The sequence below is a fragment of the Eleftheria terrae genome (genome assembly GCF_030419005.1).
GTDB classification, from domain to species: Bacteria; Pseudomonadota; Gammaproteobacteria; order Burkholderiales; family Burkholderiaceae_C; genus Caldimonas; species Caldimonas terrae.
Genome location: NZ_CP106953.1, coordinates 1 through 115,343, shown reverse-complemented (window position 1 = coordinate 115,343; position 115,343 = coordinate 1). Strand labels below are relative to the sequence as shown.

General features: G+C 67.9%; 79 protein-coding genes and 10 pseudogenes (1 of these 89 running past the window's edge). 51 read left to right on the top strand and 38 right to left on the bottom strand.

Annotated features, from left to right (window positions below):
• Positions 1-1,081, top strand: the 3' portion of a protein-coding gene (locus N7L95_RS27440; protein ID WP_301260814.1) for a DNA polymerase Y subunit UmuC family protein. Its footprint begins 179 nt before the window's first position; the window shows 1,081 of its 1,260 coding nt (coding positions 180-1,260); its start codon lies beyond the left edge, outside the window; it ends in the stop codon at positions 1,079-1,081.
• A gap of 9 nt (positions 1,082-1,090) precedes the next feature.
• Positions 1,091-4,192 carry an error-prone DNA polymerase gene (locus N7L95_RS27435; RefSeq protein ID WP_301260813.1) on the top strand — a complete coding sequence of 1,034 codons (3,102 nt, stop codon included), beginning with the start codon at positions 1,091-1,093 and terminating at the stop codon, positions 4,190-4,192.
• A 458-nt stretch (positions 4,193-4,650) separates the two neighbouring features.
• Here the strand turns inward: N7L95_RS27435 and N7L95_RS27430 are convergent, their stop codons facing one another.
• Positions 4,651-5,541: a MerR family transcriptional regulator gene (locus N7L95_RS27430; protein ID WP_301260812.1), complete on the bottom strand. Its 891-nt coding sequence runs from the start codon at positions 5,539-5,541 to the stop codon at positions 4,651-4,653.
• A gap of 127 nt (positions 5,542-5,668) precedes the next feature.
• Between N7L95_RS27430 and N7L95_RS27425 the strand changes: the two genes are divergently transcribed.
• A complete protein-coding gene (locus tag N7L95_RS27425) occupies positions 5,669-6,127 on the top strand; it encodes a fasciclin domain-containing protein (RefSeq protein WP_301260811.1) in 459 nt (152 codons plus the stop codon).
• 132 nt (positions 6,128-6,259) lie between these two features.
• On the opposite strand, the gene N7L95_RS27420 is transcribed toward N7L95_RS27425, so the two are convergent.
• On the bottom strand, positions 6,260-8,953 hold the full coding sequence (locus tag N7L95_RS27420) for a translocation/assembly module TamB domain-containing protein (protein WP_301260810.1): 2,694 nt from the start codon (positions 8,951-8,953) through the stop codon (positions 6,260-6,262).
• 599 nt (positions 8,954-9,552) lie between these two features.
• Positions 9,553-9,864: a hypothetical protein gene (locus N7L95_RS27415; protein ID WP_301260809.1), complete on the bottom strand. Its 312-nt coding sequence runs from the start codon at positions 9,862-9,864 to the stop codon at positions 9,553-9,555.
• Between the two features lie 499 nt (positions 9,865-10,363).
• Between N7L95_RS27415 and N7L95_RS27410 the strand changes: the two genes are divergently transcribed.
• The 4 genes from N7L95_RS27410 to N7L95_RS27395 all read left to right on the top strand — a co-directional run bounded on the left by N7L95_RS27410 (position 10,364) and on the right by N7L95_RS27395 (position 14,627).
• Positions 10,364-10,870 carry a hypothetical protein gene (locus tag N7L95_RS27410; RefSeq protein ID WP_301260808.1) on the top strand — a complete coding sequence of 169 codons (507 nt, stop codon included), beginning with the start codon at positions 10,364-10,366 and terminating at the stop codon, positions 10,868-10,870.
• 437 nt (positions 10,871-11,307) lie between these two features.
• Positions 11,308-12,378: a beta/gamma crystallin-related protein gene (locus tag N7L95_RS27405; protein ID WP_301260807.1), complete on the top strand. Its 1,071-nt coding sequence runs from the start codon at positions 11,308-11,310 to the stop codon at positions 12,376-12,378.
• Between the two features lie 423 nt (positions 12,379-12,801).
• On the top strand, positions 12,802-13,533 hold the full coding sequence (locus tag N7L95_RS27400) for a C40 family peptidase (RefSeq protein ID WP_301260806.1): 732 nt from the start codon (positions 12,802-12,804) through the stop codon (positions 13,531-13,533).
• 80 nt (positions 13,534-13,613) lie between these two features.
• Positions 13,614-14,627 (top strand): HEAT repeat domain-containing protein, encoded by a 1,014-nt coding sequence (locus N7L95_RS27395; RefSeq protein ID WP_301260805.1) that lies wholly within the window; start codon positions 13,614-13,616, stop codon positions 14,625-14,627.
• On the opposite strand, the gene N7L95_RS27390 is transcribed toward N7L95_RS27395, so the two are convergent.
• Positions 14,624-15,697: an MBL fold metallo-hydrolase gene (locus N7L95_RS27390; protein WP_301260804.1), complete on the bottom strand. Its 1,074-nt coding sequence runs from the start codon at positions 15,695-15,697 to the stop codon at positions 14,624-14,626. The two genes, N7L95_RS27395 and N7L95_RS27390, sit on opposite strands and share 4 nt — an antisense overlap.
• A 461-nt stretch (positions 15,698-16,158) precedes the next feature.
• Between N7L95_RS27390 and treF the strand changes: the two genes are divergently transcribed.
• Positions 16,159-17,997 (top strand): alpha,alpha-trehalase TreF, encoded by a 1,839-nt coding sequence (gene treF / locus N7L95_RS27385; protein WP_301260803.1) that lies wholly within the window; start codon positions 16,159-16,161, stop codon positions 17,995-17,997.
• Positions 17,998-18,593: 596 nt separating this feature from the next.
• Here the strand turns inward: treF and N7L95_RS27380 are convergent.
• On the bottom strand, positions 18,594-18,755 hold the full coding sequence (locus N7L95_RS27380) for a hypothetical protein (RefSeq protein WP_301260802.1): 162 nt from the start codon (positions 18,753-18,755) through the stop codon (positions 18,594-18,596).
• Between the two features lie 228 nt (positions 18,756-18,983).
• On the opposite strand from N7L95_RS27380, the gene N7L95_RS27375 reads away from it, so the two are divergent.
• The gene (locus N7L95_RS27375) at positions 18,984-19,760 is read left to right on the top strand and encodes a PEP-CTERM sorting domain-containing protein (protein ID WP_301260801.1); all 777 of its coding nucleotides are present in this window, start codon (positions 18,984-18,986) and stop codon (positions 19,758-19,760) included.
• A gap of 280 nt (positions 19,761-20,040) precedes the next feature.
• Positions 20,041-20,382: a hypothetical protein gene (locus N7L95_RS27370; RefSeq protein ID WP_301260800.1), complete on the top strand. Its 342-nt coding sequence runs from the start codon at positions 20,041-20,043 to the stop codon at positions 20,380-20,382.
• A gap of 40 nt (positions 20,383-20,422) precedes the next feature.
• Here N7L95_RS27370 and N7L95_RS27365 read toward each other — a convergent pair whose 3' ends face one another.
• Together N7L95_RS27365 and N7L95_RS27360 are read right to left on the bottom strand one after the other, a co-directional pair.
• Complete coding sequence (locus tag N7L95_RS27365; RefSeq protein ID WP_301260799.1) at positions 20,423-20,746, bottom strand: hypothetical protein; 324 nt, start codon at positions 20,744-20,746, stop codon at positions 20,423-20,425.
• Between the two features lie 14 nt (positions 20,747-20,760).
• Entirely contained in the window at positions 20,761-24,876 is a 4,116-nt protein-coding gene (locus N7L95_RS27360; RefSeq protein ID WP_301260798.1) for an RHS repeat-associated core domain-containing protein, read from the bottom strand.
• 647 nt (positions 24,877-25,523) lie between these two features.
• Here N7L95_RS27360 and N7L95_RS27355 point away from each other — a divergent pair.
• Entirely contained in the window at positions 25,524-28,169 is a 2,646-nt protein-coding gene (locus tag N7L95_RS27355) for a PEP-CTERM sorting domain-containing protein (protein ID WP_301260797.1), read from the top strand.
• Positions 28,170-28,338: 169 nt separating this feature from the next.
• Here N7L95_RS27355 and N7L95_RS27350 read toward each other — a convergent pair whose 3' ends face one another.
• Positions 28,339-31,305 carry a glycoside hydrolase family 9 protein gene (locus tag N7L95_RS27350; protein WP_301260796.1) on the bottom strand — a complete coding sequence of 989 codons (2,967 nt, stop codon included), beginning with the start codon at positions 31,303-31,305 and terminating at the stop codon, positions 28,339-28,341.
• A gap of 215 nt (positions 31,306-31,520) precedes the next feature.
• Between N7L95_RS27350 and N7L95_RS27345 the strand changes: the two genes are divergently transcribed.
• Positions 31,521-31,943, top strand: coding sequence for a hypothetical protein (locus N7L95_RS27345; RefSeq protein WP_301260795.1), 423 nt, complete (start codon positions 31,521-31,523; stop codon positions 31,941-31,943).
• On the opposite strand, the gene N7L95_RS27340 is transcribed toward N7L95_RS27345, so the two are convergent.
• A complete protein-coding gene (locus N7L95_RS27340; protein ID WP_301260794.1) occupies positions 31,907-34,033 on the bottom strand; it encodes a sulfotransferase in 2,127 nt (708 codons plus the stop codon). The two genes, N7L95_RS27345 and N7L95_RS27340, sit on opposite strands and share 37 nt — an antisense overlap.
• 14 nt (positions 34,034-34,047) lie before the next feature.
• Positions 34,048-35,403 carry a 2OG-Fe(II) oxygenase gene (locus N7L95_RS27335; RefSeq protein WP_301260793.1) on the bottom strand — a complete coding sequence of 452 codons (1,356 nt, stop codon included), beginning with the start codon at positions 35,401-35,403 and terminating at the stop codon, positions 34,048-34,050.
• A gap of 99 nt (positions 35,404-35,502) precedes the next feature.
• Between N7L95_RS27335 and N7L95_RS27330 the strand changes: the two genes are divergently transcribed.
• Entirely contained in the window at positions 35,503-36,417 is a 915-nt protein-coding gene (locus N7L95_RS27330; protein WP_301260792.1) for a hypothetical protein, read from the top strand.
• Here the strand turns inward: N7L95_RS27330 and N7L95_RS27325 are convergent.
• A complete protein-coding gene (locus N7L95_RS27325) occupies positions 36,380-37,270 on the bottom strand; it encodes a DUF1826 domain-containing protein (RefSeq protein ID WP_301260791.1) in 891 nt (296 codons plus the stop codon). The two genes, N7L95_RS27330 and N7L95_RS27325, sit on opposite strands and share 38 nt — an antisense overlap.
• Positions 37,271-37,287: 17 nt before the next feature.
• Between N7L95_RS27325 and N7L95_RS27320 the strand changes: the two genes are divergently transcribed.
• Genes N7L95_RS27320 through N7L95_RS27310 form a run of 3 tightly spaced genes read left to right on the top strand, consistent with a single transcriptional unit; the run spans position 37,288 to position 39,615 of the window.
• Complete coding sequence (locus tag N7L95_RS27320) at positions 37,288-38,043, top strand: hypothetical protein (RefSeq protein ID WP_301260790.1); 756 nt, start codon at positions 37,288-37,290, stop codon at positions 38,041-38,043.
• Positions 38,040-38,828, top strand: a complete 789-nt coding sequence (locus N7L95_RS27315; RefSeq protein WP_301260789.1) for a polysaccharide pyruvyl transferase family protein — start codon at positions 38,040-38,042, stop codon at positions 38,826-38,828. Before N7L95_RS27320 ends, N7L95_RS27315 begins: the two co-directional genes overlap by 4 nt.
• Complete coding sequence (locus N7L95_RS27310; RefSeq protein ID WP_301260788.1) at positions 38,818-39,615, top strand: aspartyl/asparaginyl beta-hydroxylase domain-containing protein; 798 nt, start codon at positions 38,818-38,820, stop codon at positions 39,613-39,615. Before N7L95_RS27315 ends, N7L95_RS27310 begins: the two co-directional genes overlap by 11 nt.
• A 124-nt stretch (positions 39,616-39,739) precedes the next feature.
• On the opposite strand, the gene N7L95_RS27305 is transcribed toward N7L95_RS27310, so the two are convergent.
• Positions 39,740-40,249 carry a hypothetical protein gene (locus N7L95_RS27305; protein ID WP_301260787.1) on the bottom strand — a complete coding sequence of 170 codons (510 nt, stop codon included), beginning with the start codon at positions 40,247-40,249 and terminating at the stop codon, positions 39,740-39,742.
• Positions 40,250-40,424: 175 nt separating this feature from the next.
• Positions 40,425-43,229: a DUF4185 domain-containing protein gene (locus N7L95_RS27300; RefSeq protein WP_301260786.1), complete on the bottom strand. Its 2,805-nt coding sequence runs from the start codon at positions 43,227-43,229 to the stop codon at positions 40,425-40,427.
• An 897-nt stretch (positions 43,230-44,126) separates the two neighbouring features.
• Between N7L95_RS27300 and N7L95_RS27295 the strand changes: the two genes are divergently transcribed.
• The 7 genes and pseudogenes from N7L95_RS27295 to N7L95_RS29785 form a co-directional block, all read left to right on the top strand.
• Positions 44,127-44,648: a hypothetical protein gene (locus N7L95_RS27295; RefSeq protein ID WP_301260785.1), complete on the top strand. Its 522-nt coding sequence runs from the start codon at positions 44,127-44,129 to the stop codon at positions 44,646-44,648.
• 61 nt (positions 44,649-44,709) lie between these two features.
• Positions 44,710-45,378 carry a peptidoglycan-binding domain-containing protein gene (locus N7L95_RS27290; RefSeq protein WP_301260784.1) on the top strand — a complete coding sequence of 223 codons (669 nt, stop codon included), beginning with the start codon at positions 44,710-44,712 and terminating at the stop codon, positions 45,376-45,378.
• A complete protein-coding gene (locus N7L95_RS27285; protein ID WP_301260783.1) occupies positions 45,375-48,149 on the top strand; it encodes a hypothetical protein in 2,775 nt (924 codons plus the stop codon). Before N7L95_RS27290 ends, N7L95_RS27285 begins: the two co-directional genes overlap by 4 nt.
• A 108-nt stretch (positions 48,150-48,257) precedes the next feature.
• Positions 48,258-49,292: a GlxA family transcriptional regulator gene (locus N7L95_RS27280; RefSeq protein WP_301260782.1), complete on the top strand. Its 1,035-nt coding sequence runs from the start codon at positions 48,258-48,260 to the stop codon at positions 49,290-49,292.
• On the top strand, positions 49,289-49,942 hold the full coding sequence (locus N7L95_RS27275; protein ID WP_301260781.1) for a DJ-1/PfpI family protein: 654 nt from the start codon (positions 49,289-49,291) through the stop codon (positions 49,940-49,942). The genes N7L95_RS27280 and N7L95_RS27275 overlap by 4 nt, the downstream gene beginning before the upstream one ends.
• Before the next feature lie 168 nt (positions 49,943-50,110).
• Positions 50,111-50,840: pseudogene (locus N7L95_RS27270) on the top strand (integrase core domain-containing protein); the annotation flags it as partial.
• Between the two features lie 30 nt (positions 50,841-50,870).
• A pseudogene (locus N7L95_RS29785) lies at positions 50,871-51,065 on the top strand (transposase); the annotation flags it as partial.
• A 336-nt stretch (positions 51,066-51,401) separates the two neighbouring features.
• Here the strand turns inward: N7L95_RS29785 and N7L95_RS27260 are convergent.
• Positions 51,402-51,545 (bottom strand): annotated as a pseudogene (locus N7L95_RS27260) (transposase domain-containing protein); the annotation flags it as partial.
• A 62-nt stretch (positions 51,546-51,607) separates the two neighbouring features.
• On the opposite strand from N7L95_RS27260, the gene N7L95_RS27255 reads away from it, so the two are divergent.
• Entirely contained in the window at positions 51,608-52,678 is a 1,071-nt protein-coding gene (locus N7L95_RS27255; RefSeq protein ID WP_301260780.1) for an IS481 family transposase, read from the top strand.
• 285 nt (positions 52,679-52,963) lie between these two features.
• On the opposite strand, the gene N7L95_RS27250 is transcribed toward N7L95_RS27255, so the two are convergent.
• The 3 genes from N7L95_RS27250 to N7L95_RS27240 form a co-directional block, all read right to left on the bottom strand.
• On the bottom strand, positions 52,964-53,224 hold the full coding sequence (locus N7L95_RS27250; RefSeq protein WP_301260779.1) for a hypothetical protein: 261 nt from the start codon (positions 53,222-53,224) through the stop codon (positions 52,964-52,966).
• Between the two features lie 4 nt (positions 53,225-53,228).
• The gene (locus N7L95_RS27245) at positions 53,229-55,211 is read right to left on the bottom strand and encodes an IQM protein middle domain-containing protein (protein ID WP_301260778.1); all 1,983 of its coding nucleotides are present in this window, start codon (positions 55,209-55,211) and stop codon (positions 53,229-53,231) included.
• A 91-nt stretch (positions 55,212-55,302) separates the two neighbouring features.
• A complete protein-coding gene (locus tag N7L95_RS27240) occupies positions 55,303-56,004 on the bottom strand; it encodes a hypothetical protein (RefSeq protein WP_301260777.1) in 702 nt (233 codons plus the stop codon).
• Positions 56,005-56,529: 525 nt separating this feature from the next.
• Here N7L95_RS27240 and N7L95_RS27235 point away from each other — a divergent pair.
• Positions 56,530-56,801: pseudogene (locus N7L95_RS27235) on the top strand (IS256 family transposase); the annotation flags it as partial.
• Between the two features lie 144 nt (positions 56,802-56,945).
• Here N7L95_RS27235 and N7L95_RS27230 read toward each other — a convergent pair.
• On the bottom strand, positions 56,946-58,475 hold the full coding sequence (locus N7L95_RS27230) for a right-handed parallel beta-helix repeat-containing protein (RefSeq protein ID WP_301260776.1): 1,530 nt from the start codon (positions 58,473-58,475) through the stop codon (positions 56,946-56,948).
• Between the two features lie 141 nt (positions 58,476-58,616).
• Between N7L95_RS27230 and N7L95_RS27225 the strand changes: the two genes are divergently transcribed.
• Positions 58,617-58,799, top strand: a complete 183-nt coding sequence (locus N7L95_RS27225; RefSeq protein WP_301260775.1) for a TfoX/Sxy family DNA transformation protein — start codon at positions 58,617-58,619, stop codon at positions 58,797-58,799.
• A gap of 240 nt (positions 58,800-59,039) precedes the next feature.
• Here the strand turns inward: N7L95_RS27225 and N7L95_RS29780 are convergent.
• The 5 genes and pseudogenes from N7L95_RS29780 to tnpB all read right to left on the bottom strand — a co-directional run.
• Positions 59,040-59,381, bottom strand: a pseudogene (locus N7L95_RS29780) (integrase core domain-containing protein); the annotation flags it as partial.
• A 58-nt stretch (positions 59,382-59,439) separates the two neighbouring features.
• A pseudogene (locus tag N7L95_RS29775) lies at positions 59,440-59,541 on the bottom strand (helix-turn-helix domain-containing protein); the annotation flags it as partial.
• A gap of 99 nt (positions 59,542-59,640) precedes the next feature.
• Positions 59,641-61,218 carry a hypothetical protein gene (locus N7L95_RS27215; RefSeq protein WP_301260774.1) on the bottom strand — a complete coding sequence of 526 codons (1,578 nt, stop codon included), beginning with the start codon at positions 61,216-61,218 and terminating at the stop codon, positions 59,641-59,643.
• Between the two features lie 223 nt (positions 61,219-61,441).
• Positions 61,442-62,659: an RtcB family protein gene (locus tag N7L95_RS27210; protein WP_301261181.1), complete on the bottom strand. Its 1,218-nt coding sequence runs from the start codon at positions 62,657-62,659 to the stop codon at positions 61,442-61,444.
• Positions 62,660-63,285: 626 nt separating this feature from the next.
• Positions 63,286-63,426, bottom strand: a complete 141-nt coding sequence (gene tnpB / locus N7L95_RS27205) for an IS66 family insertion sequence element accessory protein TnpB (RefSeq protein ID WP_301260773.1) — start codon at positions 63,424-63,426, stop codon at positions 63,286-63,288.
• Positions 63,427-63,716: 290 nt separating this feature from the next.
• Between tnpB and N7L95_RS27200 the strand changes: the two genes are divergently transcribed.
• Positions 63,717-64,121, top strand: a complete 405-nt coding sequence (locus tag N7L95_RS27200) for a PHP domain-containing protein (RefSeq protein ID WP_301260772.1) — start codon at positions 63,717-63,719, stop codon at positions 64,119-64,121.
• Between the two features lie 373 nt (positions 64,122-64,494).
• On the opposite strand, the gene N7L95_RS27195 is transcribed toward N7L95_RS27200, so the two are convergent.
• Positions 64,495-65,106 (bottom strand): LysE/ArgO family amino acid transporter, encoded by a 612-nt coding sequence (locus tag N7L95_RS27195; RefSeq protein WP_301260771.1) that lies wholly within the window; start codon positions 65,104-65,106, stop codon positions 64,495-64,497.
• A gap of 428 nt (positions 65,107-65,534) precedes the next feature.
• Positions 65,535-65,819: a hypothetical protein gene (locus N7L95_RS27190; protein ID WP_301261198.1), complete on the bottom strand. Its 285-nt coding sequence runs from the start codon at positions 65,817-65,819 to the stop codon at positions 65,535-65,537.
• Here N7L95_RS27190 and N7L95_RS27185 point away from each other — a divergent pair.
• Positions 65,761-66,042 carry a DUF6362 family protein gene (locus tag N7L95_RS27185; protein ID WP_363324892.1) on the top strand — a complete coding sequence of 94 codons (282 nt, stop codon included), beginning with the start codon at positions 65,761-65,763 and terminating at the stop codon, positions 66,040-66,042. The two genes, N7L95_RS27190 and N7L95_RS27185, sit on opposite strands and share 59 nt — an antisense overlap.
• Positions 66,043-66,138: 96 nt before the next feature.
• Here N7L95_RS27185 and N7L95_RS27180 read toward each other — a convergent pair.
• Positions 66,139-67,106: pseudogene (locus tag N7L95_RS27180) on the bottom strand (IS481 family transposase).
• 150 nt (positions 67,107-67,256) lie between these two features.
• Here N7L95_RS27180 and N7L95_RS27175 point away from each other — a divergent pair.
• Positions 67,257-67,794: pseudogene (locus N7L95_RS27175) on the top strand (tyrosine-type recombinase/integrase); the annotation flags it as partial.
• A 253-nt stretch (positions 67,795-68,047) separates the two neighbouring features.
• Positions 68,048-69,163 (top strand): IS5 family transposase, encoded by a 1,116-nt coding sequence (locus tag N7L95_RS27170; RefSeq protein ID WP_301255679.1) that lies wholly within the window; start codon positions 68,048-68,050, stop codon positions 69,161-69,163.
• Between the two features lie 145 nt (positions 69,164-69,308).
• On the opposite strand, the gene N7L95_RS27165 is transcribed toward N7L95_RS27170, so the two are convergent.
• The gene (locus N7L95_RS27165) at positions 69,309-70,295 is read right to left on the bottom strand and encodes a hypothetical protein (RefSeq protein WP_301260770.1); all 987 of its coding nucleotides are present in this window, start codon (positions 70,293-70,295) and stop codon (positions 69,309-69,311) included.
• Positions 70,296-70,613: 318 nt separating this feature from the next.
• The gene (locus N7L95_RS27160) at positions 70,614-71,441 is read right to left on the bottom strand and encodes a PEP-CTERM sorting domain-containing protein (RefSeq protein ID WP_301260769.1); all 828 of its coding nucleotides are present in this window, start codon (positions 71,439-71,441) and stop codon (positions 70,614-70,616) included.
• 345 nt (positions 71,442-71,786) lie between these two features.
• On the opposite strand from N7L95_RS27160, the gene N7L95_RS27155 reads away from it, so the two are divergent.
• The gene (locus N7L95_RS27155; RefSeq protein WP_301260768.1) at positions 71,787-73,745 is read left to right on the top strand and encodes a M61 family metallopeptidase; all 1,959 of its coding nucleotides are present in this window, start codon (positions 71,787-71,789) and stop codon (positions 73,743-73,745) included.
• A gap of 342 nt (positions 73,746-74,087) precedes the next feature.
• Here the strand turns inward: N7L95_RS27155 and N7L95_RS27150 are convergent, their stop codons facing one another.
• Positions 74,088-74,882, bottom strand: a complete 795-nt coding sequence (locus N7L95_RS27150) for a class I SAM-dependent methyltransferase (protein ID WP_301261180.1) — start codon at positions 74,880-74,882, stop codon at positions 74,088-74,090.
• A 911-nt stretch (positions 74,883-75,793) separates the two neighbouring features.
• On the opposite strand from N7L95_RS27150, the gene N7L95_RS27145 reads away from it, so the two are divergent.
• The 5 genes from N7L95_RS27145 (at position 75,794) to N7L95_RS27125 (ending at position 92,751) form a co-directional block, all read left to right on the top strand.
• A complete protein-coding gene (locus tag N7L95_RS27145; protein ID WP_301260767.1) occupies positions 75,794-77,281 on the top strand; it encodes a TolC family protein in 1,488 nt (495 codons plus the stop codon).
• A complete protein-coding gene (locus N7L95_RS27140) occupies positions 77,278-78,060 on the top strand; it encodes an efflux RND transporter periplasmic adaptor subunit (RefSeq protein WP_301260766.1) in 783 nt (260 codons plus the stop codon). The genes N7L95_RS27145 and N7L95_RS27140 overlap by 4 nt, the downstream gene beginning before the upstream one ends.
• A gap of 79 nt (positions 78,061-78,139) precedes the next feature.
• On the top strand, positions 78,140-89,296 hold the full coding sequence (locus N7L95_RS27135) for a cadherin-like domain-containing protein (protein ID WP_301260765.1): 11,157 nt from the start codon (positions 78,140-78,142) through the stop codon (positions 89,294-89,296).
• Between the two features lie 18 nt (positions 89,297-89,314).
• Entirely contained in the window at positions 89,315-90,634 is a 1,320-nt protein-coding gene (locus tag N7L95_RS27130; RefSeq protein ID WP_301260764.1) for an efflux RND transporter periplasmic adaptor subunit, read from the top strand.
• On the top strand, positions 90,628-92,751 hold the full coding sequence (locus N7L95_RS27125; RefSeq protein ID WP_301260763.1) for a site-2 protease family protein: 2,124 nt from the start codon (positions 90,628-90,630) through the stop codon (positions 92,749-92,751). The genes N7L95_RS27130 and N7L95_RS27125 overlap by 7 nt, the downstream gene beginning before the upstream one ends.
• 364 nt (positions 92,752-93,115) lie before the next feature.
• Here N7L95_RS27125 and N7L95_RS27120 read toward each other — a convergent pair whose 3' ends face one another.
• Positions 93,116-94,315: a DUF4382 domain-containing protein gene (locus tag N7L95_RS27120; RefSeq protein WP_301260762.1), complete on the bottom strand. Its 1,200-nt coding sequence runs from the start codon at positions 94,313-94,315 to the stop codon at positions 93,116-93,118.
• Positions 94,316-94,925: 610 nt separating this feature from the next.
• Between N7L95_RS27120 and N7L95_RS27115 the strand changes: the two genes are divergently transcribed.
• Positions 94,926-95,333, top strand: coding sequence for a transglycosylase SLT domain-containing protein (locus N7L95_RS27115; RefSeq protein ID WP_301260761.1), 408 nt, complete (start codon positions 94,926-94,928; stop codon positions 95,331-95,333).
• A 5-nt stretch (positions 95,334-95,338) separates the two neighbouring features.
• Positions 95,339-95,800 (top strand): Ivy family c-type lysozyme inhibitor, encoded by a 462-nt coding sequence (locus N7L95_RS27110; RefSeq protein ID WP_301260760.1) that lies wholly within the window; start codon positions 95,339-95,341, stop codon positions 95,798-95,800.
• 771 nt (positions 95,801-96,571) lie between these two features.
• Here N7L95_RS27110 and N7L95_RS27105 read toward each other — a convergent pair.
• Entirely contained in the window at positions 96,572-96,829 is a 258-nt protein-coding gene (locus N7L95_RS27105) for a hypothetical protein (RefSeq protein WP_301260759.1), read from the bottom strand.
• Between the two features lie 429 nt (positions 96,830-97,258).
• On the opposite strand from N7L95_RS27105, the gene N7L95_RS27100 reads away from it, so the two are divergent.
• The gene (locus N7L95_RS27100) at positions 97,259-97,771 is read left to right on the top strand and encodes a hypothetical protein (RefSeq protein ID WP_301260758.1); all 513 of its coding nucleotides are present in this window, start codon (positions 97,259-97,261) and stop codon (positions 97,769-97,771) included.
• Between the two features lie 154 nt (positions 97,772-97,925).
• Here N7L95_RS27100 and N7L95_RS27095 read toward each other — a convergent pair.
• Positions 97,926-98,131 (bottom strand): annotated as a pseudogene (locus tag N7L95_RS27095) (transposase domain-containing protein); the annotation flags it as partial.
• Between the two features lie 799 nt (positions 98,132-98,930).
• Between N7L95_RS27095 and N7L95_RS27090 the strand changes: the two are divergent.
• Together N7L95_RS27090 and N7L95_RS27085 are read left to right on the top strand one after the other, a co-directional pair.
• The gene (locus tag N7L95_RS27090) at positions 98,931-99,071 is read left to right on the top strand and encodes a hypothetical protein (protein ID WP_301260757.1); all 141 of its coding nucleotides are present in this window, start codon (positions 98,931-98,933) and stop codon (positions 99,069-99,071) included.
• Between the two features lie 33 nt (positions 99,072-99,104).
• Entirely contained in the window at positions 99,105-99,674 is a 570-nt protein-coding gene (locus N7L95_RS27085) for a hypothetical protein (protein WP_301260756.1), read from the top strand.
• A gap of 132 nt (positions 99,675-99,806) precedes the next feature.
• On the opposite strand, the pseudogene N7L95_RS27080 reads toward N7L95_RS27085, so the two are convergent.
• A pseudogene (locus N7L95_RS27080) lies at positions 99,807-99,981 on the bottom strand (integrase core domain-containing protein); the annotation flags it as partial.
• A 232-nt stretch (positions 99,982-100,213) separates the two neighbouring features.
• Here N7L95_RS27080 and N7L95_RS27075 point away from each other — a divergent pair.
• On the top strand, positions 100,214-101,608 hold the full coding sequence (locus N7L95_RS27075; protein WP_301260755.1) for an RtcB family protein: 1,395 nt from the start codon (positions 100,214-100,216) through the stop codon (positions 101,606-101,608).
• A gap of 99 nt (positions 101,609-101,707) precedes the next feature.
• Here N7L95_RS27075 and N7L95_RS27070 read toward each other — a convergent pair whose 3' ends face one another.
• Positions 101,708-102,622, bottom strand: a complete 915-nt coding sequence (locus N7L95_RS27070) for a LysR family transcriptional regulator (protein WP_301260754.1) — start codon at positions 102,620-102,622, stop codon at positions 101,708-101,710.
• 104 nt (positions 102,623-102,726) lie between these two features.
• Between N7L95_RS27070 and N7L95_RS27065 the strand changes: the two genes are divergently transcribed.
• Together N7L95_RS27065 and N7L95_RS27060 are read left to right on the top strand one after the other, a co-directional pair.
• On the top strand, positions 102,727-103,596 hold the full coding sequence (locus tag N7L95_RS27065; RefSeq protein ID WP_301260753.1) for an aldo/keto reductase family oxidoreductase: 870 nt from the start codon (positions 102,727-102,729) through the stop codon (positions 103,594-103,596).
• Positions 103,597-104,311: 715 nt separating this feature from the next.
• Entirely contained in the window at positions 104,312-104,920 is a 609-nt protein-coding gene (locus N7L95_RS27060; RefSeq protein ID WP_301260752.1) for an NAD(P)H-dependent oxidoreductase, read from the top strand.
• 518 nt (positions 104,921-105,438) lie between these two features.
• Here the strand turns inward: N7L95_RS27060 and N7L95_RS27055 are convergent.
• Both N7L95_RS27055 and N7L95_RS29665 read right to left on the bottom strand, forming a co-directional pair.
• The gene (locus tag N7L95_RS27055; protein WP_301260751.1) at positions 105,439-106,176 is read right to left on the bottom strand and encodes a hypothetical protein; all 738 of its coding nucleotides are present in this window, start codon (positions 106,174-106,176) and stop codon (positions 105,439-105,441) included.
• A 156-nt stretch (positions 106,177-106,332) separates the two neighbouring features.
• Positions 106,333-106,668, bottom strand: coding sequence for an IS66 family transposase (locus tag N7L95_RS29665; RefSeq protein ID WP_363324891.1), 336 nt, complete (start codon positions 106,666-106,668; stop codon positions 106,333-106,335).
• 712 nt (positions 106,669-107,380) lie between these two features.
• On the opposite strand from N7L95_RS29665, the gene N7L95_RS27045 reads away from it, so the two are divergent.
• The 6 genes from N7L95_RS27045 to N7L95_RS27020 all read left to right on the top strand — a co-directional run bounded on the left by N7L95_RS27045 (position 107,381) and on the right by N7L95_RS27020 (position 112,825).
• Entirely contained in the window at positions 107,381-108,169 is a 789-nt protein-coding gene (locus tag N7L95_RS27045) for a MipA/OmpV family protein (protein ID WP_301260749.1), read from the top strand.
• 417 nt (positions 108,170-108,586) lie between these two features.
• Entirely contained in the window at positions 108,587-109,294 is a 708-nt protein-coding gene (locus tag N7L95_RS27040; protein WP_301260748.1) for an enoyl-CoA hydratase/isomerase family protein, read from the top strand.
• A 615-nt stretch (positions 109,295-109,909) separates the two neighbouring features.
• Positions 109,910-110,599: a response regulator transcription factor gene (locus N7L95_RS27035; RefSeq protein ID WP_301260747.1), complete on the top strand. Its 690-nt coding sequence runs from the start codon at positions 109,910-109,912 to the stop codon at positions 110,597-110,599.
• A gap of 16 nt (positions 110,600-110,615) precedes the next feature.
• Positions 110,616-111,935 (top strand): sensor histidine kinase, encoded by a 1,320-nt coding sequence (locus N7L95_RS27030; RefSeq protein WP_301260746.1) that lies wholly within the window; start codon positions 110,616-110,618, stop codon positions 111,933-111,935.
• 23 nt (positions 111,936-111,958) lie between these two features.
• Positions 111,959-112,162 carry a hypothetical protein gene (locus tag N7L95_RS27025; protein WP_301260745.1) on the top strand — a complete coding sequence of 68 codons (204 nt, stop codon included), beginning with the start codon at positions 111,959-111,961 and terminating at the stop codon, positions 112,160-112,162.
• A 123-nt stretch (positions 112,163-112,285) separates the two neighbouring features.
• Entirely contained in the window at positions 112,286-112,825 is a 540-nt protein-coding gene (locus N7L95_RS27020; RefSeq protein WP_301260744.1) for a hypothetical protein, read from the top strand.
• 83 nt (positions 112,826-112,908) lie between these two features.
• Here the strand turns inward: N7L95_RS27020 and N7L95_RS27015 are convergent, their stop codons facing one another.
• On the bottom strand, positions 112,909-113,604 hold the full coding sequence (locus tag N7L95_RS27015; RefSeq protein ID WP_301260743.1) for a type 1 glutamine amidotransferase domain-containing protein: 696 nt from the start codon (positions 113,602-113,604) through the stop codon (positions 112,909-112,911).
• A 144-nt stretch (positions 113,605-113,748) separates the two neighbouring features.
• Positions 113,749-114,516, bottom strand: coding sequence for an SDR family oxidoreductase (locus N7L95_RS27010; RefSeq protein WP_301260742.1), 768 nt, complete (start codon positions 114,514-114,516; stop codon positions 113,749-113,751).
• Positions 114,517-114,664: 148 nt separating this feature from the next.
• Here N7L95_RS27010 and N7L95_RS27005 point away from each other — a divergent pair.
• Positions 114,665-115,343 (top strand): LysR family transcriptional regulator (locus tag N7L95_RS27005; protein WP_301260741.1); only part of this gene is annotated, 679 nt, incomplete at its 3' end.

Below are 115,343 nucleotides of genomic sequence, written 5' to 3'. Positions count from 1 at the left end.
GCGGGCCCCCACCGCCCGCGCAGCGCTGGCGTTGGCGCGCGCCGGCAGGGAAAACGGCTTTGGCGGGCCACTGCCGGCGCTGCTGGACCCGCTGCCGTTGACGACGGTGACGGAGGCCGCTGCCTGCGAAGCCACGCTGGCCCGCCTGGGCTGTCGCTGCCTGGGCGACGTGCGCCGTCTGCCACGGGGCGGTGTCGGCCGGCGCCTCGGGCACGCCCTCTTGGAAGGCCTGGACCAAGCCTACGGGCTGCGGCCCGAGACTTTCGAGTGGCTCACCCTGCCCGAGCGTTTCGAGGCTCGCCTGGAGTTGCCCAGCCGGGTCGAGCACGCCGAGGGCCTGCTGCTTGGCGGGCAACGCCTGCTGGAGCAGATGGCCGGCTGGCTCGCCGCCCGCCAGGCCGGCGTGCACTGCTTCACGTTCATCTGGCTGCATGACTTCCATCGGGGACGCGACGCACCGCCCAGCGCCGAACTGGAGATCCGCACCGCGGAGACGACCCGCGAGACCGGGCACTTGGCCCGTTTGCTGGCCGAACAACTGGCCAAAGTCGAACTCGCCGCGTCGGTCGAGGAAATCCGGCTGCGCGCCGATGATGTGGAGGCATTGGCGGTACAGAGCGGCTCCCTGCTGCAGGACGCCAGCCGCCGGGGTGAATCGGTGCTGCAGCTGATGGAGCGCGTCGCCGCCCGGCTCGGGCCCGAGCGGGTGCAGCGCGCGGTGCTGCGCGCCGACCACCGGCCCGAGTGCGCGCAGACATGGCAACCCGCTGGCGAGCCGGTACCGCGCAAAGCGGTGGCGATGCCCGCCGACCTGCCATTGCCGACCTGGCTGCTGGACCCACCGATCCGCCTCGCCCTGAGGGATGAGCGGCCGCTCTACCAGGGCCCCCTCGAAACCATCGCCGGCCCCAGCCGCATCGAAGCCGGCTGGTGGGACCCCGCGGCCACCGGCGCAAGCGTTGTGACACGCGACTATTACGTGATGGCCAGCCAGCACGCGGGCCTGCTGTGGGTCTACCGCGAGCGGGACCTCCGCAGCGACGAGCGCAGCCCGTGGTTCCTCCATGGCATCTTTGGATGAGGTCACGCCGTGTCTGCGTTTCTGCCGGCCTATGCCGAGCTGCACTGCCTGTCCAACTTCTCGTTCCTCAGGGGGGCTTCGCACGCCGAGGAGTTGGTGGCACGCGCCAAGGCGCTCGGCTATCGCGCGATCGCCATCACCGACCAGTGCTCGCTGGCAGGCGTCGTGCGAGCCCACCTGGAGGCCAAGGAGGCGGGCCTGCAGCTGCTGATCGGCAGCGAGTTCGAGATCCTCGCGAACGCCCCGTTCAAGCTGGTCGTGCTGGCTTGCAACCGGCAGGGCTACGGCAACCTGAGTGCCTTCATCACGCAACTGCGGCGTGCGGCCACCAAGGGCGAGTACCAACGGCCCCATCTGAACGACCTGCGAGCAGAGGCACTGGCCGATTGCCTGGTGCTCTACGTGCCGAGCCGAAGCGCCTCGACCGACGCCGTGCTCGCGCAAGCCCGGTGGGTGGCTCATCATTTCGAGCAGCGCTCGTGGCTGGCGGTCGAGTTGCTGCACGGGCTCGATGATGCGGCCTGGCTTGCCACCACACGAGACGTGTCGCGCAGGACCGGGCTGCCGCTGGTGGCTGCCGGCGACGTCCACATGCATGTGCGCTCATGCAAGCCACTGCAGGACGTGCTCACCGCGATCCGCGTTGGCAAGCCGCTGGCCGACTGCGGCTACGAACTGCAGCCCAATGCCGAGCGCCACCTGCGCTCGCGCCTGCGGCTGGCGCAGATCTATCCGGCCGAATTGCTGCAGGAAACCATCAGGGTCGCCAGCCGCTGCACCTTCTCGCTCGACGAACTGAAGTACGAGTACCCGCAGGAGATCGTGCCGAAAGGCGAGACCCCGGCCGGCTACCTGCGGCGGCTCACCTACGAGGGCGCAGGCCGGTGTTATCCCGGTGGCATCCCGCAGAAGGTGGCGGAGCTGATCGAGCATGAACTGGGGCTGATCGCAGAGCTGCAGTACGAGGCGTACTTCCTCACGGTCCACGACCTCGTCGCTTTCGCGCGGTCGCGCCACATCCTGTGCCAGGGGCGCGGCTCGGCGGCCAACTCGGCGGTCGCCTACTGCCTGGGCATCACTGCAGTGGACCCGGCCCGCACGTCCACGCTGTTCGAGCGCTTCATCTCCAAGGAGCGCAACGAGCCGCCCGACATCGACGTGGACTTCGAGCACCAGCGGCGCGAAGAGGTGATCCAGTACATCTATGAGAAATACGGCCGCGACCGGGCAGGAATGACCGCCGTGGTGACGATGTACCGCAGCAGGAGTGCCATGCGGGACGTCGGCAAGGCGCTCGGCCTCGATGCGGCCGCCATCGACCGGTTGGCGAAAAGCCACCAGCACTTCGATGGGCACCGCTTGCCCCCGGAGCAGTTGGCGACCGTGGGGCTGGACCCTGACGACCTGGCGACCCGCCAGTTTGTCGACCTCGTGAACCAGATCCGCGGCTTCCCGAGGCACCTCAGCCAGCACGTGGGGGGCTTCGTGATTGCGCAGGGCCAGCTCAGCCGCATGGTGCCGGTGGAGAACGCCGCGATGGCGGATCGAACGGTGATCCAGTGGGACAAGGACGACCTGGATGCCATGGGCCTCCTCAAGGTGGACGTGCTGGCGCTCGGCATGCTGAGCGCCCTGCGCCGGGCGCTCGATCTCATCGGCCGACGACGGGGGCATGAGTTCGAGCTGCAGGACGTGCCACCCGAAGACACGGCGACGTACCGGATGATCCAGCAGGCCGATACGGTGGGCGTGTTCCAGATCGAAAGCCGGGCGCAGATGGCGATGCTGCCCCGCATGAAACCGGAGCGGTTCTATGACCTGGTCGTGGAGGTCGCCCTGGTGCGGCCCGGCCCCATCCAGGGCGGCATGGTGCACCCCTACCTGCGGCGCCGGCAAGGCCTGGAGCCGGTGACCTACCCTCCGGGGCTCGAGCGCGCGCTGGGTCGGACGCTGGGCGTGCCCATCTTCCAGGAGCAGGTGATGCAGGTGGCGCAGGACGCCGCCGGCTTCACGCCCGGTGAGGCGGACCAGCTACGGCGCGCAATGGCCGCCTGGAAGCGCAAGGGGGGCGTGCAGCGCTTCTACGACAAGATCATCGATGGCATGACGCAGCGGGGCTATGAGCGCGAGTTCGCCGAGCAGATCTTTGCGCAGATCCAGGGCTTCGCCGAATACGGCTTCCCCGAGAGCCATGCGGCCTCGTTTGCGCTGCTGGTCTATGCGAGCTGCTGGATCAAATGCCATGAGCCGGCCGCCTTCCTGGCGGCTTTGCTGAACTCGCAGCCGATGGGCTTCTATGCGCCGAGCCAGTTGGTGCAGGACGCGCAACGCCATGGGGTGGAGGTACGCCCGCCGGATGTGATGTACAGCGAAGTCGAGTCCACGCTCGAAGACCTGCCCCACACGCCGGCCGTGCGCATCGGTCTGCAGTTGATGCGGGGACTGAAGCAGGAGACGGCGCAGCGCATCGTGGCGGCACGGCAGGTGCGCCCCTTCACCAGCGCCGAAGACCTGGCACGGCGGGCAAGGGTCGATGTGCACGAGATGCGCTTGCTGGCCTCCGCAGATGCGCTCATGAGCTTGTCGGGGCATCGGCGGCAGCAGGTATGGGACGCAGCCGCCCTGCTCGCCGTGCCCCGGTTGCTGGAGGACGCGCCGTTCGAGGAAGACGTCCTGGAACTGCCAGCGGCGGCCGAAGGCGAAGAGATCGTGTTCGACTACGCCTCGTTGGGGTTGAGCCTGCGGCGCCATCCGCTGGCCTTGCTGCGGCCTCACTTGCGCGAGCGCCGGTTGCTGACGGCCGAGGAGATGCGGGGGTTTCCCAACGGGCGGCTGGCACGGGCCTGCGGCATCGTGACGATGCGCCAGCAGCCGAGCACCTCCAACGGCGTGATCTTCGTGACGCTGGAGGACGAGACGGGTCAGACCAATGTGATCGTCTGGCGGTCGGTGCGCGACAAGCAGCGGGACACACTGCTGAAGTCGCGGCTGATGGCGGTGTACGGGGTATGGCAGCGCGACGGCGAGGTGCGTCATTTGGTGGCGCACCGACTGGAGGATCTGACGCCACTGCTAGGAAGACTGGCCACGGCGAGTCGCGATTTCCGCTGACGCTCGACAGCCAGTGTAGGACACTCGCCCTCCTTCGAGCAGGTGGCGTGCCCTTTGCCCATCACCCACCTCAATCGCATCGGTCCTTGGATCAGGAGTGAGAGAACGAGCGACACTGCCGCCAGCCGCTGTCCCTACTGGAACAAGAAGTTCGGTGCAACTCCGAAGAGATGCGGGAGGCGGTGGCGGCCGCTGGCACAACGCAGGTCGCCCACGTCCCGGCCGATCTTCAACGGTACCGGGCAGACGGCGCGCCGTTCACTGATGGCCCATTCACCCCTGGCGGTCAGGGCGGTGGACGGGCGGCCCTGGGCGGGCACCAGTTCTACAGTCTCGCCTTCCAATCTCGAACCGCCCCAGTGCGCTCGATCGGCCTCGCCCCCGTACTGCGACACAGCCCCTCCGCATCACCGGCTCGAGCGTGCTGATCCCCTGAAGGCCGCGCGCCAGCCGCGTCCTCAGGCCGGCTCTTCGCGCCACGCCGCCACGGCGGCCACCGCCTCGTCCAGCGTGTGCAGGACCCGGATCCCCTCGGCGCCAGTCGCACGCGACACCCCCCTTCCGCCGGCCCATAAGCCGACCTGCGCAGGCAGCAGGGCGCGCAGCTGGTGCAGCAGGCCAGCCACCTGCCGCGCCGGGAAGGCGGCGGAGAACGACAGCGCCACGAGGTCCACCCGGTGCGCGTCGGCCGCGCGGGCGATCTCGAGCAGGGGCATCTGGGTGCCGAGCGAGATGCAGGTCGCGCCCTCGAGCGCGAGCACCGCCTCGACCATCAGCAGCCCCATCGCATGCTGCTCGTTGGGCACCGTCGTCAGCAGCACGCGAGGCGCCCGGCCGCCGGGCACCGACGCGATGGCCTGCTGGAGCACCCGGCCGGTCAGCTCCGTGAAGAGGTGCTCCTCGAACACTTGCAGCCGGCCTTCCTCCCAGTCCGCGCCGATGCGGCCAGCCAAAGGTGCGACCGTGTCCTGGACAAATCGCTGCAGACCCTCGCGCGCCAGGCGCTGCTGCAGGGCTTGCAGGAAGGCGTCCTTTTCGTGTCGCCTGACCAGGCCGACAAGCGCGGCGAGCCCGTCACCACCGTCGTCCTGGGCCGCCGGCGTGCCAGCCGAGGTCAGGGCGTCGAGTTCCTCGGGAGGCAGGGTCAGCAGACGGCCCGGCCTGTGGCCTTGGTCCATCAAGCGCTTGATGCGGCGCAGGCGGTCGACCTGGTCGGCCGGATACAGGCGCTCCCCGTTGGCATCGCGCGCGGGAGCAGGAAATCCGTAGCGCCGCTCCCACACGCGCAGAACATCCTTGGACAAGCCCACGTCGCGTTCCACCGCCGCGATCGTGAAACCGGTCGCCATGTTGTTTGTCCTGGACAAAGATTTGCCTATTCGTTGATTTGGAGTTATCTTATCGCCAGCAGCCTGTTTGTCCAGGACAAACCTGGCTTCTGTCCACCCTCACCTGTTTTCCACTCAAGGAGCTTCCATGAAGAAGATCATCGCCCTCACTGCCCTGGTCGTTGCCGCCGCAGGCGCGCAGGCGAAGGACATCGTCGACACCGCGGTGGCGGCCGGCGACTTCAAGACGCTCGCGACCGCGCTGGAAAAGGCCGGCCTCGTGCAGACGCTCAAGGGCAAGGGCCCGTTCACCGTGTTCGCGCCGACCGATGCTGCGTTTGCGAAGGTGCCCAAGGCCCAGCTGGATGCACTGCTGGCCGACAAGGAGAAGCTGACCGCGGTGCTGACCTACCACGTCGTGCCTGGCAAGGTGATGGCGCAGGATGTGAAGCCCGGCAAGGTGAAGACCGTGCAAGGCAGCGAGTTGACCGTGAGCACCGGCAACGGCGGCGTGATGGTCGACAAGGCCAGGGTCGTGAAGGCCGACATCGCGGCCGACAACGGCGTGATCCATGTCATCGACAGCGTGGTGCTGCCGCAGCCCTGAACCTGGCGTTGCGCAGGGCCGGGCCGCCGCGCCCACGGCCCTGCCACACCGCGCAACTCGTCGCGGATCAGCTTGCCAGCGCCTGCCGTGATCCCGCTGTCCGCGATGCCGAAGACGGGAACGTGCTCACCGTCAGGTGGCGGCCGGGGAATCCGGCCGGCTCGCCTTGCGGCGCACCGCCAGCGGTTCTGTGGCCATCCGCCGGCAAGGGGATATGAAGGGAGAGCCGCTTGCGGCCTCCGTTGGGGTGCCGGTCTCCCGCACGCTTCGTCTCGATCTGCGGCTGTCTCGATGCCGGCTGTCAGTGGCCCGTGAGCCGCGCCGGACGCAAAGCACCGCCCATCCAGCCAGCGCCAGGGCCCATGAACCGGGCTCTGGTACCGCGCTCACCGTCAGGTCCACATGGTTCGGCGCGTACGCGGCACTGAGGCGGAACATGGCGGGGTCAAGGCTGGATGTCAGCGATTCGAAGCGGCCCTCGATGCCCCGCGCCGCACTGAGGACACGGAAGCGCCCCGTCACCGGCGCATCGCCGAGGAAATCGACGTTCAAGGTGCCCGCGAGAAGGGCCTTCCCGCTCACGCTCACCCGGTCGAAGTCCTGCGCGTCCTGAACATCGAGCAGCAGTTGGCTGGCCGTCCCGAACGACAGACTCCCCGCCAGACTCGCCGTACCCGTCCCGCCCTGCGTGCCAGGCCCCAGGCTGCCGGCCGCAAACCCGATCCACGGTGCTTCGATGCTGCCGTCCAGCCATGTCGACGGCGCACGCTGGTTCTGCTCCTGGGACTGGCTGAAGTATTCGCTGGTGTGGACCATGCCGCCGCCGGCGACCCACAACTCGCCGTGGTGGTGGAAGATGACCTCGGTCTTCAGGTCAGCCCCATTGAGCACCTCGATGCGGCCCGTGTTCTTGTACAGCCGCCCCAGCGCATCGGCGTCCGTGCCCAGCCAGGGAGTCACCATGCGGGCCTGCGGTCCGTCGAGCACGAGGGTGGCTGCGTTCGCGTCGATGCTGGGCGGCACCATTGGATCCTGCCCCACCGGCAGGTTGAAGACGAGCACGCCGTCGCGGGCCACATACCGGCCGCCAGTGAGCGTTTTGTCCTGCAACTGCTTCAGCGGGCCCCAAACGGACAGGCGCGAGCGTACCGCCTCCAGCGTGCCGCTGTTGTCGAGCGGCCCGGCGAACACGAGCGGCCCGGCGCCTGTATTCACGACGCTGCCGGCGTTGTAGAAACGTGATTGGATGACGGTCGTACCGGCGCCGTACTTTTCGTAGCGGCCGCCATTGGCGAACAGGCTGACAGCCACTCGCGTCGTTCCGGGCCGCCAGCCACCTTCGTGCTCCAGCGTCCCGCGCGCATTGTGGTCCTCGAAACGCCCCCCCTCCGCCACCCTGATCTCGCCCGTCCCGACGAGGCTGCCGTCGCCATCCCAGATCGTGTGCCCGAGCAAGTTGAAGGTGGTGTTGATCTCTTTGCCCTGGAAGCGCGGGGGCTGACCGCCCCAGGTTGACCAATCGTTCGACAGGCGGGCGAGACCCGCGACGGTGACCGGGCCGCTGGGGTCGAAGTACCCGTCTTCCCAATCCAGTCGGTCGACGCGAACGCTGCCCTTGATTGCGACTCGTGAAAAATGATGCTCTCCCGACGGGGCATCGGGACTATAGGGGTGAGGCTGACCGATGCGCAGGCCTCCGACGTTCAGGTCCCGTTCGATCGTCAGATCCACCCCATCCAGCGCCTCGTATGTGCCACGTCCGGAGATGGCCACCTCCTTGCGGAGGACGAAGTAGCCGGACGGCGTCGAGGCTCCGAAGGCCCCACCGCGGAAGGTGAAAATCCCTTCGTTGTGGATGGCGCCGCCGGCAAAGACCGAGGCAAACACCGGTATTGGCGGGCCACCGTGCTGCCCGGCGTCGGAGGCAACGACCCGTCCGCCTTGCTCCACGATCCACGTGCCGACGCTGTCGACGCCCCCCTCAGTTGGATCGAGGTCGATGATTCCACCGCGAAGGACACGCACCCTTCCGCTGTTGCGGAAACCGGTTTGGTAGCCAGCCAGCCACAGCCTGGCATTCGCGAGGATGAGATCGCCCTGGTTGTCCAAGCCGCCGAACTCGGTTTTCAGCAGAAACTGCCCGCCTCGGATGTCGAGCGCGCCGCCCGGGTCGACGTTCACGTTCGACAGGCTGACGGTGGTCGAGCCGGCGCCCGTCTTCAAATAACGACCTTTGATACGCAGCTCGCCCGGCACGCCGAATGTGGCTCCCAAGGTGTGGTCGCCCGAGACGGTTTCGTCCCAAAGCAAGCCGCGAGAGTCCACGTTCAAAGAAGCATAGCCCGCGCCGATGGAGGCCACCCCATCCTTCCAGTGAGTGGGCCCGTTGAACCAGATGGCGGTGCCATCACGCAGGCTCAGGGATCCGGAGAGGGTCGCGGCGCCCCGGACAAAGAGGGTGTGCTTGCCTTCCCAGTCGCCGCTTGCCGAGCCGATTGCGCCGCCCGTCCAGGTGAACGTGCCAACGCTCACCTCTGCTCCACCGCCGAGACGGCCTCCGGTCAGATCGAGGTGTCCCAGCGAGGACCCGGTGCCTCTGAGCTCCAAGGCACCGCCCGCGAGCTGCAGACGGCCGCTCCCGATCACTTGTGACGCCTTGAATGTGCCGGCTCGAAGGATTGAATCGCTGGCGCCCAGCAAGGCCCGCGTTTCAAAGGAGCCAGGCAGCCCGGCGGACCAGTTGCTGAACACGTCCCAGAACGGAGCCTCTGCCCCAGCAGCGCCGATCCAATGCGTGTCGCCAGCCCTGGCAACTGCGGCCGTCACCGCCAAGCCTGCTGCAGCAGCGAAAGGAACGAGACGACCCGCATGCGTGTAGCGCCTTGAAGCTCGATTCCTGGGCCGGCTTCGGGATGGGGCATCGTGCATGGCGATCTCCCTTGCGAACTTGGCACCGTAGGGTGCAACGAAACGAAGCGCTGTACCGCTGGACAATAGGCGACGATGTTGGATGCCGCCTCCCCAAACGCGCATTGTTGGTGGGGCCTTGCGGTGTCGTGAGACGTGCGGCCACTGAGGGTGACCGGCCCCCTGTCGCCATGCCAGCCGGTTGCAAGGCATCGGGGTTGAAGGTCACTGGATGGCCCTCGACGCCGTGGGTTGTTGAACGGCATCGCCAGCATTGCGGCGGCGGTGCTGCTCGGCGAAGCGAGCAGGTGGGATACGCCGGGATGCTGCCACCCTGATGTCGACGCACTCGTGGCTGAAGTCGCCGGCGACCGTCAAGCACTTCAGTCGACGGCCACAGGCGGAGCTGTCGCTGGCGAAGCTTGAGCTCCATGCCTCGTTGACCGTGGTGGCCGCTTTCACCGCCGGGTGCTTGGCCGGCGAGCTGCGAACCGTCTCCCCAAGCGCGCCGAACGCCTCTACGCCGGTGCCAGTTCGCCCGGGAAGAGACAAAAATCATCATCCCCGTCAATGAAACCCAGCCATGCGAAGCCGGCACGATCGAACCGGCTGATACGACGACGCTGGCCGACCATCGTGTTCAAGCGCGCCTGATTTTCCAGGGGAAGCCCCGCAGCGCATGACGCCACCGACGGCAAGATGACCGCACTGCCGACTCGCAGCGGCTTGCCGTGAGCATCAGTGGCCTCGAGCGGATAGCGGATAGGTAGAGAGCTTGTCAATCTTCTGGAAGTAGTTGATGCGACGAAGCCGGCGATTCGGCGCCGCATGATGCGTCGATGCCTGGCCGCTCGCAGCTCGGCGCAGCGGTCGCTTGCTGGCGAATAAGCGCCGTTCCGTGCGGGCCAGTCGACCGCTCGGGCCGCATTTCTTCGACATGCTCCAACCCTGCCGCCGGGCCCTGCGTCTGTTGCGCGCACGAGGCCGGCAGATGCCGCCGCCCCGGTGGCCCTTCCGACATCCGTGCGTCCATCTGCTCGGAGATCCCGACGTCTGGCTCGGCTTCTGCCACCTACCCCGTTCAGCCATTGTTCTCCAGTCAGCGCCCTGAGCCGCTTGACGTCAGCAGCCCGCCAGGGGGCCACGTACTTGCGCCGGGCCCTCCAGGCATCAGCACCCCGGAGTCAACGCGCTGCTCAGCTGGACACGGGCGCACCGGTGCGCGTCGTGTTGTCCCATCAATGCGGTACATGCCCCCTTTCTGGGGAGATGCCGGGTGACAGGGGCTTCCCACAATCGCAGCTCACCCCCACCCATTGAGGAGACGCCATGGCTGTCAATGATGTTGTCGTGCAAGGCTGGATCGATTCGTATCTCGACCGGTGCAAGGCGGCGCCCACCGTGCCAGAACGCAACGAATGCGCGTTCCGGCAGATCAAGGACTGGCGCAACCTGCCGGGCAACTCGACCGACGAGAACGCGGCTGCCGCCGAGCACTATCTGTTCGCCCGTTCGATGGTCAGCAACGTGTATTGCAGCGTCACCCAGATGAAGGCAATGACGCGCGTCTACGACGGCACGAAAATGGTGATCCAGGACAACTCCTACCTGGAGAAGAAGCTGATCCGCCACAACCCGGCCAATCCACCGGCCAAGGCAAGCGCCGACTCCCTGCGCTGGGGACTCAAGGGTTGCGACGACGGCGAAGCCGACCGCCTCGCCCACAACCCCGGCAAGCGGGTGCCCGCCATCTCCTGGGACGCGATGAAGTTCAACGGCCCCACCAAGGTGATTGCGGAGATGGGCAAGCTCATCACGCCGAGCTTCCTGAAGTAAAGCAGGTGCAGACGCCGGTGAGGCCGCGGACCTCGTGCCTCACGGGCGTTGCCAGTGCCTGGGCGGCGTCCGGCAGTGCACCGCCGTGCAAGGCCGCCAATGGCGATGTCGAGACCTGTCGGGAACCGATGCAGGGACGAAGGTGGGCTTGCACTTGGCAGCCATGCCGGGCTGCACCCTCGGCCACGGGATCACGTCAAGGAACCGCCGAGGAAGAGCCGGGATTCCCCTGCTTCCCGGTCGTCATCCCTTGCCCTGGCGGCGTGCGGGTGCACCGCTCGACAGCGGAGCGGGCCACCTTGCCCGCAGCCCCAGCGACATGAAGCTTCGCTTAACTTTACATGGGAGCAGTCGACCCTCGGGGCTCGCAAGGCGTTGATGACCACAGGTGCTGCCGACCTTCCGGCCGCACTGGCATCACAACACTCAGGAGTCCCATGTCCGCCCTTCTTCCACGTGCGCTGGCCATCGCTTCGCTCTTGTCCATCGGACACGCATCGGCCACCCTCACGGTATACAGCCGCGACGGGTTTCGCGGCACGCAAGCCGTCGTCAGCGAGGCAGCTCCCGACTTCCGCGCCTTCGGCCTGAACGACCGCGCATCGTCGCTGGTGGTGCAGGACGAGCCCTGGCAGGTCTGCAAGGAGACCGCGTTCCGCAGCCGCTGCGTCGTGCTGGCCCCTGGCCACTACCCGGACCTGGATGCGATGGGCATGGACGACCGCCTGTCGTCCGCCCGCCCGGTGCGGCGCCGGGCCGCGCCGCCACCCTACCCGCCTGGAGCAGGCAGCGACATCGTGTTCTTCGAGGACCGGGGCTTCCATGGACGACGCTTCGGCGTTTCGTCGCAGGTGCGCGACTTCCGCCGGCAAGGACAGAACGACCGGGCCTCCTCGGTGATGGTGTTCGAAGGCCGCTGGGAGGCCTGCGACGATGTGAACTTCAGCGGCCGATGTGTCCTGCTGGCCCCGGGCCGCTACCCGGACCTGGCCGCCATGGGCCTGAACGACCGCCTCTCGTCGGTGCGCCGGCTGCAGCGCCACCACACCTTTGACGACGACCGTGCCCGTCCCGCCCCCTTGCCCGTCTACGACTGGCGTCGCCGGCCCTCCGAGGTGCTGGTGCAGGTGCCGGTGGATTCGGTGCGTGCGGTCTATGCCCGCCCTGAGGAGCGCTGCTGGGTGGAGCGCTCGCCATCCCGCCCTTCGCGTCTTGCCGGCGCCGTGGTGGGCGGGTTGATCGGCGGCATCCTGGGCCACCAGGTGGGCGACGGCAGCGGCCGCGATCTCGCCACCGCCGGGGGAGCGGTGGCAGGGGCCGTCATCGGCTCCCGCATCGCGCGTGACGATGAGCCGCCAACCACCCGCTGCACTACGGCGCCCCCGCGCCAGGAGCCCGAGTACTACGAGGTGAGCTACCGCTTCGAAGGTGTTCCGCACCAGGTGCAAAGCACCCTGCCGCCCGGGCCGACATTGCTGGTGAACGGCCAGGGTGAACCGCGCCTCTGAGTGCTGCCCGGCTGCCATGGGCTGCCTGCCCGGTGTCGCTCATGTGAGTGGCGCTCGCCTCATGCGCCTGTCAGCGTTGATGACTTGCCGTGGCTCATTGTCATCGCTGCAGGGTAGGCACCGACGTGCTGCAGCAACAGCCGCAAGCGAGTCCATTCACAGCGGATTCGACGGCCACCGCCTGGCCCTGGCCGCGACCTCGGCCTGAACCGCCATTGATCTCTTGGCCGCACTACGGGACGCCGTAGTACCCATCCGGGACCCGATCCTCTAGGCTTGCCTCGCTGCTTCGCCAATCGGTATAGGACCCCGGCGAAGAGCAGCAACTCCCTGTGCACGACCCCGTCACATGGGCTGCAGTTCACGTCCGGCCGCTCGGCTGCGTGAAGTCCTGGACCACAGAGCGCTGCACAGGAACTGTCTTTGGCAACCACAAGGAGGTTCCCCGCAATGAAGGCTGTACGTATTCCATCGATGGCAACGGCCGCATCCGCGACCGCTTGCGGCTCTTCCACCACCATTCCGAAGGACGAGAATCCGATGAGCTTCATGAACCGATATGGCGTCATGCGCGCCCTGGCCATCGCGGCATTGAGCGCCTCAGGTGCGCTGCTGACCCCGGCCGCGGTGCAGGCACAGGACCTGACTGTTAATGCCAGCAGCGCAGAGCTGCTGGCCGAGCCGTCCGATTCGCCCGTCGCCGAGGCTCTTGCCGCGTCGAAGGTGGGCGGGCCGATCAGCCGCTCCGAGGTACGCAGCCGCGCGATGTACTGGATCAACAAGCACGTGCCGTACAGCATGTCCAAGTACTACCGGGACCCGCAAGGCAGGCGCTACCGCACCGACTGTTCCGGCTTCGTCGCCATGGCCCTGCACCTGCCCGAAAGCCCGAACACCGTGACGCTGCCCAAGTACGTGAAGCGCATCAACTGGAGCAGCTTGAAGAAGGGCGACGTGGTGGGGACGCTGGGTGCGGGCACGGCTGGCGCCAACGGCCACGTGGTCATCTTTGATGGCTGGGCCAACAAGGCCCACACCGTGTTCCATACGCTGGAGCAGCGCGGTGGTGTCGGTGCCACCAAGCACAAGCGCTCGATCAACTTCAAGGTGGGCAGCCATGCCGCGAAGCCTTACCGCTACAAGAAGATCAAGTGATACTGGGCGCTTGATGTGACCCGCTGACGGCGGCCCCACGCAGGGCCGCCTTCCCTCCTCCCTCGAACGATGAGGACAACATGGGCATCCTCTATCAACGCACAAGGTCGGGACACTGGCTGGCCTTCGCCTCGACGGCCGTCATCAGTGGCTGCGCCGGCGTGGTGCTGGGCCTGTCCATCGGCCGCCAACAGGCGCCGGTGGCCCCGGTGCCGGCCACCCAACTGGCAGCCGCCGATGCGTCCACTTCCAGCGATGCTACCCAGCCAGGCCGATCACTGCAGGGCGCTGCACCGGCGGCCACCGCCGTCCCGGATGGGACGCTCGCTGCGTCCAGCGGCGCTGCGCCCACCAGCGAATCCGGATGGCGCGCACTGCAAGCGATGAACCCGGACGAGCTGATCCGGCGCGTGCAGCGCGACGGCAGGTTCGCTGCCGCGATGCTGGCGCAGATGATGCAGAACGGCAGCGATCCGGAGCTGCGCGAGTTCCTGGCCGTCACACTCGCGCAGGCCCGGCCTGCCCTGCTGGAGCGCTCCGCCGAATCGCTGCTGCGCAGCCCCGACCTGAAGGCCAGGCGCGAGGCCTTCGAGCTGCTATCGTCCCTGCCCGATCCGCCCAAGGCGGTCGCCGCGGCGGCACGCCAGGCGGTGCTGACCGAGGGCAGCCCGGAGGTGGTGGCCCAGGCGCTGGCCGCGCTGCGCGATGCTGGCGGGCTCGATCCCCTGCATGCCGACGAGGCGGTGCTGCAGCAACTGCGGCAATACGTGGGCAGCACCGATCCCCAGCTGCGGCGCGAGAGCGTCACCACCCTGGTGCTGGCCGATCGCAGCAGCTCGGTCGAGCCCATCCTCCGCCAGGCGGTGTCGGACACCGACCCCTCAGTGCAGATCGCGGCCATCGGCGCCACCGTGGATGCCGGCATCCGTTCGGCCGAGGCCAAGGCCCAGCTGCTGGAGCTGAGCTTCAACCCACAGGCCGACCCGCAGGTGCGGGCCGAGGCGATGAGCGCGCTGCAGTCGTTCCGGCTCACCACCGATGAAGCCGCGCGCCTGGCACCGCTGCAACAGCAGCAGCTGGCGGCCACCCGCTAGCCGCGGCCCGCCGCTCCACCGGCCGCGGGCGCAGGGGCCCGCCGCAGCGCACGCCACCAGGCCGTGGTGGGCTGCGGCCGGTGCATCGACACCGCTTCGCCCATCATCGGCGTCAGCACGCCAATGCCCTGGGCCTCGGCCAGTGTGACGATGCGCTCCAGCGGCTCGTCCCAGGCATGCAGGGCCAGGTCGAAGGTGCCGTTGTGCACGGGCAGCAGCCATCGGCCCTGCAAGTCCTGGTGGGCACGCAGGGTTTCGTGCGGCTGCATGTGCACATCGGGCCATTGGCGATCGTAGGCGCCGGTTTCGAGCAGGGTCAGATCAAAGGGACCGTAGCGCTCGCCGATGGTGCGAAAGCCGGCGTGGTAGCCGGTGTCGCCACTGAAGAACAGGCGCAGGTCCGGGCTCAGGAACACCCAGGACGCCCACAGCGTGCGGTTGCGGTCCTGCAGCCCGCGCCCCGAGAAATGCTGCGCCGGCGTGGCGACCAGCCGCACGCCCGCCACCTCGACCGAGCCCCACCAGTCGAGCTGCGTCACCCGACCGGGCTCGACGCCCCAGGCCACCAGGCGGTCCCCCACGCCCAGCGGCGTGATGAAGCGGCGCACCTTGGGCGCCAGCTGGAGGATGGCAGCATGGTCGAGATGGTCGTAGTGGTCGTGCGAGAGAACCACCGCCTCGATCGGCGGCAGCTGCTCGATGTCGATGGGGGGTGCATGGAACCGTTCGGGACCCGCCCACTGCAGTGGCGAGGCACGGCGCGAGAACACCGGGTCGGTCAGCCAGTAGCGGCCGGCCAGCTTCATCAGCAGCGTGGAATGCCCGAGGCGGTACAGCGTGCCGTCAGGTGCCCTCTCGAGCTGGGCGGCGCTCAGCGCCTGCACTGGCACCGCTTCGGGCGGCACCGTGTCGGCCGGCTTGTCGAACGCGAGCCGCCACAGGATGGCGAGCGATGTGGCCCACCCCGGCGGCTGGCCCGGCTCGGCATTGTGAAAACGTCCGCCGCGGTGCTGCGGCGACTCGAAGGAAGCCGGCAGGCTGTCGCATGCCGAAAATGAAAGACAGGCCATGGTGATCAGGATGCCGGCCAGCACAAGCCGCCGGAGGGAAGGTGAAAACGGGAGGTCGCGCGGCAAGGTCGAGCCCTTTCGGCCGCGGCCGCCCGGAAGGGCGGCCAGCGGTGTCTCGATCATGCAGCGCCCGGTTTAAGGGCTGTTTAAAGGGCCGCTGCGCTGGGGCCATGGTGGTCTTCTGTCGGCCGATGCACCTCGGCCGCGTGCCGGCGCGCGGGCCCAGGGCCACCTGGCCCTGCCCGGCATGAGGCGGCATGAGGCCCGCACCGATCGCGGCGCAGCTGCTGCAAGCGCGGCAGCCCGCGGGAGCCGCCCGCCTCAGCGGCGCTGCAGGGCCGCCGACGTGGCACCGCCGCGCCGGGCGACAGCACCGGACTGGCCTCCCGGAATCCGGCCGCGGAAGGACTGCAGGCGCAGCAGTTGCTCAATGCTCCGCAGGCCAATCCGAAGGGGCTCCCATGACCGTCCATTCACCTGTCACCGCTTCGCTTCCGTTCATCCAGCTCGACACTGGCCGCAGCCGAACCGCCCCGTGCCATGCCGCCGACCGCGGCCGGCCGCCGCGGCGCTTGCGCGGCCTGTTTGCCGCCTGCCTCAGCCTTGCCCTGCTGGGCGGCGAGGCCACCGCGCAAGAAGGCGGCCGTGCCGACCCGCCGCTCTCGCCGTCGCAGCAGTACGGCGCGCTGTTCGTCGACGTGCAGATGGCCCGCCTGTTCCCCGACAGCAAGACCTTCGCCGATGCGGTGGCACGCCGCGCCCCGGCCGACATCCTGCGGGACTACGAAGCCCAGCGCAGCCGGCCGGGCTTTTCGCTGAAGGCCTTCGTGCAGGAGAACTTCACGCTGCCACCGGAGCCCGCCACACCGCCGGGCGACGGCGGCCGGAACCAGCGCCCGCCGATCGACAAGCACATCACCGAGCTGTGGGCCGCGCTGGCACGCCCCGCGGTTCCGCGGCCCGACCCGGGCGGCTCGCTGTTGCCCCTGCCGGCGCCCTATGTGGTGCCGGGCGGCCGCTTCCGCGAGATCTACTACTGGGATTCGTACTTCACCATGCTGGGCCTGTTGCAGGACGGGCGGCGCGACCTGGCGCAGGGACTGGTCGACAACTTCGCCTCGCAGATCGACAGTTGGGGCCATGTGCCCAACGGGGCCCGCAGCTATTACCTGAGCCGATCCCAGCCACCCTTCTTCCACCGCATGGTGGGCCTGCTCGGCCGGGCGGACGAAGAGAGCGACACCCCGGCCGCGGCGGACCAGCGCGCCCAGTCCTATGCGCGCTACCTCGGCCAGCTCAAGCGCGAGCATGCGTTCTGGATGGACGGCGCCGACCGGCTCGCCCCCGGGCAGGCCCACCGTCGCGTCGTCGTGATGCCCGATGGCGCCGTGCTGAACCGGTACTGGGACGACCGCGCCACGCCCCGTGACGAGTCCTACCGTGAAGACGTCGAAACCGCTGCGGCCAGCCCACGGCCCAAGGACGAGGTCTACCGCGACCTCCGCGCCGGTGCCGAAAGCGGCTGGGACTACTCCAGCCGCTGGTTCGCCGACGGGCGCACGCTGGCCACCATCCAGACGACCTCGCTGATCCCGGTGGACCTGAACAGCCTGATGTACGGCCTGGAAACGGCCATCAGCGAAGGCTGCCGGTGGGCCCGGGACGCGGCATGCACCCGCCACTACCGCACGCTCGCGCTGCGCCGGCATGCCGCGATCGACCGCTATCTCTGGGACGGCGAGCGCGGCTTCTACGTGGACTACCAGTGGCGCTCAGGTCAACGCCAGGTGGCACTCACGGCGGCCACGGTGCTGCCCTTGTTCGTCGGCATCGCCAGCCGCCCCCAGGCTGACGGGGTGGCCCGGGCGGTACAGGGCCAGCTGATGCGCCCCTATGGCCTGGCGACGACCCGCGTCGACAGCGGCCAGCAATGGGACGCCCCCAACGGCTGGTCGCCGCTGCAATGGATGGCCATCTCCGGATTGCGGCAGAACGGCCATGCGCCGCTGGCACGCGAGCTGGCGACCCGCTGGATGCAGTCGGTGGACCGGGTCTACCGGGACACCGGCAAGCTGATGGAGAAATACGATGTGGAAGCCCAACGGCCGGGCGGCGGCGGCGAGTACCCGGGGCAGGACGGCTTTGGCTGGACCAACGGCGTGATGGCGCGGCTGCTGGCCCTTTATCCCGACGCACTGCGCTCGTCGCGGGACCGTGGCTCCTCGCCCCAGCGCGCGGGCTGCCGCGCAACGCCGGCCGCCCGCGGGCAGGACGAGACAGCCGCCGCAGCGTGTGACTGATCCGGTCGCACGCCAACCGCCGGCCCCTCACCCACCGTCACGAAAGCAGCACTCCGGATGGCTGTCGCCCGACCCGCCCCCGCCGCGCCACAGCCGGCCGTACCGCGGGTTGGGCCTCGGGCGCACGAGGCACCCGCCGGACGGCGGTTGCCGATACCGGGTTGGCGGTGACGAGGGCCGCCTGCTTGCGACGCGGTCAGCATCGCGAGCGCTTCAGCGCACTTGCACTGTCCGGGGGGAGTGAGGTCGGCGCCGGGGCCATGGCTGCACGGCACGAGCAACTCGCTTTGCGGGCCGGCGGCCCCCCACGCTGCGCAGCACTGGCCGGCGCTCGCGCCGGCGGCCGCGCGCTGTCCGGCCTCTGCAGCGAAACGAGCGCAGCGCCGGGGCCGGCCAGGCGGCGACTGCCGACCGGGCCAGCCGCCCCCGGCGTTCCACGCCCGTGCAGGCGCCGCCGGGCCGCTGCCTTTCGGGAAGGCACGCGCTACGGCGCTGCGCAGCCCGCTGCAAGCGGCGCCCGGCTGCTGCGGCGCCGGTGCGGCCGAGGCGGGCCGGCCACCGCGCCACAAGCCTGCCTGGGTGCAAGGGCCGGCCGCTCATTGCCGCGCCTTCCATGACGGGGCGACCAGCGCCTTGAGCGCACCGACCACCAACAGGCGATAGAAGGCAGCGACCAGCAGCAGCAAGGCCAGCAGCGCATAGGCACCGGCAATGCGGGGGTTCTCGAGCTGGCGAGGAAGGTCGGAGGAAGAGATCACGGCGTGTGGAGGAGATGCGATGCGATGCAAGGACTCTAGGCAGCCCGGGTGAAGTGAGCATGAAGTGCGGCCCGCCATCCACATCGGGCGCCGGTGTCGCGAGGGGCCTGTCATCGACAGCCGCCGCACCGAGGCACTGCCCGCGGCCACCAGCCACCGCTCACCAAGCGCAAAGCAGCGGCCGCCGCCATCCGGGCTTACGCGCTCCCTCAAGCCAGGGGGGCAGGCATGCAGCCGCCGACCTACGCTCGCGCTGTCGCGCCGGCCGGCGCACCGGCGACGTTCCAGCGCGACGGCCGGGGTTCGGCAACTGCCGCTGCCCGGCCAAGGGAGGCAGCCGCCGGTTGGACATGGCGCCGCCATGCCTCCCCATCCTCAATCAAGGAGATGCACGTGATTCCAGCCTTCATGCAGCGCCCCTTCGACAACCGATCGCCTTCTGCCCGCGTGCCCGGCGCGGCCCCACGGCGACGAGCCGGGCTCTTCGCCTGGCTGCACCGGGCGGCCGCCGCCGCCCTGCTCCTGGTGGGCGGCGCGGCCAGCGCGCACGACTACCTCGCGCCGTGGACCGCTGCGCTGAGCAACGGGAGCACGGGGAACATCATCGGCCTCGACCTGGCATCGGTGGTCAGCAGCGGCTCCTATGGCGGCCTCTTCACCGTGCCGGTCCCCGACTTCCCGAGCATCGTGGACCACAACGTCCAGCACGACTATCAAAGCACCAAGCTGACGGGATTCGTGTTCGTCACCAGCACCACCAGCTTTGTGCTGATTCCCGTCAATGCGGACTACGGCAAGTTGGGCAGTCCGCTGGAGAAATCGGTCGGCTTCAGCTTCGGGCAGCTGCAATCGGTCGGCACCAGCGGTGTGATCCAGTCCGTGACGGCCATGGGCAGCCATGTCTATGCGCCGGTGCCGGAGCCGTCCACGGTGCTTTTGACGATGGCCGGCGTGGCGGTGATCGGCTGGCGCGGGATCAAGCGCCGCGCCTTGCAGGCCACTTGAGGCCGCTCCCCGGTGGACGCGCCACCACGCCGCCCCGGTGCTCCTGCGGGCAGTGCTGGGAAGCGCCTCGCGCAGCCGGTCAGCCCGGCAGCGGGCGTCGGGCCCACCGGACGTTGCTGCCGCGGACCCGCGTGAGGGGCCGGCTGCGGGGATGCCACAATATCGCCGCTGCCGCTGCCACAGCAGCCTCCACACTGACAACGGCGGCGATGAGCGGGGCCGGCCATCGGCCCTTCGCATTTGCTGCACAGCGCCGGTCCTCCAACCCGCCCCTCTTGCCATGCACCTGCCCCGCATCCTCTGGTCACTCGCGTGCTGCCTGCTTCCTCACCTTGCCACGGCCGCCACGCTCGCCGGCACGCTGGTGGACGGCGGCGGCACCGACGATCTGCAGCTCATCGTGCAGGGGCAAGGTGCCGAAAGGGTCGTGGCCTACTGCGACCAGCAGTGCGGCGACTGGTTCGACGAGGACGTGCGCACCGAGTCTTACCGCCTGAAGGCACGGCTCAAGGGCCGCAAGGTGGTGCTGCGCTATGCCGAGGAACCCAACCGCGACCGGGTCGCCGGCGAGGGCCCGGACGAGCGGGTGCATTTCATCAAGAAGCTGCACTTCCTGCCCTGAGGACAGGAGCGACAGGCGCCGTCCCGGCCGCCCGCCGGGCTCACGCCCGAGCGGCCGGCTCCCCGCCCTCGCGCAGGAAGCGGTCGAATTCCTCGATGAAGGTGGACCAGGGTGCGGCCTGCCGCATCTCGGCCAAGCGGGCCACCTGGTCCCGCCAGGTCGCCATCGGCGCCAGGTTGTGCCGATGCTGCAACCAGGGATGGAACTGCTCGGCGAACCAGTGGTCCCGGGCGTCGAGCCCGCCATGCAGGCTGCGCGCAAAGTGAAAGCCCTGGATGAAGCCGTAGATGCTGTCCACCGACGCGGGGTCGACGTACATGCCCGGGCGTCGCGCGATGGTCTGGATCAGTTCTATCGTGTTCATGCCATCCCCTGGCGCTAGAAAGGCGCGGTGCGCGGCGGCCGCATGCCGGGAAAGCCCACCCCCAGGTCATCCATCCAGGCGTCGATGTGCTTGCCTTGCGGGTTGAGATTGTCGAACACCTGGTCGCCCACCTTGATGCCCACGTGATCGCCGTTGGTCGATATCACCTTGCCTGCTGCGTCGGACCATATCATGCCGGTGTCCGACTTGAGGATGATCTCTTCGGCATGCAGCCCCTCCCGCTGCATCGCCGCCTTCAGGCTCTCGGCGAATTCCTTGCACTTGAACACCTGCTTCAACTCGTCCGGCACGCCCTGCGCCAGCCGCCTGGCATCGTCCAGCGAGCAGGCCGCCAGGCCCAGCGGGTCCATCCAGGTGAGCGTGTTCGCGGCGAAGCGATAGGGGTTGGTGTTCACCGCCCAGCCCAGCGGATCGCGCGACACGAACAGGCCGGCGTCGGCGTCGTAGTAGCGATGCCGGTTGTAGTGCAAGCCGGATTCCTCGTCTTCGTACTGCCCCTGCAAGCGCAGCGGGTTGACGAGCGCCTGGCACACCACCTGTGCACGCCCCCACGCCCGGTACCGCGCCGCCCACACCAACCGGCCGTCGCCGCGGGTCAAGCGGCTCGGTGCGCCATTGGCTTCGTTGTGGAAGAAGTAGCGTTCACCCGCCTCCCACAGAGCCAGCGGCACGAAGGTGTCGGGGTAGTAGACGTACTCGCGAGGTGCCGGCCCGCGGCCTCCGCCTTCGGCCGCTGTGGGCGGCTCCCGCGGCGGCGGGATGGAGGCAGCCGGCCGGTCGGACGTCGTGGCCACCGCGCCTGCCGGCCACTCGGCCAGCAGCGCGTTGCCGTCCCAGGCAAAGCAGGTGCGCTGGCCAGCGGTGTCCTTGAAGAGGCGGCGCCCCAGCGGGTCATAGCCGTAGCGGGTGACCCGCCCCGCTTTCTCGCTGCGCACCAGCCGCCCGTTGGCATCCCAGCAGAGCACCACGGTGCTCCCGGCCGGGCCGCCTGGCTGAGGCGGCGGTGCCTGCCGCTCGACCAGGTGGCCGGCGCGGTCGAAGCGATAGGTGATGCCGTCGCAGCCCCCCTCGCGCCTCCATCCGTCCGGCCCGCGCCCCTCGGCGGGGCCGTGCCAGGCGGCCTCCACCTCGGCAGGCGCGACGACCCGGAAGGCCATCCTGTCGCCGGCCGCATCGTGCACGAACCGCTGCAGGTGGCCGAGCGGGTCCAGGTGCTCGCACACCTGGCCCAGCGAGTCGTAGCGATAGGCGTCCGTGCCCAGCTGGCTGTCGCTGCGTCGGATCAGTCGACCCGCCGTGTCGTAGCGATACTGGGCGTCGAACAGCCGATCGCCATCGTGACTGACGCCCAGGGCGATGCGCCGCCCCTCGCCGTCATGGCGGTGGTGCCGCAGCAAGCCCGGCGCGAGCGTCTCTTGCAGGACCTGGCCAGCCGCATCCCGCTCGATGAGGACGGGTGCGGCGGCGTCCATGCCGATGGACGTGCAGCGGCCAACCGGGTCCCAGGCATAGGAGACGGTATGGCCGGTGCTGCTTTCACGGCAGAGCCGGCGGCCCGCCGCGTCGTAGCGGTTGAACACCGTCACGCCGCCGACGCATTCCTCGACCAGCCGGCCCTCGGCATCAAAGCGGCGCGTCACCCGGCCGTGCTCATTGGCGCAGGCCACCAGCCGGCCGTTGGCATCGAAATCGTAGCTCTCCTCAACCACCTCCCCGGGCCGGTCGGGATGCGGCAAGGTCTTGCAGCGAATGCGGCCGAGCGGGTCGGTGCGATAGTCCACCGTCCGCCCTTCGGCATCCACCCGCCGCAGCAAGCGGCCGGCGGCGTCGAAGGCGAAACGGGTCGACTGGCCCCAGCCATCCACTTCCTCCACCACCCGACCCAGCGCGTCGCGGCGCAGGTGGTGGGTCTCGCCGCGAGGGTTGGTCACGCCAACCAGCTGCTCTTCGCTGTCGTAGTGGTAGTGCACCGCCTGCCCGTCCGGCGAGCGCCACCGGCTGATCTGCCCGAGCCCGATGTAGTCGAAGTGGCTGCAAGCGCCAGTGTCGTCTTCATGGTCGGTGAGGTTGTCCTCGGCGTCATACCGGCAGCGGATGCGCCCGCCGCCGGCGGTGTGAACCTCCACCAGGCGGCCCTTGGCGTCGTAGCAGTAGCCGGTGGTGCGGCCCAGCGCATCGGTGCGCTCGAGCACCCGGCCCAATTCGTCACGCCTGAAGCGCGTCGCCTGCCCGAGCGCGTCCACGACGGCGGTGAGATGGCCATGCCCATCGTGCGTGAAGCCGGTCCGCCCGCCACAGGGATCGGTCACCGCGACGAGTTGCCCCCGCTCGTCATGCTCGTAGACCGTCACCGCGCCAAGCGGGCTGATGCGCTGCAGCAGCCGGCCCCGCGAGTCCCACACCTGCCGCCAGGTGGCGCCCTGCGGGTCGGTGGTGGCCGTCACCTTGTCGTGCTCGTCCACCTCCAGGCTGAGCACGCTGCCGTCCAGCCGCACCAGCCGGCGCAAGTTGCCGCGCGGGTCGTAGACGTATTCGGTGCGGTGGTTGGCGGGGTTCACCATTGCGGTGGTGCGCCCGGCTTCGTCGTATTCGAACAGCGTGCGTCCGCCCAGGGGGTCGATCTCCAGCACCGGCAAACCGCGCGAGTCGCACTGCACGGTCCATACATGGCCCAGGGAGTCGGTGATGCGCGTCTCGCGCGTCGGCGTCCAGTACGTGAACCGGTAGTCATACAGCCCGCCGTCGCCCCAGGCGTGCACCGCCCGCCAGTCGTCCTGGCTGCGGTCGTACTCGTAGTGAAAGGACAGGCCGTTGCGGTTGGTGTGCCGCACCAGGCGGTGTGCCTGGTAGGCGAAGCGATAGGGCTGGCCGAGCGCGTCATGCACCGCCACCAGGTCGCCGCTGGCGTCGTGCTCATAGCTCACCAGCGTGTGGCTGAACCCGGTCTCGGGCACCGAGAGCCGGATGCGGCAGATTCGCCCGTCGTGATGGTCGAACATCAAGTGCCGGCCGCCCGAGTCGCGCAGGCAGCGCAGCCGGTTACCCGCACGCTGGAAGTCCAGCCAGTTCCCGCAGCCATCCTCGATGCGCCCGAGCGGCAACACGCACAGGCCGTCCGTCGACACCACCTGCCGCTGCTTGGGAAATCGGTAGACCAGCCCGCCCTTGGTGCGCACGCGGAACTCGTCGCCGTGGTCGCTCAGCCGCGCCCCGTCCATCAGCTCCAGCACGGCGCCCGCCTCGCCGGCGGCGCCCGGCAGCACCGGAAAGAGGGCCGGGCCCTCGCCGGGATGCCGGAACATCGCACTGCCGTCGGCGCAATCGATCTCCAGCCGCGAGTCGGCCGGCGTCTCCCAGCCGTGGCCGCAACTGCCCGGGTGGCGGCTGTTGGAGCCGTAACTGCGCACCCATTCGATCGCGATCGCGCCCGGCAGCCGGAAGTCGGCCTGCTCGACCACCACCTCGCCGCTCAGGATGTTCACCGGCTCGGCCCGCAACACCTTGCACTTCAGGAAGCCGGGGTCCATGTTCTTGAACACCTTCTGCCGGAACTTGCTGAAGCGGTCGCCCAGCGCCTTGCCGAACTTCGACTTCGCCAGCTTGCCCAGTCCGGCAAACAGCCCCTTGAAGGCCAGGCCCATCAATGAAACCGTCGGCGGGCCGCCCACCTTCACCGTGGTGGGAATCGCGAGGTTGAAGGTGGTGGGCAGCAGCGTCGGCATCGGCACGCGCCGCTTCTTGGGCCGCGGCGGACTCGGCATGCCGGCCACCTGGCAGCCCAGCACCGGCAGGGCCAGGTAGGAGAACGGGTCGCCGTCGGCCAGCACGGTCGAGCTGCCCATGAACAGCTCATCGTCCTTCTCCGGCAAGATTGGCGCAAAGGGAAAGCCCGGCGGGATGTGGACGACGATGGCGCCGGTGCCGGCCGTCGCCCGCTTCATGCCGAACACCGACACGGTGGCGCCGATGAAGGGCAGGTAGTCGAAGGGGTCGAAGACCACCGACAGGTGCGGCGTCGGCAGCGGCACCGGCGAGGGCGAAGGCGGTACCACGCAAAGGTGCACGTCGACGCCCATTTGCGGATCGCCATGTTTGGCCGCCGGCATCATGCTGCAGGGCCCTCCTTTTCCGCCGGCCCGCCAGTGGCGATGCGGGCGATTGACCGTGCTTCGATGCTAGGCGGGGGACACGCCCCTGGCATCCCCAAAGTTGCAGGGAAGCCGCGGCCTGGCAATCAGCCGGCGAGGTCACCTGCGCACGCTGGCCGGGTCATGCCCAACCAGCGGCGCGACCGGCGGCACGACCAGCCACCGCCGCACCCGCTGTGCCGGCGAGCGCCCCTGTCGCGCCGGCGCCACCGCGGGCCATGTCACATCGCAAACAATTTGTGCAGTGCTGAAGCGACGCGTGGACAGGGGGCGATGTGGTGCCCCGGGCCCCCTGACCGCCCGCGAAGCCAGGCGGCTCCAGGCAATTCTCGAAGGGCTGCCCCGATTCGCACGGGCTTCCGGGCAGGAGGCGCCGCCGCCGCGCCGGGCGACAACCCGCTGCAGGGCCAGCCGGCCTTACCGGCTCTTGCAACTTCGCCGCCGCAACGGAGCCCGGCTGGCGATGCTCGCGTCGCGTTTGCACCCATTCGCCGGCCAGCGCCGGCGACGAACGCCATCGGTGGTCGCGCCCTGCGTGCCGGCCGCTCGCCGCCTCATCCGCGGCAGCAAGCCGATGCCAACGACAACAGCACTTCAAGGAGTTTGATATGAGAAGCAACCTCGCGTCGCTCGCTCGGCCGCGCCTGTCGCCCGGCATGCGGCGCGTGTGCCGCAGCGGCCCCCGCCGGGCCGTGCTGGCCGCGGCGGCGGCACAGCTCTTCCTGCACGCCGGGGGCGCCATGGCCCTCGACACCCGCTGGACCGGCCAGGCCGGCCCCGAGAAGGCCTTCTGGGACCTGGCCAGCAACTGGTCGGCCGGCCTGCCGGCCTCGCCTTCCACCGCAGTGCTGCTCGGCGCCAGCCACACCACTGTGCGCGACGGCGCTTTCCAGGCCGCCACCCTCCACGGCACCGGCACGCTGCGCTTGTCCGGCGGCTCGCTGGAGCTGGCCGGCGCCGGCTCCCGCATCGGCCGGCTGGAGCTGCTGGGCGGCTCGCTGGGCGGCCTCCCGGCGACGGTCGACGGCCCGACCGCCGCGACGCTCACCGTCGACAGCTTCCTGTGGCAAGGCGGTCGCCTGGACAGCGGCACGTCGTCCACCGGCCCGCAACTGACGGTGCTCGGCGAAACCGTGCTGGCCGGGCCGCAACTGTCCGCCGGCTCCTATGGCGGCCAGCTGGCGTTCAATGGCACCACCCGCTGGCAGGACGGCGCCTCCGAAATCTCCGGCGACGCCGACCTGCACTTCGGCGCCGGCGGCCAGGTGCTGGACGAGGCGCGGACCGGCCTGCATCACCTCAACCTCATGTATGGCCAGGTGACCAATGCCGGCAGCTACCGCAAGACCGGTGGCGCCGACACGCTGGTGGAGTCGTACTCGGGCGGCTACCACAACAGCGGCACGATGCAGATCGACCAGGGCCGCTGGAGCTTCAGCGGCTACGTTGGAGCGACCTGGCTCAACACGGGGCGCATCGATGTTGCGTCGGAGATGAGCCTGTCCACCTACCGCGGCGACCTGCAGCAGAACGGCACCCTGAACGTGCTCGACGGGGGCAAGGCGCGGTTCGCCTTCTCGCGCACCGGCTCGACGGCCACCGGCCAGTGGAACATCGCCAAGCAGGGCAGCCTGGAGTTCGTGGGCGCCGACCAGTACCCGGACTTCGAGGGCGGCATGAGCTTCGCGGGCACCGTCTACAACGAAGGGGTGATGCGCCTGCGCGGTGGCCAGTACAGCGTCCAGCCCGGGGCCCGGCTGCACGGGCAGGGCCGGGTCGAGGTGCTGGACGGAGCGGCCTTCTTCGTTCAGCGCGACCTGGACATCGGCGCGCTGCGCATCGCCGATCCCTATGAGTATGTGGACAGCGACGGCCGCACCCTCGGCTATGGCTTCAGCAGCGTGCGGGTCAACGGCAAGCTGACGCTCGACATCATGGACTGGGCCGACGGCGACGTGACGACGACCGGCCCGGTGACCGTGCGTGGCCGCACCACGCTGAGCAACAACCAGCGCTACTGGTGGGCCGACACCAGCGCCCCGCCGCCGACCAAGAAGATGAACACCGCCTTCGACTTCCAGGGGGGTGTGCACTGGGACGGCAACGCCGACATCACCGGCACCGGCAGCATCCGGGTGCGGGCCGGCACCACCTTCGAGGACCACAACAGCGTCGGCACCTACGAGCTCGACGCCAACGGCTGGTGGTACCCGCGGGCCACGATGATCTCGGTGGCGTCCTTCCTCAACGAAGGCCGCTACCTGAAGACGGGTGCCGGGCAGACCACCATCACCGCCGACTTCGACAACCGCGGCACGGTGAGCGCGGTCAATGCCGGCACCCTGCGCCTGAATGGCAAGGTGAACAACACCGGTACGCTGGAGACGAACGGCGGGCGCCTGGTGGTCTGGGGCCCGCTGGCGCAGTACAGCCAACAGGAGTTCGCCGGCGGTCTGCTGAGCGGCGGCACCTATGTCGTGCGCAATGGAACACTGGCGCTCAACCTCGGCAGCACCAAGAGCGGCACACGCCCGGCCCTGATCAACACCATCGACGCCGGCACGACGGTGGTGCTCGACGGCCCGCAGGCCAAGATCGTCAATCCCTGGCAAGGCAGCGACGTGGACGCGCTGTCTCAGCTGAGCTCCAACCGGGGCTCACTCTCGGTGCTCAACGGCGCCACGCTGAGCCCGGGCGGCCTCGGCTACGGGCTCGGCAACGGCGGCACGGTGTACGTGGGCGCGGGCAGCACGCTGCGCACCGGCAGCTACGACCAGTGGTTCAGCGACTGGAGTGCCACCTGGCTGGGCGGCACCATCGATGCCGGTCGCGTCGCGCTGACACGGGGCGTCTACAGCGCGGGTGCCCAGGACGAGGTCGGCACGGGGCACCTGGTGACGCAGCATGCGGAGCTGACCGGCACCCTGCTGCTGGACATCGACAGCGCCGAGCTGTATGACCGGCTGTTCGTCAAGGGCCAGGCCAAGCTGGGTGGCGAGCTGAAGGTCGCGTTCGAGGCGGAGGAAGCGGTGCTCGGCAGCTTTCACTTCCTCACGATCGAAGGCGGCATGAGCGGCTCCTTCGCCAGCGTGACCAGCAACCTCGACCCCTCGCTGTTCCGGCTGACCGTGTCCTACGCCGGCAACGACGTGATCCTGACGGTGGCCCAGGTGCCCGAGCCCGAGACCTATGCCCTGTTCGGCCTGGGCCTGGCCGGCCTGGCAGCCTGGACGCGGCGCCGGCAGAAGCGCTGAGCCGAGCGCCGCCGTGCCGGCACAGGCGCGGCGGCGCCTGGCACCGCATGCAGGCGGGGAAACGAGAACGGGGCGGCGCCTCTGCAGGCGCCACCCCCATCGCGTGGCGCCGGGCCGCATCGCTGCGATGCCGGCCCGGCGCCGTCCCGCGCCCTGCGGGACGGCCGCTTCAGCGGCCCGTCACGATCGACACGGCACAGCTGCGCCCCTGCACACTGGCGTTCGTCGGCAGCGGCCGGGCGCCGCTGTAGGCGATCTGCAGGCCCAGCTCGACACTGCCACCCGGGGCGATGCTGCCGTTCCACGCAGCCGGCTTCACCGTGACGGTGCGACCGCTGGTGGTCACCACACCGCTCCAGCTGTTCTGGACTGTGAAGTCCTGCGACCCGGTCCAGCCCACCTGCCAGCCGGACAGAGCCTGCGTGCCGGTGTTGAGCAGGCGGACGGTCAGGACCTGCCCGGCCCCCCAGTCGTTGCTCGCATCCAGCACCAGCTTGCAGCTGCCGCCGGGTGCCACCCCACCGGGGGTGGCCGCCACCACGGTGGAGGTCGCCTGGCCTGATGCATTCGTCGCGACCAGGCGGTACCAGTAGGCCTGGCCGTTGGTCACCGTGGTGTCCACATGGCCGCGCGCCGATTCCGCCAGCGTGGCCACGGTGCTGAACGGGCCGGCGGCGGCGGTCGCCCTTTGCACCAGGTAGCCGGTGGCGCGGGCGGTGGCGCTCCAGCTCAGGCTGACCCTGCCATCACCGGCGGCCGCATTCAGCACCGGCACCGCCGGTGTGGGCGCCGCCGTGGTGGTGGCAGACGCTGCCGCGCTCACCGGGCCCTGGCCGTCGGCATTGGTGCCGGCCACCACGTAGTAGTAGGTGGTGGCACCGGCCAGGCCACTGTCGGTGTAGCGGGTGGCCGTGGTGCTGCCGATGCGGCCGAAGCTGCCCGCCGCACCGGTGCTGGAGCGCAGCACGGTATAGCCGGTGGCATGGGCGGCGGCATCCCAGCTCAGCGTGATGGCGCTGGCCGCGGCTGTCGCCACCAGCGACTGCGGCGCCGACGGCAGCACCACCGGCGTGCCGTTGCAGGCGGCCGGTTCCTGGCCGTAGATGCGCTTGCCGTCGGCGTACACCGGGATGGCGGGCGTCTTCACCGTGGTGCCGGCGCCCAGGCCGGCATAGGACGGGTCATTGGCCGGGTTCCAGTAGGTGCTTGCCGCGGGGGCCGAGAGGCGGAACTGGATCTCGCGGCGGTGGGCCGACTGGCCGCCCGGGTAGATGTCGACGCCGGTGAAGTCGAGCAGGACATAGTAGACGTGGCTGCTGCCGCAACGGAAGAGGCCGGACACCGTGCCCCCCTGCGAGTAGTTGGTGCTCAGGGTCAGGTCGGCCGGAGAGCGGCCCGCGGCCGCCAGCTCGCTCAGGTCGACGTAGTAGCGGAACGACAGCTTGTCGCCATGGCGGGCCGGCCAGCCGGAGCGGTTGTTGAGCCAGGCCTTGATTTCGGTGTAGTGCGCCGCCGAGCTGTTGATGCCAGCCTCGACGAAGAACTCGTCCTCGGTGGGCTGCTCGCGCGGCGGGAAGTCGGGCAGCGGGGCGCTGCCCGGCGCCAGCTCGTTCATCTTGGCCAGCACACCGGTGAGCGAGGCGTTGTAGTCGGTCGCCACCTCGTTGGTGGTGAAGTTGTCGATGTTGTCCTCGTAGGCATCGTCGGAACCGGGGCCGCCGACCAGGGCACCGTACAGGACATGGCGGTGCTCGGCCGGTGTGGCGCGGCTGTCCAGCCAGGAGCCGTGCGCGGTGCGGTGGTGCGGATGGCGCGGCGGGTTCTGCCCGAAGCCGATCATGTAGCTGCTCTTGCGGGGGTTGTCGCCCAGCACATAGTTGACCTGCCGGACGGCGAAGTCCCGATAGCGCTGCTTCTTGGCGCCGTCCTTCACGATGTCGGCATACACCAGAGCAATGAAGGATTCATTCATCGCGTAGCGCAGCGAGCCCCATTGCAGTAACCAGGCCATGCCGCCCGGCGTGTAGGCGACACGCTCGCCGTTGCTGGTGCCGGTGGTCCAGTAGTCGAGGTTGCGCTCGATGGCGTTGGTGTAGATCGCCTTGCCGGTGGCCTCGGCCAGCAACACATAGACGCCGTAGTGCTTGCTGTCCCAGTCATGCGTCCACTTGTAGGGCAGGTGGCCGGACTGGCCTTCGGTGCCGAAGCTGCCGACCCAGGACTCCGCCTTTTGCAGGTAGCTCTTGTCGCCGGTGGCCCGGTGCAACCAGGCGGCCCCCCAGGCCAGTTCGTCGGCATAGCCGGACCAGGAGTTGTAGAAGCTGGCAGCGTCCTTCACGCAGTCGGAGTACTTTGCGCGCACGGTGTCGGCAAAGTCATAGAGCTGCCGGGCATGCGTGAGCAGCCGGGCGGCATAGGCCGGGTCGCTGGCCTTGAACACCATGGAAGCGGCGGCCATGGCGGCCGCCGTCTCGGCCGCGACGTCGGAGCCGCCGCAGGTGGCGGTGATCTTGTAGCTGGGCGCGGGCAGCGGGTAGACCTCCACCGGTCCCCACCAGCTGTGGTCGGTGCCGCCCTGCCCCACCTGCACGTACAACTCGTTGGGCGCGGTATGCGCCCGCATGAAGTAGTCGTTGACGAAGCGCAGGTTGTTGAGCAGTGCCTCGTACTGGCCGGCCGCCTTGTAGCCGGCCTCGAAGCGCAAGGCTCCCCAGGCCAGCTGCGTCGCCGTCCACGCCATCGGGAAGCCGAACTTGACGTGGTCGCCGGCGTCGTACCAGCCGCCGCTCAGGTCGCGGCCGACATCGGCGCCGTCGTTCAGGCGCGAATCGCCACGCCAGCTCACCCGGTTCCAGCTGGGCAGCTTGCCGGACTGCTGTGCCTCGTAGAAGAGGATGGACTTCTGCAGGGCCTCTGCATAGTTGAACCGCGGCGCCGCTGCAGCCGCAGCGGCGGCCTGTTCCCGGCCTTCGTCGGGCGTGCTGCCGGCCGCCAGGGCGGAAGCCGACTCGCCGCTGCCCTGGCCGCCGCCGCAGGCGGCGAGCGCCGCGAGCGCGGCCGCACAGGCGGCCCATCGGCCGGCCCGCGAGAGTCGCGCCAGGCGCGACCGCCGGTGTGGGATGTGGAATGGATCCATGAAGATCTCCCGTCTTGTCGTCATTGATGAAGTCGAGCGGCGCCTTGCGTGGCGCACATCCCGCCCCGGCCGCAGGGCCGGGCCACGGCGTCCGAGAACAGGGCACGGTGCGTGCGAAGCGGCGCGGCACCGCCTGGCCAAAGCCGGCCACATTGCCGCGCCGCGGCATGCCGGCAGGCATGCGGGCACGGCAGGCAGCCTGCAGGGGCTCGTGCTTGCGTCAGGCACTCAAATGCTGCCGCCATTTCAATGACATTGAAAGCGCTTTCACGACCAGTGGTCGTGTTGGCACCGCCTTGCGGGTGCGGGTGCGGGTGCGGGTGCGGGTGCGGGTGCGGGTGCGGGTGCGGGTGCGGGTGCGGGTGCGGGTGCGGGTGCGGGTGCGGGTGCGGGTGCGGGTGCGGGTGCGGGTGCGGGTGCGGGTGCGGGTGCGGGTGCGGGTGCGGGTGCGGGTGCGGGTGCGGGTGCGGGTGCGGGTGCGGGTGCGGGTGCGGGTGCGGGTGCGGGTGCGGGTGCGGGTGCGGGTGCGGGTGCGGGTGCGGGTGCGGGTGCGGGTGCGGGTGCGGGTGCGGGTGCGGGTGCGGGTGCGGGTGCGCCGCCGTCACTGCAGGGTCTCGGCGAAATCGGCCGGCACGTAGTGAAAGAGCAGCGTGCTCAATGACAGGCTTTCGCACGCCGGGGCCTCGCGCCAATGTGGCAGGTCATGCCCGCGAAAGAGCACCGCGTCGCCGACGTTGAGCGTGACCGCGCTGGCCGCTGGCCCAGCCAGGAAATGCAGCGGCCAGTCACAGGAGCGCCCCCCCTGCTCCTCGATCACCAGCGACAGGGTGTACTCGCATTGCTTGCGGTCCACATGCGGCGCCAGGCGCGCGCCGCGCTGATACAGCGAGACGTAGGCATAGGACGCGCAGGCGGGCTCGCCCACCAGCGCGCCGATGAAGCCGGTCAGCTGGTGCTGGAAGAAGCGCGCCACGCTCTCGTTGTGCCAGCCATGGCGCCGCGCCACTTGTGCGTCGCCGCCACGCCAGCCGCCCGCTGCCACCAGGGCCCGGTAGTACTGGGCCAGTGCGCGGGTGTGGGCCGGCGCCACGACACCAGGCACCACACAGTAGCCGCGTTCGGCAAAAGCGGCGGCCAGCGCTTCCCGCCGTGTGGCGCCCTGCTGCTCGGCCGCCAGGTGCTCGGCCGTCGATGCGGTGATGCCGGCCCCTCGCAACCGCGCCAGCAGCGCCGGGACGGCGGGCGGCGGCGGCTCACCGGGGGCCAGCGCGGCGAACCACCGCGCCTGCTGCCTTTCCACCCAGTAGGGGCGCAAGGCCTGCGTGAAGGGGTCACGTGTCCAGACGACCGGCTGTTCGCAGGCAAAGCGCTCACGGAAACGTGCCGCGGCCCCCATGCCCAGCGGGATGGTCGAGCCGAGCTGCAAGCGGAAGCTCGGTGCCACCTGCACCGCCCGCACCGCCAGCGCATCCGTGCCCGGCTCGCTCCACAGCGGCTCGACCTCCGCCAGCGGGCAGGAGAAGCGCACTTGCGCCTGCGCCGCAACCACCTGGGAGGGGGCAGCCGCGGGCGGTGGCTCGGGCGCCAGGCTGTGCAAGCTGCGCAGCCGTGCGCTGGTGACCCGCGTTGCCGCTTCGAGGGCGGCCACGTCCAGCCCGGCATTGCTGCGCCACTTGATGGCCGAGGGCGGGCTGATGGCCGTGCCACTGACGGGCAGCGGCCGCGACAACGCTGCCGCCAGGGTGGCGTCCACCTCGAGATCGAGAAACGCGCAGAGCCGCTCGATCACCGGCGCAGGCTGTGCCACCAGTTCGTTGTAGTCCACGCAGGTCCAGCGCGCCGCGTCGAGCATCTCCAGGTCGTGCAGGCTCCAGTGCTGTGCCGCCTCCCACTGGGCGGTCGCCACCGCTTGCAGCGACCGGCCCCGCAGCGCCTGCCAGCCCGGCGGCAGCAGGAAACACCAATCGTGCGGCGGCCATCCCGGCAGCTCATGCCAGCGCGAGAAGCCGCCATGCTGCCAGGCCTGCATCAGGCTGCTGACATTCTGGCGTGCATCCCGATGCAGCAGGACAAACCGCGCGTCCGGACACGCCCGTGCCAGGAAGGCCACCCGCAGGCTGTGCTCGGTGGTCTTGTCCAGCAGGCGCGGCCTGCCACGGGACGCCGAAGCGTCTGGCGGCAAGCCGGAGCGGCCCTGACGGTCGCGCAGGCCGAAGCCCCAGCCGGCCTGCAGGCAGGCCAGCACGGAGGGCGTCAGATCGGTCTCGTCGAGCCGGTCGGAGGCGAAGCCCCGGTGCTGCGGGTGCAGGCCGACGATGCCCTCGACGGCACCCTGGCCCTCGGCGCCCTGGGTTTGCACCCCGGGCGCCTGCGCCAGCAGGTCGAACAACAAGGTGCTGCCCGAGCGCGGCGCGGCAATGATGAAGATGGGCTGCTGCGGTGCGGCACCTGCCGGCCCGCGCGCCACCTGCGCCGGCTCGGCCAGTGCCGGACCCACCCGCTGCTGGAAGCGGGCATGGGCGAGATCGGCGCCCGGGCAGGCCAGGAAGGCGTCTGCCGCGTCGTCGTCGCTGAACAGGTACTGCGCCTGCACGGCATGGGCATGCAGCAGCCACTGGCGGGCCAGCAGGCCCGGCAGCGGCGTCGGCGCCAGCGACACCATGGCGCGCCAGGCCGGCCGCATCGCGGCGGCCTGGGCGGCGCCCCAGGCCAGGCTGAGCATGCGCATGGAGTGCTCCCGCCTCAGGCCTTGCGATGGATCCAGCCGTTGAGCGTGAAACGCGAGTCGGCGAACTCGCCGCTCGGCACCCGCACCGGCAGCACCTCGTGGTCGTTGGTGCTCGGGAACAGCAGCAACATGTCCTGGCGGGGTGACAGGGTCTGCGGATGGTCGGCCGGGATCAGCTGGTCATTCACCCGCTTGCTCTGGTACAGCCGCAACTCGCCGCCCGAGAAGCGCCGCGGCTCCCGGTGGAAGTAATAGACGAAGGATATTTCGCGGGTGTCGGTCGCGTCGGTGTCGGCATGCAGGCGGAAGTAGTCCCCGTCGCCGCTGGCGGTCACCTGCATCTCGATGCGGCCCACCGGGAAGCCCGGGTGCTGCAGCCGCTTGAGCGCCGGCTCCAGGTTTTCCAGCAGGGCCTTTTCGAAGTGCGGCGCGAACTCGCCGAGGTCGTCCAGCGTGCTGGCGCGGCGCAGCTTCTCGTCCACTTGCCGGCCCTGCCCGCGATCCACCGTCGCCGGCCGGAAGCGGTCTTGCGCTTCGAGAACGAAGGCCAGCAGGCGGTCGCGCTCGGCGCCCAGGAAGTGGTTGATGCTCACCGCGAAGCGAATCTCGGGGTCGAAGACCCATTCCCACCGCCCGGTGCCGCCGGGCACACCACCGGGCTTGCCCGAGTGTCCTCCGCGCACCAGCCGGATCAGCTCGGAGCGCAGGCTCTCGCCGGTGGCCCATTCCGCCAGCGAGCCGTTGTGGATGGTGTGGTGGAACAAGGCCTGCTCCCGCAGCGCCGCCGGCTCGATGGCATGGGCGAGCAACTCGGGTGAGGACGTCTGTTCGAGCGAGAGCGCAGCAAGCACCTTCTGCACCGGCGCACGATAGGTGTTGTAGCGCGACTGCCAGGTGACGAAGACATCTTCGGTGCGTTCGAACCCGGCATGGCACAACACGTCATCGGCCAGCGTGGAGTCTTCGGCCGCCAGGTAGCACAGCTCGGCCCGGGGGCGCACCGCGAGCTGGTCGAGCGCTTCCTTGTAGACGGCGCTCATCATGCCCACGTTCGTCAGCTCCTGCGGCAAGGTGTAGATGGGTGACACGGCATAACTCGCATCGGCCACCGACTGGGTCATGCACAGGGCAACGATCTCGCGGGCTCCCAGGCCCCAGGGCGGCCACGGCCGGTCGCGCACGGCAGCCACGATCTGGCAATCGCCCTCGGCCAGGCTGGGCAGCACCACTTCATCGACCAAGTGAGGAGCGCCAATGCGGCGTGCGAACTGGCGCACCGCGGCCAGGGCCTGCCCGCTCAGCTCATCGAAGATGTCGATGCGGCATGATCGGTTGCCGGGATCGTGAAAATGCTTGCGCGAGTTCATCATGGTGGCACTCCCTTCGCCGACGGAGACACGGCGCTCCCCAAGTCTAGGCAGTCCTCCTGCACCTTCAACTTCATGTCTGAACAGAATTGATGAGAGGTGATGATGCCGCCCGACCTGTGCTGGCCTTTCGAGCCCGTGTGCCTTGCCAACGGCACCCCCAGCGCCTGGGTGGCGCTGCACGGGCCGCTCGTCTCGCCGCCGCAGCACGACTGCTTTGCACAACTGCGGCGCTGCGGCGCCCGGCTCGTCGGCGTCAGCAGCTATTTCGACTTTCCGCGCCGTGACAGCCGTGACGGGCTCGACTACGAAGCGGTCTGCGAAGCCTGGTGCCATTGCTTCCGGCAGCCCGACGACCACCTTGCCGCCGCCACGCCCCGCGCGTTGCTCAGTGCCTCCGACTTCACCGACTGGACCTGGGTGGCGCGGCAGGCGGCACGGGCCGCGCCACCCGGCCTGCATGACGTTGTCTACGTCGGCGCCGCCGAGGACTGGCAGGCGCCGGCCAAGAACGGCGCGCTGGCCGCTCGCTGCCTGCCCCGCCTGCACCTGGAGCTGGGCCTGCGTTCGCTGGTGGTGGGCCGGGCCGAACGTGCCTTGTGCGGGCAAGCCGGTATCACGCAGGTCGACCGGCTCGACTGGCCGCCACTGCTTGCCGCCATGGCGGCCGCGCGGCTCGTGTTCTGCCCCAATGCGCTCGATCCGTCGCCGCGTGTCATCGCGGAAGCCCTGTGCCTGGACCGCCCGGTGCTGGTGCATCGGGCCATCCTGGGTGGCTGGAAATACGTGAACCGACACACCGGCGACTTCTTCGACGACGAGCAGGATGTGGTCGAGGCAGCCTTGCGGCTGCTCGGGCGGGTGACGGCGCCGCGCGACTGGTTCCGCGCCCACCATGGACCGGCGCAGGCCGGCCGGCGCCTGGCGGGGCTGCTGCGGCCACTGGATGCGACGCTCGCCGCCGAGGCGGGCCTGTGGATCAGCCCTGCCGGGCCCCGGCCGCATCCAGCGGCGTGAAGCTGGCCACCAGCCGGGCCGCACCGGCCATCGGCGAGCAATGGATCCAGGCCCGATCGCTCGGGTGATTGCTGCCATGCTCGCGCACATCGAGATGCCGGAAGGCCACCGTGGCCCCGGCCGGCACCACTTGCACCGGCGCCGCCGGCCGCAGGAAGGGCAGTTCGGCATCGAGGGCGCGGGCCCGGGCCTGCAGCGCCTGCGCCTGCCCGGCCGGCGCAAGATGCCGCTCGCGCACCAGGCGCTCACGCAGCGCCAGGTAGTCGTAGAACATCCGCATCGACCGGACATCGGCCGCATCGACATAGCGGGTGCCTGCGCCGTTGTAGACCTTCAGCAGCCCGTAGGGCGGGCAACCTGGCGCCACCGTGTCGAGGTGGAAGCCGCAATGCTCTGTGGGCGGCTCGGTGAACACCCGCAGCATCAGCCGGTGGCAGGCAGCGATCGCGGTGAGCGCCTCGGCCAGGGCCACCAGGTCATCGATCAGCGCAAGCCGGGTCTCGAAGGCGAGGCCCACCTGCGGCAGATGCGACTCCAGCACATGCGCCAGGCTTTCCCAGCGGGGCGCGACCAGCGTCGCGCGGGGAATGACAAAGCGGCCGCCCTCGACGGCGGCCGCGACCTCGGCCTGCCAATCCGCATGCGCGGCGGGCTCGACAATGACGGCCTGCACACCGGGCTCCCGCACACGCATCAGCGTGGCGGCATCGGTGCTGAACAGCACCGCGGCAGCCGCGGCCTGCCGGTCTTGCATGGACAGCGACATCATCGGCACCCCAGGTGATTCCGGTTTGCCTCGCAGAGGCAATGGGTTTAGTCTAGTCACCACCCGATGCTTGCGCATCCTCATCATGGGGGACCCCTGCGGCGATGGACAGCGCGCTCTTCATCCGCAGCTACTGGAAGGACCTGGACTGGCTGCAGCTGTGCCTGCGCTCCATCGCCTGCCATTGCCGCGGCTTCAGTGAAACCGTCGTCGCGCTGCCACGCTCCAGCCTGGCCTGGCTGCCCCGCTGCCCCCTGCCACACCACGTCCGCCTGGTGGTGGTGCCCGACCAGCGCGACGACTACCTCGGCCAGCAGGCCACCAAGCTCCAGGCCGACCTGCATGTGCAAGCCGATCTCATCGTGCATGTGGACGCCGACTGCATCTTCACTCGCTGCACCCGGCCGCAAGACCTTGCGCCCGGCGGCCGGCCCACGGTGCTCACGCGCCCGGTGGCCGAGCTGGGCCGGCACTATCCATGGCAAGCCGCCACGGCAGCCTTCCTCGGCACCCCGCCGGTGCTCGACTTCATGCAGCAGCCGCCCTTTGTCTATCCCCGCTGGCTCTACCCCTTGCTGCGAGAGCATTGCCTGCGGGTGCACGGCATGCCGATCGAGCGCTACGTCAACAGCCAGCCGCCGCGCGGGTTTTCGGAGTTCAATGCACTGGGCGGCTACGCGCACCGGCATCACGCCGCACACTTCGATTTCCGGTCGGCGGGCGCCGCCGGCGCACCGGCCCCGCATTGCGACTGGCACTGGAGCTGGGGCGGCCTGGCGCCTGCCCTGAGGCGGCAGATCGAGGCGGCCCTGTCGGCCGCCGAGGCTCACGCGGCTGCGGATGCCGAGGCGGCGCCATGAGCGCGCTCGCCCCGCTGCCGCCCACCGCGTTCTGGTGCCGCATCCCGAGCCGGCCCAATTTCGGTGACGCCCTCACGCCCTGGCTGATCCGGCGCCTGACCGGCCACTATCCGCGTTTCGCCATGCATGACCACCCGGCACCCAAGCTGTTCGTGACGGGCAGCATCGCCGGGCTGGCGGGTCCCGGCGACACGGTGTGGGGCTGCGGCATCATGCAGCGCGACGAGCCCCTGGCACCCGGCGCCCGCTGGCTCGCCGTGCGCGGGCCACGCACCCGCCAACGCGCACTCGCCTGCGGCGCTGACTGCCCGGCAGTGCTGGGCGATCCGGGCCTGCTGCTGCCGCGGCTGTACACGCCGCCCGCTGTCCAGCGGCGCGGCATCGGCCTGGTGCCGCACTTTGCCGACCGGGCCAGGCTCGACACCGCAGCGGTGGCGCGTCACGGCCTGCGGCTGATCGACATCCAGCAGGACATCGAGTCAGTGGTCGACCAGGTGGTGGCCTGCGAGTGGCTCATGTCTTCCTCGTTGCATGGGCTGATCGTGGCCCATGCCTATGGCATACCGGCGCTGTGGGTGCGCCTGTGGGAGCTGCCCTCCGGCGACGGCAGCAAGTTCGCCGACCACTACGAGGCGCTTGGCCAGCCCAGCCCCGCCGCGCTGCCCCTGTGCCTGCAGGACCGGGTGCTGCCACTGGCCCAGCTGGCCCGCCAGGCCTGGTGCCCCGGCCGCATCGAAGACGATGCCTTGTGGCGCAGCTGCCCGCTGCTCGACCATGAACGCTGAAGCCTTGCTGTCCGGCATTCGCGATGCCGATGCTCACCGCGGCGGGGTGAGCTGCCTGCGCCTGTTCCGGCTGGAGCGGGCGCTCGGCCTGGCCCTGCGAGAGGAGGTGGACCGGCTCTGCGAGGCCGAGCCCAGTTCAGACGTGCAGGAACGCGAGCATGTCACGCACTGGACGCGGCCGAGCGGCGCAGTGCGGCAGTTCAGCCTCTGGAACCGCAGCGGCGATTTCGCCGACTTCAGCGAAGACCACGATCTCTCCTGCCGCGGCAAGGCCTTTCACCATGCCCAGCGCTATCCGCGCCTGGCGGCCTTTGTGGGTAGCTTCCAGCAGGCCATCAACTTCCGGGTCAACTGGCTGGGTCCGGGCGCGGGGCTGGCGCCGCATGAGGAGCACAGCCTGTTCATCAGCCAGGCCGGCACGCCGGCCGTGCGCGCCCGCTTCCATTTGCCGCTGCGCACCTCCCGCGGTGCCCGCATGATGCTGGCAGGTGCGCTGTACCGCTTCTCGCCGCGCACGCTCTACTACTTCAACCAGGGCTGCGTGCATGGGGCCGACAACCCGGGCGACATGCCCCGTGTTCACCTGGTGTGGGACCAGTTGCTCACAGCAGCCGCCTTCGCACAGATGTTCGGCAATGCGCCGGCGCCCGACGGGCTGCAACGCCTTCCGGAGGCGGCCCGCCCGGTGCGCGTGCTGGGCCGCGTCACCGTCGGTGCTTATGCGCGACTGGCCCCCCGGGTCACGCCGATGGAGGCGCAGCAGGTGGCCTTCAGCCCGGTGCAGTGAGCGGGAGCGGGCTGCCGCCGGGCGTACCGCCTCGACGGGCCCTGGCGAGCGCGCGCAGGGCGTGGCCCCGGCACCGCGGGCGTTCCACCGCGAACGGTGCAAGCACTCGCTGGCCTTTGGTGGCTCAGGCGTTGCCCGAGGACCCGCGCGGACGTGCGCCGAGGCGCGACATCACGCCTTCGAAAATCTCGCGGCTGGCCTGCCAGGCGGCTTCGTCGTTGCCGGCGCGGCACTCCAGCAGGCCGATGGCGCGCTCCAGCGCCTGGCCAGCGACTTCCAGTGTGGAGCAGGTGGCGCGCGCATCGGCACCGGCATGGCGCAGCTTGTTCGACAGCTGGTCGAGTTGCTCGGGCGGCAAGGCGGTGCCCAGCGGTTCGGCGGCCAGCGCGTCGAGCCGGTCACCACACACGCTGGCGCGGCCCCAGCCCACCGCGGTGAGCGTGTGCGCAGCGCGGGCCAGGGGCAGGAGCGATTGCACTGCGCCCGCGGCCGCGGGCGGCTCCTGCACACCCTGGCGGGCCAGGCCGACCATCTGGGCGCACAGCAGATCCAGGGTGGCGAGCAGGCTGGCAATCTCACGTGCGGAACGGCTCACTTCTTCCAGTTCGGCGACGATCTTTCCTATATCTGGCATGTCTTCAGGATCTGTTGCAGGGCCGGGGACGACGGCCACCTGGGTCGGAAGATGCCATGCCGCCGGCCAGCGGGCAAGGCCCGGGTCAGGGGGTGGTGGCAGCCGGTCGCGCCGTCCGGCCAGGCGGCTGTGCGCCGCACGCCGGGGCCAGCCGCGGCAGCACGGCGGCCGCGTTTCAGCCAGGTCCGGGGCAGCGCAAGCGCGGCTCGTATTCACAACGCGGCGCCAGCTCCGAGCGCATGAGCACGATCTGGTAGGGGTTCCAGGTCGACATCACATAGTAGACCACCACCCGGCGCGTCAGGGGGTCGTACTCGGTGAAGCGGGGGATGATGTAAGGCCCGTAGGTGCCGCCGTCCGGGTGGATGAAGCGCGCGCCTTCGTCGAGGCCGTCGTGGTCCCGCGCCCGGTCGAACAGGGGCACGGGTTCCGACCAGGGGCCCCAGGGCTGCTCCGCCGTGCGCGCCACCACGCCGCCATAGAGCGCGATCCACAGGCCGAGCGCCTCCACATACGCCAGGGACAACTCCCCAACCACCCCCTTGTTGCCCAGTGCATGTGCCGAGTCGTCCCACAACGGCACGGCGCGGGCCTGGTCCTGTACCCAGAACGGCACGCCGCAGGGCCCGGCCCCCGGTACCCGATGGCCGCGGCCCGCCAGGTAGCGCCAGGAGTCGAAGGCCGGGTCCTTGCCCGGGGGCAGCGGCACGTAGGCAAGGACCGGCTGGCTCTCACGGTAGCGGCCGGAGCCCATCAATATCAGCCCCTGTCCGCCCGGCTCGGCATTGGCGGGCAGGTTCGGCAGCCAGCGGTCGTTGTCGATCTTGGCGGCGGCGATGTTGATGAACTTGAATTCGCCCTGCGCATCGCGGCTGGCGTTGGAGATGTCGCCATGCCCGGGCACCACCTGGAACAGGGTGCGGACGTCGGCGGAGCTGGCCAGCACCGAGCGCCCCATGAAGTGCGGGTCCTTGCCGAGTCCGGCCGTCTTCGGTTCGTCGGTGAAATGATCCGTCGAGGCGAAGACGTACATCTTCCCGGCATGGCTGAAAGCGCCGGTGGGCACCTCGAACTCCTGCTGCCGAACGTTGTGGATGCCGAACACCCGCGGTCGAGGCTCGCCGTCATCGATATCGTGGACATAGCGCAGGAAGGGCGGCCCGCCTTGCGGCACCCTGGCCAGGAAGGCGATGGCGTCTCCGTTCTCGGGGAAATCGTCGACCACGTCCTCATCGATGTGGGTGTCGCCCAGGAAGAGGTAGAGCCCGCCGTCGCCGCTGTCGTGGTCCAGCACGATGCCAAGGTCGGTACCGAGGATGCCCGCCGCGGCCGAATCGCTCGAACTCCCCGGCCCGCTCCAGTGGCAGACCCGCTCGGTGCGAACCCATTCGACCTGCCGCTTGACCACATCCGAGCGCACCACCAGCTCGGGGCCGAAACCGGAGACGCGCCCGCACATCAGCTGCCGCGCCGTCAGCTTCACGCCATCCGGCAGCGGCGCATCGAGGTCGATGAAGGCCTCGGACGCACCGCTGCGCACGTCCTTGAAGAAATGCGCGTTCACATACACCTCCACGCGCGCGCCTGGCACGACCTGCGTCAGGTGCAAGTGGTCGCCACAGTCCTGCACCCGGGGACCGGGCAGGTCGGGCAGTGCTGCCACGTTCTCGACGGCCGACAGCGCCGTCTGCCCGCAGCCGACCTGGCGGACGCGCACTTGCTGCCCGGCCCGCAGCGCGGGCGCCACGCCGATGTCCGCCGAGGTCGAGTACACCAGCTGGGCGGCGAGCAGGCGCCAGCCAGGCGCGGCGGCACAACTCATCTCCACCTCGAGGCGGGCGCCACGGTGGACCCCGCTCACCCGCACGGCGCGACCGCACTCATACAGCGGTGCCTGCAGCTTCGGCGGCGGCAGGACCTGCGTCAGCCGGTGGATCTTCAGCGCGGCGGAGACCGGGCTGTCATGGCCACACAAGCTCTGGATGGCCAGCAGATGCGTGCCACGCACCGGGTCGAGCGGCTCGATCAGCGGGATGTCGCAGGTGGCGTCCCAGGCTTCGACTTCTGCAACCGGGCTGGCGTGCTGGAAGAGGCGGTTCTTGCCGGCCTGTACCACGCGCACCGTGGCGCCATAGCGAAGGCCGCTCAGCCTGACGGCGGTCGACCCCTTGCAGGCCGGCCCCACCAGCACCGGCGCAGGCACCGCCGATGCGGGCAGCACCGGCAGGGTGGCCGAGGGCGGGCTGGACAGCTCGCGGCCCGGAAAGTACTGATCGACATGAATCCTTTCACCTTGCTTCAAGGGCTGCTCGATGCGATACCACAGCCCGGAGCTGTCGAAGCAAGCGGTGGCGCGGTGCTCGCCATCGCGATAGAGCCGCACCAGCGCGCCCTCCGAGACACCCTCCACCCGCACGGCTCGCTCACAATCGTGCAGCGGGCCCTGGATGACGGGAGGCCGCAGCCGCAGCCCGCCGGTGGCGTCCGGCACGGTATAGGGAAGGTCGGGGGACGGCAGTGCCAGGACGGGCCCGCTGCGTCCGCAGAGCGCCTGCACTGCCGTGGCCTCCATGTCGCCCTGCAGCGGCTCGGCGAAGCCGACACGGGCCCGTCCGCTGGCTGCATCCACCGTGGCCTCGCCGAGGCGCACCGGCCCGGCCACGTCGATGCTCACCCGGGCGCCCGGCAGGCCGTTGCCGAAGGCAGCACAACTGGCATACCAGTGGAGGTGGCTGTCGGCCATGATGGGGCCAAGTTCGGCCGGGTCCGGCTCGGGCTGTACCGTCTCGGTCGGCGCGAAGCTGCCGGCCGCCTCGCCCGGCAGCGCCTGCGTTGCAAAGACGGTCTCGCCCGCCCTGAGGGGGCGCCGTAGGGCAACCACCTCGTCGGGGCCGCCCGCCCGTCCGCTGAAGACGGTCTCGTAGATGTTGTTGGGTGAGGCGAAGATCTCGACAAGCGCCCCCGTTCGCTGGCCTTGCACGCGCAGTTCCTGCGTGCAAGCCGATACCGGGGCGAGGATTCTGGGATTGGAGCTGGGCATGGGGCGGGCCTTCTTGAATTCACGCCGACCTTTTTAGGGCGCCTGCCCGGTTCCCGTCCCCACCCCGCTGGGGATGCGCGTCCTCAAGATGGAGGAGCCCGCGCCTGGCATGTACCTCACTGCAAGGCCAGGCCACGCGGCCTCGCCGCCATGTTGGGGCGCGCTGTTGTCGCGCTGACTGTCAGTGCCGATGCCGCCCGGCGGGCCTGGCGCCCGCAGCAGTGACGACCGGTCGCCCCATCCAGGCCTTGCGCAAGACATCGCGGCTGACGCCCCCGGGCTCGAGCGCGGTGGCCGCCGGCAGCACCAAGCGCCGGTCGAGGCGTGGCCGGGAACGGCCACTGAAGCTGTGCACCGTGCCCATCACAGCTGAAGCATCGAGCCGGTGAACGGCCGGCGTCCGACCCCCGCATGGCGCCAGGCGCGTGCATTGCGGCCGACCCCTAGAACGAGTGTTGCCTCGCGCCACACGCCCTCACAGAATCATCGGCGCAATACGAACGCATCCAGCTCCTGGCCATCCACAGCTGGCGCTTGCGTCGCCTCGTGGCTGTGTCCGAGGGCCACAACGGCCTGGCTGCCGGCATGCCGGTGTTGGCCCGCGTCGAGGTGAGGCGAGTGGCATCGCTCGGCGGTGTGCAGCGACGATGCGTCGTGCTTGATGGAGGCGCCATGCAGAGCTTGCGGTTTGCTTCGCTCCAGGTCGAAATTCGTCGCTGCCCGGGTACGGCAGGGCCTTGCCCGCGACGCCCCGACACCCCACCGGGCCCGGCGCCTGGCCCCCGCCCATGGCACTGCATCAGCCCCGGGAACCTGGAGGACGCGCTCAGCCGCCTGATGCCCTGCAAGGCGCACCCCGAGGACATGCTGGCCTTGCGTGCCCTGCTTCATGAAGCAGGGCAGCCGGTGCACGGGCTGCCGGACCAAGAGATCCTCGCCAAGGCCGCATGGCAGGTCGCTTGCGGCGGGCTGTGCCTGCTCGAGCCGCCGTTGCGGGTGATACGCGCGATCCCGCGGGCTGCACCGACGGTGGCGCCGGTTCGTTCGTCCAGCGCGCTGACGCCTTCCGGGCTGCTCGGCAGCCGCCTTCATGAAGACCACGGTGGGCCGGCCCAGCACTGGATCGAGATCGAACTCGTCGGCGAGGACGACCTGCCGATTCCCGGCGAGGAGTACTGCATCACCACGCCGGCCGGCGAGCAGGTCCGCGGCCACCTCGACCGCGACGGCCGAGCCCGGGTAGACCACCTCCCGACGGCGGGCATGTGCCGCGTCTCCTTTCCGGCACTCGACCAGGACGCCTGGGATTTCGCAAGAAGCCGCCCGCCGCCGGCCGCCACATCGGCCGCCGTGCGCTGAAGCGCACCGCTGCGCTGCCGTACCCACCCGATCCCGCTCCCCTGTGCAGGAGGCGATTCCGATGAGCACCGTGACCATCTCCGAAGGCGACAGCGTCGTGCGCATTGCCGGCGCCACCGGCTTCGCGCCCGAGACCCTGTGGTCCCATCCCGCCAATGCCGAGCTGCGCAAGCGGCGCGAGCACATGGATGTGCTGAACCCAGGCGATGTCCTGACGGTGCCCGAACGCACGCCCAAGACGGTGGCGGCCGCGACGGACCGGCGGCACCGCTTCCGCCGCCGCGGGGTGCCGATGCACTTCACGCTCCAGCTGCTCGACGCCTGGGGCGAGCCGCGCCGGCAACGACCATACCGACTGGTGGTCGACGGCCGGCTGCTGGAAGGCACGACCGACGCCGATGGCGTGCTGCGGCACCACCTGCCCACGACTGCGCAACGAGGCACCCTGCAGCTCGACGAGGTGGAACTGGCACTCGTCTTCGGCGGGCTGGACCCGAAATCCACCCTGGCCGGCGTGCAGCACCGCCTCAGCAACCTGGGTTTTCCCTGCGCGGGCGACGCCGGCGAGCTGGGACAGGCCACCCGCCTCGCACTGGCGCGCTTCCAACGCCTGATGGAGCTGCCCTGTACCGGGGAGCTGGATGAGCGCACCCGCGATGCGCTGGACGCCCATCACCAGCAGCTCAACCAGCTGGCGCAGCACATCGCGACACAGGGGCTGGCGCCATGACCCGCCCCGGCCCGCATCATTCGGCCTTCCAGACGGGCGGCCAGCCAATGGAGCTGTGCGACTGCCCCGCCTCGCCGGACGCGGCGCTGCAGATGTTGGCGTCGCTCGACGTACTTGCCTTGAGCCAGCCGCCCTCCCAGACACACCCGAGCGTCTGCCCCCGCCGGGACCGACTGAAGCAGCAGCTGCAGCTACCGCGGGTTCCTCAGCCATCCCAGACAACGGCCGTGGCTCCCACGCTGGACAACGTGGTGCAGACGCCGATGCCGCGCTACTTCCGTGCGCTGGTGTGGAACCTGGAGAATTTCACCCACGATCCCCGGCCGGCCGGCACACAGCCCATCGACTCCCGGCGCAACCAGGCCCGCATGGCCATCGCCGCCGACTGCGCCTTCCGGCTGGGCATCGATGCGCTGCTGATCATGGAAACCGGGGCCGACGTCGGCCAGGTGATGACGCGGCTGGCAGCGCGCTGGCACCAGAAAGAGGTCGACTGTGGGGAGTCCGGTCGGCGCAGCGTGGAACCGCTGGTCAGCCCCGCCACACACGGGCTGTCCGAGCTGCCGCAGCAGGTGCCGCCCCGGCTGTTCGATGCCGATGTCGAGACCTTGCGGGCCCTGATGCTGGTGGGCGAGGGTTATCGCATCTGCCCGAGCGGCTTTCCAGTCCTTGACGGACCGGCGCTGCAAGGAGGGCTGCAACTGCTGTGGCAGGCCTCCGACTGCCTGAACACCCTCAGCCAGCCCGCGCTCGTGCTCGATGATCCGGAGAAGGCGCTCGTCATCCTCGCGTTGTGGTGCGACCGCCACCTCGAGGGGGCGCAGCCGCCGGCCTGGCAGGAGGAACACCTGAGCCTGGTCCGGGAGGTCCTGGTCGAGTCCATCCAATCGCCCGAGCAGTTCCTGTCCGCGCCGGAGACCGAGCTGGGCCGGGTGCGTGAAGCCATCCTTGCCGCGCGGCAACTCCAGGACGGCTGGATTCACCCGTCGCCAGCGGCCGGCGTGGCGCAGGTGGTCCAGTGGACGCTGCTGGCCTGGTTGCTGCACCGGCGGCTCGGCTCCGTGGGGGAAGGCGACGTCCTGCCCGCATCGTCGCCGGGCCAGCCGGGACACCTGTTGCCTTCGCAGCAGTGCCTGTGGCTCAACAGCGCGGGCGAACCAGGAGACCTGGTCGCCCTGAGCCTGCTCCTGGGATCCCGGCAGGCCGTGACGCTGCAGGCACACGATCAGGACAACGGCGCGGTCTTCACCGCCAGTGACGGCGAGCTGCTGGTGTACGGCCTGATCCGCCTGGGCCTGGTGCCCAAGCCGCATGCCGAAACCTACGGCGTGGCGTATCGGCCGTATTCGCCATCGCACCTGCAGGCCTTCTTCGGCGCGCCTTTCGAGGACCTGGGCTACAACACCCAAGGGTTGTATGGCGTGCTCCACGGCGGCAGGAACCGGGACTTGCTGGTCTCGCAGACGCCGGGCCATGTCCTGGCCGGTCGATCGGCGATGAAGATCAGCTTTCCTGTCGCGGCGCACCTGTCGGTGCCTTTTGCACTGCACCACAACCGCTATTCCGGCTCCAAGGAAATCAAGGCGATGGACCCGGCCTACAAGGTCGAGAGCGACGTGCTGGCGCGGCTGCTCACGGTCGAAGACGAAGCCCGCCTGTTGGCCGGCCACGAGCCGGCCCCCCTGATCGTCGGCGACTTCAACATCACCGCGCCCTTCGTGCAGGAGGAAGGCGGCAGCAAGCGGAAGACACCGGCGCGTGATCGTCGTACCACCCTGCGGGTGAAGCACCTGGTGGACATGGGGGCGGCCGGCTATCTGCGCCGCTGCCGCAGCGATGGCTCCCACCCGGAAACCACCCTCAAGCGGGCACTCAGCATCGCCAAGGGTGAAGCCAGGTTCTCGGCGCCCTACGATGCGGTGTACCAGCCCTTCGATTTCCTCGACGGCGGTGCGAAGGTGCGTAGCGCGGTGGTCTGCAGCGCCTTCACCTTCTTCACGAACGAATTGCTGAAGGAACAGATCACCGTGGCAACCGCCACCGGTTCCGAGACCATCGAGCTGCAAGTCGTGCTGGTCGAGCAGATCGTGCGCACCTACACGGGGGTGGTTCACCTGATCAGGTCGGCCCTGGCGGACGGCGAGGCCTGGCTGCAGTCGCACGCCGCCCGCATCCCGTATGCCGACTGGCTGCTGCGCCAGCATCGCAAGGCGGTGGTCGACGAGCTATGGCGGCGCCAGTCCTGGTTCGCATCGAGCCTGGCCGCTTCGTTCTTCAGCGGTCTTGCCCCTTCGCCGGCAAGCCAGGTGCTTCACCATCTGCCGCCGGTGCTCAAGGAACTGACGGCGTATGCCGACGCGCTCATCAAGCAGCAGAAGGCCGACAAGGCAAAGGCCAGGAGGCAGGCCAAGGCCAAGCCGCAAGCGCGGCCCGCCACCCGCCGCAAGGCTGCCACGGCAGCCGTTTCACCCAGCGCCATGGACATTGCCGTCGATGACGACGAGCTGCCGGACGTCCCCGACGACCTGGGCGACCTGGGCGACCTGAACGACATCGACGACACCGACGGCGAGGACACGCCGTCCACCTCGGTCCGTGCCCCAAGGGGCCGCCGCCAGCGGCCGATCGAGCAGCGCCTGCGTGACCTCGGTGAGCTGGTCACCGCCCTGAACAAGCTGGAACAGGACGCCGAGGTCAGGCTATGGGCCGCCTACACCGGCATCGTCAGCGACCACCTGCCGGTGCTGGTCGAGGTCGACCTGTTGCCCTGACGCCCGCCCGGCCGCCGCCGTGATGACGCAGCCGCGGCCGGCCACCGTGGCAGAAATCGTCGGATCAAAGTCCTTGCGGACAAGTGACAGCCGCCGCACGATAGCGGCATGACGAACTTCCACACCCCATCCGACCCTGCCGCCCGCAAGCGGCGCACCATCGCCATGCTGGCCTACCCCGGCATGGAGCTGCTGGATGCGGTGGGCCCGCTGGAAGCGTTCTCGAACGCGGCGCTGCTCGGCGGCGTGGGCTACCGGGTGGAGGTGCTGGCCGAACAGCCCGGGCTGCTGCGGGCTTCGTCGGGCCTGGCCCTGGTCGCCGAGCGCGGCCTGGCCGATGCCGGGCCGATCGACACCCTGCTGGTGGCCGGCGGCAGCGGCGTGGCCGCCGCCTGCGAGCGGGGGCCGCTGGTGCACTGGCTGGCGGCCATGGCGCCCCGGGTGCGCCGCATCGGCTCCATCTGCAGCGGTGCGATGCTACTGGGCGAGGCCGGCCTGCTGGACGGGCGGCGGGCCACCACCCATTGGAACTGGACTGCGCGCCTCGCCAAGCGCTATCCCGCAGTGCGGGTGGAAAGCGACCCGCTGTTCATCGAGGACGGCGGGGTATGGACCTCGGCCGGCGTGACGGCCGGCATCGACCTCGCACTGGCGATGATCGAGCAGGACCACGGCCGCGCACTCGCGCTGCGCACCGCCCAGGAGATGGTGATGTTCCTCAAGCGCCCCGGCGGGCAATCGCAGTTCAGCGCAGAGCTGGAGGCGCAGCGCGCCGGCGAAGCGGGTGTGCAGGCGGTGCTGCAATGGGCCCTGGCCCATCCCGAGGCCGACCTCTCGGTGGAGGTGCTGGCCGGGCGGGCCTGCATCAGCCCCCGCCACTTCGCCCGCGTCTTTCGCCGCGAGACCGGCATGAGCCCCGGTGAATTCGTCGAGCGCGCCCGGCTGCAGCGGGCGCAGCGCGAGCTGCAGCAACCGGGCGCCTCGATCGAGGCGGTCGCCGGGCGCTGCGGCTTCAGGAGCGGCGATGTCATGCGCCGGGTCTTCCTGCGCCGTCTCGGCGTCTCGCCAGGCGAATGGCGCCAACGTTTTTCTTCCACCGTGGGCGCTGTGCCCCATCCCCTTGCTTCCGGAGCTGATGCATGACTTCCCCTGACGCCACCCTGGCCGCCGTCCTGGAAACCGGCCGCAGCCTGCAGATTGGCATCCTGTTGTTCCCCGAGGTCGAAGTGCTGGACTTCGCCGGGCCATTTGAGGTGTTCTCGGTGGCGACCCGACTGGCGCGGCGCCGTCGTCCGCAAGCGGCGCCGGTGTTCGAGGTGGCCACGGTGGCGGCCGGCACCGGCCCGGTGGTGGCACGCCATGGTCTTCAGGTGCTGCCACGCTACGGCTTCGAGAACGCGCCGCGCTTTGACCTGCTGATCGTGCCGGGCGGTGTGGTCACGCAGCCGCTGAACGACAGCACGACGCTGCAGTGGGTGGGCACGGCCGCCGCAGCGGCCACCGTGACCGCCTCGGTCTGCACCGGCGCTTTCATCCTCGCCAGGCTGGGCCTGCTCGACGGCCGCACCGTCACCACCCACTGGGAAGACGTGGACGACCTGCGTGCCGGCTTCCCGGCACTGAACGTCATCGACTCGGTGCCCTTCGTCGACGAGGGAGCGCTGCTGACCTCCGCCGGTATCTCGGCCGGTATCGTGATGAGCCTGCACCTGGTGGGCCGCATCCTCGGCGAGGACCTGGCACGTGCGACGGCACGGCAGATGCAGTATGACTGGGCACCGGCACCGGCCTGAGCCGTGCATCGCTGCGGCCGCAGCGCCGCACCCGTGCGACGCGCCAGGCGCGGGCGGGCAGGCCCGTGAGGGAGGCGAGCCGGCGAACCCGCCCACCGGCCCCGCGCTCTCGCGGCCCCATTCCGCTGTGTGCTGCATCAAGTCCAGCCAGTCCCACATCCCGGTACCGAGAACGCCAAGCTCAAGAAGCTGCTGGCTGAGGCCCATCTGGACATGCATGCGCTCAAGAGCGTGCTCGGGGTAAAGCGTTAGCCCCACGGGCCAATCGCGAGGCGGTCCGCAGGATGGTTCAAGAGCACCCACTGTCGCAGCGCCGCGCGTGTCGTCTCGTGGGGCTCTCCGGCGACAGCCTACCCGCACCCGCCGCAAGTCGATGCGCGGACGCAGGCGCTGGCTGCGCCCATTGGCGAAGTCGCGCACCAGCGGTGCCGGTTCGGCTACCGCCGCATCCACGAGCTGCTGCGTCCGGAGTTCCACGGCGTGAATCACAAGCGGGTATGGCGTCTCTACGCGTCGGCCGGCCTGGCGGTGCGCAAGCGCAAGCGCAAGAAGGTCCGCAGGCCGGCGACAGAAGTGCCTGACGGTCGCCGACGACTTCAGCCACGAGTGCGTCGACATTACAGTCGACTATGGCATCTCTGGCGAGTACGTCACAAGGTTGCTGGACCGTGCGGCCCGCTTCCGGGGCTATCCCACGCTGCCAGGACTGGACAACGGACCCGATTTCACCAGCCGTGCCTTCATCGCCTGGACCATCCAGCATGGTGTACGGCATCTCCTGATCCAGCCCGGCAGGCCCATGCAGAACGGCTACATCGAAAGCTTCAACGGCAAGTTCCGAGACGAGTGCCTGAACGAGCAGCAGTTCCAGACCCTGCAGCAGTCTCGCGAGGCCATCGTGCGCTGCCTCCGTGTGGAGATCGGAGCGATGAAGAGGCGATACACCGAGGAGCAGATCATTGGCTTCCTGCGCGAAGCGGATGCAGGGCTGCCGGTCAAGGAGTTGTGCCGCAAGCACGGCTTCAGTGAACCGAGCTGCTACGCCTGGAAAGCCAAGTTCCGCGGCATGAAGGTGTCGGACGCGCAACGCCTGAAGGCGCTGGAAGCCGAGAACACGAAGCTGAAGAAGCTGTTGGCCAACTCGATGCTCGAAGTGGACGCGATGCGCGAGGTGCTCAAGGGAAAGTAGTTGCCGTGTCGGCGCGACGCGAGGTCGTGCGGCAGCTGCAGGCCCGGGGCCTGAGCGAACGCCAGGCGCGCTGAAGCTGATGGGCATGAGCCCGAGCACGCTGCGCTACCGACCCCGCGACGACGGCAATGCGGCCCTGCGAGAGAAGTTGAAGGAGCTCGCCGGCCAGCATCGCCGCCACGGCTACCGAATGCTGCATAGCAGGCTGCGCATTGACGGCTGGGCCGTACGCGTCCGGCTATCACATGCCAGCCAGAGCACGGTCGTCGATCACTCTGTCGAGGGTCGCGTCCAGCCATGCGGCAGCAACTCGGCGATGCGAGCAGCGGGGTGAGTCGGCAGCCGCTCCATGACGTCGCGTAGGTAGCGCCAGGGGTCGATGCCGTTGAGCCTAGCCGACTGGATCAAGCCCATGTGTCATAGCTACGACTTGATCTGACATTACCCTTGCCCGACAGGGCGTTCAAGGAAGTCAGATGACACAAGATGAGAAGATCATTCGCAACAAGATCGGGCTATTGAAGCTGGCGCAGACGCTGGGCAGCGTATCAGAAGCATGCAAGGTGCTGGGTTTCAGCCGAGACAGCTTCTACCGCTTCAAGGAACTGTACGAGACGGGCGGAGAAACGGCGCTCGCAGAGATCTCCCGCAAGAAGCCCAACCTGAAGAACCGGGCGGACCCCATCATCGAGCGAGCGGTGATCGACTTCGCGCTGGAGCAGCCGGCATACGGCCAGGTGCGCGTTGCCAACGAGTTGAGAAAGCGCGCCATCAGCGTATCACCCGCCGGCGTGCGCACGATCTGGCTGCGCCATGACTTGCAGACCTTCCAACTGCGCCTGAAGGCGCTGTCGGCCAAGGTGGCGCAGGAGGGCGTGATTCTCACAGAGGATCAGGTCCGTGCGCTGGAGAAGGCCAAGCAGGAGAAGGAAGCGCACGGCGAGATCGAGACAGAGCACCCGGGCTACCTCGGCTCGCAGGACACCTACTACGTGGGCAATCTCAAAGGCGTAGGGCGCATCTACCAGCAGACCTTCATCGACACGTACAGCAAGCTCGCGTTCGTCAAACTCTACGACCGCAAGCATGCGATCACGGCGGCGGATATGCTCAACGACCGGGTGCTGCCGTTCTTCGAGGAACACGGGGTGCCGCTGCTGCGCATCCTGACCGACCGTGGCAGCGAGTACTGCGGCAACCGGGAGACGCACGAGTTCGCGCTGTATCTGGACCTGGAGAACATCGAGCACACGCGCACGCGCACGAAGAGGCCTCAGACCAACGGGATCTGCGAGCGCTTCCATCAGACCATCCAGAACGAGTTCTACGCCAGCGCCTTCCGGCGCAAGCTGTACAACTCGCTGGACGAACTGCAGGTGGACGTTGACGAGTGGATGCAGAGCTACAACGCCGAGCGGACGCACTCGGGCAAGTACTGCTACGGTAAGACGCCGCTGCAGACCTTTATCGAGAGTGCAACGCTGGCGTACGATAAACAGCTGGATCAGATCAAGCAGACACCTCACACCGATACGGCCGTCGCTTGACGGCTTGTCTGTCAGATCAAGTCTCTAGGACAGATTACATCGAGGTCTTCTACAACCGGTCGCGCCGCCACAGCCATCTCGGCGGCATCAGTCCCGAGGCGTTGGAACTCGCCGCGGCGTGAGCTCAGGTTTTGTCTACCAAACCGGGAGCAGTCCAGAGCGTCCGCCTCACGACGCGCTGACAGGACTGCCGCCGCGGGCAGCTCCTGTCCAGGATCGCAAATGTCTCAGGCTTCAGTGATGAGTTGTCTACTTGACAGGGGAGCTCACGCCCCCGCCGAACCCTCAGAGCGACCGGTGCAGCTTGGTCAGGAATGCCAGGATCTCGGCGTTCGAGTACTCGATGCCCGGCACCAGGGAGGCAAAGTCGTAAGCCGGGTTCTCCAAGGCGAAGTCCAGGCCACTGCGGATGCCGGCCAGCTCGGACTCGGTATAACCGCTTTGGAACCGTTCGCGTCCTTCAGGCGTCAGCCCGGAGAACTGCAAGGGGTCGGCCATCTCATCCATCAGGGCCAAAGAGATGCGCAAGAAAAGGGGTGCGTTCATGTACTCAAACGTCCAGACGTGAGTTGAAGTGGGACACGCCCTGCCGCAGCAGGTTGTCGACCACTTGATGGTGCTGGCCCTCGGTGGGCCGGTAGTGCCCGCTGCGGCGCGTGAGCTCCTGCAGCTGGCCGTTGATCACTTTCATGGTGCCGGCCCCGGCCACCGGTGCGCCCGCGAGGAAGGAGGAGTGGTGGAACTTGCCCACTACGTTGTCACACGAGGCGTACAGCTCGCCGTTGTGGTCCATCACGAAGATGGCATGGCCCCTTTCGAGGCCGGTGCCACCGTGGCGGGTGTCGAACAATTGACCGGCCGCATCGTAGATGAGGCCCGAACTCGAATCAATCGTCAGTTTCGTGGCGCGACGTTCAGAGCGGTTGAGATACGCAACCTGCGTTCCCCACACCCGGCCGGTTTCTTCACCGCTGTACTGGGCCATCATCGCCACGCGCTTCGGATAGAGCGCGTGCGCAGGCGCGGGCGGGCAATCGAGTCGCTGCGGGCGGTTCTTGTCGAGGTCGGCGGCGGTGATGCCGGGCACGGCGCTGCCGGCCGCATTGCACGGCGCCCCGTTGAGATGCTGGAAGCCGGTGGGCGAGATCGCGCTGGCGAACACCTGGGGATGGCCGTCTCCGTCGCAGGCCAGGCCGTTCTGGAGCCGGAAGCCGGTCACCGAGGAGTTGCTGCGGATCACGGTCTCGAAGCCGTCGGCGTCGCATGGCAGCCCGTTGCTCGACCTGAAGCCGGTCGCCGAGCTTGCGCTTTCGTGGCGTACCGGCGCGCCGTTGCCGTCGCACGGCACGCCGTCCAGCGTCCTGAACTTGGTGGCCGATGTATCGCTGTCGCGCGTTACCGGGTGCCCGTCGGCCGTACACGGCCGCCCGGCGCTGGTCCTGAAGCCGGTCACCGAGGTGCTGCTGGTGTGCATCACCGCATGGCCGTCGGCATCGCAGGCCATGCCCTGCAGGTTCTTGAGGCCTGTCACCGACGCCCGGCTTTCGCGCAGCACCGGGTGACCGTCTACGTCGCACGGCGCTCCACCTTTCAACCGGAATCCCGTCGCCGAACTGCTGCTGGTGTGCATCACCGGGTGGCCGTCGGCGTCGCATGCCAGGCCTTGCGTGTTCTTGAAGCCGGTCACCGACAACCGGCTTTCCCTCAACACCGGATGCCCGTCTGCATTGCACGGTACACCGCTGGCTGTCTTGAAGCCGGTGACCGAGGCCCGGCTTTCTCGCACGGTAGCGTAGCCGTTGGCGTCACACGGCAGCCCGCCGGTGGTGCGGTAGCCGGTGGCCGAGGTCTGGCTCTGTCGCACGGTGGGCCGGCCGTCCCGGCTGCACGGCAGCCCGTTGTCGAGGCGATAGCCGGTGGCTGACGTCTGGCTTTCGCGTATGACGATGCGCCCGCCGCGCGGCATGCCCCCTTTCAGCGTCGCCTCTTTCGGGTCTACACCCACCTTGGATGCAGAACCGCCGGAGGCTGTGCAGACCACCGCGAGTTCCCCGATCTTGGCGTGCGTCTCGTGGTTGAAGACGTCGAACTTGTGGCCGCCGGCTTGCATCAGGCCGGTGACCTCCACCGGGGCCTTGCCGGTGCCCGGCTGGACATAGCTCAGCACCGCATACCGTTCGCCGCCAGGGTGACGGGGCCGCTCGCCGCCTTTGAACCTGGCACCCTCTTCGAGATTCAGCGTCTTCTGGTCGAACTCGAGGCGGTCCGGCCGCAACGCGCCGGTCGCCGCCGCCGCGTCGCGAGTCGCGGGCGTCACGGGGAGTTCCACCCGGGGGCGCTCGCACGGAGTTTCGCTGCCCGGCGGCACCGACCTGCGCGGCAGGGCGTTCAGCGGGGTGTCATGGCCCGCGCCAGGGGCCGGGGCGGTCGGCGTGGCGCTCCTGGCAGAACCGGTCGTCCCCGTCCGGCCCGCCGGCCCTGTGCCGGGCGGTGGCACGTGACGCGGGACCGAAGCGGAATAGTCGATCTTCATGAGGCAACACCTCGCCCAAGGCGGCATGTCGGTCGCCGCCCTCGGAACTTGATGGTTGGATCGGGATGAGGGCGCCGTGCGGCGCCGCGCCTTACGCGTCGGAGTCCGAGTCGTTGGCGTACTGCGAAGCGCCAGTGATCACTCGATTGCGCGATACCTGGCGTGTGGTCGGGTGCTGCCACCCCGGAAAGCGCTGGCCGTGGCTGCCCCGCAAGTCGTTGCTGCGCCCCACTTCGGCGGCGTAGTCGTCGCAATCGCCGCATGACAGCTTGCTCACGCCCACCGGGCTCGGCACGTTCTGCGCCAACAAGGCCGTCTCGCCGTGGATGACACCGCGCCCCGAGGTGGGCATGGTCATGTTGACGGCGTTGATGGGCTTGGGCGCCTCGCGCGTGCCGAACAGGTTGTGCAAGGCCTGGTTCAGCCGTGCCCCGCCGCGCTCGTCGTCGTTGCCCTCATAGGTCGAGCGCAGCTTGCGCAGGTCTTTGGCCAACCGGTCGGTTGCGCCCATGTTGCCTTGGTGCGACCGCTGCGGCAGGCCGCTGGTAGGCGCCAGCACCGCGGCTGTCTGCGCCGAGGACGTGCGGCCGATGACCACGTCGCGCACCATCTTCAGGCGCGCCATGTCGTCGGCAGATTGCTGGGCATCCTGCGTGTTGTGCGCAATGGCCAGCCGGTAGTCCTTCGTGGTGGCGTTCTGCTGCAGGCCCACCGCGGTGACCACCGGATTGGGTCGCTCCCCGTTGGCCATTTCGGCCGTGTAGGAATGCGTCAGCCGGGCCAGGCTGTCCATGCGACGGTTGATGAGCCGCGGCTCCGTCTGTGCCGGCGCCGCGGCAGGCGCCGACTCTCGGGATGGCAAGCCTTCGGGGCGCACCCGCTGGCGTGAAGAAGAGGAAGAGGCGCCGTGGCCGGTGCCCGAGGTTTGCCGTCTGTCAGAGCTTGAAGACGAGGTGCTGACGTGGTGACGGCCGGAGTTGTGGCGTACACGCTCCATACGGAAGCTCCATTCTGCGACATGCAGCGCGTGGAGCCCCTCCACAGCCCCGCTGCGATCGCATCGAACGAGTGTGCGGACGGGTTCTGCAGCGTGTCGGCTCGAAGACGAAGCAATCCGCGAAAAGCCGAAGCGAGGCGAGTGTTTCGCCGCGAGCGCGGCTACCGGCGGCGCACCGCCCCAACCAGAAAGCGGCGACACCCGAAGCCACTGGCAAAGCAACTCAAGGCGTGCCGTCAGGAACAGCCGTGACAGATGTAGTGGCACGGGGCCTGTCAGCAATTCCGTGTGTGAGGCTTAGCATGGCGACCAGGAGCATGTATACCAAGCAAGAAGGAGCTGCCGGCGGAGTTGCAGGCGATCTTCAAGAAACTTATTGATGATGATGAGTTCGTCAATGGCCCCATGAGCGCCGAGGCGGTCCAGGCCGTCTGGATGGCCTTCAGGAAGGCCTTGATCGAGCGAGCGCTCGGCGCAGAGCCGTCCCGTCGCCGGCGCTACCCGCCCCGGGGCGACGAAGCCAGAAGACGCCAGGGACCCATCGCAATGGCGTTGGCGCCAAGACCCTGCAGACCGAGGACGGCCCGTTGCGGGGCGGCCGTTGGATAGCCGGGCAGGAAGCAACGGCCAGCCGCAATCAATGAGTCGCTGCCTCGCCAGCCACCTGGCGCTCAGCTCGTAAGTGCCCGGGATCGGCTTTCGCTCGTCGGTGGCAGCGGGGCCGATGTTGCCAAAGGTCAGTCCCTCGCCCCCAAGGCATGGGTCCGGCGCTGCGCCCCGTTGGCCACGTGCTCGTACGACGGTTTGCCGACGATGTTGCCGTTGCCCGTGAGCTGCGGCGCTCGCGGCCTGAACGACAAATCGATGTCGTTGAACCCGAGGATGGCCGCGTTGGTTCCTCTCTCGTTCCTCGTTGCATTGCTGGACGGACAGTAGCCGACGTACACGTTCGCATCGATGCGCTTGTCCCCCAGCGCCCGGCTGCCGATGAACAGCGGGAACAACTCGTGGCCGGCGTCGTCGTAGTAGCGAGAGAAGGCGACAAAGGTGTTGTGTTCAACGGTCAGGCCCCAGGCCCGGGTGCTGGAAGCGGATTCCACCCCGAAGGTGAGCGACGCGCCATTCGACTGGTTGCCGGAGCGGTTCTTGACGAAGATGTTGTTGCGCGCTTCGAGGATGCCACCGTCCGGCACGTCCAGCAGATAGGTTTCTGCTTGCGTTCCCGCCGCCGCACGTTGGCCACTGAGATAGCTGCCCTCCACCACCGTGCGCTGGGCGCGTGACTTCAATGCGTGGCCGTAATAGGCGTCGTGGCTCCAGGAGTTTCGCACCAGGAATGTGAAGCCCGGGTCCGTCTTGCTGGCGTTGATGTAGGCGTTGTGCTCAGGCCCGCTCGCGCCGCCGTTGCCATCGAGTTCGACATTCTCCAGCAGCAAGGTCCCGGTGTTGTTGCCGGTGGCGAAGATCCCGTTGGCCGAGTGCCGCTTGAAGCCGGCGATGCGCACCCGGCGCAGGGTCAGGTCCTTGGCGCCGTTGACGTAGATGCCCGCCTTCCCGATGTTGCCGCCGCCGGCCGCATCGACGATGTCGATGTTCTCGATGGTGATGTTGGTGGCGGGTTTCACCAATACACCGCTGGCGTTGAAACGGCCTTCGATGTAGACCAGTGACTGGCCATAGGTGGAGTTGGAGGCGCCCGTAGGAGGATTGACGATGACGGGCCGCACGCCGTTGACGGAAACGCCCTGGATCGTGATGTTCTCCGGCACGCTGAAGATGCCCGCCGAATAGTCAGAGGCGTTCACCGCGTTGGGGCCCAAGTAGATCTGCATGTCGCGGCCGCTGTAGACGGCGGGATAGACCTTGAAAAGGTCGCCGCTTCTCCACTGCAGGTAGGGCTGGCGCCGGAACGGGCCGACCGAGGTGTCCCCGCCGTCGGCACTGTTGGGCTTGGAGTATCCCTTGTCGCCACCCAGCGAGGTGTAGGTGGCGATCACGACGCCGTTGCGCACCTGCTCGATGCGCGGGGTACCGGAAGTCGCAGGCGCATCCTGCTTCCGCACGAGCGCCGGGTCCCAGGTCCATTGCCCCGGGTAGTTGCCGGTGGTGCAATAGTCGTCGGCATACTGGGTGGGGGGTGAGTAGCCGGCCTGGGGTGACCCTGGGGCCGGAGCCTCCGGGGGCGTTGCTGCACTCTCCCCGCCGTCTCCTCCGGCGTCGGACGACCCCGAACCTCCGCATCCAGCGAGCATCAGGGCCCACAGCATCACTGCGATCTTTCTTGCAGGCATCTTCCGTGTCTCCTCGGAGGTCGTGACGTCGACCGAAAGGCGAATGTTACCGTCAACGACCGAGAGGTCCGCAAGCGTCCGCTCAAAGCGTGAGGGCGGCCAGAGCCGCATATTGCCTTGCCTCGCACGAGCCCACTCGAGCAATTTCCCGACCTTGGCCCATCCTCCCATCAGGCGTTGTGTCCGGCCGGCATCACTTCAGAGGCGCAATTGCGTCGCCTGGGCGCGGTGGCCGCTTGCGCGCAGGTCAAACGCAGTAGCGCTCGGGTGAGCCTTGTCGCGCCTGCACGTCCACCATGACCAGGAGACCGAAACCGCCTGCTTTGGAGCGGCCGTGGCGGCATGCTGCCGGCTCGCGGCGACCTTGCGCGGGCGCTGCCATTCGTTCAGTCCCTACCGAGGGAGCTGTGCAGGCAATCCACTGGCAGACGGAATCGGAACGAAGCGCCTGCGGGATTCGCAGACATCGTTTCACTTTTTTGGCTTGACGCCACCCCCTGCTTGGTCGCTCCGCTTTGAGCGGGCAGAGGGCAAGCCGGCAACGATCTGGTCGGTCTTCCAAGCGCTGTAGCGAAGGCGTTCCTTGGAGCAGTCGTATAGAGCAGCGACCTCTTCATGTAGGGGCGTCTGTGCTGCCAGTTCGCCAACCCGTTCAGCCGGTGTTCGGCCCTTCAGACTCCCATGCGAACGGCGCCAGGTGTACTCGAATTGCCATTCTTCGATCAGCTGGGCAATGCGTGGATCCTTGGGGGCACGGCGGCTGCAGAACTCCACCAGATCGGTCAACTGCGAGCGCTCGACCTTTCCGTTGAGGTGAGGTGAACGAGGAGGGATTGGACGGAACTTGATGAACTCGTCCGCAAGCCGTTCTCGATGACTCTCGGTGAGCTTCCTTGACGGGGCTCGAACGCGGTCGCCGGCTACGCAATTTCAAACCGTCCAGGCCTTCACTCTCGTACCGTCTGTACCACTTCCGCAGCGTTGGTCGGGAGATGCCACAGCGTCGACATACATAGCCCGCATCCCCGCATTCGAGGTACATGTCGATCCATCGCAGCCGCTGTCGAACGTCAGCATCCATGCGCACATCCTAGTGAAACGATGTCTGCGAATCCCACACACCGTGCTCTGTATCACGCGATCAGTCCCACCGATCGATCTTGTAGGTTTGCACGCGACCTGCCGTGCTGACACGTACTGTTGCCGGATAAGAGCCACTGCCCTCCCGCAGGTCGTAGCCGATGGCGCTGCCCTCCGCGAGGTTATGCATTTGCGCGCTCCTGGAGTGCGCCTCGATGGTCGACCGCACCCCGTGGAGCTCCGAGCGCAGCAATGAAGGGAACAACGCCGCGCCGGCCTGCCGCGTCTCTCGAGCGCCTGCGAGAAGCATGATGATTCCGTCTCCGTGATGCTTGAATCGTTGGCCGTCGTCGTTCCACCGAGCTGGCAGACGGGTCATGCCAGCAACCTTCAGCCATCCAGGTGCCAGCCCGTACTGGCTGACCGGCGCGCCGCCGTGCCAAACGTACCAAGAGAACGGGTGATCCCACTGGAACAGCGTAGGGGCATCGAGATTCACGGCCGTCGTCAGGGCGATGAAGCCGTGATTGCCGCCGCCCAGGTCGATCTCCATGGTGTCAGCCGTCGTTGCCACCTCCCGCAGGAACTTCTCCAGCGTCATAGTGATGGCGGGGATGTCCACGGTGGGCGCCTGTGCGACCTTCTTCGGTGTTAAGTGCGAAAAAAGGCCGCTGCTGGCGCGCGAGGGCTGCTCCTCGGCTTTCGGCGCCCAGACGAGGGGAATCTCGTCGAGGCGGGCAATACGACGTTCCAAGGCCGGCGCGAGGCCCAGCTGAGCGAACAGCTTCTCGGCTTGCGCGATGTTGCCGGCGCTCGGGAGCGCCTGCGGGCGCTGGTAGCGCAGCGGGTGCATCTTGTCGGCGAAGCGCTTGGCAATGTCGTTGAACTCCAAGCCGGCGGCAATGTCTTCCAGTAGCGTGCCGATCATGGAACTGCGCGGGTGGCAGAAACCCGCCGGGGCCTTGGCAGTCGCGGCCCACACAACCGCGGCCTTTCCATGACCGCTCGCCGCCGCATAAGCAACGTGCAACTTGTGGAGCCACTCCGCCTGACCCAGCACGCGCTCGCTGCTGTAGAGGTGGTCTGACTTCAGCAGCGCCACGGCCGTCTCGAGCATGGGCTGCGTGAACTCGGTCAGCGCGTGCATGACCGTCTTGAAGTCCTCCCGCTTCTCGGCCATGGCCTGCACGGGTGTCAGGATGGCGCCGCTGTAGCGCATGGCCGCAGGCGGCGTTACGGCAAAGTGCAGCCAACCTCCGGCCTCGGATGACCCCCACACGGCTTCACGGCTCAGGAACGGGCTTGTGATCTTGGCGCGGCGCACGGCCTTACCCAGAGCCGCTACAGCTTGCGTGTACTCGTCTAGTGCGTCCTCCTCATGCCAGATGGCCGAGTGGATGGAGCCATCTTCCTCAACGATGGCTAGACTGCCGAAGCGTTCGATGAACTTGCGGCACGCCGAGCAGTTCTTATATTGCCGACGCACCGGGTCGGTGAAGCTGTCTAAATACTGAGCCCACAGGTTTTCAGCATCGGTCAGGAAAACGGGCCGCGCACCGTCTTGGATGCGTTGCAGAAATCGTGTCTGAACGCGGGCCAGGAATTCACGGTATTCGCCGTCATCGTGGTTGTGTTGCATTTCCCCTCCTTGATTGGTCGAGTGTGGGCCAAGTTCCGGATCCCTTGGCGTTCTAGTTCGTGCACGACCGCACGTTGGTCGCGCCGTTGATTCCGATCGCTGCAGAGCAGTCTTCGACAGAAGTTCAGTGCTGAAAGTGGCCAGCGTCGCTGTACCCCTGACTGCGCCTGCTCTTTGAAGCTTCGTTCGGATGGGCCATTGAGGGCACAAAGCCCTCACCCATCTATCCCTTCACGCACACCACCTGCTTCAATGTGTGCACGACCTCCACCAGGTCGCCCTGTGCGGCCATGACGGCATCGATGTCCTTATAGGCCATCGGAATCTCGTCGATCACGTCGGCGTCCTTGCGGCACTCGACACCCTCGGTGGCCTTCGCATGGTCCTCTACGGTGAACATCTTCTTGGCCTTGGTGCGGCTCATCACGCGGCCTGCGCCGTGACTGCAGCTCTCGAAGCTTTCCGGGTTGCCCAGGCCGCGGACGATGTAGCTGCGTGCACCCATGCTGCCCGGGATAATGCCCATCTCGCCGCGCTTGGCGCTCACGGCGCCCTTGCGGGTCACGAACACGTCCTGGCCGAAGTGGCGCTCTTGCTGCACGTAGTTGTGGTGGCAGTTCACTGCCTCGACATGCGCCTTGAAGGGCTGAGCGATGACAGAGCGCACGGTGGCGATCAGGTTGGCCATCATCACCTCGCGATTCTTCATCGCAAATTTCTGCGCCCACGACACGCCACGAACGTAGTCGCCGAAGTACTGCGCGCCTTCCTCAAAATAGGCCAGGTCTTTGTCGGGGAGATTGCGTTGGTGGCGCTCCGCGTCCTTCCTGGCCAGCTCGATGAAGTGCGTGCCGATGGCGTTGCCCACACCACGCGAGCCGGAGTGCAGCATGAACCAGACGAAGCCCGCTTCGTCGAGGCAGACCTCGATGAAGTGATTGCCCGTGCCAAGCGTTCCCAGGTGCTTGCGGTTGTTCGTGTTCTTCAGACGCGGATGCAGCTCGCACAGCGTGTCGAACTCGTCAGCCAGCGTGGCCCAGACTTGGTCCACCGTCTCGGGCGGGTTCTCCCAGCTGCCCGGGTCGCGGCCGCGGTGCTTGGGGGCCGAGCCGTGCGGCACCGCCTTCTCGATGGCCGAGCGCAGCGGGCCAAGGTTGTCTGGCAGGTCTTCAGCGCGAAGCGTGGTCTTGGCGGCCATCATGCCGCAGCCGATGTCCACGCCCACCGCGGCCGGGATGATGGCCTTCAGCGTCGGGATCACCGAGCCGACGGTCGCACCGATACCCAGGTGCACGTCCGGCATCGCCGCGATGTGCTTGAAGACGATGGGCAGCTTGGCTGCGTTGGCGAGCTGTTGCTTGGCTTCCGGCTCCACTGGGACGCCCTGCGTCCACATCTTGATCGGCACGCCGCCTTCGGGCTGTTCGATGCTGTAGTTCATGGATTTCTCTTGGTGATCAATTGGTGGACGCGACGGGATTCGAACCCGCATCAATGCAGCAACCACGGCTTTTAGCCAATGGCATCGTCGGCGATTGGAAACGCGCGCCAGTGACAGACCCGTCATCGGAGCCAGCACCTGCATCCTCAATCGTGCTCGCCGACTAACTTGCCTGCTGCACCTGGTGTTACCCAGGCTGCCGGCATGTCAATCATTTTTGGCAGTGGCGCTCCCTTCTGTGCCAGCGCGCCCGAAACTGAAAGTGATGCTCAGCTGTCCTTGGCGTTCAACGTCTCGTTCATGTTCCCTTCTCACGCAACACGCGTGCCAGTGCGGTGCTCCCGAACTGCGGGATCTGCTAAGTGGTTGAACAAGAAAAGAAAAATTGGCTTCATGGCTTATCAATGCCGAAGTCGACAACCAAAAGTGACCGCGGACATTAGAACTTCAGCTAGTGCTTTAGCCTCAACGCTAGCTGAGAGAGAACGGCGTAAGAAGCGTCCTCAAGTGAATGCAGACGCTTGAAGGCGCCGCCCGCCTCGCGCGGCCCCTGCTCACATCGCACAGCAACTGAGTCATTCATCGCTGCCCACAAGCAACGCCCCTGAATCGCCCCGGGTTCTGCGTCAAGGCATGGGGGGGCCGAAGCCCCCTTGATTCAACCGCCGAGCAGCCAGCCAGATACCAATGTCGTCGTGCACCAGCACCTTCAGGCGGTCGCCACGCCGGTTGGTGAACAGGCAGAGGCATGATGAGGCGCGCTGCACCGAAGACCGCAACCACGCGCGCCAGCGCTGTGTCGCAGCCCACCGTCGCGGTGATGCTGCGCCAACGGAGCCAGTCCGCGGCACTGCACGTTGCCGCACCGCGCGCGTCCCGATAAGCTGGTCAACGTCTACCGTGTGCCGGAGGGCGTGTCATGTCACTGCGCTACTGCGTTCCACTGCTGACTTTGCTGCTACCCCTCGGCTAGGCCAGCACCGGGCAGGCCACCAAGGGCGAGTACCAGCGGCCCCACCTGAACGATCGGCGGGCGGATGCCTTGGCCGATTGCCTGATGCTGTACGTGCCGAGCCGAAGTGCCTCAATCGATACGGGGCTCGCGCAGGCGCAATGGGTGGCCCATCATTTTGAGCAGCGCTCGTGGCTGGCGATCGAGCTGCTGCACGGGCTCGATGATGCGGCCTGGCTCGCCACCGCCCGTGAGGTGTCCCCCAGGACCGGACTACGGATGGTGGCGGCCGGCGATATCCACATGCACGTGCGCTCACGCAAGCCGCTGCAGGACGTGCTGACCGCCATTCGGGTCGGCAAGCCGCTGGTCGACTGCGGCTACGAACTGCAGCCCAACGCCGAGCGGCACTGCGTTCGCGCCTGCGACTGGCGCAGATTTATCCGAGGGAGCTGCTGGACGAAACGCTCCAAATCTCCCGCCGCTGCACCCTCTCCCTCGACGAGCTGAAGTACGAGCACCCGCGGGAGCTCGTGCCAAAAGGCGAGACGCCGGCCGGCTACCTGCGGCGGCTCACCTATGAGGGCGCGGGGCGGCGCTACCCCGGGGCATTCCGCAGAACGTCACTGAGCTGATCGAGCACGAGCTGGCCTTGATCGCAGAGCTGCAGTATGGGGCCGGACCGCTCACCGTCGTGTTCGCGCCTCTCGGTGCAAGAAGTCAGCGAGCACGTCAATATTGAAGGTGCCTCTCGAGCAAAATCCTTGCTTGGCTGCTTCCTGTTCTGAGTATCGTTCAGGAGTAGCTGAAAACCGTGGCCCTTCACCACTCGGACGGCTTTGCACCGGCAGTGCCGGCGGTCGTAGCCGTTCGATCGCGAAGCTCACACGAGACCTTGGGCCATGTACAGCGCCAACACGATCATCACGACTGCGACGAGGCCATCTAAGACACGCCATGCGCCGGGCTTGGTCAGCAACCTACCGGCGTAGTGTGCACCACAGGTCAGGCCGATGAACCAGACGGCTGAGGCGGACACCGCACCGACACCGTAGCTCAGCTGAGCAGGACTGGGGAGCAGCGCTCCAGCTGCACCAATGACCAATACAGTGTCCATCCAGGCTATCGGATTGAGGAACGACGTCACGAGGAGCGCAGTTCGGCCACTACTCTCGGATTCGGTGACGCGCGCAGCCTGATCGCCCTTCGAGTGGATCGCGCGCCGGATCGCCGCTATACCATGCCACAACATTAACCCAACGCCAATCCACATCGCCGCATGCTGCGCAGCGGGTGCATCGCGAAGAGCGATGGAGATGCCGGTGACCCCCAGAAAGATGAGCAGCGCATCGCTTCCAACGGAAACAGCCAGGAGCTCGCCTATGGGTCTACGTTTCAGGGCTTCGCGCAAGACAAGAATGTCCTTGGGCCCAGGGAACACGAACATACCGAGGCCGAGGGCGAAGCCTTGCACGAAGGCGAGGAAGTCGAACATCTTGCATGCCGACAACCTCCTAAGCTGGACCGGTATTTGGAAAGGCACATCCTAACAATTCTTGAGCGGTGTATGTGCCGGATTCAAGGTGCTCAGTGACACGCACCCCGGGCCGGTAGTGGAGCGATGCCCTCTGTGAGGACCCACCATGTGCGCCCGAAGAGAGAAGAAAGGGCGCGCTGTTCCCCACCCGCTCTGTCACGGATCACCGCACGGGAACCCGAGCAACCGACGTTGCTCCTGCCAGGCCCGCGGCAGCATGTCTCGGCGCCCTCGGATCAGCTGGAGACTCAGGTGTCGGGGCTGCTTGCCCTCAAGGATCGCTTCGACGGTGTCGGGTGCCAGCAAGGTGAGCCGCAGCGACTCCGCAACCCAGCCGGCATCGAGCATCAGCAGCCGTGCCAGCCCTTCGTTAAAACCGCCTCGCCCTACTTCATCAGCCGCTGCCAGTAGAAGGCCTTGCCAAGCACCTTGATCATCAACACATCGAGCGTCGACAGTGACCTCGGTGCGTCGTCCCCGTCGTCAAGGAACACGGCTGGCGTGAGCAACGCCTCCTCGTCGTGAACGAGGCCAACGAGCGCCTCGACTTCGTCGAACGCGAAATCGTCCGCCGCATTGGCGAGCGGCTCTACGGCAAGGGAGGACGGAGCGATGGCTGAGCCCTGGACCGTCGAAGCCGTGGCCCTGCACTTCGCCGATGCCGCCGACACGGCACGCCGGCTGCCGCCGGTCCGGATGCAGGCCTATCGGAGCAGCTGGCCGCAGTTCGCTTGGGCGCCGTGTGAGGCGCTTGCGCGGGATGACGACCGCCCGCTATCCTTGCCGCCCTCCCCTCAGGCCGTCGAGCGCATGCTGCAGGCCATGCAGTGGGTACAGTGGCTGGAGGTTGAGCAGCGGCATCTGATGTGGCTGCGGGCCAAGCGCCGCGGGTAGAGCGACATCGGCAAGAGCGTAGGCCTGGGCCGGCTCACGGCCTCGCGCCGGTGGATGGACGCCCTGGCCGTCGTGGCGGACCGGCTCAACATCGAACTAGGTGTTTGGTCCCGGGATGAGGTGGTGTGGGTTGAACTTGAACGGTAAAGGGTCCTGGCGCCAGGCATCACAGATGGTTGGAAGGGAGTCCGCCAACGCAGTGCCTTCAGATGTTTGGCGAAGTTGTAGGCTGTGACGAAGGCCTGCACGTGTGCTTTGAGCGCGCCGAAGCTCGGATAGTGGAAGGCCTTGACGGTCGCTTCCTTGATGGTGCGATTCATGCGTTCGGCCTGCCCGTTGGTCCATGGGTGATACGGCTTGGTCAAACGATGCTCAATGCCGTGCTCGCGGCAAACGCGCTCGAATACATGGCCGCCACCATAGGCATCAGTCATACCTCCTCGGTAGCGAGGCTGCTCTGCGAATGGCGTGCCGTTGTCCGTCAACACGGTGTGGACGGCGTAAGGGAACGCGGCCACCACATCGCGCAGGAAGGCCGCACCGTTGAGTTTCGTGGCGGCCTCGTAGAAGGCGATGTAGGTGAACTTCGTGACCCGGTCGATGGCCAGGAACAGGTGCAGCTTGCCCTGGGCGAGGCGCAGCTCGCAGCTATCGATGTGGACGTAGCCGATGGACGGTTCTTGGAAGCGGCCCCGCTTGGAATCCTTCTCCTGGCTGCGAGGGAGTTGCTGTATGCCGTGCCGCACCAGACAGCGGTGCAAGGCACTGCGGCTGAGTTGTGGAATGCGCTAACGCAGACAGCCGAGGATGTCGTCCAGAGGCAGCAAGGTGCGTCGTCGCAGTTCCACCACAGCGGCCTCCTCAGCCTCGCTGAGCTTGGCGCTACGTCGTTGTCGGGGACCCATCGGTGCGTCTGTCGTGGTGGTGCGGCGGCGCCACTTCGCCACCGTCTTCTCGTTCAAGCCGTAGCGGGCGGCGAGTGCGCGAGTCGTTTCTTGCGACGCTCGCAACTCGGCTCGAACTCTCGACGTTGTGCGGGCTGAACCGTGAAGGCTTGCTGCCATAGACAGTCCTCCTGTTGGGCCGTCAGAATTCCACCATGACTCTCCGGGACTGAACACCTAGGCCGGCGATCACCTGATCGTACCGACGGCAACCGCCGCCGGTGTCCCGTCAGGAGAGCGCGCATAGACAACCTCACCTCGGAACAAGCATTGGCCCGAACTGCGCCTTGGAACAAGGGCAGGCTGGCCGGCCAGAAAGCACTGCTACGGCTCAAGGACATCTGGGCGATCCGCGTGCGCCTGCAGCTCCAGCGCCGGAATCGGGAGCTCGCCCTGCTAAACCTTGGCCTCGACAGCAAGCTGCGAGCGTGCGACCTGGTCGCCCTCCGACTTCGAGATGTCTGCCACGGCGGGACGGTTGCCAGCCGCGCCATCGTCGTCCAGCAGAAGACTGGGCACCCGGTGCAGTTCGAGATCACTGCATTGACGCGCGACTTAACCCATGCATGGATCACTGAGGCGCAGTTGCGAGCGGGGGGTTTTTTGTTTCCCAGCCGGTGTCAGCGGTCGGACCACTTGGGAACTCGCCAATACGCGCGAATTCTTCACGGTTGGGTCGAGGAAATAGGCCTTGATGTCCGGCCTGCGGACACACTCCATCCGGCGCACGAAGGCGACCCCGGTCTACAGGCGTACGAAGAACCTCCGCGCGTTGCAGCTGCTGCCCGGACACACCAAGCTGGAGAGTGGACTGCTCCGACGTCTTGCGCGCTGGCAGCAGGGGCAACCGCACCGCCATTTCGCCTCCGACAGTTCGTGCCGGTGATATGCCATCGCTTCCCGTCGTATCCCATTCCCAGCCATAGCGGAAGCCACGACATGCGGCGGCCGATCAAACACGCGCTAGCAGGCTGCTGAAATACCTCGCCGTCGGCAGCGCATCCTGGCGGAGATGCGGCACAGTGTCACCCAGCACCCGAACCTGAATCTTGTTGTCACCTATGCGCGGTCCCGACACCTTCACCGAGAGCCTGTTCAGCGTCAAGAAGCTGGACGACTTCGTGCCGGCCACGCATCCGCTGCGAGCGATACGCGCGATGGTCAACGACGCGTTGATCGAGCTTGAAGACATGTTCGCCGACATGTATGAGGACGCCGCCAAGGGCGGGCGTCCGAGCATCGCCCCGCAGAAGCTGCTACGGGCGATGTTGCTGCAGGTGCTGTACTCGGTGCGCTCGGAGCGACTGCTGATGGAGCAAGTGCAATACAACTTGCTGTTTCGCTGGTTCATCGGCCTATCGATGGACGACAACGTGTGGGTGCCCACGGTATTCAGCAAGAACCGACAGCGCTTGATCGAGCACGATGCGGTGGTCGCGTTCTTCAACGAAGTGCTGGCGCAAGCCGAGCGCAAGAACTGGCTGTCCAAGGAACACTTCAGTGTGGACGGCACGCTGATCCAGGCGTGGGCCAGCCACAAGAGCTTTGTGCCCAAGAAGGCCGGTGACGACGACGACGCGGGCGGTGGCAGCAGCAACGATGGCAGCGACTTCCGGGGCCAGCCGCGCAGCAACGACACGCACGAATCGAAGACCGATCCAGACAGCCGCCTGTATTGCAAGGGCAAGACTGCCAGCGAGATGCGCTTCATGGGCCACACACTGATGGACAACCGGCACGGCCTGATCGTCAATGCCGTGGTCACTCAGGCAGACGGCTATGCCGAGCGCGCGGCGGCCCGGGCCATGATCAACGATGCCCGGCAGGTCAACCCTGAGGCAGAGATCACGCTGGGTGCAGACAAGGGCTACGACGCGGCGCAGTTCATCGCCGAGTTGCAGCAGCTCAAGGTCGAGCCTCATGTGGCGCAGAACAAGTCGGGGCGTCGCTCGGCGGTGCCCGATGAGATCGCCCAGACCGACGGGTACGCGTTGTCGATGCAATGCCGCAAGCGCATCGAGCAGGCCTTCGGGTGGGCCAAGACCATCGGCTCGATCCGGCAGGTGATGGTGCGCGGACTCAAGAAGGTGGACCAGTTGTTCGTGCTGAACATGGCGGCCTACAACTTGGTGCGCATGCGCTCGCTGGGACAGGTCCGTCTGCAAGGCGCCAGATGAGCAGCGCAGGTGCGCAACTCGGCCCTCCACAGGGGCGAACCGGCCCGGAAATGGCCCTTCTGACACTCCTCGCGACGGCAGCTACCGAAACTCCATCAGCTCGCGGGTCGAGGTAGGTGCTTCAGCGCAGTATTTCAGCAGCCTGCTAGGGACTCGGCGTCAACAAGAATGCACGAGTACGGCCGTTGAAAGATCCGGTTCCGACGATTTGGCCTCGGTCGTTAATGTCGGTAGCGCCGTACAGCACCCAGCCCTCGGCGGAGGCATCCACCAGCGCGTTCAGGTCGAGCATTCGCTCGCCGTCGAAGAAAAAGGCGTGTGCTGCGCCTTCTTTCATCAAAGACTGGCCAACTACATGACCCCGAGCATTCACGGCGTATCCCCATGATTCCCGCCCGCCCAATGTGCCAAGGTCGCGCATCACGCGTCCGTCATACAAAAAGGCGTGAATCGGAGAATCCGGACCGATCCACTCACCGGTAACGTGACCCTTGGAGCTGATGCCCCGCCCTACACTGAGGTAACCGCCGAGCGCGCCAAGGTCGCGTACGGTGGTGCCGTCCGACAGGAACGCACGCCGCTGCAGATCGGCGTTGTAGGCTTCGCCTGTGATCCATCCATCGTCATTGATGTCGTTGGCGCTGGTGATGCTGACCAATCCAGTGGCAAAGCCAGGGTCCAAGGGCGTTACGATTCCATTGACCCATACATAGCCGTACGTGTCGTCAAAGGGGGCGCTACCGCCCTCTCGCGCCATGCTTCCGACGACCGCACCACTGCTGTTGATGGCATGAGCCCATGACAGATTGGTCAGAATGTCCAGGCTGTCATCGTGATCGTAGATGAAGCCGTAAATCGAACTGCCATAGTGCACGCGACCGACGATGGTGCCGTGGTCGTTGATGCCGGCAGCGATGCTACCGTCACCGCCGATGCTCGAGAAGATTTCGAAGCGCCCTTTTCTGTACCTGAAGGGGGACCAGAGCACAGGGCCTCGCGCGCCGGCGACGTAGCCGTTGTTACTGATGCTGAGTGCGTAGGTGTCGATGGCTGCGCCGCCGTCCAGCGAGGTCAGGCGAAATCGGTGAGGAACGGTAGCGTTGGACCCCGTACCGATCTTGCCCTCGTTCATGGCTCCGGTACGAAACGGCCCTGGCGCCTGCTTCGCCGGGATCAACGGCCTCGCCTCGTCGCCAGGGGCAAGCCCTGAGATGGCGCTGTATAGAGGAGGACTCGCTACAGCCGATGTCAGAGCTAATCCCAGTAGCCCTAACGCGGCGATCAATGATCGATGGGCCATCTTACGTCTCCCTCCTCGACCTCAGTCGGAAGAACTGAATGCCGCGATACATAGGGACGGCGACAGGGCGCGGCGACCACGGCCACCACCGCGCCTGGCTCCGCGCACAGAGCGCCTGTCATCTTCGGCGCTGGCCCTCGGGCCGTGCACTCAGGTTTGCATGGCGTGGGCTATGTGCGATTGAAGCTGCGCCACCTCATTGCTGCCAGCACTGAGCAGAACCGCTCCGTCATATGGCGGAGCGCCGCTCAGATTCTTCGTCAGGTCCTTGTTCGCACCACGCGCCACGATGGCCGCTGCCCCTCTTCGCACGAAGGCAAGTACCGCCAGCACTCCGCTGCCTAGCAGCATTGCAGCGCTTGGTTCCGGAACAGCGGGCGTCGGTGTGCCAACCACGGGAGCGCCTGATGTTGCCGGCACTGCCACACGATGTAGGAAGAATGGCCCTACCTCCTCGTAGTGCCCCGATTGGGACACACTGAAGATGTCGAAGTCGCGGTCGCTTACGATACCGAAGAAGCCGGTTTCTCCATTGAGATGCACGCTGTCAAAGTACTCACCAACGATGGAGAGCTCAACACTGACTGAAGAAGTGTCTCCGGTGACGTCAAGCCCAATAGAGTGGATCGTCGGATGGTGATCGGGCGAGACGTTCAACGCGCCGTCCACACTCCTCCACGCTGTGCCGGCGGGCTCGGCCGTGATGGCGTCACCGATCCACATGACCGAATCCCATCCGTCCCAGCAGTTTCCACCTGGCTTGGAACACGTCTCGAACGTCATATCGTCGCTGAACTGATCACCAGGGACGTAGACGGCTGACGGCGGCCCGCCCTCGAAGGTGATGAAACTGTACGATCCGCCAACGGCGGCAAGATAGGCGTTGAGATCCCGGTACACCGTGATTCCTGAGTACGCTGGCCCACTGGCGCCAATCAGAACCAAGGCCAACAACGTCCCGGCGCTACGAGCGTTCATGTCAGCTCCCCTTAGAGCGATGCCTACCTCACCTGATCAATTTAGGCAGTGGCTTGCATGCCGCCCCCCCTGATTCGCGGGGCCGCACAGGCGACTTGCTTCACTTCCCTTCCGCAAGACGCGAGCAAGAGGGAGCAAGGTTCGGGCAGCAGATAAGCGGCGCTGGGCGCCTCGCGTCGTCGCAGCGGCGAGCCAGTCACATGGAACAGAACTTGCGATGTCCTGCGCCTCTTTCACTTGCGCCGGATCCACGGAGCCGGGCGGTGTGGCCGATGATCGTCGACATGCCGTCCACCGGGCGCCCTGGCCTCGCACCTGCTCCTGCGCCATACGTCTTCCCATTCCATGAAACCTGAACTCCTTGCCACGTTTGTCGGCCTCGCCATGGCCGGCATGTTCACCATGCCGCCCGCTCTGGCGCAGGCCTCGGCCCAGCCGGCGGCGCCGGTGCCCGCCCCGGCGGCCAGCGATACGCCCTATCCCGGGGTGCTGCAACTGGAGGTCGATGCCACCGATCTGCAGCACCGGGTGCTGCGGGTCCGCCAGGCCCTGCCCGCGCGCGAAGGGCGCCTGGCCTTGCGCTACCCGCGCTGGCTGCCCGGCACCCATGCGCCGTCCGGCGACGTCAACCTGCTGGGGGGGCTGAAGATCCAGGACGCGCAAGGCCGCCTGCTGCCCTGGACACGCGATCCCGCCGATGCCTTTGCCTTCCTGGTGGACGTGCCGGCCGGCGGCACGACGCTGAACATCGAGTTCGTCCACCTGACGCCACTGAGCGAGCGCACCGGCCGCCCCTCGATGACCCCGGCCATGCTGGGCGTGCAGTGGGAAACCGTGCTGCTGTATCCGGCCGGCCACTACAGCCGCCGCATTGCCGTGCAACCCCGCCTGCGCCTGCCGCCGGGCTGGCAGCAGGCCAGCGCCCTGCGCACACCGGACGGCCGGCTGCCGCAAGCCGATGAACACGGCTGGGTGCGGTATGCGGAGGTGAACCTGGAGACGCTGGTGGACGCGCCGGTGTTTGCCGGCCGGCACATGAAGCGCATCGAGCTCGAGGCCGCCGGGCGCGACCGCCCGGTGGCGCTCAACATCATGGCCGATGAAGCCGAGCAACTGGAAGCCAGCGACACGCAGCTGCAGGCCCACCGGCAACTGGTGCAGCAGGCCGACCGCTTGTTTGGCGCCCGGCACTTCGACCACTATGACTTCCTGCTGGCCCTGAGCGAAAGCTTCGGCGGCATCGGCCTGGAGCACCACCAGTCAAGCGAGAACGCGGTCAAGACCAGCTACTTCAAGGACTGGGCCAAGGCCATCGTCGACCGGGAGCTGCTGCCCCACGAATATGTGCACTCCTGGAACGGCAAGTTCCGGCGCCCGGCCGACCTCTGGACCCCGACCTACGATGCGCCGATGCAGGACAGCCTGCTCTGGGTCTACGAAGGCCAAACTCAGTACTGGGGCCGCATGCTGGCGGTGCGCAGCGGCCTGGTCACGGCCGAGCAGGAGCGCGATGCGCTGGCCCAGGTGGCCGCGGCATTCGAGCATCGGTCGGGCCGTGCCTGGCGCAGCCTGCAAGACACCACCAACGAGCCCATCCTGAGCGAACACCGGGCGAAGGACTGGCCCAACTGGCAACGCACCTACGACTACTACGACGAAGGCGCCCTGGTCTGGCTGGATGCCGACACCCTGATCCGCGAGCGGTCGCAGGGCAAGCGCTCGCTGGACGACTTCGCCAAGCGCTTCTTCGGCGTGGCCCCGGGTCGCGTCGAGCCGCTCACCTACACCTTTGAAGACGTGGTGCGGGCACTCAACGAGGTGCAGCCGCACGACTGGGCCGGCTTCCTGCGCGCCCGGCTCGACGCGCGGCAAGCCGCCGGGGCACCACTTGACGGGCTGGCGCGCGGCGGCTGGAAGCTGGCCTACGACGAGAAGCCCAGCGACTTCTTCAAGGCCAACGAGGCCGAGCGCAAGGTGACGAACCTGCTGTACTCGATTGGGCTGATCCTGCGCGAGGACGGCACGCTGGCCGACGTGGCCTGGGACGGCCCGGCCTTCCGCGCGGGCCTGGCCCCCGGCATGAAGCTGGTCGGCGTCAACCTGCGGGCCTACAAGCCCGAAGTGCTGCAGCAGGCCATCACGGCGGCGCGAGCGGCCGGATCGGCCCCGATCGAGCTGCTGCTGCAGGAGGGCGACCGCTACCGCATCGCCCGGCTCGACTACCACGGCGGGCTGCGCTATCCGAAGCTGGAGCGGCTGGCGAATGTGCCGGACCGGCTGGGCGCCATCCTGGCGCCGCGTTGAGCGGGCGGCGGGCGCTGGCACCCGCCGTGAACAGCTGGCAGCCGCCTTGCATCAGCTGCGGGCGGCTGCGCTGGGCTTGCGAGCGTGCCACATCGGCGCTGTGACGGTGTCACACCTTGGAGCAAGCAGGCTGATGAAGAACCCCTGCCGGCGGGCATCCGAAGAACCACTGCCGGCGGACATTCGGTGGACCGCCGCGCCGCAGTGCCCGGGGCGCCGCTGTCTTCCGCGCGCGCCGGACGGCCGCGCCGCGCTGTCCAGCGCGCTCGCTGCCGCCAGCCGACCTTGCCAGGGTGGCCTGGACCCGCTGAACAGCGTCGCAGGCCAGGCGCTGGCGGGCGTTCACGCCGTGCCGAGATGCTTTTCGAAATGCCGGAACAGGCTGGTCTGGTACTTCTGAGGCAGGGTCGACGAACGCTCCTGGAGAAAGCCATCCGTCAGTTCGTTGCGCCGGATCGTGACCACGATCCAGTTCTTGGGCTCCGACGGCGTGCGCTCCGTATCGACGAAAGCGGCCTCGCCGAAGAACTGCGTCAGGGAGATGTCGCTCTTCTGGTTCCATATCACGAAGTCGCCGTTTCTCTCGGTGAAATTCCACTGGTGCAAACCGTGGTAGTTCTCCGACACCGCTTCGTTTTCAAAATGCCCCAGCTGAATAAAGCCGCCCGGCTTGACGATTTTCAGCATTTCCACAATAGCAGAAAGAGGATCGTAGGAATGATCCAGCGCGTTTGCGCAGTGCACGGCGTCAAAACGCCGTGGCGGGAAAAAGTGGGACAGGTTTTCTCCGTCACTGAATGTCGTGCGCACCGGCGGATGGATATCAAACCTGTCGATGAGCGTGTTATAGACATCCGCAAGGGGATCACACGCCGTGATGTGCAACCGCTTCCCGGGGACGTTCTTGCCCAGGTTCGTCAGCGGGCCGGAACCGACGTCCAGCAGGAAGATATCCACCGGCGCCAGCAGGGAAAGGCGGCGGGCCAGCCGGGTGTCGCGGCTGCCGACCTCGGTGTCAGGATTGAGCCGGAACCGGAAATCGTCCGGGTAGTCCCCTCCCCGGGTTCGCAGGTAATGCTCCCAGTAAGCGATCTCGTCTCCGATGTTATCGAGCCATACTGCGTATTCTTCGTTCACGACTTTCAAATCGAAACTCCTACGCTCAATTGCTCATCCGGCGCGAATGGCCATTCACACCACCGAATTCGAGCGGCGATGCCAGCACCCCATCTACAGCAGCGGTGAAACCCCCTGTAGCGCAAGACCATCGTATTTACCCTTGCCTGCTACGTTCCTCCTTGTGACATCCCGGCGCGCCGGGGCCTGCGCCATTGGCGGTTAACGGGTGGCGCAAAGACAGGCGCAGTCGCCAGCGCGGTGGCGCGCTCCGACCTCGCCGGGCCGCCCTCCAGCTGGTCCGCCGGACGGCCCGAGGGGGTCGCGGCGCGAAGGCGGCAGGTGGCGCCTCGCCGGTGCGCTCCGCGCGCCGATGCCGGGATCACGGAGGGCTCACCGGCGACGCGCGACGGCACCTCATCGTGCTCCGGCGACCACCTCGGCCCGCCATGACTTGGACAGATGGTTCCCGGCCGGCTTTGTGAAAAAGGGGGATTTCCCCGGACTGTCTTTCCTTTACAGAGCGCCTGGGTGTCAGATACTGGCCCCTCTCACGCAGCCGCCGGCTGTGGTCGGTTTGCGAGAACAGAGCGGTTCTGAGCGAGTAGTAGGTGTTGCTTGAGCCAGCGTCCCCCATCGAAGACTGAAGTTCGCCTTCCCGGCGAAGATCGAAGGGCAGCCGCCCTGCCCCCTGCCAGGCCCCCCGGCGCGCCACACCGCCCCGCGGACACGGGTGGCGCCCCGCCGTCCTTCAACCGGTGCCAGGCATGAGGCGCCCGGCTTGCGCACCCTGCCGTCCAGGCCACCGAGCGCACTTGCCGGCCCTTCTGCCCCCCGCCTCTCCCACTGCCCCGCGCCTGTCTCGCGCACCGCGCGTGCCCCGCTACGACCGCCCCCCGCCGGCGTCCCGGCGCATTCCTTGTGGAGCCTTCATGCCGTCTCGCCCTTTCGCCGCAGCCACTGTCGCTGCGGCAGCCACCGTGCTGTTCTCCGGTTGTGCGCAAATCCAGCCCCGGCCGCTGGATGCCGACGCACTGCAGCAACAGACCCTGCAAGACCGGGCAGCCAGCCGGCGCGACGTCACCCCGCTGGGCACCACCCTCAGCCTGGATGAGGCCATTGCGCGGGCCCTGAAGTTCAACCTCGACCGCCGTGCGCGCCTGCTGGAGCAGGCCCTGGCGGCCCAGCAGTTCGACCTGTCGCGGTATGACCAGTTGCCGCGCTTGCTGGCATCGGCCGGCTATACCGCGCGCGACAAGGACCGCATCTCGATCAGCACCGACCTCGAAGGTCGCCCCACCGGAGCCGACCCCACCCTCTCGCAGTCGCGCGAGCACACCGTGTCCCAGATCGAGTTGAGCTGGAGCCTGCTGGACTACGGGCTGGCCCGCTACAACACCCAGCAGGCGGCGGACCGCATGCTGGCTGCCGCCGAACGCCGGCGCAAGGCCACTCATCAACTGGTGCAGGACGTGCGCGTCGCCTTCTGGCGCGCGGCCAGCGCGCAGCGCTTGCAAGCCGATGTGAAGGCCAGCCTGCAGCTGGCCGACGACGCGATGGCCGACGCCCGCCGTGCCGAGGCCGAGAAGCTGCGCTCGCCGCTGGACGCCTTGCGCTACCAGCGCCAGCTGACCGAGAACATGCGGCTGCTGGAGGCCATCGAACAGGAACTGGCCACGGCACGCTATGAACTGGCGGCCCTGATCAATGCGCCCGCTGCACTGCCCACCCGTCTGGTCACGCAGCAGGAGCTGCCCGAGGGCGACCCGCTCACGATGGATGCATCGGCCATGGAGGAACGGGCCCTGGCGCAGAACGCCGACCTGCGGGAGCAGTTGTACCAACGCCGCATCGCGGCCACCGAAGCGCGCAAGGTCATCGCCCGCGCCTTCCCTAATCTGAGCTTCAGCATCGGCCCGCACTACGACACCGACCGCTACCTCGTCAACAATGCCTGGAGCGAGGCCAGCGTGCAGCTTTCCTACAACCTGCTGGGACTGCTGTCGCTGCCGGCACAGCGCCGCGCCGCCGAAGCCGGCGTGGCCCTGGCCGACCAGCGCCGGCTGGCCGCACATGTCGCCACCATCACGCAGGTCCACGTCGCCCGTGAGCAACTGGCCGGCGCCAGGCGGCAGTTCGAACGCGCCGATGCCCTGTGGGTGCTGGACGACAAGATCACCCGGCAGATGGCCAGCCGCGAACAGGCCCAGGCCGGCTCCAAGCTCGACCGTGTCGCTGCGCAGACCACCGCCATCGTCAGCCTGCTGCGGCGCTATCAAGCGCTGGCCCAGCTGCATGCGGCGCACAGCCGCGTGCACGCCACCCTGGGCGTCGACTTGCTGCCCGAAAGCAGCGACGACCTCAGCCTGGAGCAGATCGCCGCTGTCGTACGTGCGCAACTGGCGGGCCAGCAACGATGAACGCCGCCTCCCACAGGCCCCCCGCGGCCCTGCTGACGACGCTGGCGCTGGCGACGACGCTGGCCGCCGCCCTGCCCGCCCTGGGCCAGGTCGACGCGCCGGCCAAGCGGGCGGCCTCCACCGAGATCCGCGCCCAGCTCTCGCCGCGCCGCTACACCACCATCGCGGCGGAGATCGGCGCGCGGGTCCAGCGTGTCGGTGTTCTCGAAGGGGCGAGCTTCAAGGCCGGCCAGCAGTTGATCGGCTTCGACTGCAGCCTGCAGCGTTCGCAGCTGGCGCGCGCCCGGGTGGCGCTCGACGTGGCGTCCAAGCAGTTGGCCACGCAGACCCGGCTGGCGGAGCTGAACGCCACCGGACGCCAGGAGGTCGAGCAGGCCGATGGCGAGGTCCGCAAGCAACGCGCCGACATCGCGCAGATCGAAGTCATGCTGGGCAAGTGCAGCATCGCCGCGCCCTTTGCCGGCCGGGTGGCCGAGCAGAAGGTGCGCGAGCAGCAATACGTGCAGCCCGGCCAACCGCTGCTGGAGATCATTGACGACACGGTGCTGGAGGTCGAGTTCATCATGCCGTCGCGCTGGCTGCAGCAGGTGCGCGCCGGCAGCCCGGTGCAGATAGCGGTGGATGAGACCGGCCAGACCTATCCCGCGCGGGTGCTGCGCCTCGGCGCAAGGGTCGACCCGGTGAGCCAGTCGGTGAAGGTGGTTGCCGCGATCGAGGGCCGCCCCGCCGAGCTGATGGCCGGGATGAGCGGCCGGCTCATCATCCCGGCCGCCCCCTGATCCCCGCTGCCACATCGCCTGCCACATCGCCTGCCGCACGCCCGCCCGCTTTTGCCCGCCCCTGCCTCCCGAGACCCCCATGACCAAGCCCTCCTGGAAGAACAAGCCCCTGGCCTCCGCGCTGCCGCGTGCCTGGGCCCTCGAAGCCCGCCTGATGTTCGACGCCGCGGCGGTGGTGGAAGCGACCGAGCGGGTGGCGGCCGCGGAGGCAGCGCAGGATGCAGCCGGCCATCCCGAGGCGGCTGCCCCGGCGGCCCCGCCCGCCGCGCCGCCGCTGTTCGTGCTCGAGGCGCCGGCATTGCCACCGGACGCGGGGCAGAAGCTGCAGCAGGCGATCGAGAGCGCCTCGACGCAGGTCCAGGCCTTCCTCCAGCAGCCCGATGCGGCCGCCCGGCTGGCGGAGCTGTTCCACGGCGGGGAGGCGTCGCGCAGTGAAGCATGGTCGTCCGCGCTGGCCGACCTGCAGGCCGGCGCTGCCCAGGGCTGGGGCCTGGAGCTGCGCCTGCTGTCGAGCGGCCAGTTGAACGGCGCGCTCGGCGCCTTTGCGGCGGACGGGCCTCAGGGCCGGCCCGTGGTCCTGCTCAATGCCGACTGGCTTGCGGGCAGCGCCAGCGTGGACGCCCTCACCCGGGTGCTGGTGGAAGAAACCGGGCATGCCATCGACGCGCGGCTCAATGCCGGCGCCGACACCGCCGGCGACGAGGGCGAGGCCTTCGCCAGCCAGGTCCTGAGGTTCGACCTGTCGGCCGGCGCGCTGGAGCGCATCGGCCAGGAAAACGACCATGCCAGCGTGCTCATCGACGGCCGGGCCTACGCGGTGGAGGAGGCGTCGGTCACCTTCACCCAGGTCTACCGCATCACGCCGACCTCACTGAGCGAGGAAGCCAATGGTTTCCGCACCGATGCCTCGGCCCTGGCCGGCAGCAATTTCCGCTTCACCTCGGGCAACCCGAGCGACCCCTACTTCTCCGGCAACAACGTCACCGGCACGCTGTCCTATGTGGACGGCAGCGGCACCCTGCGCTCCATCAGCGGCGTGGTGAGCCGGCTGGTGAAGACCGGCAGCACGGTCAACGGCCTGTACTTCTACGCACCGGGGGCCGACGGCGCCATCGGCACCGGCGACGACTCGGCCTACGTGCTGCGGGTGAACGACAGCTTCAATTTCACCGGCAACACCAACTACGGCACCAGCAGCGACCCGGTCGATTCGGCGATGAACCGATTCATCGCGCCGAACAGCGCGCCCGTGGCCGTCAACGACAGCGCGCTGGCTTCCGAAGACGGCAGTGTCAGCGGCAATGTCCTGAGCAACGACAGCGACCTGAATGCCGACACGCTGCGGGTGACCTCCTTCAAGGTCGGCACCACCACCTATACGGTGGCCAGCGGCGGCAGTGCCACTGCCGTGCTGGCCGGCGTCGGCACCCTGACGCTCAACAGCGATGGCAGCTTCGTTTTCACCGCCGCGGCCGACTACAGTGGTGCGGTGCCGGTGGTGAGCTACACGGCGAGCGACGGCACTGCCACGGCCACCGGCACCCTGAGCGTCGGCATCACGCCGGTCAACGACGCGCCGGCTGGCGCCGACCGCAGCATCACGCTTGCCGAGGGCGGCTCCTACACCTTCGTGGCCGGCGACTTCGGCTTCAGCGATCCGCGGGACAACCCGTCGCATGCGCTGCAATCGGTGCGCATCACCAGCCTGCCGTCGGCCGGCACGCTGACCCTGAACGGCAATGCCGTGACGGCCGGGCAGGAGATCGCAGCGGCCGACCTGGGCCGCCTGGTCTTCACGCCGGTGGGCGGCGCCAGCGGGGCGGCCTATGCCAGCTTCACCTTCCAGGTGCGCGACAACGGCGGCACCGCCGGGGGCGGTGTCGACCTCGATGCGACGCCCAACACCGTGGTGTTCAATGTCACCGCCGTGAACCAGGCGCCTTCGGCCGGCGGCGACACCGCCACGGCAGTGGAAGCCGGCGGCGTCGCCAATGGCACGCCCGGCACCGACCCGAGCGGCAACGTCCTGGCCAATGACAGTGACCCGGACGCGGGCGACGCCCTGGTGGTCGGCGCCGTCACCGGGGCGGCCGGCGGCAGCGTGGCACCCGCGCCGTCGAGCAGCGCCGCGTCGAACCCGGCGGTGGTCAGCGGCCTCTACGGCACCCTGAGGATGGGCGCCGACGGCAGCTACGTCTACCAGGTCAACAACACGCTGGCGGCGGTGCAGGCCCTGCGCAACAGCAGCAACACCCTGGTCGACACCTTCACCTACGTCGCGAAGGATGCGAGCGGCGCCAGCTCCACCAGCACCCTCACCGTGACGGTGCGCGGCGCCAACGACGCGCCGGTGGCCGCGAACGACCGCAATGTGGCCAAGGAAGCGGGCCCGACGCCGGCGGTCTACCCCGGCTCGGACGCGACCGGCAATGTGCTGGCCAACGACAACGACGTGGACACCGGCGACAGCAAGACCGTGCTGCAACTGATTGCCAGCGCCACCGCCGCAGCCACCGGCTCCAGCAGCGGCACCCAGATCACGGTGGGCTCGGTGGGAACACCGGGCAACACCAGCGGCGTCGACGTCGGTGACGTGCTGCACGTCACCGCCAACGGCACGGTGCTCTATGACAAGAACCCGGCCAGCCTGGCCAACCGCGTGACCGTCACCGCGATCTCGGGCACCACCATCACGCTGAACCGATCGGTGAGCATCCCGGCAGGCGCGAGCATCCAGTTCTGGGCGCCCAACCCGGGCGGCCAGATCAATGGCAGCAACTACTACACCACCACGGGCCAGTCGTCCACCAGCGTGCCGGCGTCCTCGACGCTGTCGCTGTCGAACATCAGCGGCACGGTGCTGGTCGGCATGACGGTCAACGGCACCGGCGCGGGCAGCGCGCCGACCGTGACGGCGGTGGACTACACCACCGGCCAGATCACGCTGAGCGCCGCGGTGAGCCTGTCCAGCAGCACCGCGCTGACGTTCAACATGGCCGCCGGCAGCAACATCCAGGGCCAGCGCGGCGTGCTCAGCCTGGGCGCGAACGGCAGCTACACCTACCACATCACCAACAACAGCCTGGCTGCGGGGCAGACCGCCACCGAAACCTTCACCTACCAGATGACGGACGCGAGCGGCCTGCGCAGCTCTGCCGTGCTGTCCATCACCATCGAAGGCACCACCAATGACACCGAGCCTGACGCACGCGCCGACGCCGTGGTGGCCGTGGAGGCCGGCGGGGTGGCCAACGGCACGCCGGGGGTGGATCCGGCCGGCAACCTGCTCACCGGCGCAGGCACCAGCGGCGCGGTGGCCGATGTGGGCAGCGGGCTGAGCCTGACGCGCGTCTGGTCGGAAGACGCCACCAGCCTGCCAACGGCCACCAACGTGCAGCCGGGCAGCACCGAGGTCAACGGCACCAGCCTGGTGGGCCGCTACGGCACGCTGCGCATTGGCGCTGACGGCAGCTACCGGTACACGGTGGACAACACAGCTGCCGCGGTGCAGGCCTTGCGCGGCAGCAGCGACACCCTGCGCGAGGTGTTCTTCTACCGCGTGGAGAATGGCAGCGGCAGCGATGTCGCCTCGTTCGCTGTCACGGTGCAGGGCGCCAACGACACGCCAGCGGCGACGGCCGACACCACTACCGCCGAGGCAAGCAGCCAGGCCGCTCCCGGCCGCGATCCGGCGGGCAATGTGCTGGCCAACGACAGCGACGTCGATGCCGGCGACAGCCTGTCGGTGCTGCGTGCGTCGGCCGGCGCCGGCGCGCCGGCCACCGCGGTGACGCCGGGCAGCTCGAGCAGCTCCGGCGGCACCACCCTCAACGGGCTCTACGGTGTGCTGGTGATCGGCGCCGACGGCAGCTATCGCTACACCGTCGACAGCAACAACGCGAGCGTGAAGGCACTCGCTGCAGCCGGCACGCTGACCGACACCTTCACCTATGAGGCCGTCGACGCCAATGGGCTGTCGAGCGTTGCCGCGCTCACCGTGACGGTGGGGGGCGCCGCGGACGCTCCGGTGAACACGCTGCCGCCTTCGCACAGCCAGTACGACTACGAGGCGGCAGCCATCCCGGGTGTCTCGGTGGCCGATGTGGATGGCGACTTGGCCTCGGTCACGCTCACGGTCCGCAGCGGCAGCCTGAGCGTGGGCAGCGGCGCGGGCCAGGTCAGCGGCAACGGCAGTGCATCGCTCACCCTCACCGGCACGCAGGCGGAGATCAACGGCCTGCTGGCCACCTTGAGCTACCAGGCCAGCAACAGCTTCAGCGGCGAAGACCGGCTGACCCTGGTGTCGACGGACGCGTCCGGGCAGGCGGACAGCGATTCGATGTCCATCACCGTGTCACCCGATCCCCGCCCCTTGAGCGTGAGCAGCCCCACGGTGAACGAGGCGTCGCCCTACCTGGTGTTCACCGTCTCGGGCGCTGCCGGGCAGCGGGCCCTGCTGACCCTGGGCGCAAGCGGCACGGGCAGCGGCCATGCCACGCTGGGCACCGACACGGCGCCCGCGCTGGAGTTCCATGACGGCAGCGACTGGGTGGGCTACAACGGCGGCTATGTGGTGCTGCCAGGTTCCGGCGAGTTGTTGGTGCGCGTGGCGGTGCTGCAGGATGCCGCCGACGAAGGGGCCGAGACCCTGCAACTCTCTGCCCGCAACGCGGCCGGCGTCAGCGCCGCCGGCCTGGGCACGCTCACCGACCAGGGCAGCGGCGACGTGCTGTTGCCCGACGGCAGCAATGACTCCGCCGCCGTCCGCGACGACGACCGGCCCCTGACAGTGGGCGGGGCCACGGTGAATGAAGCATCGGGCCATGTGATCTTCAAGGTGTCGGGCGCCGCCGGCCAGTCGGTGGACCTCGGCCTGCGCAACGGGACCGCCGGCAATGCCGATCACGGCCAGGCGCTGGAGGTCTACGACCCGGCGGCGAATGGCGGCCAGGGCGCCTGGGTTGCCTACGGTGCAGGGCTGGTGCTGCCCGGCAGCGGCGAGTTGCTGGTGCGGACCACCATCACCGCCGACACGGCCTACGAAGGTGCGGAGACCTTCGGCCTGGTGGCCCGCACCACCGGTGGTGGCGAAGCGGTTGGCATCGCTGCGATCGTTGACGACGGCAGCGGCGACGTGTTCCTGCCCGGCAATATCACCGGCACGCCGAACACCGCCGTGGACCCGGGTTATCCGGAACTGGACGACGACCGGCCGCTGTCGGTGAGCAGTCCCACGGTCAACGAGGGGTCGCCGCATGCCGTGTTCACGGTGACCGGCAACGCCGGGCAGCGCATCGAGCTGACGCTGACGGCGGGCAGCGCCACCGGCGGGGGGATCGACTTCGGCAACGGTGGGCTGGAGGTGTCGGTGGACGGCGGCCTCAACTGGCTGCTGTACACGACCGCGGTCGCGGTGCCTGCCCAGGGGCAGATCCTGGTCCGCACCTCGATCACGAACGATGCGGTGGCCGACAACGGCGAAACCTTCACGCTCGCTGCACGGCCGGTCGGAGGCCTGGCGGCCAGTGGCACCGCGACGATCAAGGACGACGGCACCGGCGACGTCTACGGCCCGAATGGCACCGTGGACCCGTCGGCGGCCAAGGATGACGACCGGCCGGTGGCTGTCAGCAGTCCCACCGTCAACGAAGGTTCACCGTATGCCGTGTTCACCGTGTCCGGGGTGGCTGGCCAGAGCGTGAGCCTGGTGCTGGGCGCCGGCACGGCCGCGGGTGCAGGTGTGGATTTCGGGAGCTCGGCGCTGGAGGTCTCGCTCGATGGCGGCACCACCTGGACGGCGTACACCTCCGCTGTCACGCTGCCCAATGGTGGCGCCTTACTGGCACGTACCTCCATCACGAATGACGGTATCGCCGACAACAACGAGACCTTCACGCTCACGGCCACGCCGGCGGGCGGCACCGCCAGCGTCGGCACCGCCACCATCAAGGACGATGGTACCGGCGACATTTTTGGGCCCAATGGCACGGTCGATCTCTCGGCATCCAAGGATGACGACCGAGCGATCACGGTGAGCAGCCCCACGGTCAACGAAGGCTCGCCTCATGCCGTCTTCACCGTCACCGGCATCGCCGGCCAGAGCCTGAGCCTGGCGCTCGGCGCCGGCACGGCCGCGGGTGCAGGTGTGGATTTCGGCGGCTCGGCGCTGGAGGTTTCGCTCGATGGCGGTACCAGCTGGACGGCGTACACCGCCGCTGTCACGCTGCCCGCGGGCGGCGTGCTGCTGGCGCGCACCTCCATCACCAACGACAACATCGCCGACAACAACGAGACCTTCACGCTCACGGCCACGCCGGCGGGCGGCGTCGCCAGCGTCGGCACCGCCACCATCAAGGACGATGGCACTGGGGTCATCTATGGGCCGAATGGCACCGTCGATCCTTCAGCCTCCAAGGATGACGACCGGGCGCTGACCGTGAGCAGCCCCACCGTCAACGAAGGCTCGCCTCACGCCGTGTTCACCGTCACCGGCATCGCCGGCCAGAGCCTCAGCTTGTCCCTGGGTGCCGGCAGTGCCACCGGCACGGGCGTCGACTTCGGCGGCTCGGCGCTGGAGGTCTCGCTCGATGGCGGCACCACCTGGACGGCGTACACCGCCGCTGTCACGCTGCCCGCAGGCGGCGCGCTGCTGGCGCGCACTTCCATCACCAACGACAACATCGCCGACAACAACGAGACCTTCACGCTCACGGCCACGCCGGCAGGCGGCGCCGCCAGCGTCGGCACCGCCACCATCAAGGACGATGGCACCGGCGATGTCTACGGGCCCAATGGCACGGTCGATCCTTCGGCATCCAAGGATGACGACCGAGCGCTGACCGTGAGCAGTCCCACCGTCAACGAAGGCTCGCCTCACGCCGTGTTCACGGTCACCGGCATCGCCGGCCAGAGCTTCAGCCTGACCCTGGGTGCCAGCAGTGCCACCGGCACGGGCGTCGACTTCGGCGGCTCGGCGTTGGAGGTCTCGCTCGATGGCGGCACCACCTGGACGGCGTACACCGCCGCTGTCACGCTGCCCGCAGGCGGCGTGCTGCTGGCGCGCACCTCCATCACCAACGACAACATCGCCGACAACAACGAGACCTTCACGCTCACGGCCACGCCGGCGGGCGGCACCGCCAGCGTCGGCACCGCCACCATCAAGGACGATGGTACCGGCGACATTTTTGGGCCCAATGGCACGGTCGATCTCTCGGCATCCAAGGATGACGACCGAGCGATCACGGTGAGCAGCCCCACGGTCAACGAAGGCTCGCCTCATGCCGTCTTCACCGTCACCGGCATCGCCGGCCAGAGCCTGAGCCTGGCGCTCGGCGCCGGCACGGCCGCGGGTGCAGGTGTGGATTTCGGCGGCTCGGCGCTGGAGGTTTCGCTCGATGGCGGTACCAGCTGGACGGCGTACACCGCCGCTGTCACGCTGCCCGCGGGCGGCGTGCTGCTGGCGCGCACCTCCATCACCAACGACAACATCGCCGACAACAACGAGACCTTCACGCTCACGGCCACGCCGGCGGGCGGCGTCGCCAGCGTCGGCACCGCCACCATCAAGGACGATGGCACTGGGGTCATCTACGGGCCGAATGGCACCGTCGATCCTTCAGCCTCCAAGGATGACGACCGGGCGCTGACCGTGAGCAGCCCCACCGTCAACGAAGGCTCGCCTCACGCCGTGTTCACCGTCACCGGCATCGCCGGCCAGAGCCTCAGCTTGTCCCTGGGTGCCGGCAGTGCCACCGGCACGGGCGTCGACTTCGGCGGCTCGGCGCTGGAGGTCTCGCTCGATGGCGGCACCACCTGGACGGCGTACACCGCCGCTGTCACGCTGCCCGCAGGCGGCGCGCTGCTGGCGCGCACTTCCATCACCAACGACAACATCGCCGACAACAACGAGACCTTCACGCTCACGGCCACGCCGGCAGGCGGCGCCGCCAGCGTCGGCACCGCCACCATCAAGGACGATGGCACCGGGGATGTCTACGGGCCCAATGGCACCGTCGATCCTTCGGCATCCAAGGATGACGACCGAGCGCTGACCGTGAGCAGTCCCACCGTCAACGAAGGCTCGCCTCACGCCGTGTTCACGGTCACCGGCATCGCCGGCCAGAGCCTCAGCCTGACCCTGGGTGCCAGCAGTGCCACCGGCACGGGCGTCGACTTCGGCGGCTCGGCGTTGGAGGTCTCGCTCGATGGCGGCACCACCTGGACGGCGTACACCGCCGCTGTCACGCTGCCCGCAGGCGGCGTGCTGCTGGCGCGCACCTCCATCACCAACGACAACATCGCCGACAACAACGAGACCTTCACGCTCACGGCCACGCCGGCAGGCGGCGCCGCCAGCGTCGGCACCGCCACCATCAAGGACGATGGCACCGGCGACATTTATGGTCCCAACGGCACCGTCGATCCGTCGGCATCGAAGGACGATGATCGCGCGGTGGCGGTGAGCAGTCCCACCGTCAACGAAGGCTCGCCTCACGCCGTGTTCACCGTCACCGGCGTCGCCGGTCAGAGCGTGAGCCTGACCCTGGGCGCCGGCAGTGCCACCGGCACAGGCGTCGACTTCGGCGGCTCGGCGCTGGAGGTCTCGCTTGATGGCGGCACCACCTGGACGGCGTACACCTCCGCTGTCACGCTGCCCGCAGGCGGCGTGCTGCTGGCGCGTACCTCCATCACGAATGACGGTATCGCCGACAACAACGAGACCTTCACGCTCACGGCCACGCCGGCGGGCGGCGCCGCCAGCGTCGGCACCGCCACCATCAAGGACGATGGCACCGGCGATGTCTACGGGCCCAATGGCACCGTCGATCCTTCGGCATCCAAGGACGACGACCGAGCGATCACGGTGAGCAGCCCCACCGTCAACGAAAGCTCGCCTCACGCCGTGTTCACCGTCACTGGTATCGCCGGCCAGAGCCTGAGCCTGTCCCTGGGTGCCGGCAGTGCCACCGGCACGGGCGTCGACTTCGGTGGCTCGGCGTTGGAGGTCTCACTCGATGGCGGCACCACCTGGACGGCGTACACCGCCGCTGTCACGCTGCCCGCAGGCGGCGTGCTGATGGCGCGCACCTCCATCACGAATGACGGTATCGCCGACAACAACGAGACCTTCACGCTCACGGCCACGCCGGCGGGCGGCGCCGCCAGCGTCGGCACCGCCACCATCAAGGACGATGGCACCGGCGATGTCTACGGGCCCAATGGCACCGTCGATCCTTCGGCATCCAAGGACGACGACCGAGCGATCACGGTGAGCAGCCCCACCGTCAACGAAAGCTCGCCTCACGCCGTGTTCACCGTCACTGGTATCGCCGGCCAGAGCCTGAGCCTGTCACTGGGTGCCGGCAGTGCCACCGGCACGGGCGTCGACTTCGGCGGCTCGGCGCTGGAAGTCTCGCTCGATGGCGGCACCACCTGGACGGCGTACACCGCCGCTGTCACGCTGCCCGCAGGCGGCGTGCTGCTGGCGCGCACCTCCATCACCAACGACAGCATCGCCGACAACAACGAGACCTTCACGCTCACGGCCACGCCGGCAGGCGGCGCCGCCAGCGTCGGCACCGCCACCATCATGGACGATGGCACCGGCGATGTCTACGGGCCCAATGGCACCGTCGACCCCTCGGCACCCAAGGATGACGACCGGGCGCTGACCGTCAGCAGCCCCACCGTCAACGAAGGCTCGCCTCATGCCGTCTTCACCGTCACCGGCATCGCCGGCCAGAGCCTCAGCTTGTCCCTGGGTGCCGGCAGCGCCACCGGCACGGGGGTCGACTTCGGCGGCTCGGCGCTGGAAGTCTCGCTCGATGGCGGCACCACCTGGACGGCGTACACCGCCGCTGTCACGCTGCCCGCAGGCGGCGTGCTGCTGGCGCGCACCTCCATCACCAACGACAGCATCGCCGACAACAACGAGACCTTCACCCTGACCGCCACCCCGGCAGGCGGCGCAGCCAGTGCCGGCACCGCCACGCTCAAGGACGATGGCACCGGAACCATCTACCGGCCCGACGGCACGGTGGATGCGGCCGCCTTGCGCGACGACGACCGCCCGCTGGCCGTGACAAACCCGACCGTCAACGAAGCGTCACCCTACGTGCTCTTCACCATCACCGGCGCCGCGGACCAGCGGGTGCAGCTCGCCACGCTCGCGGGCAGTGCGGATGGCAACGACTACGGCGGCCTCGATCCGGCGCTGCCTCGGCTGGAGGTATACGTTGGCGATGCATGGGTGGCCTACCTGCCTGGCAGCTGGGTCACCCTGCAGGACAACGGCCGGCTGCTGGTGCGCACCGCCGTCACCAACGACAGCCTCGACGAAGGCGCCCACAGCTTCGCGCTCAGTGCCCAGGCCACCGGTGGCGCAGTGGCATCGGGGGCCGCGACCATCGACGACCACGGCAGCGGCGACGTCTACCTGGCACAGAACACCAGCGGCGAGGCCAACCTCCCTGGCGACGCTGGCTTCCCGGCGTTGGATGACGACCGCCCTTCCCCGGCCCCGGTACCCGTACCAGCCCCCCTGCCTGTGCCGGAAACCGCGCCGGTGCCAGCCGCAGGGCCGCTCCCCGCGGCGCCGGTCGAGGTGGCGCTGCCAGCCGCCTTCGCGCCGCCTCAGGCCTTCGAGCTGCCACAGGCGCTGCTGCCATCGGCGCTGCCGAGCAACCTGCTCTCGGTCGATGCCGCATATGCCGCCACCGTGGCGGCACGCACCTTCGATGCAGACCACAGCGATGTCGGCGACATCTACACCCGGTCAAGCGGCTTCAGGGCCATGGTGACGCCTGCCGCCCAGCCCAGCCTGCAGGTGTTCCGCGGCGTCGAGGACCAACTGGTGCCCGCGGCGCCCGTGCTGCGCCTGCAGGTGCCGGCCGATGCCTTCGTGCACACCGACGCGAACGAGTCGCTGCAACTGGTCGCCACCCTGGCTGACGGGCGCCCCCTGCCCCGCTGGCTGCGCTTCGACGGCAAGGCCGGCGTGTTCATCGGCGAGCCACCGGCCGGCGAGGAGCTCGATCTGCGGCTCAAGGTGACGGCCCGGGACACCCAGGGCCGCGAGGCCACCGTCCTGTTCCGGGTGAAGTCCGCCGAGCGCGGAGGCTCGCTCGGCCGGCCCGCCCTCACCTCGCAGCTGCTGCGCGGAGAGGCCCTGGCCCAAACCGGCCAGGGACGCGAATGGCACTCGGTGCGGCAGCCGCTGCGCCTGCGCGGGTAAGACAGGGAGTCGCTGCAGATGCCCGTCAGCCCTGCCGCCTTGCTGGAGCTGCTGTCGGCCGCCGCGGCGGCTCCGGCGGCGGCAGAGCGGCGCTTCGTGTTGCTCAACCGCACCCGCGATGCCCTGCCCTACCACGCTGCGGTGCTGCAAGGGCACGGCGCGCTGCACCACTCGGGCGCGTCCCACCTCGATCCCCAGGGACCGTACGGCCTCTGGCTGGCCGCCCTGCTCGCCCGCTGCCGGGCAGGCCCGCCCGGCCCCTTCGGCCCCGAACAGGTGGAGGGGCCGCTGGCGGACGAATGGGCCTCATGGTGGCCGCCCTACGCGGTCTGGCTGCCCGCCAGCGGCGGCGAGCCGGCCACGCGCCAGGGCCTGCTGCTGTGCCGCGAATCACCGTGGACGGGTGACGAGGTGGAGTGGCTGGCGCGCTGGTACCGCTTGTGGGAATTGACGGAGCGAGCGGCAGAAGCCGGCACACCGCGCCGGATCGTCGACTGGCAGGCCCTGCGGGCCCGCCTCGGGCGGCCGTGGCGCCAGCGCAAGGGCTTGATCGTGGCCGCACTGTTGCTCGCCGCCTTGTGCTTTCCGGTGCGCCTGACAGTGCGCGCGCCGGGTGAACTGGTCCCGCGTGAACCGACGGTGCTGCGCGCCACCGTCGATGGCATGGCCCGCCGTCTGCATGTGGAGCCCAACCAGACGGTGAAGGCCGGCCAGCTGCTGGCCGAACTGGACGACGCGGCCGCCGCCAGCCGCCTGCAAGTCGCCCGCCAGGCGCTGGCGACGGCCGAGGCCGAATGGCGCCAGACCAGCCAGCAGGCGTTGTCCGACGCGCGGGCCAAGGCCCAGCTGCCGGTGGCGCTGGGCCGCATGGAAGAGAAACGCACGGAAGTCGACTACCTCAGCGAGCAAGTGCGCCGCACCGAGCTGAGGGCGCCGCACGCGGGCGTGGTCCTGCTCGACGATCCCGGCAACTGGGCCGGGCGCACCATCGCGGCAGGCGAGCCGCTGCTGCGCCTGGCCCGGCCAGATGACCAGGAAGTGGAGGCCTGGCTGCCGGTGGCCGACGCCGTGGAGCTGCCCCTCGGCAGCCCGATGCGGCTCTTCCTCGCCAGCCGGCCCGCCACGCCGGTGCTCGCGCACCTCTCGCTCTACGCCTTCGAGGCACAGCCGCGCCCGGAAGGCGGGCTGGCCTACCGGCTGCGCGGCCGCATCGAAGGCGCCAGCGCCGAACGGCTGGGATCGCGAGGCACGGTGCATGTCGACGGGGAGCGCGTCTCGCTGGCCTACTGGATGCTCCGCCGTCCGCTCGCCGCCCTGCGGGAGGCCACCGGATGGTGAGCACCACCCTGTCCGCCCCGCCACCGGCACCCTGGCCGGCCCTGCGCGAGGAACTGCAACTGCACCACGGCCCCGCGCTGGCGGACGGCCAGCCCAGCTGGACCTTGCACGACCCGGTGCGGCACCGGTTCATCCGCATCGACTGGGTGACCTATGAAGTGCTGCGACGCTGGTGGATCGCGTCCCCGGCCGCCATTGCGGAGCAGGTGAACCGGCAGACCACGCTGTCGCTGGACGAGGAGCATGTCCGGCAGGTGCTTGCGTTCGCCCGGCACCACGAACTGGTCGAGGCGAGCTCGGCGCCAGGCGGCACCGGCGAGCCCATCCCGGCCTGGCGCCGGGCCGCCACCTGGCTGCTGCATCACTACCTGTTCTTCCGGGTGCCGCTGTACAACCCCGACCGCCTGCTGCAGCGCTGCCTGCCCTGGGCCGAGAAGCTCGGCAGCCCGGCGTTCAGCCGCGCCACCCTTCTGGCGCTGGCGCTGGGCCTGCTCGCCGTGCTGCGCGACGTCGACGCCTTCTCGCGCCAGGCGGTGGACCTGCTGTCCTGGCGTGGCCTGACGCTCTACGGGCTGACGCTGGTCACGGTGAAACTGGCCCATGAGTTCGGGCATGCGTTCGTGGCACGCCACCATGGCTGCCGCGTGCCCAGAATGGGCGTGGCGTTCATGGTCATGTGGCCGGTGGCCTACACGGACACTTCGGAGGTCTGGCGCCTGCCGGACGCGAGGGCCCGCCTGCAGGTGGCGATGGCCGGCGTGCGCACGGAACTGACCATCGCCGCCTGGGCCACGCTGGCCTGGGCCGCCCTGCCCGCGGGCCCGCTGCGCACCGCCGCCTTCATCGTCGCCACGCTGACCTGGGTCTCGACGCTGCTGGTCAACCTCAGTCCCTTCATGCGCTTCGACGGCTACTTCGTGCTGTGCGACGCGCTCGACCAGCCCAACCTGCACGAGCGCAGCTTCGCCATGGCGCGCTGGTGGCTGCGCGGTGCCTTGCTCGGCTGGCGCAGCCCGCCACCTGAGGCGCTGTCGCCCGGCTGGCGGCGGGCCATGATCGCCTTTGCCTTCGCGACCTGGGCCTACCGGTTGATGCTGTATCTCGGCATCGCCTGGCTGGTCTATCACTTCGCGATCAAGGTGGTGGGGCTGCTGCTGTTCGCGGTCGAGCTCGGCTGGTTCATCGCCCAGCCGGTGTGGCGTGAACTGAAGGCCTGGCATGCCGCCCGCGGCCAGTGGCGCGGCTCCCGCCGGGCGCGGTCGGTGATGGTGGTGCTGGCCGCACTGGTCGCCCTGGGCTTCGTGCCACTGTCGAGCGACGAAAGTGCCGGCGCCGTGCTGCAGCCCACGCGGCACTTGTCGCTGCGGCTGCCCAGTGCCGCGGTGCTGGAGGCGGTGCATGTGCGCCGCGGCGACCGCGTCCGCCGGGGCGCGCCGCTGGTCGATGCGAGCGCGGGTTTGCTGCAGCAGCGTCTGCAAGCCGCGCGGGTGCGGGTGCGCCAGCTGCAGGCCCAGGTGGCCGCAGCCAGCGTCGACGCCGCGCTGCAATCGCAGTGGGCGTCGCTGCAGGAAGCACTGGCCACCGCACAGGACGAGGCCCGTGCGGCGGAGCAGGACATCGAGCAGTTGCGACCGAGAGCGCCCTTCGACGCCACGGTGATCGACATCGATGCCACCGTGCAACCCGGCGTAGTGGTGGCGCCGCAGCAGGTGCTGCTGCAGCTCGCCACCCCCGGCAGCTGGCGCGCGGTGGCCTATGCCTCGGAGCGCGCCGTGCACGCCTTGCGGCCGGGCGATGGCGCGAGTTTTGTGGCCGATGCAGCACCGCTGCGCCGCTGGCCGGCGCGGGTCCTGAGCGTGGCACCGCACCCGAGCGCGTGGCTGGCGGAGCCCATCCTGGCCCAGGCCCATGGCGGACCGATCGAAGCGACTCGCCAGGCGGAGCGCTGGTGGATCGGTCAGCCGCTCTACCGGGTGGAGTTGGAGTTGCTGGACCAGCCCGACTTGTCGCCGCGGCAATGGCGAGGACATGCGGTGCTGCCCTTGCCGGCCACAAGCGCCTGGTCCCGCCTGACGGACGCGGCACGCAATGTGGTCGTCCGCGAATTCGGGTTCTGAAGCGCCGCTCAGGCCCAAGGGTGGGAGATTGGCTGGACGCCGGCGGGCGCTGCGGCGCATCGCCGCACGGCCAGACCGCCGTCGAGGCGATCGAAGGGCACCGGCCTCCGCATCGGCCGGCGCCCGTGTGGTGCCGCCCTACTCCTCAGGCAGCAGCCCACCGATGGTGCAAGGGCCGACAGGGCGGAGCTCGCCGGGCCGGCCCGCGCCCGGTGGCCAGGGGCGTGCAAGTGCGCAGGCGCGCCCGCCCCCGGCTGCATGCGGCGCATGGCGCGCCGCGGTATCCGGCTGGGACCACTCGGCCCGCACCTGGTCCAGGCCCGCCATCGAAGGCGCCAGCCAGGGCGGGCGCCTTCGGGCTGCCTCAGGGCGCGAAGTTGAAGTCGGCCGTCGCGTCGCTGGCCGAGACATCGATGTCGGCAGCCTGTGCCGGCTTGCCGGCCACCAGCGCCTGCACGCTGTACTTCGCAGCCGCGGCGCTCACCCGCGAGAAGGTGTAGGTCGTCGCGGACGGGCTGTAGGCCGCCACCACCGGCGCCTGCACCGGCACCTGGAAGCTGTAGCTGCCGGCATCCGCATCCACCGGCTTGCCGAACAGCTCGACCGTGGCCGTGCCGACGTTCTGCAGCGCGCGGACAGTGGCGTCTGGCACCACGCTGGAACCGGTAGTGGCCACCGTGCCGGAGATCGCGCGCATGTCGCTGCTGGCGAGCGTGATCGGCGCGCTGCTGGTGTTGATGGCGGTCAGGCCGGTGGCCGTCACCGGCACACCGGTCATGACGGCAGTCACGCGCCCTTCGGCGGTGATGACCAGGTCATAGGTGCCGGCCGGAACCGGCGACAACACGAAACGGCCATTGCTGTCCGCCACGGTGGCGCGGGCCACCGTGCCGGCCTGTTGCAAGGACACCGCCGCGCCAGCCAAAGGCGCGCCCGCCAGGTAGCCCTCGACCGCGAGACCGGCCACAGCCACCCGCGGCAGCACCGAGATCACCGGCTTGAGGTTGTAGCGGCCCGACATGCCACGCGGCACCACCGATTTGCAGGCGTCGAAATCGAGCACCAGGTCGGCAGTCTGGTTGGCTGCAACCTGGATGTTGACATTCATCTTCAAGCCGCTTTGCTGCGCGCTCGGCGTGTCCAGCGCGACTTCGGCGCCGCCGGTCGGCACGACGGAATTGGCCATCGGATTGGTGCTGTCGTTCGAGGCCAGCACCAGGCGGAGTTGCTGGTAGGCACCGGCGGGCAGCCGGGTGCTGCCCAGTTCTTCCAGGACACCGTTGGTCAGCTCCAGCAGGTTCACCCGCTTGGGTTGGGCGAGTTCGATCGTCTCCCAGCCGCCGTCGCCGGCGTCGGCGGTACCGCTCTTGTTCACCTGCACCCGCACGACCGTCACGTTCACCTCGTCGTAGCCGCAGGCGGGTGCGTCGGTGAGTGCCAGGCGCAGGCTTCCTTCGCTGCCGCTGGCGGCGTCACTACTGCCACCACCACCTCCGCCACAGGCCGCCACAGCCAAGGCCGCAGCCGTCACGGCCACCCAACGAGTCTTTGCAAATTGCGTCATGTCGATACCTTCAAATGCGGTCGCCCACTGCGACGTGGGAGATATTTCCATTTTATCAGGTGAACGCCCATGACGTTTTTCACGAACGGCGCATCGGCCCCGATGGGTGGCCGTTCGTCCAGCGCCAACGGGCTGATGGCCAGGCGACACACGGCCGGAGCGTCGCGCAAAGCGGCCAACCGCTAGTCCTGGAGAAAGCGCCAGCCCCCCACCGGCCCCGCGATGCTCGGAGGGCGGCACCGGCAGTTCGGTGCGACCGTCAGCCGGCCCCGACGCAACGCCCGGAAACGTCGCGGCCGATCACGGCGGCAGTGATGCCGTGCCATCCCGTCGCTCCAGGGCGGGTCGGTGAGCCGGGGATGTGGACTTCACACCGTGCGAGTTCGACTCGCCGCGCGGGTTCGGCCGCCATGGCCAGTGGGTGCCGCTGCGAAGAGTTAGGGATGGTGAGCACCATTTCTGACTGCTACCGTAGCGGGTGGCGATCGTCGCTCCGTCCGCCGGCAGGCAAGCGCCTTGGCCGAAGCTGCGACCGCCGTCTTCCGCAGAGAGCCGCCAGGCCGCCGATCGTCATTCGTCGGTGCAAAGAACCAAGAGGGAACGCCACATCATGACCTATGAGGAAATTGCCAAGCTGGTCGCCGAGAACAACCGGTCGACCTTGTTCTCCAACGAATTCGTGACCTGCCTCATCTGGAAGGAAACCGGTTTCGAGCCTGCCGCGAAGAACGCCAAGTCTTCCGCCACCGGCCTGATGCAGCTGACCAAGGGTGCGGTCGAGATGGTGAACCGCTGCACCCCCAAGGGCGTGCACTTCGAGCACTCGGAAATGACCGATCCGGTCAAGAATATCCAGTGCGGAACCTATTACCTCGACATCGCCAAGACCAAGCTCGCGGGCATTGACACGAGCTACGGCACCGGCCCGGGATACTCCAAGTCCATCAAGGTTTGCGAGGCCTGCCTGATCCAGGACAAGGAACACCCGATGCAGGCTTTCCACAAGATCCACAAATGAGGTCGATGATGTCGTCTGGTTTCCTCAAGGCGCTTTTGCTCGTCACCGTCCTGGCTTGCGGCAGCGCAAGGGCTGCCGACGCCTGGAGCCACTTGACCGACTGGGACGGAAAGTACCCGTCGGACCAGGTCGGTGCCACCAAGGCGGGGCTCCTTGACCAGCCCGCACTGCGCGCGGCCCTCAAGAAGCTGCTGCCCCGCGCAGAGGCCGGGACGCTGGCGAAGCTGGACGTCGAAGCTCCCGTCAAGAAGAGCGGCGACTACCTGCTGGTCAACAAATGCCGCCCGAACAACTGCGCAGCCGACATGGCGCTGATCGTCATCGACCTGAAGACGCAGAAGCTGTGGGCCGGCTTTTTCTCGCGCGAAGACGGACGGGCCAGCACCCGCTGGTACGGCTCGGCGGACGACTACTCCGTGCTGCCCGAGGACATCCGCAAGGAATTCCTCAGCCGGCACGGCGATTAAGAGCTGCCAACAAAACCGTCTCATCGAGAACGGCCACGGCCCGCCGTGTGCGTGTCACAAGCCAAGACCACAACGAGCAGATGAGCGCCACGCTGGCGCGACTCGGCTGGATCTCACCCGGGTCAGCTTGAGTGCGGCGGGCGCCCGCGGCCCTGCGGCGCCCGTATACGACGGCGCCGCAGCCCGCAGCAGGCGGCTTGTCACGCACTACAAAAACATACCGCGGACTTGCCTGTCCCCGGCGTCCATCCGGCATGACGCGGCGGGGTGAGCGGCCCCGTCGGCGAGATAACGCGGGGTGCCCGGCGGCAAGGTCGTTCACGCACTCGCTCGGTCGAGCTTCACGAGCTGCATGCCGATAAGGGCGACCACCGCCTCAGTGCCGGCAGCACCTACATCGCCGCGATAACACTGCCCGCCACGGACGTAAAAAGCAGGCGTTAGTCTGGACAGCCCCGATGGCGGCCAAGCGCACTCACGGCTGGCCTAGCTCCTTGGCCCTGAGCCTCTGCTTCGAGGCATCGCCTCCCGCGCCCCTCTGCTCCGCGGGCTCTGGCCTGGCGCGTCATCGGCAGGCGCGCCTTCATCTCGTCTTGTGAGTCGCTCTGAAAACATGGAGGCCGGGGCGGTTCAACTGCCACGCCTTCGAATGCGTCCAGCCAATCGACCAACCGGCTATGGCGGTCGGCTGCGAGTGGCGATTTTGGCATTGCAACCCATCGCTGCCTGCCGCGCATTGGGGAAGTTATGCAGCGGTCTCGGCTCAGGCCCTCATGCGGACGGCAAGTGCGATGCATCTAGCAGACCGGCCTCCAGCAAAATCTTCGCGAGTTGGAGCCTCATTGCACTAATGTCGATTTTTTCCCCGCTATCGCGGAGGATCAGCACCTGGGCTTGGCCAGCCAGTGCTCTAGCAGCGTCCTCGAGAATCACATCCCTAATCTCTTGCGGCACTGCACGGACGATTTGCGGATCTCGACTTTCTACCGAAAATTCTTCCACGAACAGCGAAAAATCGTCACGATGCATCAGCCCTTCGGACCACATTCGAAGTGCCACACTGAATGCACGTTCTTGCTCGGGACTCAGATCACCACCAACTTCCATTTTCGAAACGGGTTTCCAAACCAAAGAACCGCCTGGCTCCCCTCGGGGATGGCGTCGACATGCCAATTCTGGTTCACTCTAGCTCATATTTTTTCGGTAAACACATCAGCCGCCATCGGCGCCCTCATCTGAGCAGTGACCTCGTCGAGCATGAAGGCCACGTCCTGCAGCTATGACCGTGCCCATCCTCTTCCCAAGGATCTGCGGCTGCCAGCGGAAGTGCTTTGAGGAAAATTCAATGAGTGATTTTTCAAGGTAACGTAAGCGCTCGGAGAAGTCATGTTGATGTCTACTGCCGTGGGTCGCTAGAGGTCGCACAATGTTCGCTGTCAAACAGCCTGACACCTGCATATGCTTGATCTCCACGCTTCACTTGTACCAGGAACGTCTGCAGCGGGATTCGAGATTGGGCAATCGCTGTCAAGCGTTGAGTCCTTGTTGCACGGGGCCAGCAAGACGGACTACGTACCGGGGTTCCACCTTCTGGCCGCGCTGGCAGAGAACAAGGGAGCTCTCATTCTTCGGAACTTCGGTGAACCGGGAGAAACCTCCATATTCTTTGGTTCAGACATCGTCCGGCTGGTGTTCTCTCCCGGTGGGGTGCTCGGGTGCATATACGTCTTCGAGGGCTATCTGGGCGCCTTCGAAGGAGTGCGGGTCGGTGACATGCTGTCGCTACTGTCACAGACTATGGAGCTCGACTTCGACGGCGGAGATGAGATGTATTACCGCCTCGATGGCAAGGGCGAATACGTTCCAGGCATCGCGATAGTCGCTGTGGAGGCCGACGCGTCACAGCATGCCACTACACCGGTCGGTGGCTACTGCGTCCACGACTGGACGATCTTCCGAAGCCAGACATGACCGAGATGCCTTCGTCACTGCAGTTGCGCCTTGTCGTGACTAAGAGCGGCTAACAAAACTCAGCGCAGCGGTTCTGGCTAGGCGCGCCGCCGCAGACAGTACGACCGGTACGGCAAGGCGGCGCAACGACGCCAGAAGAGTTTTGTTAGCCGCTCTAAGCCGCGTCCCAGCGATGCAGCAGGAGTTCCGCAATGTCGCGCGCCCGCTGCGTTGGCAATCGCTTCAGGACGCCATTGAGGTAGACGAAAGCGTCGTGGCCATTGAGCTTCGCTGTCTGGAGGAGGCTCATGTTGACAGCGGCCCATTCCCGGCCAGCAAAGTGCCAGCGAACAGCCCGTTCCTGCGTCCGGTGGTAAGCGGCCATTGAATTCATATTGACCACGGTGACGGCGCGTTCTCGACGACCGTCTACATCCACATCATGAAGCGACAGGCTCCGCTTTCGTCATCCACGAGCACCACAGTTGGATGGTCGCGAGGTGGGGAGGTCTTCACTTTGACTGGTGGCCCGACGTAGGCGAACTCTACGTAGTAGGTTCCTCACTTCTCAGATGCGAGCTTCGCCTCTCGGTGTCGCACCGAAGTGAATGGTCCACGCTCACAGTCGCGGCGTTTCGAAGCGACGTAGGTTGTAGCAAGCGCTATGGCCTGCTCGTCAGAGATCGCCATCATCGTCTCATCGCTGTGGAGTCGCACTGGCGGACGGCACCAGACCGCCCACTCAGCGACGCCTCATTGGAGGATATTGCCTGTGCTAGGCGCTGGCCAGTCGAGGCGCAGCGCCGACCGCCAAGGCGCAGCACGAGTGGCTCATCGCTCAGTACACCAAGATCACGATCGGCACCGCAACGGCCAAGGCGCTCGACTAAGAGCGGCTAACAAAACTCAGCGCAGCGGTTCTGGCTAGGCGCGCCGCCGCAGACAGTACGACCGGTACGGCAAGGCGGCGCAACGACGCCAGAAGAGTTTTGTTAGCCGCTCTAAGGCCTCAACCGCTGGGCCGCGCTCACGCGCCACCTGAGCGACCGGACACTGCCGATGGACAGCCACGATGAACAGCAGATCCGCCCCGGGCGACCGGCCGCAAGAGCCGGCTATGCGCGGGCCCGCTTATGGCAGGGCAAGGTGCTGCGCGACCATGGGCCTGCAGCAGCCGGCCATGTTCAACAGACATGACCGATATGCGTACCTCAAGGACGTCTCGCCCGCCTGCCCACACAACGGGCGCGATGCGTCGCGGAACTACTTCCGCATCAGTGGACTGAGCCGGCCTCCGCGCGACGGCATCCTGTCAGGATGAAACCCAAAGACCTTCAGTTTTTGTCTGGCACGCATGCCTGACACACCGGAGTCGGCTGGGAGCCAGACCCCGCTTTTCACAATCCTCGTTCAGCGCGCTCTTCCCGATGGGAGGCTCGTCGTCACGAACTCGTCTCGAAAAGACATCCCCAAGGGAACGACGTTCATCGACATGTATGCGGAACGGGCAACCCTTGGACCTGGCGGGCAGGTTGCCGTCCGTGACCGCGAGCAAGGACCGAGTGTTGCGCTCAGGCTCGAGGAGATCGAGTTCTCCCGTCGAAGCATTGAATGCATTCCTTGCGGACACCATGCAGGCGTTGTGTTTGATGGCGCGGGCGCGGATGCGCTTCGCGGCTTTCTACGCTCGCATCCCTCCTCATGGCAGGTATCCCTCATCACCGCACCATCGGAGTACACCTCCCTTCCGAGCATCTGCGAACGAATCGCCGACCCACGGGGAGACGACTTGATCGTCCGCATCGAAGACGCGTCAGTCGCCACGCCTTGCGAGGCCGCCCGGCTGTTCGACCTTTTCGATTCCCCCGACATCTACTTTGAGGTATCACGGGAAGAAGCAAAGTCCGTCCTGTCACGGCTCTAATCAAGGACATGGCGTACGCAAGTCCCCTGGTGCCGCCTGAGGAGGCTGTCAAACTGGCGGACGCGTTCTTCGGGTCCTTCGCATGTGAGGACGCCAAGTACTTCACCAATGGCGAGTACGGGAAGGGGCGATCTTTGCGTCGTCCAGTGACAAGAACCCATTCGCGTTCAGGCATTCCTGACGCAGTCGGCCGTTGAAGCTCTCCACGCCAGCGTTGTCCGTGGGCCGGCCTGGCCGGCTGAAGCCCAACTCCACCCCGCGCGTAGGCCCATCTGTCCATCACCTCCGAGATGAACTCGCTGCCCTTGCCGGACTTGACGGTCTTGGCCGGGACCCGGCCAGGACCGGTGCTCAAGGCGGGTTGGGGGCCCGAATCCGCGGCCGCTTGTCAGTCGCGGCTTCAGCCGCTACACTGCGCGCCTCTCTTGTCGACTGCTGCTGCGAGAAGAGGTCCGTCGCTCCGGCCCCAGGCTGGAACGCACCTTTTCGCCCGGCGCCTTGCCGGGTCAGCGGGTACCGCCCGCCGAAAGCGCAGCATCGTGTCCCATCTCGATCGACTCCAGCGCGCCTTTGCGCGCTCGCACATCCGTCTTCGCTATGAAGACGGCGTCTACCACGTCCACAACGACGCGGCCAACGCCTCCATCCTCCTGCCTGCCTCGCTGCTCTTGGAAGAGAAGGCGGTGAAGCAGCTGCTCGCGTTCGCATCGGTGCGCTCGCCAGACGGCCAGGCAGTGGTCTGCAACGCATGCGCCACGCCCGACTTCCACCCGGGAGCGATTGCCCCGGTAGGCTCCATCGTGGCGACGGAGGGCGACGCCGTCATCCCCGCCGCGATCGGCACCGACATCAACTGCGGCATGCGGCTGCTGTCCACCGGGCTGTCGCTGGCAAGCGTCGCTGTGCACAGAACGCGGTTGTTGAACGGCTTGAAAGCGGTCCTGCTGGAGAACCGGCGCGACGTGCCGGTCAGCACGTCAGCCTTCAAGGCGCTGTTCGATGCAGGACCTGCGGCCTTCGCGGAGGCGGTGAAGCCCGAAGGGCTGTGGGCGCAGGTGCACCGGGATCGGCTGGTGCACGAGATCGACCGTTCCATCGGCCTCGGAGAGTTCCGTGCGCACTCACGCCATGCGCCCGATGCGTTTGTCCGCGGACGCGAGACCTTTCGCGATCCTTGTCTCGGCACGCCGGGGTCGGGCAACCACTTTGTCGAACTGCAGGTCGTCGACGCCCTTTTCGACCGGCACGCCGCCTACGAAACCGGGCTCAAGGTCGGTGACGTCGTCGTGATGATCCACAGTGGCTCTCGCGATCTGGGCTTCCACGTCGGCGCGCGCTGGATGGACCGGGCACGGGACGCCTGGCCGCGCGGCGTCCGCCACCCGGAGAGCAAGCTCTACGCGCTCACCGGGCCGCTGGCGGACGAGTACCTGGAGGCGATGGGTGTCGCCGCCCGCTATGCCTGGCTCAACCGGGTCGTCCTGGCGGAACTGGCGCGCGGCGTGCTCGCGGAGGTCTGTGGGCTGGACCACTCGCGCCTGGTCGTCGACGTGCCCCACAACGTGGTGCTGCACGAAGGCGGCATGAACATCCACCGCAAAGGGGCCACGCCCGCCCGCGAGGGCGACATCGCCCTGATCCCCGGCTCGATGGGGGACCACTCGTACGTTGTCCGCGGGCTCGGCCATCCCCGCTGGCTCCGGTCCTGCAGCCACGGCGCCGGACGGCGCCTCCGCCGGCAGGAGGTCCGCGCGAGAGCCTCAGGCGCCCCCCGGGAGACCGGGTGGGAGTGCATCACCCTCAGGGAAGAGCGGCGCATCGAGGAAGCGCCAGAAGCCTACAAGCCAATCGGTCCGGTGATCGAATCGCAGGAAGAAGCCGGATTGATCAGTCCCATTGCGCGCCTGCGGCCCTGGGTGACCTTCAAGGCCTGACCGGAGGCTGCCCGCGCTCACCATCCATGTCAGTGCACGCCATGGGGCAGCCAACCCCTGCACCTGGACCGAAAGGGCTTGGCGGTGAAGCGCCCTGCGTCATCCGGGGGGCTGGCCATTGCCGAACGCTTTGACGAAGTCCACGAAGGCCCGCAGGGGCGCCGGCAGCTGTCGCCTTCCGGCGTAGTAGAGGAACGGGCCGCTGAAGCTCGGCCACCATGCGGCGAGCACCGGTTCGAGTTCGCCGCGCGCGAAGTGCGGCGCCAGCCATTCCTCGAACAAGTAGACCACGCCGGCACCGGCGATCGCTGCGTCAACCGCGAGGTCCGCCGTGCCGCCAAGCCCGACGACCAGCGGCCCCTTCACATCCAGCTCGATAGTTTGACCGCCGCGCGCGAACTCCCAGGCCGGTGATGCGCCACTCGAGAAGCGGCCCCGGATGCATGCGTGCCGCAGCAAGTCACGCGGGTGGCGTGGCCGCCCATGCTCTTCGAGATATGCGCTCGATGCGCCGACGGCGAATCGCTGCGTCCGCGGGCCGATGGGGATGGCCACCATGTCCTTCTCGAGCCGTTCGCCATAGCGGATCCCCGCATCGAACCCTTCTGCCAGCACGTCGACGAAACGGTCCTCGGCCACCACGTCCAACTCAACTTCAGGATAGGCGGCCAGGAAGGCCGGAACGATCCGCGGCAGCACGAGCCGCGAAGCGCTGATTGGCACGTTCAGGCGCAGGCGCCCTGCCGGCTTGTTCTTCAGGTCGTTCACGACGTCCAGCGCCTGGTCGAGTTCCTCGAGCGCGGGGCGCAGCCGGGCCAGCAGGCGGCCACCGGCCTCGGTGGGTGTCACGCTGCGGGTCGTGCGATGCAGCAGGCGGACGCCCAGCCGCGCTTCGAGCCGCCGGATGGCCTCCGACAGCCCCGAGGCGCTGGTGCCGGTCGCGCGCGTGGCGATACGGAACCCGCCGTGCCGGGCGACGGCTACCAACGCGGCGAGATCTTCAAGAGGTGCCATGACTGTTCGTTCCTCCGCACAGGCCGTGCGGATTGTGCTGGATTGTGGGCCAAAGCCCCGAGGCCTAGAGTCACTTCACTGCACCCGATATCAAGGAGTTCAAGATGACAGCAACGCATAACGCCCACACCTACACTCTGGGGGACCGGCGGGTCCACCGCATGGGCTACGGGACGATGCAGCTTGCCGGGCCCGGCGTCTTCGGTCCCCCCAGGGACCGTGCCCAGGCCGTCGCCGTGTTGCGTGCCGCCGTCGAGGCCGGCGTGGACCACATCGACACCAGCGACTTCTACGGCCCGCACGTCACCAACCAGATCGTGAGCGAGGCGCTGCACCCGTACCGAGACTCGCTGACGATCGTCACCAAGGTCGGGGCAATGCGGGACAGCGCCGGCGCATGGCTGCCGGCCCTCTCGGCGGCACAGCTGCGATCCGCCGTGTTCGACAACCTGCGCCACCTGAAGCTCGATGTGCTCGACGTGGTCAACCTGCGCCTGATGTTTGATGTCCACGGACCGGCCGAAGGGTCTATCGAGGAGCCGCTCACCGCGCTCGCGAACCTGCAACAGCAAGGGCTGATCCGGCACCTCGGGCTTTCCAAGGCAACAGCAGACCAGGTCAAACAGGCCCGGCGCATGGTGCCCATTGCCTGCGTGCAGAACCACTACAACCTGGTGCACCGCACCGACGATGCCCTGATCGATGAGCTGGCGCGCGACGGCATTGCCTACGTGCCGTTCTTTCCGCTGGGCGGCTTCACCCCGTTGCAATCCACGGTGCTGGACGAAGTCGCGAAGCACGTGGCCGCGACGCCGAAGCAGGTCGCCCTGGCATGGCTGCTCCAGCGCAAGGAGAACATCCTCCTGATCCCCGGCACGTCGTCCCCCGCCCATCTGCAGGAGAACCTCGCAAGCGCGTCGCTGGACCTGGCGCCGTCAGAGCTTGAAAGGCTCGACGCGCTGGCAGGGCAGTAGATGCCGGCGTGAGATGGCTGCCTCCGTGGGCTGCGCAGAGGCGCAGCGGCTTCACGTCCTGGGTGCGGTCCGCACTAGGGCGTCATAGATCTCGTGCACAGCATCGACCAGTTCGAGCTCGCCCGCAGCCGCGGCGAATGACACCGCTTCCACCGTACCCAACACCGCGCGCATCGCTGCAGCCCGACGGGCCGTTTTGCCAACGGCTGCAGTGCCGCCTGGCACTTCGCCAGGAACGCCGCCTCGTGCTTCTTCTTCAAGGCGTGGAGTTCAGGCGACCCAGCCAACGCGGCGCTGACGCCGGAATTCGCCGCCGACCTCCGTGACGCAGTGGACATCGCAGTGGCAATCACTTTGGCAATTGCCGGGAGCGATTTTCTGGACGTCCGCAACGCCGCGTCCATGAGTGCGTGCTGCGGACTGTCGTATTCAACGTAGAAGACCCCGAGCAGGCCGGTCGCGTGCCGAAATGGTCGTACACGACCGGTCTGGTCCCGCCTCAGCGCTCCGCCAGGTAGCCGAGCGCGAGCGCATCGGTGCCCTCGCTTCGGACGATGCACCACGCAATGTCCCAGAGCTGGCGGTTGCGATCCTCCTCGGAATGGCGCTTCTTCGACGGGCTTGCCCAGGCGGCTTCATCTGCTTGCTTGACACGTCAAACCTACCAACGGTAGCCTACCAATGGTAGTTTGCCACGACACCGGAAAGGAACGCCATGCATGCCCTCATCGTCGTCAGCCATCCCCATCCCGGCTCTCTCACACACACCATCGCGCGTTCGTTCGCCGAAGGTGTCGCGACCTCCGGTGGCCACACCGCCGAGATTGCCGACCTCGCCGCAGAAGGCTTCCAGCCGGCGTTCAACCAGGCCGACCGTGCCGCCTACCTCCTTCAGAATCCGCTGCCTTCCGACGTCGTGCGCGAGCAGGAACGCATCGACCGGGCCGACGCGCTCGTGCTGGTGTACCCCATCTACTGGTGGTCGTTTCCCGGCCAACTCAAGGGGTGGATTGATCGTGTGTTCTCCAATGGATGGGCCTACGACGAGGCGCCGGACGGCACGCTCAAGAAGCGGCTCGCCCGCCTTGCTGTCCACCTCATCGGCATCGGCGGCGCCGAGAGCGGCACCTATGCGCGGCACGGCTACGACCAGGCCCTGCGCACGCAGATCGACCACGGGATCTTCGACTTCTGCGGCGCCCGGGTCGTCACCTCGGAGTTCCTGCTCGGGGCGAGTACGCAATCTGCGGCGGGCCACATCGCCACTGCACGGATCCTCGGCACCCAGGCGTTCGCCAGGGAGGCAGCAGCGGCAAGCGCCTGAGCACCGGCCAGGGGTGGTCGTCTCCCAGGGCCGAGGGAGGTGGCGCTCAGCCCGTAGATTCCCAAAGGTGCTTGAGGCGGCGTGGGAGTACGGCAAGCGGTGCATCGTGCGGGCCGAGGCGATCTTCGAGTCGTCCCATGAAGCCGGCGAGGCTGTTCGTTGGCATCCGTCGTGACGACGGGTTCCGGTGGGCATTGCCGGCGTGTGGGGTGCCTGTGGCGCCCGATGGTAGGGAGCGCAAGCTCCCCCGCGACGTCGACACCTGAGTCTGGAGCAGTCCAGAATGCGGCCTCGTGCGGAGGCCTCTGTCCTCCTACAGGTGACGGGAAAAGACGACCTCGGGCCGCTCCGCGGCCCCGGGTCGGCATGTTCAACCGCGGCCGTCAGGCGCTCGCCGGGCTCGTTTGCCGATACGTCTCTGGCACGTCCATCTCGACACCTTACCTGCGTGGAGGTGTTCCTCTTCAAACTCGCGCCCGTTGCCCATTCCTCCGGCGAACGCCGATCGGCGTCATGGCTTACTGGTTGTACCAGGTGTGGACGCGCGCTACACCGCTTTGTGCCAGGTAGTTCTGCAGATCCTGCTCGGTATTGAACACATGCCTTTGTCCCGATTGGCGGTCGGTCACCACCAACTGATTGCCCATGCGTTGGGCCGACACCAGGTGACCGATGCCAGCATTGCGCTCAATGCCCAGTGCGAATTGCCCGCCGTCCTGAAGCTGCGGCAGGCTGGCGGCAAAGGATCGGGGTGAGCCTTGGCGGTGGTGCACGGTGCCGTTATTGGGCCCGTTCAGATGGTTCAGCGCGGCGGTGAATTCGTGAGGCTGCATACCGTACGCGCTGATGTGCTGCACCTGCTGTTGAGTCAGCCCCAGCGATTGCACAACCTGCTGCTCCGACCAGCCGGTCATTGCCGCGATCGTGTGCAGGCTACAGTCGTTTTGGGTGCCGGCGTGAAACGGCGTCGTCTGCGGGGGTGCCGGCTGCTGCGAACGGTGCGAGTGGGAAGAGCCATGATGCCGGCTCGTGTGATGGTGCCCGCGAGCGCCGAAGGCCGGGGCCGAATCGGGCAACGCTGCGCGCACGGGAGAGCCATTGTCGCGCCCTGGGGAGTTGCGATTCTTCAACTGGCTGAGTGGCCCTTCGTTATGCGCGGGCTGGCGCGCCTGGGTACTGGCCGAGCTGTTCGACGTGGTGGCCGCGCTGCCGGAACGGAGAAAGCTGGCCTCGTTGGGGGAGGAAGTGACTTTCATAGGATCAATTGCGTTGGACCAGGGGGGATGGTGCCGGCATGGAGACGAGCACCGGTTGAGGTTTCCAATGATGTGGATCCGAGGGAAAGTCCGGGTGTCGGAGCCCGAATCGAGGCCCCGAAATACGAAGAATCGGCCGTCCTTCTTCGCTCTTCCTCAACGCGCAAGTCCGGTTGGAGTTGCCGCTTCCCTTCTCCTAATGCGTCGCGAGATGAATCCGGCTGCGTCCTTCCCTACCCTTGGGCCAGTTCGTACCTCCATCATGTCGCGCGGGCCGCGCCAGGACTCGACGTCACTGATCTTGGCCGATTGGATCCAGCTCTTGATGGCCGCCGCTCGCGGGCCCGCGCGTAGCCTGCCGGGCAGGAGCCAGGGGGTGCGCCCTGGCGCGATGGGGCGTATGGGGTTCTCGGCCCAGCTGTTGTCCGCCGGCAGCGTGGCGTCGTCGAGGTAGCGCAGGAGTTGCCGTCCAGGGCCCGAGGCAGTCGTCAATGCCCGTGGCGCTCGCCGAGCCGTCGCGCACCTTCTGCCGATGCAGCACCCGCCAAGCGTGCAAGGACTCGACTAGCGGCCGAGCCAAGTCCTGGCGGATCCGCTGCCGTGCCGACTGCGCCGTGTCGCAATCCGCGCGCATGTCGACCAGCTGCACCGACAGCCGGATGGCCTCGAGCCGGACCGCCGCAGCAACTCGTGCAATCGAGCCGAGCACCCGCTCGCGCCGCCGACCGGCCAGTCCGGCATCACAAGAGGGGGCCTCGATGCAGGTCGATCGCGATGTCGTGATGCCGCTCGACTGCTCGATCTCCAGCGGCACAAACGCCACGACGTCGTTCGCACTGGCGGCGACAGGCAAGCCGCTCGGCAGGCCCGGTCCTCGTTCCCTCCACTCGACCCGGTGTCGCACCGAGTTGGCGTTCAGCCCATGCGACTGGGCCACTGCGGAGATCGATACTCCGAGATGCCCGCAGGCCACGACGGCATCCGCCTCAAACTCCGCGCCATGTCGGCGTCGACGTCCGCGTCCCGGGCCCTTGTCTTCCGGTTCAGTGTTCACGTGTCCACTCCAAGTCGACACGTGACTCCGCTGTCGGCAGCATCCTTTCCCGAACGCCTGCCTTTTGTCTTCAGCGGGAAGGCAGTAAGTGTTCGGTAAGTCCAGCTCCCGGACTATCGGTCCTGTCCATCACAACAGGGTCGAAACTTCATGACGAAATCCATCCAGATTTGCGCCTCGATTCCCCGTGCAACACCGCACCGCATGGTCTCCGCGCTGCTCGTTGTGCTACTTGGGTCGGGCACCGCTGCCTTCGCCGCGGAACCGGACCATACGATCGTCGGCTTGGGCGCAGCGAGCGTCCCGGGATACAAAGGTTCCGCCGAGCGAAACACAAGGCTCGCGCCGCTGATAGATGTGAAGAAAGGGCGCTTCTTTGCCAAAACCGATGCCGGGCTCGGCGTGAACATCTACGAGCACCGATATTTCACTCTTGGCGCAAGCGTCAACTGGATGAAAGGCTACGAAGCGGAAGACGCGCCGAGTGGTGTGGGCGAAGTCAAGGACGCCATGGGTGGACGGGTGTTCGTCTCGACCCACATCTCCGGCGCGGTGGCCACGTTCTCGGCCACGCAGGCCTTGAACGAGAAGCAGCGAGGCCTGCAGCTCGACGCCAAAGTGGCCTACCCATGGAAGGCCACTGACAAGCTGACCCTGATCCCCAGCCTGGCGATCAGTGGAGGCAACGCCAAGCACTTGAACAGCTATTTCGGAATCGACGCGCAGCGCGCCAGCCGTTCTGGCCTGCCCCGGTACCGCATGAAGGCGGGAGTCAAGGAGGTGACGTTCGGCGTCTCGGCGAGCTACCAGCTCAGTGAACACTGGGCAGCAGCGGGAGGACTGGCCTTCGGCCGACTTCTAGGCGACGCGGCCGACAGCCCCATTGTCGAACGCAAATCGAATGCCACAGGGCTCCTCGGCCTCACTTACGCATTTTGACCCGTCGCAATGGAGTCCAAGAACCGCTTCTCGAAGCGATTCATCGACGAAGGTCCGGCTCGGTACAGCAGGAGCGATGGCGTGAACAAAACGACCAACACCTTCACCGGGCTCTCTTGAGAAGCCTCCCGAGCTGGTCGCTGATTCCATTGGTGAGTCAGGCGTCCAGGCCTGACGCTCGCCAGACGCACAGCGGCGCTACGGCTCGGGCGGCGCTGCCCGGGTCTGCCAGCACGGGCTCGGTCGACGGTGCAGCGGCATTCGGAGTCACCGGCGCTGAAGCAGCTGCCATCGCTGCGGTGGCACTGTGATTCCGGTCGACTCCCCTCGCCGAGCACCGCCGCCATCGCTCCTCGCCCCCTTCTGCGGGCCTGCGCAGAAGGATGTGTTCCGTGGTCAACGATCAAGGAGTTGAAAGTGTCTTTCAATCCAGCAAAAGAATGGGAGGGCTACCTCTCTCCCACCCCCTTCAAGGAATACGCCGCGCGATACGCTGACTTCTTCAGGATGAGGCGCGACGGCGGGATCGTCGAACTCCGATTGCACACGAACGACGGACCTTACGTACACTCGGCCGCGGCGCATAACGCATGGACGCGTGTTTGGCAGGACGTCGGGAACGACCCGGACAACCAGGTGCTGATCATCACCGGCACCGGCGACAAATGGTTCACCGGCAATGCCGAAACGATGAATCCGAAACCCGCCGCAGAGCTCCACCCGGACCACATCTTCCAACGGATGATCCACGGCTGGAAGCTCATCGAGAGCTTTGTGAACAACATCGACATTCCCACCATATCCGCCGTGAACGGCCCCGGCATGCACACGGAGTTTGCGGTGATGTGCGACATCACCCTGTCTGCGCCTAATGCCGACTTCATGGACCCGCACTTCTGGCTCGGCTCGCCTCCGGGCGACGGTCAGGGGATGGCGCTTCAGGCCTTGCTGGGCGCAAAACGGGCCGCCTACTACATCTACGCTGCCAAACCCATTCCTGCCAGCAAGGCTCTCGAATGGGGATTGATCAACGATGTACTGCCACGTGGGCCGCTGCTCGAGCGAGCGTGGGACCTGGCGCGATTTAGAGCGGCTAACAAAACTCAGCGCAGCGGTTCTGGCTAGGCGCGCCGCCGCAGACAGTACGACCGGTACGGCAAGGCGGCGCAACGACGCCAGAAGAGTTTTGTTAGCCGCTCTTATCATGAAAGAGCCCGCGGTATACCCGCTGGGCGACGCACAACATACTGTCTCGCCACTGGAAGAAGGCGGTGGCCGAGGATTTCGGCTTTCACATGGCGCATCAAATGCTCGCTAACGTCGCCAGCAATCTCTCGTGCCAGACCCAGCATTGTTGCGGGACACCTCGGGCAGGAAGGGCTTCTGAACACCCAGGCGCCGTTGGTCGCCGCATCGTCGCCAGAGGGCGCGGCTTTTCACCTGCGTGCCACGGGCGCCTTGCGCCGGCACACGGTTGCCGGCAGACTCGTCCAGGCACGCCAAAAACCTCTACACCACTCCGAGCAAAGTTCTGATGCTCAGCTTTTCGTGCACCTCACAAGAGCAGCCGCGATGGACCGCAGGCACGCCTCTCGACAGCAGGCGCTCACCGCTTGATGGGCTGCCAGGTGCCAGCGATGGGCCGGGTGGTCGGCCGGCGCCTTGTCGGATCGGCAGGGGCAGGTGTGGCCATCGACCTTTGATGCGAGGCGGACGCAGGCGCGGCCCGGCCCTGCCGTCGTGAGTCGGGTTCTGTTGGTGGAGGACCATGCTCGGCTGGCCGCGCTCGTGGCCGCTTCGCTGAGCGCCGCCGGCGTCGCAGTAGACACGCTTGAACGGATGGCCCTGGCGCGAGCGGCCTTGCAGCAGCACGAGTATGCCGCGCTGGTCCTGGACCGCGGGCTGCCCGATGGCGACGGCCTGTCGCTGCTGCGCGAACTTCGCGCCCGGGGCGAGCGCCTGCCATGCCTCATGCTGACAGCACGGGACGCGCTGCACGACCGGGTCGATGGCCTGGAATCCGGCGCGGATGACTACCTCGCCAAGCCGTTTGCGATGGACGAACTGGTGGCCCGTGTGCGAGCCCTCCTGCGTCGGCCCGCCACTGCGTGGCAGCCCCTATCCCCGAGCTTTGGCGATGTGAGCCTGAGGGTCGACGCGGGGGAAATTGTGTGTGGCAGCGAAAGCATCCTGCTCGCAGCCGCCGAGTTGCAGGTCCTGCTGCTGCTCGTCAGGCGCGGCGGCGAGACGGTGCGGCGCGCCGCCTTGGAGGCCGCTGCCTGGGGCTTTGCGGAGGCCGTCACGCCGAGCGCCTTCGACGTGGCGATGCACCGGCTGCGTCGCAAGCTTGCCGCCATCGGTTCCACGCTGGAGATCGTCAACGTGAGGGGAAAAGGGTATGCGCTTCGCCAGACCGAGATGGGTCGATAGCCTCTTGTTTCGGGTCGTGCTGGCGCACCTGGCGGGCAGTGTGCTCAGCCTGGCACTCGTCGCGCTGTTCGTGAGAGGCGTGCTCGGACAGCCTTTGATGTCCAACAGCAGCGTCGCCATGGCCGACCTTGTAGCATCGCTGCGCTTCGACGGCCAAGGGCAGCCCGTGGACATGGCTCATTCCGAGCAGTTCTCCTGGATGTATCGCCAGATGGGATCGGAGGTGACCTATCGGGTCCTGGACGATCGAGGACACACGGTGCTCGCGCCGGGGCTCGACCGTCGGGCCTTGGGATCGCCGGCGACCGAGGGCTATTTCCTCACCACGCTCGATGGCGTGGCCATGCGCGGCCGCACCGTTGCCGTCGAGCATGGCGGGCGACAGTGGTTCGTCCAGTTCGCGGCGAGCCAGCGGCTCAACGACCGTTTGCGCAACGATGTCTGGCTGCCGCTGGTCGGCTCGGGGGCGCTGATCGGCGGAGGCGTGCTCCTCGTGGTGCTGTCCCTCTTCAGCAGCATCACGGTGGCGAAGCTGCTCCGGCCCTTGCGGGATGCATCGGCGCAGGTGGCGCGTATCACTCCCCGCGAGCTGAGCGCCCGCCTGGACGAAACCCGTGTCCCGCAGGAGATCCGACCGCTGGTCCACAGCTTCAACCATGCGCTGGAGCGTCTGGAACGCGGGTTCAAGCTGCAGCAGGAGTTCCTGGCCTCCGCGGCGCATGAATTGAAGACGCCGCTCTCGTTGATTCGGGCACAGATCGATGCCCTGCCCGCGTTGAAGGCTTGCGCTCCCTTGCTGCGCGATGTGGAGGGCATGGCGCGCCAGGTGCAGCAACTGCTGCACCTGGCCGAGGCCAGCGAGCCGCAGAACTACCGTTTCGCGAACGTGCAACCGGAGGCGCTGCTGCACGATGTGGCCAGCTACCTGGGACGGCTCGCAGACGCGTCCGGGGTGCGCCTGGTGTTGCAGACCGACCCGGGCCTGCCTCCCTGGCAAGCCGATCGCGGTGCCCTGTTCACGCTCGTCAAGAACCTGGTTGAGAACGCCATCCAGCATGCACCGCGAGACAGCGTGGTGCGGGTGCAGGTGAGGGCCCATGAGCTGTGCGTCAGCGACGAAGGTGTCGGCGTTGCGCACGCGGACTTGCCGCGCATCTTCGATCGCTTCTGGCGTGGGCCCACCCGGCGCGGTGAAGGCGCCGGCCTGGGCCTTTCGATCTGCCAGGAGATCGCGCGGGCGCATGGTGCAACCTTGTTGGCCGAGCGCGGCGAGCCGGGCTTGCGGATGCGGCTGTGCCTGCGCCCATCCCCGCCTGGCCCCGGGCAGTCGAGATGAGCAAGGACGTCGAGGAGCTGTAGATGCTGGAGTTTGTGATCACCACCATGACGACGCCGAAGGCGGCGGGCCGCGCGGCGGAAACCGTCTATCTGGTGGACGCGCATGCTGTCGTGCAAATTGACCTGGAAGGACGCGAGCTTCGTGTCGCGAGCAGCCGGGACAACGACCTGTTCCTCAAGGCGCTGGTGGGCGCCGGCCTCCTCCCTCTGGAGATGGATGTATGACCCCCTCCTTGACCGTGGGCCGCAGCCGAATGCGTCGCGGCGAACGGCGGCTTCGCGCCTGAAGCGGCGGCTGCACTGCAGTGGGAGCGGGCAGCACGGGACGCGGAGCGCGATACTCCGCAGATGGATCACTGCTTCGTAGAATTTGAGCCGAAGGACGAGTTGTCGCTGAGGCGTCTGGCAGACTTCCTCGAACTCATCAGGGCTGCCAAGCAGAGCGAGGAGGCGGCCGACGAGCCGGCCCTTGCGAAGTACCTCTCGGACGTTGAGCGCTCCTACTTCTGGAATCCAACCCCGGAGGAGATGAAGGAGTGGGCGGACGAGTGGTTCTCGACCCCTGTAGCTTTTCGCCACTCCCCGCAGATGCCCATGCCGCAGTGGACGTTGGACTCGATGATCCAAGCGTTCTGGGACGGGGACTATGAGCTGCTGGGAGTTGTTGAAGAAGAGGCCCGGCACCTTGTTGCCTTCAATCCCCATGGCTACCCGTATGGCGGAACGGGAGCTCTCATCGCTGTGGTCGAATGTTTCGGACATACCGTCCTGGGGGTGGAGGACGGCACTGGCTACGCAGCCTATGAGAGCCGCACGAACCACTGGAAGCCCAAGGCCCAGCGTTCGCGTCGGCATTGGCTCGCCAGACTCTTTCGCGACACGGACTGAAATGGAAGGGCCGCTGAAAGGGGGCAGTTGCCAAGACCCGCAGCAGGGGGGCTATTTTTCGCACCAGCCCTCCTCGCTGTGCATCACCGAAGCGCTGCGATCACGGCCTCGGCCAGCGCTGCCGACGACGCCGGGTTCTGCCCGGTGATGAGGTGCCCGTCGACGACCACGAACGGCTCCCAGTGGGGACCCTGCTCATACCTCGCACCCAGACGACGCAGCGTGCCGGCCAGCAGCCACGGGGCGTTGTGCGCGGTGCCGAACTCGATTTCCTCCTCGGCGCTGAACGCCGTCATTCGACGCCCGGCGAACGGCCAGCCGCCGCTCGGGTCGCGAGCTGCCAGCAGCGCCGCCGGGCCGTGGCAGACCGCCGCGATGACCTTGCCACGCCGGTCGGCATCCAGCAGCACGCGGCCCATGTCGGTGTCCCGGTACAGGTCTTCGACGGGACCATGGCCGCCGGGAACCACGATGGCGTCGTAGGCGCCGACGTCGATGTCGGCCAGCACCCGCGGCTTGTCCAGCCGCCCCGAATTACTGTCCAGGTAGGCGCGGATCGACGCCGCCACCTCCTCACCCACGGTCTTGGGGTCCAGGCTGCGCTTGTCGACGGTGGGACGGACACCTGCGGGGCTCGCGAAGTCGACATGGAAGCCGGCGCTCAGCAGTGCCTTGTCGATCTCGGCCAACTCCTCGGCCCAGACGCCGCTCTCGGAGATGGAGCCGTCGGCGCGGGTCCAGTGATCGGCGGCGGAAAGAACGATCAGGATGTGAGACATGGTGGATTCTCCTTGTGGGTTGCCGCGTGTCGGAAGGACGGGGCCCGTTCTGGCCGGGGTTGCGCGCCGCTCGTGTCGAGGCGCCGCACCTGCACCACGGCGGCACTGCCCAGGCTGGCAAAGTACGAGATGAAGCACTGTCGATCACACGCCTTCCCGGGTCGGCATGATCGCCACTTGCTGCAAGTTCACGTGCCGGGGCTGCGCGGCCAGGAACGCGACGACACGGGCGATGTCGTCCGGCTTCAGGAACTCAATGCTCTTGCGTGCGTTCGCGATCCAGTCCGTCGCGCCCTGGAACGTGAAGTGCCCTTGCAGCTCGGTGTCCGTGATGCCCGGCTCGAGCATGGACACGCGGATGTCCCTCGGGCCGAGCTCCATGCGCAGCTGGCGCGTCAGGTGGCTGACGTAGGCCTTGGTCGCCGAGTACACGGCGAAGTAGCTGTAGACATACTGGCCGGCGATCGACGAGGTATTGATCAGGTCGACCACCCTGCCCTGCCGTGCCGCCGCTTCGAGTTGCGGCAGGAACGCCTGGATGACGCGCATCGCCGCCGTGATGTTCAGGTCGATTTGCTGCTGCCATTCACTGAACGGCTGCGTCTCGATCGCGCCGGGCAGCATGACGCCGGCGTTGTTGAAGAGAAGGTCCGCCCCACCGAATTCCCGGGCGACTGCGCTGGCCGCTGCATCGAGGGCGTCCGCGTTCGTGACGTCGGTGACGATGGCAAGCGCGGTGCCGCCGGCATGCCGGATGTCGGCGGCGAGCTCGCGCAGTGCGGACTCCCGACGCGCCAGCAGAGCCACCTGCGCGCCGTGAGATGCCAACAGCAGTGCGGTTGCGCGGCCCATGCCGCTGGAGGCGCCGGTAATGACGGCGACGCGCCCGGAAAGGGTGTTCGAGGAGCTCATCTGTTGATCCTTGGTCGAGTGGCAGGAAGGTCGATGAGATGAACTCTAGAAGCCGCACCTCTGCCCCGGTAGGTGGGAGGGAGTGGTGTCACTGGCAACCGGCAGTTGTTAATTCCCTGCTGCGGTAGGATGTGTGCGGGAGGCGCAGATGGACGAGTTGCGGGCGATCACCACCTTTGTTCGGGCGGCTGAGTACGGCAGTTTCAACAAGGCTGCCGTGGCGCAAGGTACGACGCCTCAGGCTGTCAGCAAGTCCATACGGCAGCTGGAAGAGCACCTGGGTGTGCGGCTCTTCCACCGCACGACGCGAAAGAGTTCGCTGACGCACGAGGGCGAACGCCTGTTCGGCGAGGTCCGCGCGAACCTGGAGGAGATGACCGCGGCGATCAACCGGGCGCGCAACGCGGTACGCGACGATGAGGGCCTGGTTCGGATCAGCGCCGGAAGCTCCGCCGGGCGCAAGGTCCTCATGCCGCTGGTGAGGGACTTTGCCGCCACCTATCCTGCGGTGGCGTTCGACCTGGTGCTCGAAGACCGGGTGACCGACAGCGTCGCCGAACGGATCGACGTGGGCTTCCAAGCCGGCAATGCCCCCAGCTCACAGGTGATCGCGCGGCGCCTGTTCGCGATCCAGCAGATCGTTTGCGCGTCGCCGGCTTACCTGGCTGCCCACGGCGTGCCTCGGCGCTTGGCCGAGCTGCAAGGCCATCGATGCACCGGATACCGCCAGCCGGGAACGGGACGGCCGCTTCCCTGGGAGTTCAACGTCAAGGGCGAGATCGTTTTCCAGCCCATGTCGCCATTCCTGCGCTGCAGCGATCCAGAGG

Coding starts and splice junctions, on each gene's coding strand:
- N7L95_RS27430 (WP_301260812.1), bottom strand. CDS start 5,541: ATGGCGACCGGTTTCACGATCGCGGCGGTGGAACGCGACGTGGGCTTG.
- N7L95_RS27425 (WP_301260811.1), top strand. CDS start 5,669: ATGAAGAAGATCATCGCCCTCACTGCCCTGGTCGTTGCCGCCGCAGGC.
- N7L95_RS27415 (WP_301260809.1), bottom strand. CDS start 9,864: ATGCGGCGCCGAATCGCCGGCTTCGTCGCATCAACTACTTCCAGAAGA.
- N7L95_RS27410 (WP_301260808.1), top strand. CDS start 10,364: ATGGCTGTCAATGATGTTGTCGTGCAAGGCTGGATCGATTCGTATCTC.
- N7L95_RS27405 (WP_301260807.1), top strand. CDS start 11,308: ATGTCCGCCCTTCTTCCACGTGCGCTGGCCATCGCTTCGCTCTTGTCC.
- N7L95_RS27395 (WP_301260805.1), top strand. CDS start 13,614: ATGGGCATCCTCTATCAACGCACAAGGTCGGGACACTGGCTGGCCTTC.
- N7L95_RS27390 (WP_301260804.1), bottom strand. CDS start 15,697: ATGGCCTGTCTTTCATTTTCGGCATGCGACAGCCTGCCGGCTTCCTTC.
- treF (WP_301260803.1), top strand. CDS start 16,159: ATGACCGTCCATTCACCTGTCACCGCTTCGCTTCCGTTCATCCAGCTC.
- N7L95_RS27375 (WP_301260801.1), top strand. CDS start 18,984: ATGCAGCCGCCGACCTACGCTCGCGCTGTCGCGCCGGCCGGCGCACCG.
- N7L95_RS27370 (WP_301260800.1), top strand. CDS start 20,041: ATGCACCTGCCCCGCATCCTCTGGTCACTCGCGTGCTGCCTGCTTCCT.
- N7L95_RS27365 (WP_301260799.1), bottom strand. CDS start 20,746: ATGAACACGATAGAACTGATCCAGACCATCGCGCGACGCCCGGGCATG.
- N7L95_RS27360 (WP_301260798.1), bottom strand. CDS start 24,876: ATGATGCCGGCGGCCAAACATGGCGATCCGCAAATGGGCGTCGACGTG.
- N7L95_RS27355 (WP_301260797.1), top strand. CDS start 25,524: ATGAGAAGCAACCTCGCGTCGCTCGCTCGGCCGCGCCTGTCGCCCGGC.
- N7L95_RS27350 (WP_301260796.1), bottom strand. CDS start 31,305: ATGGATCCATTCCACATCCCACACCGGCGGTCGCGCCTGGCGCGACTC.
- N7L95_RS27340 (WP_301260794.1), bottom strand. CDS start 34,033: ATGCGCATGCTCAGCCTGGCCTGGGGCGCCGCCCAGGCCGCCGCGATG.
- N7L95_RS27335 (WP_301260793.1), bottom strand. CDS start 35,403: ATGATGAACTCGCGCAAGCATTTTCACGATCCCGGCAACCGATCATGC.
- N7L95_RS27330 (WP_301260792.1), top strand. CDS start 35,503: ATGATGCCGCCCGACCTGTGCTGGCCTTTCGAGCCCGTGTGCCTTGCC.
- N7L95_RS27325 (WP_301260791.1), bottom strand. CDS start 37,270: ATGATGAGGATGCGCAAGCATCGGGTGGTGACTAGACTAAACCCATTG.
- N7L95_RS27320 (WP_301260790.1), top strand. CDS start 37,288: ATGGACAGCGCGCTCTTCATCCGCAGCTACTGGAAGGACCTGGACTGG.
- N7L95_RS27315 (WP_301260789.1), top strand. CDS start 38,040: ATGAGCGCGCTCGCCCCGCTGCCGCCCACCGCGTTCTGGTGCCGCATC.
- N7L95_RS27310 (WP_301260788.1), top strand. CDS start 38,818: ATGAACGCTGAAGCCTTGCTGTCCGGCATTCGCGATGCCGATGCTCAC.
- N7L95_RS27305 (WP_301260787.1), bottom strand. CDS start 40,249: ATGCCAGATATAGGAAAGATCGTCGCCGAACTGGAAGAAGTGAGCCGT.
- N7L95_RS27295 (WP_301260785.1), top strand. CDS start 44,127: ATGCCCTGCAAGGCGCACCCCGAGGACATGCTGGCCTTGCGTGCCCTG.
- N7L95_RS27290 (WP_301260784.1), top strand. CDS start 44,710: ATGAGCACCGTGACCATCTCCGAAGGCGACAGCGTCGTGCGCATTGCC.
- N7L95_RS27285 (WP_301260783.1), top strand. CDS start 45,375: ATGACCCGCCCCGGCCCGCATCATTCGGCCTTCCAGACGGGCGGCCAG.
- N7L95_RS27280 (WP_301260782.1), top strand. CDS start 48,258: ATGACGAACTTCCACACCCCATCCGACCCTGCCGCCCGCAAGCGGCGC.
- N7L95_RS27275 (WP_301260781.1), top strand. CDS start 49,289: ATGACTTCCCCTGACGCCACCCTGGCCGCCGTCCTGGAAACCGGCCGC.
- N7L95_RS27255 (WP_301260780.1), top strand. CDS start 51,608: ATGACACAAGATGAGAAGATCATTCGCAACAAGATCGGGCTATTGAAG.
- N7L95_RS27250 (WP_301260779.1), bottom strand. CDS start 53,224: ATGAACGCACCCCTTTTCTTGCGCATCTCTTTGGCCCTGATGGATGAG.
- N7L95_RS27245 (WP_301260778.1), bottom strand. CDS start 55,211: ATGAAGATCGACTATTCCGCTTCGGTCCCGCGTCACGTGCCACCGCCC.
- N7L95_RS27240 (WP_301260777.1), bottom strand. CDS start 56,004: ATGGACAGCCTGGCCCGGCTGACGCATTCCTACACGGCCGAAATGGCC.
- N7L95_RS27230 (WP_301260776.1), bottom strand. CDS start 58,475: ATGCTGTGGGCCCTGATGCTCGCTGGATGCGGAGGTTCGGGGTCGTCC.
- N7L95_RS27215 (WP_301260774.1), bottom strand. CDS start 61,218: ATGCAACACAACCACGATGACGGCGAATACCGTGAATTCCTGGCCCGC.
- N7L95_RS27210 (WP_301261181.1), bottom strand. CDS start 62,659: ATGAACTACAGCATCGAACAGCCCGAAGGCGGCGTGCCGATCAAGATG.
- N7L95_RS27200 (WP_301260772.1), top strand. CDS start 63,717: ATGCTGTACGTGCCGAGCCGAAGTGCCTCAATCGATACGGGGCTCGCG.
- N7L95_RS27195 (WP_301260771.1), bottom strand. CDS start 65,106: ATGTTCGACTTCCTCGCCTTCGTGCAAGGCTTCGCCCTCGGCCTCGGT.
- N7L95_RS27185 (WP_363324892.1), top strand. CDS start 65,761: ATGGCTGAGCCCTGGACCGTCGAAGCCGTGGCCCTGCACTTCGCCGAT.
- N7L95_RS27170 (WP_301255679.1), top strand. CDS start 68,048: ATGCGCGGTCCCGACACCTTCACCGAGAGCCTGTTCAGCGTCAAGAAG.
- N7L95_RS27165 (WP_301260770.1), bottom strand. CDS start 70,295: ATGAACGAGGGCAAGATCGGTACGGGGTCCAACGCTACCGTTCCTCAC.
- N7L95_RS27160 (WP_301260769.1), bottom strand. CDS start 71,441: ATGAACGCTCGTAGCGCCGGGACGTTGTTGGCCTTGGTTCTGATTGGC.
- N7L95_RS27155 (WP_301260768.1), top strand. CDS start 71,787: ATGAAACCTGAACTCCTTGCCACGTTTGTCGGCCTCGCCATGGCCGGC.
- N7L95_RS27145 (WP_301260767.1), top strand. CDS start 75,794: ATGCCGTCTCGCCCTTTCGCCGCAGCCACTGTCGCTGCGGCAGCCACC.
- N7L95_RS27140 (WP_301260766.1), top strand. CDS start 77,278: ATGAACGCCGCCTCCCACAGGCCCCCCGCGGCCCTGCTGACGACGCTG.
- N7L95_RS27135 (WP_301260765.1), top strand. CDS start 78,140: ATGACCAAGCCCTCCTGGAAGAACAAGCCCCTGGCCTCCGCGCTGCCG.
- N7L95_RS27130 (WP_301260764.1), top strand. CDS start 89,315: ATGCCCGTCAGCCCTGCCGCCTTGCTGGAGCTGCTGTCGGCCGCCGCG.
- N7L95_RS27125 (WP_301260763.1), top strand. CDS start 90,628: ATGGTGAGCACCACCCTGTCCGCCCCGCCACCGGCACCCTGGCCGGCC.
- N7L95_RS27120 (WP_301260762.1), bottom strand. CDS start 94,315: ATGACGCAATTTGCAAAGACTCGTTGGGTGGCCGTGACGGCTGCGGCC.
- N7L95_RS27115 (WP_301260761.1), top strand. CDS start 94,926: ATGACCTATGAGGAAATTGCCAAGCTGGTCGCCGAGAACAACCGGTCG.
- N7L95_RS27110 (WP_301260760.1), top strand. CDS start 95,339: ATGATGTCGTCTGGTTTCCTCAAGGCGCTTTTGCTCGTCACCGTCCTG.
- N7L95_RS27105 (WP_301260759.1), bottom strand. CDS start 96,829: ATGCATCGTGACGATTTTTCGCTGTTCGTGGAAGAATTTTCGGTAGAA.
- N7L95_RS27100 (WP_301260758.1), top strand. CDS start 97,259: ATGCTTGATCTCCACGCTTCACTTGTACCAGGAACGTCTGCAGCGGGA.
- N7L95_RS27090 (WP_301260757.1), top strand. CDS start 98,931: ATGTTCAACAGACATGACCGATATGCGTACCTCAAGGACGTCTCGCCC.
- N7L95_RS27085 (WP_301260756.1), top strand. CDS start 99,105: ATGCCTGACACACCGGAGTCGGCTGGGAGCCAGACCCCGCTTTTCACA.
- N7L95_RS27070 (WP_301260754.1), bottom strand. CDS start 102,622: ATGGCACCTCTTGAAGATCTCGCCGCGTTGGTAGCCGTCGCCCGGCAC.
- N7L95_RS27065 (WP_301260753.1), top strand. CDS start 102,727: ATGACAGCAACGCATAACGCCCACACCTACACTCTGGGGGACCGGCGG.
- N7L95_RS27060 (WP_301260752.1), top strand. CDS start 104,312: ATGCATGCCCTCATCGTCGTCAGCCATCCCCATCCCGGCTCTCTCACA.
- N7L95_RS27055 (WP_301260751.1), bottom strand. CDS start 106,176: ATGAAAGTCACTTCCTCCCCCAACGAGGCCAGCTTTCTCCGTTCCGGC.
- N7L95_RS27045 (WP_301260749.1), top strand. CDS start 107,381: ATGACGAAATCCATCCAGATTTGCGCCTCGATTCCCCGTGCAACACCG.
- N7L95_RS27025 (WP_301260745.1), top strand. CDS start 111,959: ATGCTGGAGTTTGTGATCACCACCATGACGACGCCGAAGGCGGCGGGC.
- N7L95_RS27020 (WP_301260744.1), top strand. CDS start 112,286: ATGGATCACTGCTTCGTAGAATTTGAGCCGAAGGACGAGTTGTCGCTG.
- N7L95_RS27015 (WP_301260743.1), bottom strand. CDS start 113,604: ATGTCTCACATCCTGATCGTTCTTTCCGCCGCCGATCACTGGACCCGC.
- N7L95_RS27010 (WP_301260742.1), bottom strand. CDS start 114,516: ATGAGCTCCTCGAACACCCTTTCCGGGCGCGTCGCCGTCATTACCGGC.